108 protein-coding genes, 2 pseudogenes and 1 riboswitch (2 of these 111 running past the window's edge) are annotated in these 115,343 nt (G+C 43.6%); of the genes and pseudogenes, 91 read left to right on the forward strand and 19 right to left on the reverse strand.

Annotation, left to right across the window (positions count from 1 at the left end):
* The 5 genes from M3234_RS05145 to M3234_RS05165 all read left to right on the forward strand — a co-directional run.
* Positions 1-233: the 3' portion of a branched-chain amino acid ABC transporter permease gene (locus tag M3234_RS05145; protein WP_262303680.1), read on the forward strand. The gene continues 634 nt to the left of window position 1, outside the view; 233 of the gene's 867 nt are visible here — the last part of the coding sequence; the start codon falls outside the window, past its left edge; the stop codon is at positions 231-233.
* Positions 233-1,276, forward strand: a complete 1,044-nt coding sequence (locus M3234_RS05150; RefSeq protein WP_262303681.1) for a branched-chain amino acid ABC transporter permease — start codon at positions 233-235, stop codon at positions 1,274-1,276. Before M3234_RS05145 ends, M3234_RS05150 begins: the two co-directional genes overlap by 1 nt.
* Positions 1,277-1,278: 2 nt before the next feature.
* Positions 1,279-2,046, forward strand: coding sequence for an ABC transporter ATP-binding protein (locus M3234_RS05155; RefSeq protein ID WP_285858271.1), 768 nt, complete (start codon positions 1,279-1,281; stop codon positions 2,044-2,046).
* A complete protein-coding gene (locus M3234_RS05160) occupies positions 2,039-2,746 on the forward strand; it encodes an ABC transporter ATP-binding protein (RefSeq protein WP_262303682.1) in 708 nt (235 codons plus the stop codon). Before M3234_RS05155 ends, M3234_RS05160 begins: the two co-directional genes overlap by 8 nt.
* A 100-nt stretch (positions 2,747-2,846) precedes the next feature.
* Positions 2,847-4,067 carry an ABC transporter substrate-binding protein gene (locus M3234_RS05165; RefSeq protein WP_262303683.1) on the forward strand — a complete coding sequence of 407 codons (1,221 nt, stop codon included), beginning with the start codon at positions 2,847-2,849 and terminating at the stop codon, positions 4,065-4,067.
* 82 nt (positions 4,068-4,149) lie between these two features.
* Here the strand turns inward: M3234_RS05165 and M3234_RS05170 are convergent, their stop codons facing one another.
* The gene (locus M3234_RS05170; RefSeq protein WP_262303684.1) at positions 4,150-4,755 is read right to left on the reverse strand and encodes a TetR/AcrR family transcriptional regulator; all 606 of its coding nucleotides are present in this window, start codon (positions 4,753-4,755) and stop codon (positions 4,150-4,152) included.
* 186 nt (positions 4,756-4,941) lie between these two features.
* On the opposite strand from M3234_RS05170, the gene M3234_RS05175 reads away from it, so the two are divergent.
* From M3234_RS05175 to M3234_RS05250, 16 genes are all read left to right on the forward strand, one after another.
* Positions 4,942-5,883 (forward strand): MBL fold metallo-hydrolase, encoded by a 942-nt coding sequence (locus M3234_RS05175; RefSeq protein ID WP_262303685.1) that lies wholly within the window; start codon positions 4,942-4,944, stop codon positions 5,881-5,883.
* A 34-nt stretch (positions 5,884-5,917) separates the two neighbouring features.
* Complete coding sequence (locus tag M3234_RS05180) at positions 5,918-6,709, forward strand: crotonase/enoyl-CoA hydratase family protein (RefSeq protein ID WP_262303686.1); 792 nt, start codon at positions 5,918-5,920, stop codon at positions 6,707-6,709.
* Between the two features lie 27 nt (positions 6,710-6,736).
* Positions 6,737-7,882, forward strand: coding sequence for an acyl-CoA dehydrogenase family protein (locus M3234_RS05185; protein ID WP_262303687.1), 1,146 nt, complete (start codon positions 6,737-6,739; stop codon positions 7,880-7,882).
* 84 nt (positions 7,883-7,966) lie between these two features.
* Positions 7,967-8,332: an AMP-binding protein gene (locus M3234_RS05190; protein ID WP_262303688.1), complete on the forward strand. Its 366-nt coding sequence runs from the start codon at positions 7,967-7,969 to the stop codon at positions 8,330-8,332.
* Positions 8,280-9,494, forward strand: a complete 1,215-nt coding sequence (locus tag M3234_RS05195; RefSeq protein WP_262303689.1) for a class I adenylate-forming enzyme family protein — start codon at positions 8,280-8,282, stop codon at positions 9,492-9,494. The genes M3234_RS05190 and M3234_RS05195 overlap by 53 nt, the downstream gene beginning before the upstream one ends.
* A gap of 206 nt (positions 9,495-9,700) precedes the next feature.
* Entirely contained in the window at positions 9,701-10,852 is a 1,152-nt protein-coding gene (locus tag M3234_RS05200; protein ID WP_262304117.1) for a CaiB/BaiF CoA transferase family protein, read from the forward strand.
* A gap of 41 nt (positions 10,853-10,893) precedes the next feature.
* Positions 10,894-12,045 (forward strand): thiolase family protein, encoded by a 1,152-nt coding sequence (locus M3234_RS05205; RefSeq protein ID WP_262303690.1) that lies wholly within the window; start codon positions 10,894-10,896, stop codon positions 12,043-12,045.
* Positions 12,046-12,066: 21 nt separating this feature from the next.
* Entirely contained in the window at positions 12,067-12,837 is a 771-nt protein-coding gene (locus M3234_RS05210) for a 3-hydroxyacyl-CoA dehydrogenase (RefSeq protein ID WP_262303691.1), read from the forward strand.
* Positions 12,838-12,917: 80 nt separating this feature from the next.
* A complete protein-coding gene (locus tag M3234_RS05215) occupies positions 12,918-13,319 on the forward strand; it encodes an acyl-CoA thioesterase (protein WP_262303692.1) in 402 nt (133 codons plus the stop codon).
* A gap of 293 nt (positions 13,320-13,612) precedes the next feature.
* A complete protein-coding gene (locus tag M3234_RS05220; protein WP_262303693.1) occupies positions 13,613-15,130 on the forward strand; it encodes a long-chain-fatty-acid--CoA ligase in 1,518 nt (505 codons plus the stop codon).
* Between the two features lie 46 nt (positions 15,131-15,176).
* Positions 15,177-16,070: a R2-like ligand-binding oxidase gene (locus M3234_RS05225; protein ID WP_262303694.1), complete on the forward strand. Its 894-nt coding sequence runs from the start codon at positions 15,177-15,179 to the stop codon at positions 16,068-16,070.
* 24 nt (positions 16,071-16,094) lie between these two features.
* Entirely contained in the window at positions 16,095-17,618 is a 1,524-nt protein-coding gene (locus tag M3234_RS05230; RefSeq protein ID WP_262303695.1) for an aldehyde dehydrogenase family protein, read from the forward strand.
* 19 nt (positions 17,619-17,637) lie between these two features.
* Positions 17,638-18,846: an iron-containing alcohol dehydrogenase gene (locus M3234_RS05235; protein WP_396953928.1), complete on the forward strand. Its 1,209-nt coding sequence runs from the start codon at positions 17,638-17,640 to the stop codon at positions 18,844-18,846.
* A gap of 117 nt (positions 18,847-18,963) precedes the next feature.
* Entirely contained in the window at positions 18,964-20,217 is a 1,254-nt protein-coding gene (locus M3234_RS05240; RefSeq protein WP_262303697.1) for a GNAT family N-acetyltransferase, read from the forward strand.
* Positions 20,218-20,229: 12 nt separating this feature from the next.
* Entirely contained in the window at positions 20,230-21,090 is an 861-nt protein-coding gene (locus M3234_RS05245) for a GNAT family N-acetyltransferase (RefSeq protein ID WP_262303698.1), read from the forward strand.
* A 90-nt stretch (positions 21,091-21,180) separates the two neighbouring features.
* Positions 21,181-22,116: a manganese-dependent inorganic pyrophosphatase gene (locus M3234_RS05250; RefSeq protein ID WP_262303699.1), complete on the forward strand. Its 936-nt coding sequence runs from the start codon at positions 21,181-21,183 to the stop codon at positions 22,114-22,116.
* A gap of 45 nt (positions 22,117-22,161) precedes the next feature.
* On the opposite strand, the gene M3234_RS05255 is transcribed toward M3234_RS05250, so the two are convergent.
* Positions 22,162-22,740 (reverse strand): hypothetical protein, encoded by a 579-nt coding sequence (locus M3234_RS05255; protein WP_262303700.1) that lies wholly within the window; start codon positions 22,738-22,740, stop codon positions 22,162-22,164.
* A 209-nt stretch (positions 22,741-22,949) separates the two neighbouring features.
* Between M3234_RS05255 and M3234_RS05260 the strand changes: the two genes are divergently transcribed.
* Positions 22,950-23,528 (forward strand): DNA-3-methyladenine glycosylase I, encoded by a 579-nt coding sequence (locus M3234_RS05260; RefSeq protein ID WP_262303701.1) that lies wholly within the window; start codon positions 22,950-22,952, stop codon positions 23,526-23,528.
* A 24-nt stretch (positions 23,529-23,552) separates the two neighbouring features.
* Here M3234_RS05260 and M3234_RS05265 read toward each other — a convergent pair whose 3' ends face one another.
* A complete protein-coding gene (locus tag M3234_RS05265; RefSeq protein ID WP_172799200.1) occupies positions 23,553-23,717 on the reverse strand; it encodes a hypothetical protein in 165 nt (54 codons plus the stop codon).
* A gap of 288 nt (positions 23,718-24,005) precedes the next feature.
* Here M3234_RS05265 and M3234_RS05270 point away from each other — a divergent pair, with 288 nt between their 5' ends.
* Complete coding sequence (locus M3234_RS05270; RefSeq protein ID WP_262303702.1) at positions 24,006-24,662, forward strand: TetR/AcrR family transcriptional regulator; 657 nt, start codon at positions 24,006-24,008, stop codon at positions 24,660-24,662.
* A gap of 21 nt (positions 24,663-24,683) precedes the next feature.
* On the forward strand, positions 24,684-25,421 hold the full coding sequence (locus M3234_RS05275; RefSeq protein WP_262303703.1) for a GTP pyrophosphokinase: 738 nt from the start codon (positions 24,684-24,686) through the stop codon (positions 25,419-25,421).
* Between the two features lie 44 nt (positions 25,422-25,465).
* Here the strand turns inward: M3234_RS05275 and M3234_RS05280 are convergent, their stop codons facing one another.
* Positions 25,466-25,618 carry a hypothetical protein gene (locus M3234_RS05280; protein ID WP_262303704.1) on the reverse strand — a complete coding sequence of 51 codons (153 nt, stop codon included), beginning with the start codon at positions 25,616-25,618 and terminating at the stop codon, positions 25,466-25,468.
* 276 nt (positions 25,619-25,894) lie between these two features.
* Positions 25,895-26,341, reverse strand: coding sequence for a DinB family protein (locus M3234_RS05285; protein WP_262303705.1), 447 nt, complete (start codon positions 26,339-26,341; stop codon positions 25,895-25,897).
* A 212-nt stretch (positions 26,342-26,553) separates the two neighbouring features.
* Between M3234_RS05285 and M3234_RS05290 the strand changes: the two are divergent.
* The 4 genes and pseudogenes from M3234_RS05290 to M3234_RS05305 form a co-directional block, all read left to right on the forward strand.
* Positions 26,554-26,804, forward strand: a pseudogene (locus tag M3234_RS05290) (HAD family hydrolase); the annotation flags it as partial.
* Between the two features lie 129 nt (positions 26,805-26,933).
* The gene (locus M3234_RS05295) at positions 26,934-27,266 is read left to right on the forward strand and encodes a metal-sensitive transcriptional regulator (RefSeq protein ID WP_066309439.1); all 333 of its coding nucleotides are present in this window, start codon (positions 26,934-26,936) and stop codon (positions 27,264-27,266) included.
* Positions 27,267-27,284: 18 nt separating this feature from the next.
* Entirely contained in the window at positions 27,285-27,491 is a 207-nt protein-coding gene (copZ, locus tag M3234_RS05300; RefSeq protein WP_262303706.1) for a copper chaperone CopZ, read from the forward strand.
* Positions 27,492-27,612: 121 nt separating this feature from the next.
* A complete protein-coding gene (locus M3234_RS05305; protein WP_262303707.1) occupies positions 27,613-28,506 on the forward strand; it encodes a carbohydrate kinase family protein in 894 nt (297 codons plus the stop codon).
* A 40-nt stretch (positions 28,507-28,546) separates the two neighbouring features.
* On the opposite strand, the gene M3234_RS05310 is transcribed toward M3234_RS05305, so the two are convergent.
* Positions 28,547-29,821, reverse strand: a complete 1,275-nt coding sequence (locus M3234_RS05310) for an MFS transporter (protein WP_262303708.1) — start codon at positions 29,819-29,821, stop codon at positions 28,547-28,549.
* Positions 29,818-31,152 (reverse strand): alkaline phosphatase family protein, encoded by a 1,335-nt coding sequence (locus M3234_RS05315; RefSeq protein WP_262303709.1) that lies wholly within the window; start codon positions 31,150-31,152, stop codon positions 29,818-29,820. The genes M3234_RS05310 and M3234_RS05315 overlap by 4 nt, the downstream gene beginning before the upstream one ends.
* A gap of 185 nt (positions 31,153-31,337) precedes the next feature.
* On the opposite strand from M3234_RS05315, the gene M3234_RS05320 reads away from it, so the two are divergent.
* The gene (locus M3234_RS05320) at positions 31,338-32,261 is read left to right on the forward strand and encodes an alpha/beta hydrolase (protein ID WP_262303710.1); all 924 of its coding nucleotides are present in this window, start codon (positions 31,338-31,340) and stop codon (positions 32,259-32,261) included.
* Positions 32,262-32,336: 75 nt separating this feature from the next.
* Here the strand turns inward: M3234_RS05320 and M3234_RS05325 are convergent, their stop codons facing one another.
* Complete coding sequence (locus M3234_RS05325) at positions 32,337-34,418, reverse strand: metallophosphoesterase family protein (protein WP_262303711.1); 2,082 nt, start codon at positions 34,416-34,418, stop codon at positions 32,337-32,339.
* A gap of 225 nt (positions 34,419-34,643) precedes the next feature.
* Between M3234_RS05325 and M3234_RS05330 the strand changes: the two genes are divergently transcribed.
* The 18 genes from M3234_RS05330 (at position 34,644) to thiW (ending at position 52,931) form a co-directional block, all read left to right on the forward strand.
* Positions 34,644-35,144: a flavodoxin domain-containing protein gene (locus tag M3234_RS05330; RefSeq protein ID WP_262303712.1), complete on the forward strand. Its 501-nt coding sequence runs from the start codon at positions 34,644-34,646 to the stop codon at positions 35,142-35,144.
* 168 nt (positions 35,145-35,312) lie between these two features.
* Positions 35,313-36,359 (forward strand): ATP-grasp domain-containing protein, encoded by a 1,047-nt coding sequence (locus tag M3234_RS05335; RefSeq protein ID WP_262303713.1) that lies wholly within the window; start codon positions 35,313-35,315, stop codon positions 36,357-36,359.
* Positions 36,360-36,530: 171 nt separating this feature from the next.
* Positions 36,531-36,920 (forward strand): acyl-CoA thioesterase, encoded by a 390-nt coding sequence (locus tag M3234_RS05340; protein WP_262303714.1) that lies wholly within the window; start codon positions 36,531-36,533, stop codon positions 36,918-36,920.
* A 22-nt stretch (positions 36,921-36,942) separates the two neighbouring features.
* Positions 36,943-38,436: a helix-turn-helix domain-containing protein gene (locus M3234_RS29515; protein WP_262303715.1), complete on the forward strand. Its 1,494-nt coding sequence runs from the start codon at positions 36,943-36,945 to the stop codon at positions 38,434-38,436.
* A 188-nt stretch (positions 38,437-38,624) separates the two neighbouring features.
* A complete protein-coding gene (hutU, locus tag M3234_RS05350) occupies positions 38,625-40,298 on the forward strand; it encodes a urocanate hydratase (protein WP_262303716.1) in 1,674 nt (557 codons plus the stop codon).
* A 20-nt stretch (positions 40,299-40,318) separates the two neighbouring features.
* Entirely contained in the window at positions 40,319-41,611 is a 1,293-nt protein-coding gene (gene hutI / locus M3234_RS05355; RefSeq protein WP_262303717.1) for an imidazolonepropionase, read from the forward strand.
* The gene (locus M3234_RS05360; protein WP_262303718.1) at positions 41,589-42,593 is read left to right on the forward strand and encodes an agmatinase family protein; all 1,005 of its coding nucleotides are present in this window, start codon (positions 41,589-41,591) and stop codon (positions 42,591-42,593) included. Before hutI ends, M3234_RS05360 begins: the two co-directional genes overlap by 23 nt.
* 216 nt (positions 42,594-42,809) lie before the next feature.
* A complete protein-coding gene (locus tag M3234_RS05365) occupies positions 42,810-44,093 on the forward strand; it encodes a YjiH family protein (RefSeq protein WP_262304118.1) in 1,284 nt (427 codons plus the stop codon).
* Positions 44,094-44,360: 267 nt separating this feature from the next.
* Positions 44,361-45,773: a BUD32 family EKC/KEOPS complex subunit gene (locus M3234_RS05370; RefSeq protein ID WP_262303719.1), complete on the forward strand. Its 1,413-nt coding sequence runs from the start codon at positions 44,361-44,363 to the stop codon at positions 45,771-45,773.
* 46 nt (positions 45,774-45,819) lie between these two features.
* The gene (locus M3234_RS05375) at positions 45,820-46,935 is read left to right on the forward strand and encodes a glycosyltransferase family 4 protein (RefSeq protein WP_262303720.1); all 1,116 of its coding nucleotides are present in this window, start codon (positions 45,820-45,822) and stop codon (positions 46,933-46,935) included.
* A complete protein-coding gene (locus tag M3234_RS05380) occupies positions 46,932-47,717 on the forward strand; it encodes a HipA family kinase (protein ID WP_262303721.1) in 786 nt (261 codons plus the stop codon). The genes M3234_RS05375 and M3234_RS05380 overlap by 4 nt, the downstream gene beginning before the upstream one ends.
* Positions 47,717-48,601, forward strand: coding sequence for a UTP--glucose-1-phosphate uridylyltransferase GalU (gene galU, locus M3234_RS05385; RefSeq protein ID WP_285858274.1), 885 nt, complete (start codon positions 47,717-47,719; stop codon positions 48,599-48,601). Before M3234_RS05380 ends, galU begins: the two co-directional genes overlap by 1 nt.
* Positions 48,602-48,714: 113 nt before the next feature.
* A complete protein-coding gene (locus M3234_RS05390) occupies positions 48,715-48,960 on the forward strand; it encodes a glutaredoxin family protein (protein WP_262303723.1) in 246 nt (81 codons plus the stop codon).
* A 128-nt stretch (positions 48,961-49,088) separates the two neighbouring features.
* Positions 49,089-49,835: a hypothetical protein gene (locus M3234_RS05395; protein ID WP_262303724.1), complete on the forward strand. Its 747-nt coding sequence runs from the start codon at positions 49,089-49,091 to the stop codon at positions 49,833-49,835.
* 136 nt (positions 49,836-49,971) lie between these two features.
* A riboswitch (TPP riboswitch) is annotated at positions 49,972-50,082 on the forward strand.
* 72 nt (positions 50,083-50,154) lie between these two features.
* Positions 50,155-50,970, forward strand: a complete 816-nt coding sequence (thiM, locus tag M3234_RS05400) for a hydroxyethylthiazole kinase (protein WP_262303725.1) — start codon at positions 50,155-50,157, stop codon at positions 50,968-50,970.
* Positions 50,971-50,978: 8 nt separating this feature from the next.
* Positions 50,979-51,791, forward strand: a complete 813-nt coding sequence (thiD, locus tag M3234_RS05405; RefSeq protein WP_262303726.1) for a bifunctional hydroxymethylpyrimidine kinase/phosphomethylpyrimidine kinase — start codon at positions 50,979-50,981, stop codon at positions 51,789-51,791.
* Positions 51,788-52,450: a thiamine phosphate synthase gene (gene thiE / locus M3234_RS05410; protein ID WP_262303727.1), complete on the forward strand. Its 663-nt coding sequence runs from the start codon at positions 51,788-51,790 to the stop codon at positions 52,448-52,450. Before thiD ends, thiE begins: the two co-directional genes overlap by 4 nt.
* On the forward strand, positions 52,434-52,931 hold the full coding sequence (gene thiW / locus M3234_RS05415; RefSeq protein WP_262303728.1) for an energy coupling factor transporter S component ThiW: 498 nt from the start codon (positions 52,434-52,436) through the stop codon (positions 52,929-52,931). The genes thiE and thiW overlap by 17 nt, the downstream gene beginning before the upstream one ends.
* Before the next feature lie 179 nt (positions 52,932-53,110).
* On the opposite strand, the gene M3234_RS05420 is transcribed toward thiW, so the two are convergent.
* Positions 53,111-53,842 carry a protein-glutamine gamma-glutamyltransferase gene (locus M3234_RS05420; RefSeq protein ID WP_262303729.1) on the reverse strand — a complete coding sequence of 244 codons (732 nt, stop codon included), beginning with the start codon at positions 53,840-53,842 and terminating at the stop codon, positions 53,111-53,113.
* Between the two features lie 101 nt (positions 53,843-53,943).
* On the reverse strand, positions 53,944-55,164 hold the full coding sequence (locus M3234_RS05425; RefSeq protein ID WP_262303730.1) for an MFS transporter: 1,221 nt from the start codon (positions 55,162-55,164) through the stop codon (positions 53,944-53,946).
* 133 nt (positions 55,165-55,297) lie between these two features.
* Here M3234_RS05425 and M3234_RS05430 point away from each other — a divergent pair, with 133 nt between their 5' ends.
* The 3 genes from M3234_RS05430 (at position 55,298) to M3234_RS05440 (ending at position 58,164) form a co-directional block, all read left to right on the forward strand.
* Positions 55,298-56,137: a hypothetical protein gene (locus M3234_RS05430; protein WP_262303731.1), complete on the forward strand. Its 840-nt coding sequence runs from the start codon at positions 55,298-55,300 to the stop codon at positions 56,135-56,137.
* A 179-nt stretch (positions 56,138-56,316) separates the two neighbouring features.
* Positions 56,317-56,649: a hypothetical protein gene (locus tag M3234_RS05435; protein ID WP_262303732.1), complete on the forward strand. Its 333-nt coding sequence runs from the start codon at positions 56,317-56,319 to the stop codon at positions 56,647-56,649.
* Between the two features lie 135 nt (positions 56,650-56,784).
* Positions 56,785-58,164, forward strand: a complete 1,380-nt coding sequence (locus M3234_RS05440) for an MATE family efflux transporter (RefSeq protein WP_262303733.1) — start codon at positions 56,785-56,787, stop codon at positions 58,162-58,164.
* A gap of 64 nt (positions 58,165-58,228) precedes the next feature.
* On the opposite strand, the gene M3234_RS05445 is transcribed toward M3234_RS05440, so the two are convergent.
* Entirely contained in the window at positions 58,229-58,426 is a 198-nt protein-coding gene (locus M3234_RS05445) for a hypothetical protein (protein ID WP_262303734.1), read from the reverse strand.
* A 300-nt stretch (positions 58,427-58,726) separates the two neighbouring features.
* Here M3234_RS05445 and M3234_RS05450 point away from each other — a divergent pair, with 300 nt between their 5' ends.
* The gene (locus tag M3234_RS05450) at positions 58,727-59,728 is read left to right on the forward strand and encodes a hypothetical protein (RefSeq protein ID WP_262303735.1); all 1,002 of its coding nucleotides are present in this window, start codon (positions 58,727-58,729) and stop codon (positions 59,726-59,728) included.
* A gap of 32 nt (positions 59,729-59,760) precedes the next feature.
* Here the strand turns inward: M3234_RS05450 and M3234_RS05455 are convergent, their stop codons facing one another.
* Positions 59,761-60,822 carry an AbrB family transcriptional regulator gene (locus M3234_RS05455; protein WP_262303736.1) on the reverse strand — a complete coding sequence of 354 codons (1,062 nt, stop codon included), beginning with the start codon at positions 60,820-60,822 and terminating at the stop codon, positions 59,761-59,763.
* A 131-nt stretch (positions 60,823-60,953) separates the two neighbouring features.
* Here M3234_RS05455 and M3234_RS05460 point away from each other — a divergent pair, with 131 nt between their 5' ends.
* Positions 60,954-61,460, forward strand: a complete 507-nt coding sequence (locus M3234_RS05460; RefSeq protein ID WP_262304119.1) for a ubiquinol-cytochrome c reductase iron-sulfur subunit — start codon at positions 60,954-60,956, stop codon at positions 61,458-61,460.
* Positions 61,461-61,743: 283 nt separating this feature from the next.
* A complete protein-coding gene (locus tag M3234_RS05465) occupies positions 61,744-62,598 on the forward strand; it encodes a gamma-glutamylcyclotransferase family protein (RefSeq protein WP_262303737.1) in 855 nt (284 codons plus the stop codon).
* A 101-nt stretch (positions 62,599-62,699) separates the two neighbouring features.
* On the opposite strand, the gene M3234_RS05470 is transcribed toward M3234_RS05465, so the two are convergent.
* Positions 62,700-64,361: a ribonuclease J gene (locus M3234_RS05470; RefSeq protein ID WP_311315625.1), complete on the reverse strand. Its 1,662-nt coding sequence runs from the start codon at positions 64,359-64,361 to the stop codon at positions 62,700-62,702.
* Between the two features lie 323 nt (positions 64,362-64,684).
* Between M3234_RS05470 and M3234_RS05475 the strand changes: the two genes are divergently transcribed.
* The 7 genes and pseudogenes from M3234_RS05475 (at position 64,685) to M3234_RS05505 (ending at position 74,324) form a co-directional block, all read left to right on the forward strand.
* On the forward strand, positions 64,685-65,401 hold the full coding sequence (locus M3234_RS05475) for an ABC transporter ATP-binding protein (protein ID WP_262303738.1): 717 nt from the start codon (positions 64,685-64,687) through the stop codon (positions 65,399-65,401).
* Complete coding sequence (locus M3234_RS05480; RefSeq protein ID WP_262303739.1) at positions 65,373-67,859, forward strand: FtsX-like permease family protein; 2,487 nt, start codon at positions 65,373-65,375, stop codon at positions 67,857-67,859. The genes M3234_RS05475 and M3234_RS05480 overlap by 29 nt, the downstream gene beginning before the upstream one ends.
* Entirely contained in the window at positions 67,852-68,640 is a 789-nt protein-coding gene (locus tag M3234_RS05485; RefSeq protein WP_262303740.1) for a hypothetical protein, read from the forward strand. The genes M3234_RS05480 and M3234_RS05485 overlap by 8 nt, the downstream gene beginning before the upstream one ends.
* A 213-nt stretch (positions 68,641-68,853) precedes the next feature.
* Positions 68,854-69,048 (forward strand): annotated as a pseudogene (locus M3234_RS05490) (NAD(P)-binding protein); the annotation flags it as partial.
* A 167-nt stretch (positions 69,049-69,215) separates the two neighbouring features.
* On the forward strand, positions 69,216-71,006 hold the full coding sequence (locus M3234_RS05495; protein WP_262303741.1) for an ABC transporter ATP-binding protein: 1,791 nt from the start codon (positions 69,216-69,218) through the stop codon (positions 71,004-71,006).
* 205 nt (positions 71,007-71,211) lie between these two features.
* The gene (locus tag M3234_RS05500; protein WP_262303742.1) at positions 71,212-73,206 is read left to right on the forward strand and encodes an acetoacetate--CoA ligase; all 1,995 of its coding nucleotides are present in this window, start codon (positions 71,212-71,214) and stop codon (positions 73,204-73,206) included.
* Positions 73,207-73,460: 254 nt separating this feature from the next.
* Positions 73,461-74,324 (forward strand): DegV family protein, encoded by an 864-nt coding sequence (locus tag M3234_RS05505; protein ID WP_262303743.1) that lies wholly within the window; start codon positions 73,461-73,463, stop codon positions 74,322-74,324.
* A 99-nt stretch (positions 74,325-74,423) separates the two neighbouring features.
* Here the strand turns inward: M3234_RS05505 and M3234_RS29205 are convergent, their stop codons facing one another.
* Entirely contained in the window at positions 74,424-74,549 is a 126-nt protein-coding gene (locus tag M3234_RS29205; protein WP_285858276.1) for a hypothetical protein, read from the reverse strand.
* A 175-nt stretch (positions 74,550-74,724) separates the two neighbouring features.
* Between M3234_RS29205 and M3234_RS05510 the strand changes: the two genes are divergently transcribed.
* The 10 genes from M3234_RS05510 (at position 74,725) to hprK (ending at position 86,212) form a co-directional block, all read left to right on the forward strand.
* On the forward strand, positions 74,725-75,381 hold the full coding sequence (locus tag M3234_RS05510) for a DJ-1/PfpI family protein (protein ID WP_262303744.1): 657 nt from the start codon (positions 74,725-74,727) through the stop codon (positions 75,379-75,381).
* Between the two features lie 138 nt (positions 75,382-75,519).
* The gene (locus M3234_RS05515) at positions 75,520-77,013 is read left to right on the forward strand and encodes a PAS domain-containing sensor histidine kinase (RefSeq protein WP_262303745.1); all 1,494 of its coding nucleotides are present in this window, start codon (positions 75,520-75,522) and stop codon (positions 77,011-77,013) included.
* Positions 77,014-77,177: 164 nt separating this feature from the next.
* Positions 77,178-77,387, forward strand: a complete 210-nt coding sequence (locus M3234_RS05520; protein ID WP_262303746.1) for a copper ion binding protein — start codon at positions 77,178-77,180, stop codon at positions 77,385-77,387.
* A 43-nt stretch (positions 77,388-77,430) separates the two neighbouring features.
* Positions 77,431-79,809, forward strand: a complete 2,379-nt coding sequence (locus M3234_RS05525) for a heavy metal translocating P-type ATPase (protein WP_285858277.1) — start codon at positions 77,431-77,433, stop codon at positions 79,807-79,809.
* Between the two features lie 27 nt (positions 79,810-79,836).
* Positions 79,837-80,760, forward strand: coding sequence for a hypothetical protein (locus M3234_RS05530; protein ID WP_262303747.1), 924 nt, complete (start codon positions 79,837-79,839; stop codon positions 80,758-80,760).
* Positions 80,761-80,935: 175 nt separating this feature from the next.
* Positions 80,936-82,363: a PAS domain-containing sensor histidine kinase gene (locus M3234_RS05535; protein ID WP_262303748.1), complete on the forward strand. Its 1,428-nt coding sequence runs from the start codon at positions 80,936-80,938 to the stop codon at positions 82,361-82,363.
* Positions 82,363-83,013, forward strand: a complete 651-nt coding sequence (locus tag M3234_RS05540; protein ID WP_066308815.1) for a response regulator transcription factor — start codon at positions 82,363-82,365, stop codon at positions 83,011-83,013. The genes M3234_RS05535 and M3234_RS05540 overlap by 1 nt, the downstream gene beginning before the upstream one ends.
* Before the next feature lie 216 nt (positions 83,014-83,229).
* Positions 83,230-83,373: a YrzI family small protein gene (locus M3234_RS05545; RefSeq protein WP_262303749.1), complete on the forward strand. Its 144-nt coding sequence runs from the start codon at positions 83,230-83,232 to the stop codon at positions 83,371-83,373.
* 263 nt (positions 83,374-83,636) lie between these two features.
* A complete protein-coding gene (locus M3234_RS05550) occupies positions 83,637-85,163 on the forward strand; it encodes a malate:quinone oxidoreductase (protein WP_262303750.1) in 1,527 nt (508 codons plus the stop codon).
* A gap of 110 nt (positions 85,164-85,273) precedes the next feature.
* Positions 85,274-86,212: an HPr(Ser) kinase/phosphatase gene (gene hprK, locus M3234_RS05555; RefSeq protein ID WP_262303751.1), complete on the forward strand. Its 939-nt coding sequence runs from the start codon at positions 85,274-85,276 to the stop codon at positions 86,210-86,212.
* 342 nt (positions 86,213-86,554) lie between these two features.
* On the opposite strand, the gene gntK is transcribed toward hprK, so the two are convergent.
* Together gntK and M3234_RS05565 are read right to left on the reverse strand one after the other, a co-directional pair.
* Positions 86,555-88,093 carry a gluconokinase gene (gene gntK, locus M3234_RS05560; RefSeq protein WP_262303752.1) on the reverse strand — a complete coding sequence of 513 codons (1,539 nt, stop codon included), beginning with the start codon at positions 88,091-88,093 and terminating at the stop codon, positions 86,555-86,557.
* 14 nt (positions 88,094-88,107) lie between these two features.
* A complete protein-coding gene (locus M3234_RS05565; protein ID WP_262303753.1) occupies positions 88,108-88,932 on the reverse strand; it encodes a TetR/AcrR family transcriptional regulator in 825 nt (274 codons plus the stop codon).
* Positions 88,933-89,029: 97 nt separating this feature from the next.
* Here M3234_RS05565 and M3234_RS05570 point away from each other — a divergent pair, with 97 nt between their 5' ends.
* Both M3234_RS05570 and M3234_RS05575 read left to right on the forward strand, forming a co-directional pair.
* Positions 89,030-92,113, forward strand: a complete 3,084-nt coding sequence (locus M3234_RS05570; protein WP_262303754.1) for an efflux RND transporter permease subunit — start codon at positions 89,030-89,032, stop codon at positions 92,111-92,113.
* Between the two features lie 129 nt (positions 92,114-92,242).
* Positions 92,243-93,382: a hypothetical protein gene (locus M3234_RS05575; protein WP_262303755.1), complete on the forward strand. Its 1,140-nt coding sequence runs from the start codon at positions 92,243-92,245 to the stop codon at positions 93,380-93,382.
* A gap of 30 nt (positions 93,383-93,412) precedes the next feature.
* Here M3234_RS05575 and M3234_RS05580 read toward each other — a convergent pair whose 3' ends face one another.
* Positions 93,413-94,822, reverse strand: a complete 1,410-nt coding sequence (locus M3234_RS05580) for a glycoside hydrolase family 18 protein (protein ID WP_262303756.1) — start codon at positions 94,820-94,822, stop codon at positions 93,413-93,415.
* A 153-nt stretch (positions 94,823-94,975) separates the two neighbouring features.
* On the opposite strand from M3234_RS05580, the gene M3234_RS05585 reads away from it, so the two are divergent.
* The 17 genes from M3234_RS05585 (at position 94,976) to M3234_RS05665 (ending at position 111,446) form a co-directional block, all read left to right on the forward strand.
* Positions 94,976-96,034 (forward strand): LLM class flavin-dependent oxidoreductase, encoded by a 1,059-nt coding sequence (locus M3234_RS05585; protein WP_262303757.1) that lies wholly within the window; start codon positions 94,976-94,978, stop codon positions 96,032-96,034.
* 140 nt (positions 96,035-96,174) lie between these two features.
* Positions 96,175-97,443: an MFS transporter gene (locus M3234_RS05590; protein ID WP_262303758.1), complete on the forward strand. Its 1,269-nt coding sequence runs from the start codon at positions 96,175-96,177 to the stop codon at positions 97,441-97,443.
* A 168-nt stretch (positions 97,444-97,611) separates the two neighbouring features.
* Positions 97,612-99,234, forward strand: coding sequence for an ATP-binding protein (locus tag M3234_RS05595; RefSeq protein WP_262303759.1), 1,623 nt, complete (start codon positions 97,612-97,614; stop codon positions 99,232-99,234).
* Between the two features lie 149 nt (positions 99,235-99,383).
* Positions 99,384-100,229: a VOC family protein gene (locus tag M3234_RS05600; RefSeq protein WP_262303760.1), complete on the forward strand. Its 846-nt coding sequence runs from the start codon at positions 99,384-99,386 to the stop codon at positions 100,227-100,229.
* A gap of 565 nt (positions 100,230-100,794) precedes the next feature.
* On the forward strand, positions 100,795-101,757 hold the full coding sequence (msrB, locus tag M3234_RS05605) for a peptide-methionine (R)-S-oxide reductase MsrB (protein ID WP_262303761.1): 963 nt from the start codon (positions 100,795-100,797) through the stop codon (positions 101,755-101,757).
* A gap of 306 nt (positions 101,758-102,063) precedes the next feature.
* Positions 102,064-102,444, forward strand: coding sequence for a hypothetical protein (locus M3234_RS05610; RefSeq protein WP_262303762.1), 381 nt, complete (start codon positions 102,064-102,066; stop codon positions 102,442-102,444).
* Positions 102,445-102,847: 403 nt separating this feature from the next.
* Positions 102,848-103,246: a hypothetical protein gene (locus tag M3234_RS05615; protein WP_262303763.1), complete on the forward strand. Its 399-nt coding sequence runs from the start codon at positions 102,848-102,850 to the stop codon at positions 103,244-103,246.
* Positions 103,243-103,935, forward strand: coding sequence for an aspartate/glutamate racemase family protein (locus M3234_RS05620; protein ID WP_262303764.1), 693 nt, complete (start codon positions 103,243-103,245; stop codon positions 103,933-103,935). The genes M3234_RS05615 and M3234_RS05620 overlap by 4 nt, the downstream gene beginning before the upstream one ends.
* Positions 103,936-104,175: 240 nt before the next feature.
* Entirely contained in the window at positions 104,176-104,868 is a 693-nt protein-coding gene (locus tag M3234_RS05625) for a response regulator transcription factor (RefSeq protein ID WP_262303765.1), read from the forward strand.
* Positions 104,846-107,086 carry a sensor histidine kinase gene (locus M3234_RS05630; protein ID WP_262303766.1) on the forward strand — a complete coding sequence of 747 codons (2,241 nt, stop codon included), beginning with the start codon at positions 104,846-104,848 and terminating at the stop codon, positions 107,084-107,086. The genes M3234_RS05625 and M3234_RS05630 overlap by 23 nt, the downstream gene beginning before the upstream one ends.
* Positions 107,087-107,115: 29 nt before the next feature.
* The gene (locus M3234_RS05635; RefSeq protein ID WP_262303767.1) at positions 107,116-107,628 is read left to right on the forward strand and encodes an RNA polymerase sigma factor; all 513 of its coding nucleotides are present in this window, start codon (positions 107,116-107,118) and stop codon (positions 107,626-107,628) included.
* 188 nt (positions 107,629-107,816) lie between these two features.
* Positions 107,817-107,993 carry a helix-turn-helix domain-containing protein gene (locus tag M3234_RS05640; RefSeq protein WP_262303768.1) on the forward strand — a complete coding sequence of 59 codons (177 nt, stop codon included), beginning with the start codon at positions 107,817-107,819 and terminating at the stop codon, positions 107,991-107,993.
* A complete protein-coding gene (locus M3234_RS05645) occupies positions 107,957-108,124 on the forward strand; it encodes an IclR family transcriptional regulator C-terminal domain-containing protein (protein ID WP_262303769.1) in 168 nt (55 codons plus the stop codon). The genes M3234_RS05640 and M3234_RS05645 overlap by 37 nt, the downstream gene beginning before the upstream one ends.
* 252 nt (positions 108,125-108,376) lie before the next feature.
* Positions 108,377-109,162 carry a creatininase gene (locus tag M3234_RS05650; RefSeq protein ID WP_262303770.1) on the forward strand — a complete coding sequence of 262 codons (786 nt, stop codon included), beginning with the start codon at positions 108,377-108,379 and terminating at the stop codon, positions 109,160-109,162.
* 137 nt (positions 109,163-109,299) lie between these two features.
* A complete protein-coding gene (locus M3234_RS05655; protein ID WP_262303771.1) occupies positions 109,300-110,727 on the forward strand; it encodes a cytosine permease in 1,428 nt (475 codons plus the stop codon).
* Between the two features lie 151 nt (positions 110,728-110,878).
* The gene (locus M3234_RS05660) at positions 110,879-111,199 is read left to right on the forward strand and encodes a hypothetical protein (RefSeq protein ID WP_262303772.1); all 321 of its coding nucleotides are present in this window, start codon (positions 110,879-110,881) and stop codon (positions 111,197-111,199) included.
* A gap of 106 nt (positions 111,200-111,305) precedes the next feature.
* Entirely contained in the window at positions 111,306-111,446 is a 141-nt protein-coding gene (locus M3234_RS05665; RefSeq protein WP_262303773.1) for a hypothetical protein, read from the forward strand.
* A gap of 56 nt (positions 111,447-111,502) precedes the next feature.
* Here M3234_RS05665 and M3234_RS05670 read toward each other — a convergent pair whose 3' ends face one another.
* Positions 111,503-112,309, reverse strand: coding sequence for a GDSL-type esterase/lipase family protein (locus M3234_RS05670; RefSeq protein ID WP_262303774.1), 807 nt, complete (start codon positions 112,307-112,309; stop codon positions 111,503-111,505).
* Positions 112,310-112,446: 137 nt separating this feature from the next.
* On the opposite strand from M3234_RS05670, the gene M3234_RS05675 reads away from it, so the two are divergent.
* Positions 112,447-112,998 carry a DUF421 domain-containing protein gene (locus M3234_RS05675; protein WP_262303775.1) on the forward strand — a complete coding sequence of 184 codons (552 nt, stop codon included), beginning with the start codon at positions 112,447-112,449 and terminating at the stop codon, positions 112,996-112,998.
* Between the two features lie 32 nt (positions 112,999-113,030).
* On the opposite strand, the gene M3234_RS05680 is transcribed toward M3234_RS05675, so the two are convergent.
* Complete coding sequence (locus tag M3234_RS05680) at positions 113,031-113,942, reverse strand: MBL fold metallo-hydrolase (protein ID WP_262303776.1); 912 nt, start codon at positions 113,940-113,942, stop codon at positions 113,031-113,033.
* Positions 113,943-114,012: 70 nt separating this feature from the next.
* On the opposite strand from M3234_RS05680, the gene pepF reads away from it, so the two are divergent.
* On the forward strand, positions 114,013-115,343 hold the 5' portion of the coding sequence (gene pepF, locus M3234_RS05685; RefSeq protein WP_262303777.1) for an oligoendopeptidase F. 502 nt of this gene lie beyond the right edge of the window; 1,331 of the gene's 1,833 nt are visible here — the first part of the coding sequence; the start codon lies at positions 114,013-114,015; its stop codon lies beyond the right edge, outside the window.

Raw genomic sequence — 115,343 nt, forward strand, 5'->3', positions numbered from 1 at the left:
TATTCCCTGGGATGGGGCACCTCGTAATTTTGAAAGCATTCGTCATCATCATCCTTGGCGGAATGGGCAGTATACCTGGTGCGATTGTTGGCGGTTATATTGTGGGCTTCAGCGAAAGTTTGGGAGCTACTTATATCTCAAATGACTATAAGGATATTATTGCCTTCCTTTTCCTTGTCCTGATCTTAACCGTTAAGCCTACCGGCCTGTTTTCGAAGGGGGGCAGCCATTAATGACTAACGTGTTGAAACAACGAAACGTGGTTATTATTCTCATTCTGTTTGCGCTTGCCTTTCCGATGATGACGTCAAACACATACATGATTCACGTCATGACCCTTTCGTTTATCTGGATGATTGGCGTATACGGCCTTAATTTACTTGCAGGATATACGGGCTACCTTTCATTGGCGCATGCCGGGTTCTTTGCGATTGGAGCCTATTCACTGGGCTTATTAACTGTAAAAGCGCAAATGAATTTTTGGCTCGCACTGGTACTGGCATTGGTCATTACATGTAGTATCGGCCTAGTGGTGGGTGCGATTGCCCTAAGGACAAAAGAGCATTTCTTTGCCATCTACACACTGTGCCTGGGGTATATTATCTATCTCGTGATTGACAAATGGGACAGCTTAACAGAAGGAGTTCGCGGCCTTATTGGAATTCCTGCTCCGGCTCCAATTGGACCTATCACTTTTGAGACGGAAAAAGCACACTATTACTTTGTTTTGTTTTTCCTGCTTTTGGTGGTTTTAATCATGTATCGAATTGTCCATTCCTTATCGGGCAGAACATACATCGCCATTCGCAATAGTGAGGATTTGGCCCAAACAATTGGAATTTCAACAAAAACAAATAAATTAACGGTGTTTGTATTATCGACCTTTTTTGCAGGCCTTTCAGGCGCCCTATATGCATCATTTGTTCGCTTTATCGGGCCGGACATTGGATCTACGAATATCGTTTTTGATTTATTGACCTATTTACTTGTTGGCGGGATTGGCACACTTAGCGGCCCAATCGTCGGCACACTTTTAATCGTGTGGCTATCTCAGTTACTGCAGGATTTCCAGCAGTACCGGATGCTGATTTTCGGACCTGCGTTAACACTCCTGATCATTTTTGCCCCGCGCGGAATTGTCGGAGCTGTGGCAACCTGGAATATGAACCGAAAACTGAAAAAATATCCGAACAATCAAGCTAGGTCTGGCCGCAGCAGGAATGATTCTCTTGTCAAAAGCGAGATTGTTCCTGAAAAACAGGTAAAGGAGGGCTAGGAATGATTTTTTTAGAGACAAAACAGCTCACGAAAAGGTTTGGCGGTCTTGTGGCCGTTAACAATGTGGATTTTGCCATTGAACAAGGAAAAATCAATGCCATCATTGGCCCGAACGGTGCCGGCAAATCGACCTTTTTCAACCTGATCAGCGGTTTTCATCCACCGACCTCGGGCCAGGTTATTTTCAAGGGGCAGGATATCACCAAACTGCCCTCCAATAAAATTGCCGAGCTTGGCGTAGCCCGGACGTTTCAAACGACCAATCTGTTTGAACAATCAACTGTTTTGGACAATGTTATTGTCGGACACCGGCTAAGAACGAAATCAACCCTGGTCGATGCCATTCTTAGAACGCCAAGGTTAAAACGAGAAGAAGCCCAGTGCCGCGAAAAAGCGATGGAAGTATTGGAGTTTGTCGACCTGCAGCATATCGCCCATAAGCCGGTTGCAGGGTTGACCCAGGAGGAGAAAAAACGGACCGCATTTGCCCTCGCCCTAGCGACCGACCCGGAAATCGTGTTTTTGGATGAACCGGCGGCAGGAGTGAATCCGGACGAAACGGAAGGCCTTGCAGAATTGATGAAAAAAATGGTCAATAAAGGCATTACCGTGTGCCTGATTGAACACAAAATGCAAATGATCATGAGAATTGCCGATAAAATCATGGTTTTAAACTATGGTGAAAAAATTGCCGAAGGGAAACCGGAGGAAATCCAGAACAACGAAACGGTGATAAAAGCTTATTTGGGAGGTAGCGCCAGTGCTTAAACTAACCGATGTCTCTGTCAAATACGGAAGCTTTACCGCCGTTCATGACATTAATATTGAAGTGAACGCAGGGGAAATCGTTGTCCTATTGGGTTCCAATGGTGCTGGAAAAAGTACCACGTTCCGTACAATTAGCGGACTGAACAGGCCGGCAGCGGGTGAACTGGTATTTGAAGGGAATAAACTTAATCGCCGCCCGGCGGACCAAATTGTCCAGATGGGAATCGGCCAATGCCCGGAAGGCAGGAAACTGTTCCCGGCAATGTCTGTGGAGGAAAATCTCCGGATGGGGGCGTTTGTCCATCGCAGGAAGCGAGATCAAATTAAACATTCATTGGAGCACGTATATGAATTGTTTCCAATCCTGAAGGAAAAACGTCATGATGCGGCAGGTTCCTTGAGCGGCGGGCAGCAGCAAATGGTTGCCATCGGAAGGGCATTAATGTCCAAACCAAAATTGATGTTGCTTGATGAGCCTTCGGTCGGACTAGCCCCATTGGTTGTGGAACAAATGTTTGAGACCATCCAGAAAATTAACAAAGAAGGCACGACGATTTTGCTGGCCGAACAAAATGCAAACGCCGCCTTAAAAATTGCTGATAAAGGTTATGTGTTTGAAAATGGCACCATCGTCCTGGAGGGGACATCGGCAGAGCTGTTTGCCAATGATGAGGTTCGAAAAGCGTATATCGGAGCTTAGCGGGCAAAGCAAAGTTTATTTAAAGGGGGTGGTGAAGAGAAGATAGATTCATCACTGGCGGTGTCTGAAGATTTTTTCAATAATAAGAGGGGGAAAACCAATGAAACGAATGAAATCTTTATTAATGCTAGGTTTTATTTTCGTCATGATTTTCAGTCTGGCCGCATGTAACAGTACATCAGAAAAGCCGGCCAATACCAAGCCATCTGCTGGCGGAGGTGGGGGAGACACCAAAACAGAAGAAGCGGGAACCGTAAATATTGGTTATACAGGGCCACTTAGCGGACCAGCGGCCTTCTATGGTGAGCGTACCCTAAATGGTCTAAAAATGGCAGTTGAAGAAATTAATGGTGCCGGCGGTATTGAAGTTGCCGGCAAAAAATACAAGTTTAATGTAGTGTCCCTTGATGATAAATACCTGCCAAACGAAGCAGGGGCCAACGCCAAGCGATTATTGCAAGAAAACAAAACACCAATTATTTTCACTCCGCACAGCGGTGGTGTCTTTGCCCTTCAGGTGTTCAACAAGCAGTCGGATAAATTTATTATCGGGGCTTACACAAGTGAGCCGAAGGTATCCGATGTCGGCAACGAATTGACGGTTCGAATCCCGCCTCGTTACGATGGATACTTGAAGCCGTTTACCGAATATTCCATGGAGAAGTTCGGCAAGAAAATCGCATTTCTTCCGACCGCTTCCCAGTACGGAAAAGACTGGGCCGGACATCTAAAACCGTTCTGGGAAAAAGCCGGCGGCAAGGTTGTGTTTGAATCAGCTATCGACTTTTCAAAGGAAACAGATTTCTTTACGCTTGTGACCAATGCTCTTAAAGAAAAGCCGGATGTATTATTTATCGGCGGTCCATCTGAGCCAACTGCAAAAGTGGCAAAACAGGCGCGTGAGCTTGGCTTTAAAGGCGGATTTATCGTAATGGACCAGGCAAAGTTCGATGAAATGAAAGCCGTAACCGGTTCCTATGATCTTCTCAATGGCGCGATTGGCGTAATGCCACTACAACACTCTGACAGCCCTGCTGTTCCTGATTTCCTTAAAAAATATCAGGAAAAATATAAAGAGATCCCAGGTTCTGAAGCCGGCCTGAATTACATCGGAATGCATATGTTTGCCGAGGCTATGAAGGCGGCTGGTTCAGTCGACGATGTGGATAAAATTATCGGCGCGATGCAAAAGGGTGTGGAAAACATCCCTGACAATGTAAGAATCTATGAATTTAACAAATTTACCGGCGGCGGCTTCGATGGCGACTTGGAAGTGGCTGCAATCGAAGATGGTAAGATCGTACCAATCAAGATAAAATAATAACGGCAATTTATAATTGGTTCCCCTTGGATGTTAGTTTTCAAGGGGAATTTTTGAATTTCTTGTCATAAAAATAACCCTCCTATTTTTGAAGGGAGGGCTTAACCACCATCTTAAGAAGATTTGCAGCATATGCATAGGCAATTTCTTCGCCTGTTTGCGGGCCGTCGTGGTTGTACCAATGCTGGATGGAATTTAATGCACCGAGAATGATCATCCTGACCATTTTAATATCCAGAATTTCAAAAACCTGTTTTTCGACTCCTTCATTTAGAATTTGGTCAAAAAAGTGAGCATACTTTTTTTGGGCATCGAGCACTTCTTTCAATTGATCCTCGGTAAACTTTTGCGAGGGTTTGTCCATTATCATGAACATCGATTTTTCTTCAATTGACAGCAGGATGTGAGCTTTTATGGCACTCTGAAGCTTGTCATCGGGATTCAAGTTGCTGCCTGCCACTTCTTCAATTTTTTCGAGACTCAATTCCATGATCATTTGATGACAATGATAAAGAATATCATCTTTATTTTTGAAATAGTAATACATAGAACCCTTTGTCATTAATAGCTGAGCGGCTATTTCTTCCATCGTTGTGCCATGATATCCTTTTTCCGCAAGAACAGCTGCTGCCGAACGAAGGATTTCTCTCTTTTTCCTGGCAATTTTTTGTTCCCTGAATGAAGCCATCTTTATCCTCTCCATTGGAAGCTATTTATGAATAGTATACTAAAACCCGGATAAATAGTATAGAAGTCGGGTTGAAAATTAAACATAAATTTAAAAAATAAACTGATTGTGGAATTATCTAAAAATTGGTATTATTTTATTAGATAAAATCGCTATCAAAATGCTGTTTGGAAGGAGATATACCATTTGCTTACTGAAATAGGAGTTACTCAAGTGACCATTCCACTGCCATTTCGCTTAAACCATGTCAATTGCTTTATTGCCGAAGGAGAAAAGGGATGGACGATTATCGATGCCGGGTTGAATACTGATGTATCCAGAGAGGTATGGCAGCCGATTATTGATATACATGATGTCAAAAATATAATTATTACTCATTATCACCCTGACCATTTTGGCTATGCCGGAACCCTTCAGCAATTAACCAATGCCGAGGTTTGGATGACAAAAACAGATGCTGATGCCGGATTAACTGTTTGGGAGCCAGAGTCGGCGATGCTGGCCGATGAGAATTATGATACATGCGGTCTTCCCGACAAAACCCTATCGAGAGAGTTAACCACCGATGAAAAAAGCTTTAATGCAAAGGTAACACCATACCCTAGTGTAAATCATTACTTGGATGAAGGAATGAAAATCCAATTTGGAAAATTACAATATGAGGTTATTTTTACCCCGGGACATTCCGATGGGTTGATCACCTTATTTAACAAGGATCATAGTATCCTATTCTCTACTGATCATATTCTTCCAAAAATATCACCTAACATTTCTTACTGGTTTCGAGGTGATCCTAATCCACTGTACTCATTTTTCCAATCTCTTGAAAAAGTCAAACTGCTGAACGCTGATTACGTGATTCCTTCCCATGGCCGCCCGTTTCGAAACGCAAATAATAGAATTGAAGAATTACGCCGCCACCATCACGAACGATTAGACCAAACATATGAAGCAATCAAACACCCTGCCACCATCTACGAAGTCAACAGCCATCTCTTTCATAATTTGAACATCCACGAAACCAGGTTTGCGATTGGCGAAACCATTGCCCATCTAGAATATCTCTTACACAACAATCAATGCAAAAAAGGCCTTATTAATGGAATCTGGTATTACGAAGCAATTTGATGTTTTTGTGGAAACTGAAAGGGGACGGAGAAGCATGATGGATTATCAAGCGATTATCGTTGAAAAAATTGACCGCATTGCTGTGATCACGTTTAATCGGCCAGAAGCATTGAATGCGGTTAGTAGTCGGCTTTGGCTGGAAACGGGAACGGCATTGAAAGAATTCAATGAAGACCCGGACCTTTGGGTGGCGATCATCACAGGGGCAGGGGACCGCGCTTTTTCAGCTGGTGCCGATTTAAAGGAAATCGGCTCGGGTGGATTTTCCACTACCGAAGAAATGCAGGAATGGGGATTTGCGGGGATTGTCAGACATCATATTTCCAAGCCGGTCATTGCAGCGGTGAACGGGTTTGCCCTTGGCGGCGGCACGGAAATTGCCTTGGCCTGTGATTTAATTGTCGCCTCCGATAGGGCCTCCTTCGGATTACCGGAAGTGAAGCGGGGCTTGATTGCCGGGGCTGGAGGTTTATTGCGCCTTCCTAGGCAAATTCCGTTAAAGGTGGCCATGCATGCCATTCTTACAGGCAAGCCGATTACAGCGGAAGAAGCTAAACAGTGGGGACTAGTAAATGAAGTCGTTCCCCATGAACAGGTTCTGAATGCCGCCATCGCTCTTGCCGAAGAAATCATTGATAATGCGCCACTTGCAGTAAAGGCAAGTAAAGAAATTGTCTACCGGGGCTTGGATACAACTGTTGCCTTTCCTCCGGAAGCGTGGTCGATTAATCAGGAATATGCCGGCAAGGTGTTTGCAAGCTACGATGCCAAAGAGGGACCGCGGGCATTTGCCGAAAAACGGAAACCAAATTGGACGGGGAAATAATTTTGATTTTTAGAAGGGGGCATTTTCATGAGTAAACCATATTTATCCGAAGAGCATGAAATTTTTAGACGGTCGTTCAGAAAATTTTTGGAAAAGGAGGCGTATCCATTTTTTGAAGAATGGGAGGAAGCGAAGCAGGTTCCGAAATCATTTTGGAAAAAGGCCGGTGAGCAGGGCTTCCTTTGCCCATGGGTCGATGAGAGATATGGTGGTTACAACGCAGATTTCGGCTATTCGGTGGTGATTACGGAAGAGCTGGATAAAGTGGGCGCAGGAGTGGGCGGTATCGGGCTTCATAATGATATCGTCATGCCATATATCGGTGAATTTGCCTCCGAAGAACAAAAGCAGCGCTGGCTGCCGAAAGCGGTCAGCGGGGAGATGATTTCTGCCATCGCTATGACCGAGCCGGGGACAGGTTCCGACTTGGCCGCAGTCAAAACAACGGCTGTAAAAGACGGTGAACATTATATTATAAATGGAGAAAAAACATTTATTACCAATGGATATTCGGCCAACTTTGTTATTGTGGTTTGCGTGACGGATCCAAACGCGACCCCAAGGCACAAAGGAATCAGCCTAATTGTCGTCGAAGAGGGGACACCTGGGTTTAAGAAAGGGAAAAAGCTTCGCAAAATGGGACAGCATTCCAATGATACCTCTGAACTGATATTTGAGGATGCGGTGGTACCACGGGAAAATCTGATTGGGGAAGAGGGCAAAGGTTTTTATTACCTAATGCAAAAGCTGCAGCAGGAGCGTTTGATGCTCGCCATCGGCAGCATTACAGCCTCTAAGCATATGCTTGATATTACTGTCGATTATGTCAAACAGCGCACAGCTTTTGGCAAGCCAATCAGCAAATTCCAAAATACCCAATTCAAGATTGCCGAAATGGCGACGAAAATTAAGATTGGCGAAACATTCGTTGACAAGCTGATTGTCGACCATATGGAAAAGAAAAATGTTGTTAATGAGGTTTCGATGGCCAAATGGTGGCTCACGGATTTGGCCAAAGATGTGGCCGCGGAATGCATGCAGCTTCATGGAGGCTACGGCTATATGGAAGAATACGAGATTGCTAGAAGATACCGCGATGTTGCCGTCGGTTCGATTTATGCTGGCACCAATGAAATTATGAAGACGATCATTGCCAAAAATATGGGGTTGTAGGGTAATTTGCTAGAGTGTGGTGAAATTTTTCCGGCTTCGGCCGAGTATTCCAATTCTATTAAAAGGGTATGGGAGGAAATATAAATGAACCTTTTTGAAGCTCTTGAACGGAATGCAAAATACAATCCTGATAAGGAAGCGATTATCTTTGGTGAAAGCGTATACACCTATAGGCAATATAATGAGCAGGTAAATCGAATAGCCAATGCTCTCGTCAGTTATGGAGTCAAAAGGGGCGATAAAATTGCCCTGATGATGAAGAACTCGGACGTATTCTGTTTTGTTTATTATGGTATTTTGAAGGCAGGCGGGGTGGCTGTTCCTGTTAATTTTCGTTTAACTGCCAAGGAAGCCAGCTATATTTTGGACGATTCCGATTCGATGATCGTATTTGCCGATGAATTTGGCAGATGTTGTTCAAAAGGCGTCGGAAGGGAACGACAAAATTAGGCTTCAAGTCATTGCAGGTTCATCTATAAGAGAAAATCAATTGTTGCTATCAGAGTTTCAAAGCTCCTCCGTGCAAGACCCTTTTATTGAAGTGTTGGAATCTGATGATGCCGAAATATTATATACCTCTGGAACCACAGGGCTGCCAAAGGGAGTGGTCCTCGATCACCACCGCGTACTCCATGTTGCCTTAGGAACCATCATCATGTTTAAAATGGGACCGGAAGATCAATTGCTTCATCTTGCTCCGTTATTTCACTGTGCCCAGTTAAATTTGTTCCTTGTGCCTGGGACGATGCTTGGCTGCACCCAAATTGTCCGTCAGGAATTTCATCCTGTCCAAACATTAAAGGATATTGATCAATACAAAATTAGCCTATTCTTTGGCGTTCCAACGATGTATAACTTCCTGCTTCAGGTACCGAACCGGGAACAATATGATTTATCAAGTGTGAAGCGATGCGGTTACGGTGCAGCACCAATGCCGACAGCGCTATTGAGACAAGCGATGGAGATGTTCGGGACCGATCAATTCTTTAATATGTGCGGCCAAACCGAAGGAGGTCCCGGTGGAGTATATCTTCTTCCGGAGGAACACAAAACAAAGTTTGGTGCCTCGGGAAGGGCATCTTTTGGAACAGATGCTAGAGTCGTAGATGACAACGGTGAAGAGGTGAAGCCGGGCGAAGTCGGGGAGTTTATTATCAGGTGTGAATCTGTCATGAAAGGATATTATAAAAAGCCGGAAGAAACGGCAAAGGTCCTGAAGAATGGCTGGCTCTATACAGGGGACCTCGCCAGTATCGACGATGATGGCTTTCTCACATTGGTAGACAGGAAAAAAGACATGATTATCTCCGGTGGGGAGAACGTTTATTCCACAGAAGTAGAACACGTGCTGTACAAACACCCTGATATTTTGGAAGCAGCGGTGATTGGCGTTCCCCATGAGGTCTGGGGTGAAACGGTCGCCGCCGTTATTGTACCGAAGCCGGGCAAAAGGATGGATGAAGAAGAGCTCAAGCAATACTGCCGCCATGAACTCGCCGGCTATAAAATTCCGAGAATCTACTACCAAATGGACCAACTCCCACGCAACGCCTCTGGGAAAATCCTAAAATACCAACTAAGAGAAACCTACAAAAGCGCCGCAGTAAAATAGAATGCCAACTAAGTATGCATTTTCCAAGGTGTCCGCCCCAGACGGACAAAACCTGAAATTTGTCTTTTTGTGGTGTCAGGCACCTTGTTGAATTTGTGTTTAAAAAATAAATATATTGTAGAAAAGTATGAAAATTGGTATTATTGGAAATAGATGGACTTCTTTTTGATAGGTATTTTCTTGTGAGAGGGGTGGGGGAGTTGAGTATGCCTTTGGAGGGGATTCGCGTCCTGGATTTGACGCGGCTATTGCCGGGGCCGTATTGTTCGTTAATGCTGGCTGATTTTGGGGCGGATGTGATTAAGATAGAAGATCCAACGATCGGGGATTATGCGCGCTGGTGGGAGCCAAAAATTGGCGGCTTAAGCGCGATGTTTCATTCGTTAAATCGGAATAAGCGGAGTATGAGCCTTGATTTAAAACAAGATCAGAATAGAGAAGTCTTTGTCGAATTGGTGAGGACGGCCGATGTATTGATCGAATCATTTCGGCCTGGTGTCATGGACCGCTTGGGTCTGGGGTATGAAGAACTGAAAAAACATAATCCCAAGTTGATTTATTGTGCGATAACTAGCTACGGCCAAACAGGCCCCTATAAAGATATTCCCGGCCACGATATTAACTTTTTAGGTTATTCCGGATTACTAGAATTACAGGGAGAACAAAATCGAAAGCCTGTCAGTTCATCCGTTCAAATCGGGGATTTAGGCGGCGGTGCTTTGATGGGCGTCGTCGGCATTCTAGTATCAATCATCGAGGCTCAAAAGTCAGGGAAAGGCCAGTTTATAGACATTTCCATGCTGGACGGTTCCGTTTCCTGGATGCAGACAATGCTGCCATCGTACTTGGTAAGCGGGCAGTTGCCTGGGCGGGGGGAACTGGTCTTAAATGGCGGCATGGCCTGTTATGAGACATATGAGACAAAGGATCATCGCTATCTCTCGGTAGGGGCACTCGAAATGAAGTTTTGGAAAAATTTCTGCCAAGTAATTGGTAAGGAAGAGTTAATTAACCAATTAAACGCGCCACCTGAACAACAAGCCGGAATGAAAAAAGAGATTCAAGCTATCATCGAAACAAAAACGCTAACGGAATGGGTAGGGCTCTTCGACGGAGTCGATGCCTGCGTTGCTCCTGTCCTGACGATGGAGGAAATGGTAAACGACCCGCAAATTCAGCACCGGGGCATGATTGAAGAGGAAAACCACCCGGAATATGGCCAGATGAGGCAAGTGGCAAATCCTATTAAACTTTCGAGGACCATGGTGAAAACTGTTCGGTTCGCGCCAGGTCTCGGTGAACATAATGAAGAGATTTTACAAGAATTAGGACTACTTAAATCAACCAAAGAAAAATGATGTTAAGTCCTGCAAATTTGATATTTTAGGAGGTTACAAGAATGAGAGAAGTTGTAATTGTTGAAGCGGTCCGTACTCCGGTAGGGAAAAGGAAGGGAATCCTTGGTTCAGTCCGCCCTGATGAATTGGCGGCAAAGGTTCTGAAAGAAGTGGTAAACCGCGCCGGAATCTCTCCGGATCTTGTAGAAGATGTTATTTTGGGCTGTGTCAGCCAAGTCGAAGAACAAGGATTAAATATTGCCCGCAATGCCGCCTTAATGGCCGATTTTCCGATTCACGTACCCGGTACGACGATTGACCGCCAATGCGGATCTAGCCAGCAGGCGATTCATTTTGCATCACAGGCCATCTTGAGCGGCGATATGGATGTTGTCATTGCCGGCGGCGTGGAAAGCATGACAAGAATCCCTATGGGCGCAACCCGCCGGGAATCTGACTGGAGCGAAGAATTAACCTCCAAATATGAAATGATTCACCAGGGCTTATCCGCCGAGCGGATTGCCGAAAAATGGGGATATTCCCGCAGCCAGCTCGACGAATTCTCGCTTGAGAGCCATCGCAGAGCCATTAAGGCACAGGAAGAAGGCCGGTTCGACCGCGAAATCATGCCGCTTGAGGTAAAACTAGCGGATGGGTCGACCGTTTCAGTGACTCAGGATGAAGGACCAAGAAAGGATACCTCACTGGAAAAATTGGCTTCCCTAAAGCCTGCTTTTACCCAGGACGGAGTCATTCACGCCGGAAACTCCAGCCAAATGAGCGATGGCGCGTCCGCACTTCTATTAATGTCACGTGAAAAAGCGGATGAGCTGGGCCTAAAACCGCGATTCCGAATTGTAGCCCGTTCTGTAGTCGGCTCCGACCCGACCTTAATGTTAACCGGTCCGTCAATTGCGACGAAAAAAGTCCTGGAAAAAGCAGGCCTTACGATTGAAGACATGGATACTTATGAGGTTAATGAGGCATTTGCCCCAGTTCCGATGCTTTGGCTGGATGAGCTGAAGGCCGACCCTGAAAAGCTGAATCCAAACGGCGGGGCGATTGCATTGGGCCATCCACTCGGCGCATCCGGTGCCCGTTTGATGATTACGATGCTGCATGAATTGGAAAGAAGCGGCGGCCGCTATGGTCTGCAGGCAATCTGTGAAGGCGGCGGCATGGCCAATGCCACAATTATTGAAAGAATCAGCTAAAACAGGAGAGGAGTTTTTTCCATGAAGCTTAATGGCAGTGTAGCGGTTGTGACAGGTGGCGCCTCTGGTCTTGGGGAAGCCACCGTTGAAACGATTGTCGAGAATGGAGGATATGCCGCCATCTTTGATTTGCAGGAGGACAAAGGGGCAGCACTAGTTGAAAAACTGGGCTCCGACCGCGTTCTATTTATAAAAACTAACGTAACAAGTGAAGAAGATGTGGTTAATGCTATAAATCAAACGATTGAAAAGTTCGGTGCCATTCATGTATTGGTGAACTGCGCAGGAATTGGCGTGGCTGAAAAGACCGTTGGCAAAGAAAAGCCTCACGATCTTGGCAGCTTTACACGAGTTATTCAAATCAATCTAATCGGTACCTTTAACGTGATTCGCCTGGCTGCGGAAAAAATGGCGCAAAACGCGCCGAATGAAGAAGGCGAGAGAGGCGTCATTATCAATACTGCTTCTGTTGCCGCATTTGATGGCCAAATGGGCCAGGCCGCGTATAGTGCGTCAAAAGGCGGCATTGTTGGCATGACGCTGCCGATTGCCCGTGATCTTTCCCGTCATGGGATCAGGGTGATGACGATTGCCCCGGGACTCATTGACACGCCATTATTTGCCGGTGCGCCAGAGAAAGTCCGCCAGGCATTGGGAGCGATGGTTCCATTTCCGCCGCGTTTGGGCCGCTCATCTGAATATGCTCATTTGGCTAAAAGCATTGTTGAAAACCCATTGCTAAACGGCGAAACCATCCGACTTGACGGCGCGATCCGGATGCAGCCAAAATAAATAGCAAAATAAACCTCCAGCGCAAAGAACTGGAGGTTTATTTTAAAAAGAGATTCCATCTTAAAAGGCAGGAGAGTCAAATGCAGACTGTGACAAAAATTATGGTTTCACCCGAAGACATCGACCAGCTCGGCCATGTGAATTACCTAAAATATATCCTTTTTTTGGAAAAGGGTGTCGGTAATTGGTACAAACAGGCTGGGGTGAGTTTTCGCGAGTTAAGGGAAAAAGATCTCGGCACGGTTGTGCTAAAAATGGATGTTTCTTATATTAAGGAAGCAAGATTGGGGGATACCCTGTTTGTAAAAACAACTTTGACCAACGTTGGGACCAAAAGCTTTTCGGTAAAACAAGAAATTTACAACCAAGACGACGTCCTGATTACCGAAGCCTCAAAAACCTTTGTAATGTTTAATACTGCGACCAGAAAAGGGGTTCCGGTGATCGATGAGATTGCCCGCCATTTTAAATGTACCCAATAAAATGATTTATTACAGTGGCAGCGTTCCATGCTGGCCGCTGTTTTTATTGATAGGTTCATAGTCTACTAAAGCTACCGAGAAATTTGTCTAACGATAAATATTGTATATTTAGAAAATTTTGTATATATTAAAACTTGGTTACATACCAACTAGTTAGTGCGAAAGGAGTGTTTCTACTTTTCTTTTGTTAAAACTACCAAGAAAATGATAGCGTTTTCAAAATAATTTTGTTTGGATTCTCTTTGATCTATACTGTGTGAATGCAAGAAAAATCTTAAAGAGGAGAGGATTTAGTGAAGCTTAAAGACCTGCTTGAAAATAATATCGCTGAATTTGGCGAGTATCCGTTTTTATTTTTCAAAGAGCGGACCCTCACAAATGTTGAAACAAAAAACTTCGCCGACCAATTTGCCAACGGCTTAAGAAAACTGGGAATCCAAAAGGGCGACCGCGTCATGGTTTGTCTGCCCAACTGTCCGGAAGTCCTGATTGCATACCAGGCGATCACTCGGGCAGGGGCCATCATTGTACCAGTCATGTTCATGCTCCATCCAAAGGAACTTCATTATATTGCCCTTAATTCCGGGGCAAAAGTAGTCATTACCTCCTCCTATGTTCTTCAAAATGTTGAAAAATCGCTGAAAGGATTGCCGACGCGACCCGTAGTGATTGTAGTGGACCGTCCAAGCGATGACCGGACGAGAAACTTCTATGATGTTATGGGCAAGGAAGACGATACCGTACCCGATGATGTCACACCGGAAGACACTGCCGTGATTCTCTACACCTCTGGAACTACCGGAAATCCAAAAGGAGTTTTGTTAACCCATAAAAATTTATATTCCAATGCGGATAATTCAGCAAAGCATAACGAGACCGAACGTGGCACCACTCTGGGAGTACTGCCGCTTGCCCATGTATATGGGTTAACAGTCTCCAATGTAACATATTTGACAGGCGGTTCCATTGTCGTATTTTCCTCGTTTGATGTAAAAGAGGTGCTGGCCGCCATTGAAAAATACAAGGTTAAATCATTTTCTGCCGTTCCGGCCATGATATACGCACTCGTATCGTACCCGCAAGCGGACCAATATGACACATCCAGCCTTGAATCGGTGGGTTCCGGCTCTGCTCCGCTTCCTGTCGCCTTGCTCCATGCCTTCGAGAAACAGTTTGGCGCCAAGGTGTATGAAGGATACGGTTTGTCTGAAGCCGCACCAGTTGTGACCGCACACAGAAAAGGCCTGGAAATTAAACCGGGCTCTGTCGGGATTCCAATCCCCGGAGTTGAAGTAAAAATTGTCGATGACAATTGTGTTGAGGTTCCCCGCGGTGAGGTGGGCGAGTTAATTGTCCGTGGCGATAACGTCACGCCGGGCTATTTTCAAAATTTAGAGGAATCACAGCGGGTGCTGAGGGATGGCTGGTTATTCACCGGCGATATGGCCTGTCAGGATGATGAGGACTATGTTTACATTGTCGACCGTAAGAAAGACTTAATTATCCGCGGCGGCTTTAACCTTTATCCAAGAGATGTCGAAGAGATTTTGAATGCCCATGCGGGGGTGGCAGAGGCAGCCGTCATCGGGATTCCCGATGAGCGGATGGGTGAGGAAATGGTGGCCTGTGTTGTGAAGAAGCAAGAGGCCCAAGTAACCGAGGAAGAGCTGATCCGTTATTGTCAGGAACACCTCTCGAAACGAAAAACTCCTCGGCATATTGTTTTTATGGAAGCGTTGCCGCGAAATGGTGTCGGGAAAATTCTGAAGACACATCTTAGGAAAACAGCGGCAGATATTGTGATTCGGTAGAAGATTCTTTTTGATAAAAACTCAAGTAGAGAGGGGAGATTTTGTCATGGAAAAAAGAACGATTTTGACAACCAGCACAAGGGGATTATTGGAGGATTCCTTCCCGTATCGCTTGTACCAAAAAGCTAAGCGGGTGGGGACGTGGAACCCGGCGGATATTGATTTTTCGAAGGATGCCGAGGATTGGAAGATGATGACTGCGGAACAGCGAGAAGATATTCTAAGACTTCTGTCTCTGTTCCAGGCTGGTGAAGAGGCGGTTACTTTAGACTTGCTGCCATTGATGATGGCAATCGCCAAAGAGGGCCGGCTTGAGGAGGAAATGTTCTTAACGACCTTCTTGTTCGAGGAAGCGAAGCATACCGAATTTTTCCGCAGGGTGTTAAATGCGCTTGGCGAAACAGGGGACCTATCCCATTTCCATTCCGATACTTATAAAAAAATATTCTATGAGATTCTTCCGACAGCAATGGAACGTCTGGTGACTGACCAGTCCCCTGAAGCCATTGCCGAGGCATCGGTTGTGTACAATATGTTTGTCGAAGGGGTACTGGCCGAAACCGGGTACTTCTCCTTCTATAACTCTCTGGAAACAGCTGGCATCATGCCCGGGCTTTTGGAAGGGATTGGCCATTTAAAGCGGGATGAGTCAAGGCATATCGGCTATGGCACATTCCTGCTGCAGCGACTGATTTGCGAACATCCCCATCTCTATGAATTTATTGCCGCTAAGATGGGGGAATTGGCTCCATTATCGATTCAACTCAACCAAGATGGCATTCAAGGAAGGGAAGTCAGTGCCTTTGGCGGGAATCCAGATGATGTGATGAATTTTACGATGAAGCAGCTGGCCGTAAGAATGGACATTTTGGCACGAGCCCGGGGCAAGAAAATCGAAGAGATTTATAAAGTGACAGAAAGCGAGATTGGGGTTCTTTAACTATTTTAAAAGGAGGATTCAATCATGACTGTAAATGTTGAGGTGCAAACATTTCCCCACTTTATTAATGGCCAGTGGGTCCCATCAGCCAGCAATGAAACATTCGATGTATTCAACCCGGCGACTGGGGAGTTGGTGGCAAAGGTAGCCAAAGGTACAGTTGAAGACGTAAATCGAGCCGTTCAAGCCGCCCGCGACGCGTTTGATCAGGGTGACTGGAAAAACATGAACCCGAAAGAGCGCGCCAAAGTCCTGAATGCGATTGCCTATAAAATTGCCGAAAAGGGTCAGGAATTGGCCTATCTCGAAGCTGTCAGCTCCGGTGGCACGGTCCGACGCATCGGTGGCAGCGATATCCTGCAAATGGTTGACCTGTTCCAAACGATGGCGAAATTCCTGGTCCATTATCCGTTTTCGGAAACGCTTCCTGTACCGCCATTCCCGGGGCCGGCACAAAACTTTATCTGGCGGGAGCCAATTGGGGTTTGTGCCGCTATTACACCATGGAACTATCCGATGGTAATCGGCTGCTGGAAAATTGCCCCAGCATTGGCGATGGGGAATACGATTGTCATCAAGCCCGCGAGCTATACGCCGCTGTCAACATTAAAGCTGGCCGAGATTATTTCGCAAGTAGTACCGCCAGGGGTCATCAATGTTGTGGCTGGTCCGGGGGCAGAGGTCGGCGAAGCGCTCGTCAGCCATCCGAAGGTTGACAAGGTTGCTTTTACGGGATCGACAGAAGTAGGCCGGAGAATTATGGGCCTGGCTGCCGGCACGATTAAAAATACAACGCTAGAGCTGGGTGGAAAATCACCTAACATCATCCTCGAAGATGCCGACCTAAACCTCGCCCTACCAGGAAGTTTATTTGGTGTATTCCTCCATTCCGGACAATTCTGCGAATCTGGCACGCGGCTGTTTGTCCCGGATAAACTATATGATCAGGTCGTCGAAGGTCTTGTTGCCTTAACGAGCAAATTGAAGCTTGGCAATCCGCTTGACCCGGCTACGGATATGGGGCCGGTGATATCGAAAAAGCAAAAAGAGACAATCCTCTCTTATATTGAAACGGGATTGCAAGAAGGAGCCACGCTTGCCTGCGGCGGCAAGGAAGTCATGGTTCCAGGCTGCGAGGAGGGCCATTTCATTGAGCCAACGATCTTCACGAATGTCACCAATGATATGAAAATTGCCCAAGAAGAAATTTTCGGTCCAGTTTTGGCTATTATTCGTTACTCTGATGTGGATGAAGCGATTAAAATGGCGAATGATACCATTTATGGACTGGCTGCCGGTGTTTGGACCCGTGATGTCAATAAGGCATACGAAGTCGCACGGAAGCTGCAGGCCGGCGTCGTTTGGATTAATGACTGGCATATGCTCCGTAATGATGCCCCGTTTGGCGGATATAAGCAAAGCGGCATCGGACGGGAGATGGGCAAGCATTCACTTGATGCCTATACCCAAGTGAAGCATGTTCATACATCGATGACTTCGGAAATAAAAAGACGCCCTTGGTACGGACTCTTATTTGGCCAAAATTAAGGAAGAGGTGAAGATGGAAATGAAAACAACATTATCCCAGTTCGGTTTACGCACGGCAATTAATAGCGGGTCCAACGCGCGGGCCATGGTTCCGAGCCTGTTTGCCGGTTTTGGTGCTAAGCGTGTTCTGCTTTTAAGTGATAGAGGCTTGGAGAAAGCAGGGGTTGTTGAAAAAGTCGCCTCGATTTTTAACCTGACCGGTCATGGCAGCGGTCCTGAATTAGTTGGGATGTATCTTGATATTAAGCAAGATGCTGAAAGCAGCTGTGTTAATGAAGCGGTTCAGTATGCTAAGGAAGTTGGAGCAGACAGCCTTCTGGCCGTAGGCGGCGGCAGTGTGCTGGATACCGTCAAAGGAGTCAAATACGCGCTCCACAAGGGATTGACCGATATTAAAGAAGCGATTCCCGGCGGCTTTGTGTATGAATCGTTCCCGCAAGCTAGCCATATCCCGATTCCGCATATCGCGATCCCGACTACTGCGGGAACAGGATCGGAGGTTTCGCCGATTGCCGTTATATATAATGAAGAAATTCAAATGAAAACAAACATCATCAATCCATTCCTTGCCGCGGATGTCGCGATTTTGGATCCGGACTTAACAGTTGGCCTGCCGCCAAGAATCACAGCGTTTACCGGTTTTGACGCCCTAACACATGCAATTGAGGCGCTCGCTTCACCGACAGCCACTGGCTTGACGGACGCCTATGCGTTGCATGCGATACGCTTGATTGAGAAGAATTTGGCGGTGGCCGTAGCCGATGGCGGAAACCTTGCCGCACGGATGGATTTGCTCCAGGCAAGCTTAATGGGTATTACAGCATTCAGCTTCGCGTTAAATGCGATTCCGGTTCATAACATGGCCCATGCCTACGGTGCGATGTTCCGCATTCCACATGGTTTGGCGAACGCCGTCTTCCTGCCGGTCGTGATGGAGCTTGTCCCGCAGCTATATCTGCCGCGAGTATTTGAATTAGCACAAGCCCTTGACGTGGATGTGAAAGACGATCCGGCAGAAACTGCTTTGGCAAAAGTGGTCGATAAAATCCGTCTCGTCCAGCATAAGGTCGGCCTCCCGGCTGATTTTCAGGAATTCAATATCAGCGAGGAAGCATTACTGGCAACCATTCCGGCAGTCATGAAAGACCCGGCAGCATTGAATTTCCCGATGCCGCCTGAATTGATTGCGGCGATTGGCCAAAGAGTAGTGCCGGTTAGAGTAAAATAGCATTTTTCTTAAACCCATTATGGCAAAAATCATAATGGGTTTTATAATTGAAAAGTGTGGAAATTTTTGGTTTAATTAAATAGACTGATAAGTCTATTTAGAGGGGTGAATCGAACGATGAGCGAACTGAGAAAATTTACCGAGGCAGAATTACCGGATTTTATTGAAATTGTCTTAAATGCGTATCCAGGTACCAGCTCACCCTCACAAGAAGTGCGGGACAGGATGCTTCACCAGTTTAACGAAATCCAAACCGATGATGAGTCCCGAGAGCTATTCGGGCTGTATCGCGATAACAAACTGATTGCCGGGATGCGGATCTACTATTATCATATGAATCTTTTTTCCAAGATGATCACTGTCGGCGGCGTCGGGATGGTTGCTGTTGACCTGCTTCATAAAAAAGAAAAGGCGGCCAAGGAATTAATCGAAGGGTTCCTCGACATGTTTTTGGAAAAAGGCGTCAATATGGTACTGCTCTACCCGTTCCGACCTGATTTTTATAAAAAAATGGGCTTTGGATATGGTCCCAAAATGCATCAATATCAGATCAGACCTGACAGCTTTCCGAAGGGACCAAGTAAGGCCAACCTAAGATATATGACGGCCGAGGACAAGGAAAGAGTGAGGGAATGCTATAATCGTTATGCCGAAGCCACCCATGGAATGTTTTTAAAAACACAACCGGAATTGGAGGCGATGTTCAAAAATCCAGCCAATCGATTCATCGGCTTTGAGGCCAATCATGAGTTAAAAGGGTATCTATTATTTTCTTTTGAAAAAAAGAGTACAACCAACTTTGCCCACTATGATTTGCTGATTAAAGAACTGATTGCCGAGACGCCGGAAGCGTTAATGGAGATCAGCACCTTCCTCCATAGCCAGGCGGACCAGGTTCATCAAGTTGTCTGGAATACACAGGAGGAGAATGCCCATTTCTTGATAAATGACCCGCGCAATGGCAGCCATAATCTGATTCCGAGTGTTTACCATGAATCTAGCCTTTCCGGTGTCGGGTTGATGTATCGAGTGATTAACACAAAAGGCATTTTTGAAGATTTACAGGATCATTCGTTTAATGCAGTGAGTCTAACGATGAAATTGTCGATTGAAGATACGTTCCTGGCGCAAAACAGTCAGGAGCTTGTGTTGCACTTTATTGAGGGTAAGGTGGAAATCAGCGATTCAGCGGATTATGAAGTGGAGGTTTCCCTTGACGTGTCTGACTTTTCTTCCTTGCTGATGGGCGTTGTCAGTTTTAAAGAATTGTATCAGTTTGGCAGGGCGAAGCTTTCAAACCTTGCTTCTTTGAATACGGTTAACCGGCTTTTTTTAACGTTTGATAAACCGAGATGTATTTCTGCTTTTTAGGGGGTAGTCGAGATGGATATTATTTTTAAGAGATTAACAGAATGTAAAATTGAAGACATTCTTACCGCTTGGAACCGCGGCTTCGAAGGGTATTTCGTCAAGATTGAAATGACGCCGGATTCATTTTTTCAGCGGATTGTCAATGAAGGGTTGTCAATGGGCTTATCTATAGTGGGCTTTGCCGGAGAGGAACCGATAGCGATTGTCGTCAATGGCGTGAGAAGGATAGACGGAAAAAAGACAGCCTGGAACGGCGGCACTGGAGTGGTGCCGGAATACCGCGGCAAAGGAGTTTCAAGGCGGTTAATGGAGGAGACCCTCAAGATTTACCAGCAAGAAGGAGTCGAAGTCGCCACACTCGAAGCGATAAAAGAGAACGAACGAGCCATCAGGCTTTATGAGAAATACGGCTATGAAATTGTTGACACTGTCGTTTTCGCAAACGGGAAATGGGCGGCGGCCAGAGGAGAAGCATCATCCATGAAAGTTAAATCGATCCGACCGGATCAACTGCCATTGTACTCCTTCTATAAAGAGAATGTCCCATGGCAGTGTCAGTGGCAAAGTGTGAAAGCAGGGGAGGCACAAGTTTTTAACGACAGTAACGACCAACCTCTAGGGTATTGCTTGTTCAGGAGAGTGTGGAACGGCCAGGGTGAACTTGAGAGAGTCATCATCTATCAGCTTGAGTTTCTTCGGGAGGTTACTAGCCATTTAATGGATGGAGTTTTGGCAAGCATATCTGATAGCGCAACAAACCAGGTAGGGATTATGACAGTCAACAACTCGGCGACGGATCCGGCCGTTCAATTTTTATTGGAGAATGGGTATCAAATTGCAACCGAACAGGTACTAATGGTAAAAAAATTTTGAAACCCATGCCGTATTCATATATAATTTCCGATAGGGGAAATCTATATTGGATTGCCTTACATAATTTGATACGGTTAGGAGAAGTAACGCATGGAAAAAGTACTGATATTCGGCCATAAGAATCCGGACACAGATTCGATTTGTTCGGCTCTTGCTTATGCAGATTTGAAAAAACAGCTAGGGATGGATGTGGAACCGGTCCGCCTCGGCCAAATTAATAGTGAAACCCAATACGCACTGACAACTTTTAATGCTGAAGCACCTCGTTTAGTTGAAAAGGTGGCGTCAGAAGTAAAATCAGTAATCCTTGTTGACCACAATGAGCGCCAGCAAAGTGCAAATGATATTACCGATGTTCGTGTGTTAGAGGTTATTGACCATCACCGCATCGCTAATTTTGAAACAAGCGATCCATTGTACTATCGTTGTGAGCCTGTCGGCTGTACGGCGACAATCTTAAATAAAATGTACAAAGAAAATGGCAAGGAGATCAAAAAGGAAGTTGCCGGCCTGATGTTATCGGCGATTATTTCAGATTCCTTGCTGTTCAAATCGCCAACTTGTACTGAAGAAGACGTGGCTGCTGCCCGCGAGCTTGCTGAAATTGCCGGCGTTGACGCAGAAACTTATGGCCTTGAAATGTTAAAAGCCGGAGCAGATGTAAGAGACAAAACGGTCGAAGATCTGCTTACTCTGGATGCCAAAGGCTTTGAAATGGGTTCAAGCAAGGTGGAAATTGCCCAGGTGAATGTCGTTGACACTGCTGATGTTTTGGCGCGTCAAGCAGAATTGGAAGAAGCCATTTCCAAAAAAATCGAAGACAAGAACCTGGATTTATTCTTGTTCGTTGTCACTGATATCTTAACGAATGACTCTGTTGGCTTGGCGTTAGGCAGCAAAACTGCCGCAGTTGAGAAAGCTTATAATGTGACACTTTCCAACAATACCGCTACACTTAAGGGCGTTGTTTCCCGTAAGAAGCAAATCGTCCCGGTTTTAACAGACGTTTTCAATCAAGGTGTTTAATAAAAAACCGTTCATGCCTGCAAGTGGCCTGAACGGTTTTTAATTTTAATCCATCTTTTGTTGATTTTCTTCCTTCTTTTGGTTCATTAGAAAAAATGTCAACGGCTTGTCGGCACCTGTCATCAGCTTATAGACGTAGGAAGAGGTGACCCTGTAGCCGTCCTCAATTTTTCCGGCTAAATAGTTAGTCCGCTCAAAGAGAATCGAACGGATATGATTTAGTTGGTGGGTTATTTTATCCACCAATGCTTCCTGTGTATCCAAACGAGTCAAAACTTCTGTTTGCCTCTCTTCTTGTTCTTCGAGTTTCTCAGCTACCTTCCGTTGCAGCTCTTCCTGTTCGCTTATTTTTTTAGCAGTATCCTTCTGCAGTGCCAATTGCTCATTCACTTGCTGTAAAACCAGTTGGTTGGTCATTTCATTTTTCTCCAACCGATTTGTCATATCCTCAATCGATTGGCTTAATTGCTTTACCTTCTCCATCAATTCCTGCTTGTTAAGGGATTCGTCCTTCATAAATTCCGTCAAAAAATCTCTTCTCGAATACGCCTGGTTTGGTTCATTAAGCACTTGGTTATTTTTAAATACGTTCGGGTGTTTGCTGTTATTAATAAATAACCCCATACCTCACGCCTCCTGAGTTTTTTACTATTTTATGCGAGCTTCCCATCAGTGGGGACACGTTTGGGCTTGGCATCAAAGGAGTTTTGCTGAAGGATGTTTAAATGGGTGGTAAAAGCTTCATTAATTTGGGCGGTTAACTCCGAAGCGCTGGAGGTAGCAATTTTATGGCATAATGGTATAAGGGAAATTTCTCATAAAGGAGTAGAAGCATGAATCGTTGCGGCTGGGTGAATCAAGATCCATTATATATCGATTACCATGATCATGAATGGGGTGTCCCTGTTCATGATGATCGCCTGTTATTTGAATACTTAAATCTCGAGGGAGCGCAAGCCGGCCTAAGCTGGTATACGATTTTAAAAAAACGGGAGAATTACCGTAAAGCATTTGACAATTTTGACCCGGAAAAAATCATAAAATACGATGAGCGAAAAATAGAAGAACTGTTACATAATGAAGGGATTGTCAGAAACAAACTGAAAATTAACGCCGTCGTCACGAATGCCGAGGCCTTTCTTCGGGTCGTCGAAGAATTCGGCTCATTTAGTGCTTATATCTGGTCCTTTGTTGATGGGGTGCCAATTCAACATCACTTTAAAGAGTTGGACGAGGTACCTGCTACTACGGAAATCAGCGACCGGATGAGCAAGGACTTAAAGAAACGAGGGTTCAAGTTTGTCGGGTCGACGATTTGTTATGCCTTCATGCAAGCAACAGGCATGGTCAATGACCATATTGTCAGCTGTCATTGTTACAAAAATAAAAAAGAAGATCCGCCACATTCGTGATGGATCTTCTTTGTATTTGAAATCTTATGATTGCGTAGAATTTTCCAAGCCAAAATCTTTTACAGGCAAGGTAATAATCTTGCCGCCAATTTGGACATGAACGGTATCGTTGAAGATGGCTTTTACGATTCCTTTTAACGAGATCGTGGAGTTCACCGAGATTTTTTTGGATTCAGATTGATTTGCCATATAAATCAACACCTTTCAAAGTAGTAATATCAATATTAAATAACTTTAACCTATATTATTCGGAAAAAGATTTTGATATCCTGCTTACGTTTGGCTATTAAAAAAATTTTTTTATAAAAAATCGGCCATGTTATAGTCATTTCGTTTTGGTCAAGGGGTGTTGGACGGGGAAGTGATATAACATGAACCGTAGTTCAAGTATTGCACGAAATCAGGCTGCTTGTCAACGAAAACGTGAACTCTAGTTCAATTTTTTGTTTTGTGTTATGATAATGGCGAGGTGGTCATATGTCGGAGCGTGAAGAACTGCCTGTTGGCAGCTTCCCATTTGTTCCTAAACAGGAACGGGCCCAACAAAAACGAAAAGCCCTGGAAGAAAGCGGGCTGATCTTATTTATTGAAAAAGGCTATGAACATACTACGGCCAAGGAAATTGCCGCACATGCGGGAGTGGCAATTGGTACGTTTTATCGATATTTTTCCGATAAACGCCAGCTGTTACTATCCCTGCTCGAGGATAAAATTGAGCAGATGTTGCCTCCGGAGCCAGAGTGGGTTTCGGGCGACCCTGTGACCAAATTGCATTCCCTGTTGGAAGCCCATGCGGCCCGCTTAGATAAATCGGGACTTCATCGTGTCTTGCCAGAGTTAATGTTGAAAGACCCGGAGTTTGCTGAAATCATTGCAGTCGCCCGGAAGAAAATCTATGAAGGAATACTTTCGGGAATAAACCAGGCACAGGAACGCGGCTTAACATGGCCTGACATTGATGTTGAAACCGTTGCCTGGTCGATTATGGTACTGGTAGAGAACGGGCATCAAGAGGGAGTTCATGGTGGCAAAAAAGTGGATCTTTACGAACTCGCCAAGGTGATTTGCCGGTTGGTTTTCCCACCAGACACGCTTATAAAATTACGAACCGAAGACCAAAATGAAAGCTCGTAGGAAAGGACGTTACAATTAAAAATGGACCATGCTTTCGACATCAAAGAATTAAAGGCATTGAAAGTGGAACTTACTCGGTTTATGATGGCCTACAAGTTCGCTTTGGATGAAATGAATACAAAAATCAATATCCTGAAAGATGAATTTAATTATATTCATGAGTATAATCCGATAGAACATGTAACATCGCGGTTAAAGTCACCTGAAAGCATATATAAAAAGGTGTACCGAAAAGGGTATGAATTTTCATTGCCTTCGATAAAAGAAAATATCCGCGATATTGCCGGGATCAGGATCACCTGTTCCTTTATGTCTGATATATATAAATTAAGCAACATGATTGCTAAGCAAAAGGATATAACCGTCGTTGAATATAAGGACTATATTCAAAATCCAAAACCAAATGGTTATCAAAGCCTTCATTTGATTTTACAGGTGCCAATTTTCATGTCTGACCGTGAGGAATTGATCTATGTTGAGGTGCAAATCCGAACAATTGCCATGGATTTCTGGGCAAGTTTGGAGCACAAAATATATTATAAATATAATCAGGAAGTCCCAAAACAGATGGTGGCAGAATTAAAGGAAGCGGCTGTTATGGCGTCACAATTGGACAAAAAAATGGAGCGTCTTCATAATGAAATTGCTGAAATTAAACAGGGAGATGAAAATGATGACGGGCTATTTCTGCTGCAAGGACTGCGAAAGGATCTATTCCCCTTAAAGCAATTGGAGAGTTTTTTGACAAAGAATGGATAAGTTACGGGTGCCACGTACAGTATAGTACGTGGCACCATTTTATTTTAAGTATGAAATCTGCGGTCCAAATCGGCAATCATGATTTGTGAGGCAGCATATTCCTGCTCCCGTCTTTTTTCAACCTCTAGTCTCACGTTATGATTGCGGCTATAGACTTTATAACAAACCCCATGCGCCGCCAACATCGCTTTTTCCATTTCACTTGTGTACTTCAATTTTAAATTATGGATTAGAATCTCCTCCAGTTTTTTGAACTGATTTTTATCATACTATTGATAAAATCACAGCACAAAGTCGAAAAATCATGAAATGATGGGATATCTGGCGGTGAGCAGGCGTGAAGGAAAAATAACCGGTGGGTTCTTAAAATAAATGCCAAATCCTGCCTCTTAAAGCCTGTCTTATTTTGGAAGGGCTTTCATTTATGAATAAAAAATCACGAGGTACTCATCTCGTGACTTTGTGCATCAATTTTAATTAATAATAGCTTTGATCTGCTTCATATGATGTGCATCATGCTCTACCATACCTTCAAAGTACTTTTCAATTGTGAAGTTGTGTTCCCCAATTGAGAATCCCTTTTGAAGATCGACAATTCCTAGTACCTCAATCAGATTCCTCCGGTTGCTGATAAATTTGTCAATTAACTCATTTTTGCTGAACCCTGAATGGGCAAAAGTTTCCGCCTCATTGTTGATTTCCTGGACATCCACTTCGCCACGCGGCAACGAATCTAGTTTTAGCATCAACGGCAAACGGTCATTCTGGATATATTGGTCCCAAAAGTATAGGTGTGCCACAATGGCCGCCGAGGACCATTTTCCTAAACCAATCGGTTTAAAGAAAAGCTCATCATTTTCTACTATTTTTAACTCCTCGAGATAAGCAGCGATTAAACCAAATTGCTTAATCACGTTCATTAAATTCCCTCCCAAATTTTGCTAACAATAGAATAACAGTTTTTTCTTACAACAAGGTAAGAAAAGGTCTTAAAAAAATTGGAAAAATTTTTATATTATTTCGTTGACAATAGTTTGTACTTATCAATCAGGTCGCTTACCACCAGTGAACATATGGTCGAACTATATTTTGAAACAAGTGCCGTGTTAATCACGCTGATTTTACTGGGTAAATTGAAGTCATCATGATGACCGGTGACAATAGCCGCACCGCGAATGCGATCGCCAAGGAAGTCGGCGTGGACACAGTAATCGCAGAAGTGCTGCCAGAAGGAAAAGCAAAGGAAGTCAAAAAGCTTCAGGAGCACGGCAAACGGGTGCGGCCATTGGCTTCCTTGCACCATGGCTTGCCGGAGCAGCAATGGCGTTCAGTTCCGTCTCCGTTGTCCTAAATGCATTAAGATTACAAAGAGTAAGGTTTTAACAGACATGAAACATAATAAAGGATGTAACTGAGCATGCGACTGGACTAATAAAAAGGTCTTGAAGTGCCCATCGCTTTACGATACGGGGGTATGATATAATGGAGCAAAAAGGAGGAGTTCTTGTGTCGATGAATGAAGAGGAAGTAATGGATGAATCCTGTTGCGCAGTTGGAGATGGACATCGAAAAAGCCATCATTCAGATAAGGTAAAAAACAATCTGGTGACACGACTAAACAGGATTGAAGGCCAGATCCGTGGGATAAAAGGGCTAATTGAAAAAGACACGTATTGTGATGATGTTATTAACCAAATTTCCGCGACACAATCGGCGTTAAACAGTGTGGCAAAAATCCTGCTAGAGGGTCATATGAAAAGCTGTGTTGTGGAAAGAATCCAGGAAGGCGATTATGAAGTACTGGATGAAGTTCTTGTAACTATTCAAAAATTAATGAAAAAATAATATTGGAGAAATTTAATAATGGAAACTGTAACTTTAAATGTTAGCGGAATGTCTTGTGGTCACTGTGTAAAAGCTGTAGAAGGCAGCATGGGTAAGCTTGACGGAGTGAAAATGGTCGAAGTCAAATTGGATAAAGGTCAAGTCGACGTTGAGTTCGATGCCAATGTCGTGACTCTTGCCACCATTAAGGAAGCGATTGATGACCAAGGCTATGATGTAGAATAATCGCCTTCGCTCAGGTAATTTAACCTGGGTGCTTTTTTTGTATGGAGGTCATAACACAATAGGCGGTAACCAGGCGGTGTGATAAAATGTTTTAAAGAACCCATAAAAAGGGGAGAAAACATTGAGTAAGCAAGGTGTCATTTCACTCGGGGATGCATTTATAGATTATATCTCTCAAGATCCAAGTAATACAAAATACTACCGATTCCTCGGCGGGGCAACGGTAAACACTGCGGTTTGGACAAGCAGATTGGGGACGCCATCTTACTACTTAACGAAACTGGGATTGGAAGAGGATAGTACCTTTGTTGCGAAAGAATTGAAAAAGGAAAAAGTAAATATCGACTATTGTGTGATGGCATCTGAGAAGAAGATTTGCAGTGTTACGGTTCATCTTAACAAAGACGAGAGAGTTTTCCACTCGTATGATAATCCAACACCAGATATACTTCTGACTTCAGATGAGTTGGAACAAGAGTTGTTCAAGAAAGCTAAAATATTTTATTTTGGGTCAGGAACTCTTTTTCATGAAACGGCAAGAAATACGACAAATAAGGCTTTGGAATATGCCAGAGAACATCATTGTCTGGTCGCGTTTGACACTAACATCCGCCTGAAACGGTGGGAAAGTGAAGCGATATGCCGACAAACGGTGCTTTCATTTTTAAAACGCGCCGATATTGTAAAAATGGCCGAGGAGGAATTATTTTTCCTGACGAAAACGAATCACCTGAAAGAAGCTTTGGAAAAACTGGCCGGATTGTCAATCCCGTATCTTTTTATTACGATGGGCGGGGAAGGCGCTTGTGCGGTTCATGATGGCAGAAAAAAAGTTGTCCCCGGTGTGAAGGTCGAGGCCGTTGATACAACCGGGGCAGGCGATGCGTTTATGGCAGCGATTTTAACAAGCTTTCATGAGTTAGGTACGCCGAGCGATGATTCGCAATTACAGGAATACGTTCAATTTGCTAATGAAGTTGGAGCACGTGCCACATTGAAACTGGGATCCTTATAGAAAAAGACGCCTTTCCATAGTGAAATGGCGTCTTCTTTTTTTACTGAGGTATGGAACTTGATTGTGAAATTTTGTTTCCTTCCGGCACCCTTAACAGAATCGCTCCGCCGATTACAAACAGCACGACCAAGCTGAACACGCCGCTATTGGTATTGCCCGTCATTTGGGCGGTGAGCCCAACCAGGAAAGGTCCCAGGATCGCCGCAAATTTATAAAAAATACTATAAAAGCCAAAGAACTCGTTGGCGTTTTCTTTTGGAACCAATTTTGCAAAGTAGGAACGGCTGAGTGCCTGAATGCCGCCCTGTGAGGTGGCGACTAGCATGGCCAAAATCCAGAAATCGAGAACAGTTTTTAGGAAATAAGCATAAATGCAAATAATGATATAAACGGAAATCCCGACAAGCAGCATCGTTTTGCCTTTGAATTTGTCGGCAAGTTTGCCGTATAGGATCGCAAATGGCGCCGCCACTACCTGGGTAGCGAATAAGATGATCAACAGATTAGTAGAATCGATCCCCAAATCTGAGCCATAGGCGGTGGACATCGTAATAATCGTGTTAACCCCATCAATGTAAAAGAAATAGGCAATTAAAAAAATGAACAACGGGCGGTATGTTCTTATTTTTCTAAACGTTTCAAATAGCTGTTTAAAACCATTGGCGATTGGGTTTGGCACCCGCTCTTTATAATAAACCTGGTTTACGTTTTTCAGCATGGGAATCGTAAACAACCCCCACCACAATGCTGTAATGGCGAATGCGGCCTGGCTGGCAACGCTGACTGATATCGGCAAAATACTTTGCTGAGCGAGGATAATTAGAGCAATCCCCATTATGAATGGAATCGTACTGCCAATATAGCCCATTGCAAAGCCCCGGGAGGAAATCTTGTTCATCCGCTCCTCTGTCGTGACATCAACCAGAAACGCATCATAGAAAATATTCGTTCCGCCAAAACCGATGACGGTGAGCATGTAACAGATTAATAGTACCAACCATTGATTGCTTGGTACCACAGCCAGTAAAAAGGTAAAAATAATGCCTAGCGCAAAGAAAAAGGTAAAAAATCGCTTTTTAAAGCCGCGGAAATCCGCAATGCTGCCCAACACCGGGGCACAGATGGAAATTAATAGTGTTGCAAACGAATTAGCGTACCCCCAGTAAGCAGTAGAAGTCGATCCTGCAAGCCCCGCTTCCGTTGCCGCCGCCTTGAAGTATAGCGGGAACACGGCTGTGGTAATCAGGATGGAGTAGGCGGAGTTGGCCCAATCATAAAAGACCCAGCTCTTCTCTTGCTTTGTCATCCGGCTCATACATTTTCCCCCAATTTATTAGATTCCCAATCTAACAGTTCTTCGATGACACTGCCATCGGTATCACCTAAACTAACACCCAAAAGCCTCGCAAAAGTCGGCCCTTCGTCAATCAGTCGTGCTGAAGGAATGGTCCCAGGTTTAATCCCTCTACCGGCAGCCAGTAAAATCGTGCCGTAGTTTTCCTTTTTTGGAGAGTACCCGTGGGTTGCCTGTGTATATTTTTTATCTACTTTCGTGTCTTCAGGGGTTATTTTTTTCAAATACTCTCCTTGATAATCTTCCAAAATAAAATAACCTTGTTTAGCCTCAATCATAAAGGCGCAGTCGCCATCGGCGCCGAGTTTGGCTGCCTCTGGACCAGTAAGAACTTGTTCGACACCGCCTTCAGGATCCGTAAGCAGGGAATCCAAAATACTTTTTACAGTTTCATAGACAGCCGAGTCATGCGGGTCTTTAAGATAAATATATGCCGATCCGTCGCATGTTTTGCAGTAGGCCTTCCAGTCTGTGATTTTCCCTTTCCCATTGACGGAAATTAAGTTCTCCCGGTGTAACAGGACATTTAAGCTGATGGCTTTATCTTCATCAAGGGCACTATGATCGCCGAGGACCACAATCGTCGAATTTTCATAGTTTCCGCTTTCTTTAAGTGCCGAAAGAATTCTGCCAAGTCTTGTATGATGGCGGTCGATCGCCGCTATGGCTTCCTTCGAGGAGAATCCATAATCATGCCGCATTGAGTCCAAATCTGTAAAATGAACCATCATTAAATTCGGCTTCTTCGTTTTAATCGTATCGACAGCAGCCTCAAGGACAAAGTCATCCAGTTCCGGCTGATGTAAACCGTTTCGAATATGGCCGTAGCGTTTATTTAGCTCCCATTGATAGCTGGGCGTACCGCTTAATAATGAGACTAAAATTTGATTATGCCATGGACGGTTGGCGAAAATTTCCGGCATGTTATAATCAATGTTAGCTTTTCCTGTCACCGGCCAAAGCAGGGAGGCCGTGGTCAGGCTGGCCTTCTTGGCTTCATCATACAGAGTTGTACACTTGATGGAGCTCCGGAACCAATTCCAGTCGGGTGAAATTCGGCCAGGCTGCAGCAAGGTATTATTGATGACCCCATGGCGGTTCGGATAATTTCCTGTCACGATGCTTGCATGGCAAGGGTAGGTGACAGACGGATAAATACTTTCAACATTTTGCACTAACGCGCCGTTTTCTAAAATAGTTTGAAAGTGTGGCAAATCTTTCATAATTGGATAATCTAAAGCTGAAAGACAATCAAATGAAATGATAATCAGGTGGTCGGTAAGTCGCTTCATGTAAACCCTCCGAAAGTAATGTACCAGCTATTTCAATTGTACTATAGGTGCTGCGATTGTTACAGAATATTTACAAAACTTTAATGGAAAATGAATATTTTTGGCAAATCGAAATTGAAAAGGCTGGAAACGAAGATTTTTCCAGTATAATGAAAGTAGCATAGTTTTTAAAGAAGGTGTTTGGAATGCCAAGCTTTCAAAATTTTATTTTTGAAAAACTTATGAAGTTATCGGTAAAAAGACTGGCAACTAAAAAACTGCGTGAACGGGGGCTGACTGAACGCAGGAAAAAGTTCGATGAGATTGGGGCAAAGCTGGGTAAATTACCTGAACATTGCCTTCGTCAACCAATTAGAATTGGGGATATGAATGCAGAATGGCTGGCCTACCCAACATCGAACGAATATAAAGTGATTCTTTATTTGCATGGTGGGGCGTATGAGTATGGTTCAGCTAACACCCATCGGACCCTGGCCGCAAGGATTGGTCAAACCGCGGGTGTTAAGGTTTTCCTGCCTGAGTACAGGCTGGCTCCTGAACATCCGTTTCCGGCAGCGATTGAAGACGCAGTCCAGGCTTACCGCTGGTTGCTTCGTCAGGGGTTTCATCCTACAGATATTATTTTTGCAGGCGATTCGGCTGGTGCTGGTTTAAGTGTCTCAGCCTCCCTTGTGCTGCGGGATCAAAATGAACCGCTTCCTGCCGCGATTATCTGCCTATCCCCATGGGTGGATTTAACGAGCAGTGGGGAAAGTTATCTAAAAAATCAGCAGGAGGATCCGTATTTAACGGTTGGTGCCGTTAAACGGGCAGCACGGCTATATGCGGGAGAGGAGAGGCTTGACCATCCGTTGATTTCACCGGTTTTTGCCGACTTGACAGGATTGCCGCCAATGTTGATCCAGTCAGGCAGTCATGAAATCCTGCAGAGCGATGCCGAAAAACTTGCTACCCAGGCACGGCTGGGCGGGGTCGATGTTACGCTTCAGATTTGGGAAGGCATGTGGCATGTCTGGCAAATCAGCGGCAGATTTTTACCTGAAGCAAGAAAAGCCGTTGATCAAATCGGTTTGTTTGCAAGAAAAATTTTTCAGCAAAAAAGAAAGTGAGAGTCCAAATCGGGCTTTCACTTTCTTAATGGATAAATCCAACTGTGCATTATAATTCGACCTATCGAATTTCCGCTAGTTTGCATGGTTTTTGTTTATTAAACTATTTTCAATTGCTCCATTAATAATTGTTATCATTCCAAGATTATTGTCCGTTTCGATATTTGATTTGCCGTTTAAGTTTTGATAGGTTAAAAAATCTTCCCAAATATAGGGAGCGGAATCATCCTTGTCAATCCGAATGATTTCGAAATCAGGGGTACAAATTCGATGCAGTTTTTTATTTTTTCGCTCGAAAGAATTTGCACCAATGGCCAATTTCAACAGCATGCCCCATACACCCGAAAAGCTCATATTTTTTAACGGGCTGCTGGTACATTGATGGATGGCAAGCCGGGCCCCGCTGGTGAAGATAATATCCGCTTTTACCTCTGAAGCATAATGGACATCCCCTGATAAAATAACACAAATCGATGGTTTCCAATAGGCTGCATAACGGAGAAATTCGGTGAACCCTTTTCCATTATACTTCCATGCTTCAAAATCAACCGTTGTTTGGACCTCAACCCCTAACACTTTAAAAGGGTATATATAATCATGCAAAAATGATTCAATCAGCCCCATTCCATATACTGGTGTTGCTGACACGACAATTAACGGAGTATGTTGGACCCAGCCACTGGAAAAAAGTTTTTCTGTTACCGATTCCCAAGCAGCATTATTTAGGAGTTCGGGGCTTGAATGGGCTTCCTCGATTATATGGCCAAATTTTACTTTTTTGAGTATGCTATCATATTCCCTTTGTGTCCGAGTATCCAAAAATATGGATTTTGGCTGGGTGGGGGCAACAAAATGCCAAGAATCAAAGTTCCATAATTGTTCCACAGCTTCCTCATAATTAGTATTAAAATCACCTGTTCTAATTGCTTTCAGATAAGATTGTATTTTTTCGAGAAATTGAATAGAGAAAGCATCCGGATCATTCCCCCATCCCTGATTCGCCCAGTAAGCCAATAATCCATTTGCAACCACGTGCCTACCCAACGGACTATTTTTTACATTATTTCTCCAATTATATGAAAGGTTCCAATCATCGGTAATGTCATGGTCATCAAAAATCATGTAAGCTGGAATATTGGCTAGAAGCCTGCGGACTTGATAAAGCGATTGTTGGAACGAAATAAGTGACTCTTGTTGATCGAGATATTGATGACGCAGCTTCCGTTTTTCCGATTTATGCTCATTTTTTGCCTTATCGCTGTCACCGAAAATATAGTAAATTAGCTTTTCCTCCTCTGCCTCCTCAAACGAACGAAATAAGCCATTAGACTGGGCCACTTCCCATAAAGCGGGGCTCCAGGCCAATAGATACATGACTGCGTACTCACCAAGTTCTATTAAATGGTTCTGTGCATGGGAGGAAGTGAACTGACAGAAATATTCCATATGGTATTGTCGGGCATTGATTTGTTGGTGTGCCGTTTGAAAGTGGGGGGAAAGAAGTCGGGGCTCGATTCTCTCCAACAGTTCCCTTTGTCCCATTAATTCATGTGCAAATGTGATAATAACGGGGATAAGCGGATGGGCAACATCATCTGCGTAAATTTGGTCGCCCAAGAGAAAAAGCGCCTGCGGTCTTTTTAATGGATTTAAATAGGTATGTTTTAAGATGTCATCAGCATAGGCCAGGGCGTCATCGTCTGTGCCGTGGGGTTTCCGGCACGAACCGTAAAGGATGGAAGGACGCGAGTTTTCACTCTGGATATGAAAAGCAGGATATTTTAAGTTGCCATAAACGATTGATTGGGGCTGATTTCTTGTTACTAATTGAAGACTTTCGAAGTCGTGTCTATTTCTGCCATCATCAAAAAGCATATTATAACCCAGTAAAGTGTCCGTTGGAAATTGGGTATCTATCGGGGTAATTTTTATTAAATGGTGAAAGAGCTGTTGTCCGAATGAAATAGAGGTTACGGATACTTTTGTTGTCAGCTTGTCATATTGTTGTTCATCCGATGCTGTTTTGGTAATCTTCCATAATTCTGCGTCTAACTTGCAATCTTTACTTGTTGCAATCCAAATATAAATTTGCGTGGGTTCGACCCGGCGGACAATCGGACCTGCCAAAATAATCGGGAAATCGATAGGAGTCATCATTACACTTCTTTCTTTTTTTGTTATCATCATATTCTTTCAATGCTTGTCAGTGTAGTAATCATTGATATTTGCTGGGATAATTGGGAAATCCGCAAGATTGTCATAATATTGCCAATTAAATTGACGGGTATGTGGTGTTTGCTGATTTATAATAGTAAAGAGTAAACCTTGTTTGGTTTTTAGGGCTGAATTTCATATATCATTGATGATAGGAGGAGCATGGTCATGAAAACGTTAATTGTTTATTGCTCATCCCATGGTACGACAGAAAAGGCAGCCGGGATCGTTGCTGAGCATCTGGAAGGTGAAGTGTTATCGATTGATTTAAAGCGTGATAAGGTTGATTTCAACTTAAATGATTATGATACAGTGATAATCGGTGGTTCGATTCATGCGGGTTCAATTCAGAGAAGAATCAAACAGTTTATCGCCAAACATCATGATGAATTGCTGGAAAAGGACCTTGGCCTGTTCCTTTGCTGCATGCGGGAGGGAGAGCTTGCGGTGGAACAATTTAATCAAGCCTTTCCACAAGACCTCAGAAAAAATTCGGCAGCGTTAGGGCTATTTGGCGGCGAATTTCTCGTTTCAAAAATGAATTTCTTTGAACGCCAGGTTGTAAAAAAGGTTGATGGAGTAGTTCAAGACCGCTCAAATCTTGATATGAAAACCATCATGGAATTTACGAACAGAATCAATGACAGAAAATATGCCTTAAAACACTAATACACTTTTGAAATCCGCCTCTTTAGCAGAAGGGGCTGTTTTTTTTAATAGCTTATGCCGAAGGGTTTTATTAAAGAAGCAATTTGATTTTTGTTCAGATTATCGTTATAATTTCCAAGTGTTTGGAACTTATTGGAAAAGAGCAATCACAACTAGAGTGAGGTTAACATGAAGATTTGGTTTAACAGATGGTTTACCACAGTTTCGCATTATATAGATATGATCCGCGCCAATCCTGACAAAAGGAAATTTATTATTTATGGGACAAGTCCCAATCCTGATGCACTATATCTGCAATATTGTGACCATGCCTATGAAGAACCGGAAATATCCGGTGATGAGTATATTGAATATTGTCTTGATTTTTGTCAAACCCATGGAATTGATATTTTCATTCCGCGGAAAGAGAATGTGCAAATTTCCAAGCGACTGTCCGATTTTGAAGCAATTGGGGTGAAGGTATTAGTTTGTCCCGATGCCAAGTTGGTGGAAACACTAGACAATAAAGCGGCTGCCTATCAACTGTTCTTGAAAAAGCAGGATGAAGGGGTGCCGATTTTTTCGATTCCTGACCATTACGTCGTCAATAATATCGCTGATTTTAAAAAGGCCTACCAGTTGCTAAAAGAAAAAGGTCATGAGGTCTGCTTTAAGCCTGTAATTGGAGAAGGGGCGAATGGTTTTCGAGTGGTCAAAGAAGAAATTGATTCAGTCGACCAGCTTCTCCGCCACGGCACCAGCTTTCGCTTGCCCTTTAGCTATGCTTGTGATATTTTGGGCCAGCAGGAAACATTTCCGGATTTAATGGTGCTTGAATATTTGGAAGGTCGGGAATACAGTATTGATTGTTTAGCGTCACAAGAAAAGATGTATGTGGCGATTCCGAGAATGAAAGGCGACGGCCGGGTCCGGGAGCTTGTGAACCACCGCGAGCTAATTGAAATAGCTCATAAATTTCATCAGAAATTCAAATTGCCATACATTTTCAATATCCAGTTAAAATATAACAACGGAGTACCCAAACTCCTCGAAATCAACCCGCGTATGAGCGGCGGCATGCACATCAGCTGCCTCTCAGGAATCAACCTCCCATACCTGGCCATCAAACTCCTGCTCGGAGAAAAAATAGGCGGGATCACACCGAGGTACGGCATTCGCGCCAGCCACATTGAAAAGGAAATGATTCTCAAAGACGGTTGGTGTCAGGCACCATAGAAAGACAAATCACCCATTTTGTCCACCCTAGGTGGACAAAATGAAAAAAATAAGGAACATACATTCGCCCTTGGGGTTTGTTCAGGATAGTTGTATTTATTATTATTTGATATTAGGGTAGAATAGTGAAGATTCTAATTATTTAATTTAATTTGGTAGGAGGGATTGGGTTTGACCTATTCGGAACTGGAGTTGGTTGCTAAAACGAGTAAGGGTCATGTGAGCAACGTGAAGTTGTTTGATTATTTCGATCAGGCACGGATGGAATGGTATCGTTTTTGCATTGATCAGGGTGTTGAGGCTGTGGCCGTACATATCAGCGTTGATTATAAAAAGGAAGTATTCAATAATGATAGTTTAATAGTCCGAAGCTGGCTGGAAAGAGTAGGAAATACAAGCTTTACACTGATGCAGCGAATGGAAAATACCCTGGGGAATCAGATTGCTTCAGCGGAAGTTGTACTCACGACGATCAATCGACAGACCCGAATAAAAACGGCTGTCCCGCAAGCAGTAAGGGACTTGCTTCATCAAGATGCAGAATTAGTGAAAAACAGATAAATGCTAGTAAGGGGGGAGCCAGGTGGAAGGAAAATGGCTGATTGCAGACCGCGACTTAAACGAGCGAGAAGGACTAAAGTGGTTGTTAAAAACGTCGTCGATTCCGGTTAGCGGCATTATCTTGGCAGCCGATTTTCAGGAATTTATCGTTTTATTCGAGAGAGAAGCTCCAAATATCGTGTTTATTGAACTCGATATGATTGCCAAAGAGAATTGGTCAAGTTTCCGAAATTTGATGCAAATTTATGATCCTGTTTTAGTTTTAACGAGTGCCGAAGCTACCTTTGAAAAAGCGCGGCAGACCATCGAGCTGCAGGGCTTGGATCTAATGATCAAACCATTCTCTTCCACGAAAATTAAGTCGGTATTTCAATGCGCTTCCCGTAAATTGGCCAGGAAAAATCCGAATGGCGGTTTCCCATCCAAGTCCTATAAAGATGTTTCTTATGAACGTTTATTTTTGCCACAGTATGGCGGGGAGGATCTTTGCCATATTGCCGCGTTCCAGACTGAAAGCAGGGAAGGAATCAACACGCTCTATTCATTTTTATCAGAATACCCGTTTAAAGACCATCAGGGAATTTTTATATTAAGTGAGTTGGTCATCGTTTTGTTTAAGGATACATGCAAAAATATTACCGAACAGTGCCAGAAAGCGATGCGAAAGTGGGAGGAGGAATTCTCGGAACCACTCGCAATTGTAGCGCATTGGAATCGAGCATCCCAGCTCCCTTTACATGAAAAATACCTGCAAACGAGGAAGATGCTGGAGTTTACCTATTATAAAGGATATCGGCAAGTGGTCGAATTCTCCGCCTCCACGGAATGGGTACACATCGATCCGTTTTTGGCACCTCCTGAACAGCGTGATTGGGTGGACATGCTAGCCAACTTTGATTTGGAAAAAATCAAGAACTGGTTATACAATGAATTTCTTAACTTGCAAGAACCCTATCCGGACCCTGGCTTGGTTCGAATTCGATTGACCAGTATCCTAGCGCAAATCAGAAGATTTATGAAAACGAATCACCTTGATGAACAGTCTCAATATGATAAGGAATATCGATATATCTTTAACTCGATTCTGTATGATGCCGTTCTGTATCGGACGGTACAAAATCTTATATTGTTCATCCAAAAAATTTTTGTTGGAACAAAAGAAAACATTCAAAACTTTAAACAAGACCCGATTGAACGGGGGATCGCGTTTATGGAGGCCAATTTTTCCAACAGCGGGTTAAAGCTAGAGGACGTAGCCAAATTTGTCGACCGCAATCCGTCCTATTTCAGCCACCTGATTATGACGAAAACAGGGTCAAGCTTCACGGATATCTTAGCAAAGATCAGATTAAAGGAAGCGAGAAGATTGTTAGTTGAAACCACGAAGCCAATAAAAGAAATTTCGATGCTGACAGGCTATCAAAATGCCAATTATTTTAGCAGGATGTTTAAGGAATCCACCGGGATGTCACCGAGGGAATATCGGATGAATACAAATAGACAAGGATCAGTTTGAAACACTGGTCCTTTTTGTATCTAAAAAAAGTATATATATCTAAAGAATATTGTGCTTTTGGATAAAATACCTAAAATTACTCCTGTTACAATCAAAAAATATTTTCTTTTATCTAATGAACGGGTTATATTTTTCAGAAGATTCCATCTCTATAATAATAATAAGAATTAATAAAGGGAGTGGAGATTATGGAAGCGCATACAACCAACAAAAGAGTGGTCAAAAATTATAAGGGGACGGAGTTGCATGCAAAGGGCTGGATTCAGGAAGCGGCATTGCGGATGCTGCTGAATAATTTGGACCAGGAGGTTGCCGAAAGACCGGAGGATTTAGTCGTTTACGGTGGAATCGGAAAGGCGGCACGGAATTGGGAATCCTTTGACGCTATAGTAAAAACGCTGTTGGAATTAGAGGATGATGAAACATTACTGATTCAATCAGGCAAACCGGTTGCGGTTTGGAAGTCTCATAGAGATGCACCGCGGGTATTGTTGGCCAACTCAAACCTGGTTCCGGCTTGGGCTAATTGGGAGCATTTCCACGAGCTTGATAAAAAAGGTCTGATTATGTACGGTCAAATGACAGCGGGCAGCTGGATATATATCGGAAGTCAGGGAATTGTCCAAGGTACGTATGAAACGTTTGCTGAGCTCGCCCGTCAGGAATTCGGCGGTTCTTTGAAGCATACGATTACGTTGACAGCCGGTCTTGGCGGCATGGGCGGCGCACAGCCATTGGCCGTTACGATGAATGATGGTGTTTGTATTGCCGTTGAAGTAGATGAAACACGCATCGACCGCCGAATTGAAACCCGTTATCTCGATGTGAAGGCTTATGATTTGGATGAAGCATTAAAGATGGCACATGAGGCCAAAGCAGCCGGAAAGGCATTATCCATTGGCTTGTTAGGAAATGCGGCGGAAATTCTGCCTTTAATGATTGTAAAAGGCTTTAATCCGGATGTGCTGACAGACCAAACCTCTGCCCATGATCCGCTGAACGGGTATATTCCGGTAGGTTTTTCATTAGAAGAAGCAGCGAAGTTACGAAAAGAGGACCCTAAACAATATGTGAAGCTGTCAAAGCAAAGCATGGCGCTCCATGTAAAAGCAATGTTGACGATGCAGCAAAAAGGTGCTATTACCTTTGATTACGGCAATAACATCCGGCAGGTCGCCAAGGATGAGGGCGTTGAAAACGCGTTTGATTTCCCCGGCTTCGTTCCGGCCTATATTCGTCCGTTATTCTGTGAAGGAAAAGGGCCATTCCGCTGGGCAGCGCTTTCCGGGGATCCGGAAGATATACGAAAAATTGACGAAGCCTTGCTACGTGAATTTAAAGATGATGAGCACCTATGCAAATGGATCAAAATGGCCCAGGAAAAAATTGCTTTCCAAGGGTTGCCTGCCCGGATATGCTGGCTGGGATATGGCGACCGCGCACGCTTTGGCAAGCTGATAAATGACATGGTCGCTTCAGGTGAGGTGTCGGCACCAATCGTCATCGGACGTGACCATTTGGATGCAGGTTCGGTAGCATCACCAAACCGCGAAACAGAAGGAATGAAGGATGGCAGTGATGCCGTGTCCGACTGGCCAATTTTAAATGCATTAATTAATGCTGTAGGCGGAGCCAGCTGGGTATCACTGCACCATGGTGGTGGGGTTGGCATGGGTTATTCCCAGCATTCTGGTATGGTGATTGTTGCGGATGGTACGAAAGAAGCAGGGGTCCGTTTGCAGCGGGTATTAACAACCGACCCTGGAATGGGGGTTGTCCGTCATGCCGATGCAGGCTACGATCTCGCGATTAAAACCGCAAAAGAAAAAGGCATTAAGATGCCTATGCTGAAGCAGGATTAAGAGGGGAGGAATGACGGATTTTGACAAAACCAATTTTTATTAGGAATGCAGCTCAGCTTGTCACGTTACAGGGTAGTTCTTATTCGCCTCGTGTAAAGGAACAAATGTCCGAACTTGGCATCATTGAGAATGGCAGTGTTTGGATTGAGGACAGAGTTATTCAAGCTGTTGCAAAAGATGAAGAGTTGATGGAGAAATATAGCGGCCGCCTTGGTGAGGCGGAAGTAGTGGATGCCAGCGGCAAACTTGTCACACCTGGTCTGGTTGACCCGCATACACACCTAGTTCATGCTGGCAGCAGAGAGAATGAATTTAATATGCGCCTTCAGGGAAAAACGTACATGGAAATCATGAATGCCGGCGGCGGGATTCATGCAACAACCCGTGCCACAAAAGCCGCTTCACATGAGCAGCTTTTTCGGGAAAGCTATGAGCGGTTGAACCAATTTTTGAAGCATGGCGTTACAACGGTTGAGGCAAAAAGCGGATATGGAATGGAATGGGAAACGGAGCTGAAGCAGTTGGAGGTGGCGAAACAGCTGCAGGAGAAACATGCGATTGATGTTGTTTCCACCTTTATGGGGGCACATGCAGTTCCGAAGGAGTATAAGGAGAATCCGGACGAGTTTGTCCGAGTCCTTGTGGAAGAAATGATTCCGAAAGTGGCGGAGCTTGGTCTCGCAGAATTTAACGATGTATTTTGTGAGCACGGAGTGTTTACACCCGAACAATCGCGCGTAATTTTAGAGGCTGGGAAGCGCCATGGCCTCATCCCAAAAATCCATGCCGATGAAATTGAACCGTATGAAGGCGCGGAACTGGCGGCGGAGGTCGGTGCCATCTCTGCTGACCATCTTTTGAAGGCTTCGGAAAAGGGGATCCGGGCCATGGCGGAAGCGGGAGTTGTTGCGGTATTGCTGCCAGGAACGGCTTACTTTTTAATGGCGGAATCGGCTAATGGCAGGAAAATGATTGATCATGGTGTCCCGGTCGCGTTATCGACTGATTGTAACCCAGGGTCTTCTCCAACTGTCTCGCTGCCGTTTATTATGAATCTTGGCTGTTTGAAAATGGGGATGACCCCCGCAGAGGTTATTACTGCAGCAACAATCAATGCTGCACATGCAATCAACCGAAGCAAGGAAATTGGATCACTTGAGGTGGGCAAAAAGGGTGACGTGACCATCTTTAATGTCGGGAATTATATGAAGCTTCAATATTCTTATGGGGTGAATCATACGGATACCGTTGTGAAAAATGGCCGGGTGGTTGTCAAGGGAGGTCAATTGGTTGAAGAGCTTTCTTTATCCTAAGCTGAATCCGCCTAGTTTTACATGGGTCCGTCCCGAAGGTACTGGAGCAGCCGCTGCGAAGGTTCACGAATGGATTGAGCCGCTATCGGCTGCTTCCGATGCGGAGAAATTAAAACAAGCAGACTTTGTCGTAGTGGGCGTCCCATTGTCCCGCTCATCGATCAGTGCATCGGGCGCATCGGAATTTCCCGATGCCTTCCGGCGCTCTTGGAAGGGTTTTACCACCTATAACCTGGATGAGGATGTAGATTTAGCAGAAATGACCGCAGTTGATGCCGGCGATGTTCCAATGCACGTGACGGATATCAGGCGCTGCCATGACAATATTATTGCGGCTTCGGCTGAACTTCATCGGCATTTTGGCGGTTCAAGGATTTGTGCCATTGGCGGCGATCATTCTATCACAGCGATGATGGTCAAGGGGTTGCATCAGGCAAGGCCGCAGGAGCGGATTGGGATTATTCAGTTTGATACTCATTTTGATTTGCGGGATCTAAGCGATAACGGTCCTTCCAATGGGACGCCAATGCGGAATCTGATCGAAAGCGGTGTTGTTAAAGGCGAGGATATGTTCAATATCGGCCTTCATGGGTTCTTTAATACTAAAGATTTAAAGCAGTATGCCGATGAACAAGGCGTGAACTATATAACCTTGGGCAAGGCTCGCAAAAAGGGGGTCGAAGCAACGGTTGATGCATGTTTGGAGGAATTGTCAGCGAAGGTAGATACCATTTACTTAACAGTGGACATGGATGTCTTGGACATCGCCTATGCCCCAGGGGTACCGGCCTCAACGCCGGGGGGCATGGCAACTACCGAACTGCTACAATGTGTCCTCGCAGCAGGCAAACACCCAAAAGTCAACGACATGGACATCGTCTGTCTAGACCCACTAAAAGACAGCGCCGTCCAGCCAACCGTCAAACTTGGAACCCACGTATTTCTAACCTATCTAACTGGGGTAATGTTGCGACGGGGTTGATCGTGCAATTGGTGTCAGGCACCACAAAAAGACATTTTTGGGTATTTGTCCATCAGGGGTGGACAAATACCCAGTTAATGGATTAATCAACGTATAGGGAATTAAGGGTTGATTAATCGAACAAATGTTATGAAGGAATATTAGGGGGGATGGAGTATGGCGAATCATTCGTTAGATACTGGAAATGCGGTACAAACTGGGGTACCGAATGGTAACATGTTGAATGTGATGAAGTTCTTTGTATTTAGTGCGATTGGCATTTTTGTTTTCTTTGTGCCTGTTACTATTAATGACAAGTCTTCGATCATGCTGGATCATTTTGTTTCTTTTATTCAAACCGCGGTGCCTAGAGCGCTTCCTTATTATGCGTTGCTCGTTATTTTGCTTGGGGCAGTTTATCCTTTCTATAAGAATACATGGAATAAGGATAAAGTTACGCTCGTGTTTTCAATTCTGAAAGTAATAGGTTTTGTCGCCGGGGCGATGTTTGTATTTAATGTTGGACCGAAATGGTTCTTTGACCCTGACATGGCTCCATTTTTATATAATAAACTAGTCATCTCGGTTGGGTTGCTGGTGCCAATTGGTTCTGTGTTTCTAGCCTTATTAGTAGGATATGGCCTGCTTGAATTTGTCGGAATATTTATGCAACCGGTTATGAGACCAGTCTGGAGGACACCCGGAAGGTCTGCGGTCGATGCGGTTGCTTCGTTTGTGGGAAGTTATTCGATTGGGTTGCTTATTACCAACCGCGTATTTAAAGAAGGAAAATATTCGATTAAAGAAGCAGCGATTATTGCGACCGGATTCTCTACAGTGTCAGCCACATTTATGATTGTTGTCGCGAAAACGTTGGACATAATGAATATATGGAATGCTTATTTCTGGGTAACGTTTATTGTGACATTTATAGTAACCGCCATCACAGTCCGAATCTGGCCATTATCAAAAATGAGTGAATCCTATTATCAAGATATGGAAGGCGACCAAGAGATCCTTATTAAAAAGGACCGTGTAAAAACGGCGTGGAAAGAAGCGATGATTACTGCAAGCCAATCTCCAAGCTTTGGTAAAAACATTTGGGACAACTTAAAAGACGGGTTTATCATGACAATGGGGATTCTGCCTTCTATCATGTCAGTAGGTCTCTTAGGACTTATTTTAGCCGAGTTTACCCCAGTATTTGACTGGTTGGGCTATATTTTCTATCCGTTCACAGCCCTTGTCCAATTGCCGGAACCGATGCTGGCGGCAAAGGCAAGTGCTGTCGGAATCGCAGAAATGTTCTTGCCTGCCCTGTTAGTGACAGAAGCAGCACTTGTGACGAAGTTTGTTATTGGGGTTGTTTCAGTTTCATCAATTATCTTCTTCTCAGCGGTCGTGCCATGCATCCTGTCAACCGAAATTCCACTGACTATCGGCCAACTTGTAGTCATTTGGTTTGAAAGGGTTGTTCTCACCATTCTGATCGCAGCGCCGATTGCCTATTTAATTTTGTAAACTAAGAATCTTTTCGAAGCCTCGGATAAAAAACCTTGATTTCTTCAAGGTTTTTTTCTTTTCCCCCAACTGTAATCGGAAATGGCCATTTCACAAATTAGTTCTTATGATACATGATACAAGCCTTAACCAATTTGTTCAAATTTGAATTAACTATAGAAGGAGGTAGAACATATTTTAACACGATAACAAAGAAGAACGGCCGGGCACCAGGATGGAAGTGTTCTTTATTTGTGTCAAATGAAATTAAAAGAAGGGAGGAACCAAATGGATATTGCACATTTGGAAAAGATGATTGAGGCCATCAAGGTTGAAAGAACGACAGGGGCCGATGTGAATGTGGTGAATGATTCACAGTTGAATATGCTTGGGAAAGGGCCACTTGGCGCGGTCTTTCATTATCGGGACGGGATTTGTGTTAAGGTTTTTGCTAATGAGGAAGATTGTCAGCGAGTTTATAATGCCCTTTCAGTAGGAGAGGATACTAACCTACTACCCAAGATTTATGCAAAAGGGAAATTATATATTGCAATGGAGCACATGCAGAAAGTAGATTTAAAGAAATACTTGGGAATCCAGCCGTTTTCTAGTGAAATCTCGAAAATATTAAATGGAATACTGGAAGGTAAAATATCACGAATCAGAGTTCAAAATTTAATAAATGCAGATGTGGATGTTGTAAATTTATCTGGAATGAAGATGATAGGAAAGGGACGCCAGGGTGCCGTTTTTCAATATTCGGACGGCATTTGTGTAAAAGTTTTCGGTAATGTAGAAGACTGTGAGCGTGAATATTATGCCTTGTCACTTGGACAGCACACCAATTTGTTTCCTATCGTGTATGTAAAAGGGAACAATTATATCGCAATGGAAATCATCAAAGGGGTCGACTTGCGCGAATACCTGCAATCCCAGCCATTAACACCTGAACTTTCGCAAAAATTAATCGAGATGCTGATCATTTTTAAAGAAATTGGCTACGAGAGAATTGATCATCATAAACGTCAAATTTACTTGCAGTCTGATGGAAGTTTAAAGGTGATCGATGTGGCAAGGACCGTCTGGCGTGACAGGGTTTATCCTTATCCGCGCAAGCTCCTGACATCGCTTGGCGAAGAAAACAAAGCAGTGTTTTTGTCACATGTACAAGCCACGGCACCGCAGGTTTATGAGGAATGGCTGCATTACATTCGGATGGAAGAATTGTCTCGGCAAATTTATGGCGTATTAATCGAAAACCCAGATCAATATAAAAAATTGAATACTAACACACTACAAACCAGAGATGATGAACAAAACTATGTAAATCTGCTCGCTGGTCTCATGCACAAGGTATTTAAAGAGGAATGGGTTAAGACAATGCTTGCCCGGGGCAGCGATCCAGAGGTAGTAATGGGAAAAATCGACAAATTTTTGGAAAAACGCGGACAAGGGGAAAAAATTGATCTCGATTTTGGAAAATGGCAGGATTACGGCCGCAAGCAGGATGAAAAACGTGATAACGACAAAGACAAAGACAAAGACAAAAACAAAGACAAAGACAAAGATCGCAGTAAAAAGCAGAGCCGATCCCGTAGCTATGAAGGCCATCGTGAACATAATCGTCATAATCGGGACCATCATCATGAAAAGGGAAAAGAGAAAAGACAAAAGAGATATGGTGGGCACCGTAAGCACTAACTAAGGGTGTATAAAAGCAGACATCAAAAGAGAGGTGAAACAAACAATGAAAATACTTGTCATCTGGCGTTTACTCACGGTTGGCGGGGTGAATGCCGGCTGGCGCAATCGTTCCATTTATTTTAAAAAACATGGGATTGAAACAGAATTTCTCTATACAACTGACCACGGCGGGCTTCATATCATGCAGGATGTGGCAAAAGTTTACCTCACGAAAGATGACCAGGAGATTATTAAAATCATTAAGCAAAATGCCTATGATGCCATTATTGTATGTGATACTGGAGCTGCCTATAAATGGATTCGCAAGGCCAAATATAAAGGTCCTGTATTAATTGAAGCCCGTACACCTGAACTAATCAAGTTAATTCCCCATCTAAAATCATTTCGAGGAATTAATCCGCAATTAATTGTCGTTCCCTCCCGTTATCAAAAGCGCCTTGTCTCCATTTTGACAGAGGGCATTCCCATTCATGTCATCTACAATGGTGTCGATACTTCTTTTTTCAGGGCATTGGATGAAGCGGAAATTGATTATAGCAGTTTGCCGGAATTGCCCAACGATAAGAAAATCATTGGCTGGATTGGCCGCACCGACAAAAGGAAAAATTGGCCAATGCTAATAGAAGTGGCTAAAAAAATCAAGGCAGAGCGGGATGACATTGAGATTTGGCTGATAGGCGGCGCGCAGAGTGTCCAGCGTGAGGAATTTGCTGCAGTCCGGGAGCAGGAGCAACTTACCGATATTATTAAGTGGTTCCCAGTCATACCCTATCAGCAAATGCCCCATATCTACGCAAAAATTCGCCAGTCTGTGGGCTGCACCTTGGCGACGACCAAGGCAGAATCCTTCGGGAATACTTTTATCGAATCGATGATTTGTGGTGTGCCAGTGGTCGCATCCAATATAATGCCGATTAACGAATTAGTCGTAAATGGCGAAACAGGGCTTTTGTATCGCGGCCAAAATGTCGATGATGCTGTTGCCCAGATTTATGAGGTACTGGATAACGAAGAACTGCACCGGCAAATGTCCCGGGCCGCTATTAGCCGTGTAGAAGAAACATTTGCGATTCAAGTCGTTGCCAATCAATATGTTCAGTTACTAAAAAAGATAATCCCCAATAATTATGATGGGGAAAGTGAGGTAGGGACAGTATGATTATGCCCATTAGCTATCAACGGAAACTGGATGGGAAATCCAATGCTCATTTAATCACTTTTAGTGACGGGAAAGACTATGTCGTGAAATGCCTGCAGCAGGGTTTCGAAAAATCATTGCCAAATGAATGGGTCGGCTATTGCTTGGGGCGGTACCTTGGACTGCCTATCCCTTTTGCTAGAATCGTTGAAATTCCCCGTGAATTCTCTTCACAGATTCCTGAATTTACAGGGCTGTGCGAATCGCAATTTCAATTTGCATCCCAATATGTGCCCGATTGTTTGAATGGCCACGAAGTTTCCACAGTTTTGAAGATTACTAATAACCGGGATTTAGCAGGTATCATTGTTTTCGATTACTGGCTGCAAAACCGAGACCGAACCCGTAAAAATGTTCTTTTTTACAAAGAGTCAGTGAATTCCTGGAAGTTGTGGGCCATTGACCATGCGGAGATTTTTGGCTCCTATGATTGGCTTCAGGCAGATATTGAAAAATTGCCTGCCCGGTTATTAAAAAGTGCCACTCATCAACAGTTGGCACGATTTATTGAGGATGAGAACCAATTTTACGAACAGCTGGAAATCATTCAAACAACACCCATATTGTTAATGGAAGAGATTGTCGAGTTAATCCCAGACGATTGGAATGTAACGAAAGACGAGAAAAAGGCGATGGTTACAGCATTAGTTACACGACGTCATAAAGTTCTTCCAAAATTGATTGAAAGATTTATTAAGCAAAGATATCGGCCCCTTCATATGAAAGGAAAGGAGAAAGATTGATGAAAATTCGAAAGGCCATTATTCCAGCGGCCGGCCTTGGTACTCGGTTTCTTCCTGCCACAAAAGCACAACCGAAAGAAATGCTTCCAATCGTTGATAAGCCAACAATTCAATACATTGTTGAGGAAGCGGTTGCATCGGGAATCGAAGAAATTATGGTGATTTCCGGCAGAGGAAAAAGGTCGATTGAAGATCATTTTGATAAATCCTACGAGCTGGAAGAAACGCTATTAAAAAAGAAGAAGTTAGCCGCACTGGCCGAAATTCAAAATATATCCAAAATGGTAACGATGTATTATGTCCGGCAAAAGGAGCCATTAGGCCTGGGACATGCTATTCTTTGCGCAAAAAGTTTTATCGGAAATGAACCATTTGCCGTTTTACTCGGGGATGATATCGTCGTATCTGAGACTCCTTGTTTGAAACAGCTTATAGACGTTTATGATAATACGAAAAGCTCAGTCATCGCAGTTCAATGTGTCCCAGACAAGGATATTAGTAAATATGGGATTGTTAAACCAAATGTAGTAGGTGCCGAAGGGAATCTCCACTTAGTGGATACACTCGTTGAAAAGCCATTGGTTAAAGAGGCACCATCTAATCTAGCGATTATGGGACGCTATGTGTTGCGGCCTGAGATCTTTGAAGTTTTGGAAAACCTTCCTATGGGACAAGGAAACGAACTCCAGTTAACTGATGCCATCAATGAACTCAACAAAAGTCAGGAAATAATCGCTTATAATTTCGAAGGCACCCGCTATGACATTGGTGACAAAATCGGCTACATCAAAGCAACAATCGACATTGCCCTCCAGCGTCCCGACACTAGGCAAGCAATATTGGATTATTTACAAAAATTATTGCTCGGGAAAGCGCAGGAATAGACATTTCTCGTGCGGCATTGTCGGAAGATGGCAGTGTTTTGGGACCTCGGGACAGGCCATTATTTCCCCGGTTTGATATAATGATAAAAACGAACAATATGGGGAGAAGCACGATGAGCAAACATGTAATCGTTTATACGACCAACGACTGTATCGAATGCACAATGGTCAAGAAAGTTCTTGCTGAGGAAGGGGTCTCCTTTGAGACACGGAACATATCGGAAAATCCTGATTATCAACGGGAAGTGGAGAAGTACGGTTACCTTGGCGTCCCGGTAACCGTTGTCGGCAATCGAGCGGTGAAGGGCTTTACGAATGAACTGAAGGAACTAATTGAAATCGCGAAAGCAAATAACTAATAACAATGTGAAAATGGCGTAAAGCAATCTGGTTTTACGCCATTTTTATTTATTTGAAGGGAAATGTAAAGCATTAAAGAATTTATACCTTATAGAGGCAATCAATCTGGAAGGGGGCATTCGTAATAATGAATTCAAAAGGAACTTTATCTAAGTCCGGGGTTTTTGTCTATGAGAGTTATAAGGATAATATCATCATAGACAAGTATAATCGTGTCTTTAGTAAAATGAGGGTTTCTAAGCTTGAGGCGATTCGGAGCATTAATAGTGAGGATGCGATGACCTGGAACGCTTTTCGGACATTGCAAAAAATTGATCCGGAGATTTGGCTGCCATTATTGTTTCAGCAGACGTTCCAGGAACAACGTTGTGATCTTGTTGAAAATATGAAAATATCACTGTGGAAAAAGCTAAGTCCGCCTGTGGAATGGGGGTTGCGCGAGGGGGATTCCGAAATCGATGTCATGCTGGAAAATGACCATTTTGTTTGGTTCATCGAAGTGAAATATAAGAGTGATGTCAGCATGGGGACGACCCATGATAAAGCGAGAAACCAAATACTCCGGAATATTGACTTGGGAACCGATTATTCCGGCGATAAGGATTTCTATTTTTCGCTGGTAATCCTGGATGAAAAACACTCACCAAAAGGAATCGGAATAATTGAAAAGTATGGGAATTCCGTTGAGTCGGTGGGAGAAAACCTCCCACACCGTGGCGGGCAATTACCGAACCTGAAGAAGATCTCGTTATTGAAATGGCAGGAGTTAAGGGATCTTTTTGGTTACTGCGAAGAGCATGCCCAATATGAAGACGAGCAGCTGCTGTCAAGGCTTGCTAAAAATGATTTGGAGCGTAGGATCATAGGTCAGTAATTCACTTTGGACTTTAGTATGATATCAAAAAGTGAGCATTTTAATGGGGATTTTTGCCCATTTTGCCCTTCATTTGGGACAGTTCTCTTTACATTTACAAATTTAAAGATTATTCTGTATTTAAGTTCATATCATTTGTAACTACTAGGGGTGCCCTGATTGCGGGCTGAGAGAAAACGGCGAACGTTTTTAACCCTTTGGACCTGATCTGGGTAATACCAGCGTAGGAAAGTAGAGCATCAACCATGACGGTTTCTCACTCTAACTATGCCAGGTCCAATTTGGGACCTGGTTTTTTTAATTTAAAGGGGGAAGTAGATTGGATAAGTACAAAGTATTTGACGCTTTGCAAAAGGTGAGGGCGGAAAACCCGCTAGTTCATAATATCACGAATGTGGTAGTCACAAATTTTACCGCTAACGGACTTTTGGCTTTGGGGGCATCGCCTGTCATGGCCTATGCGGCAGAAGAGGTGGCGGAAATGGCGCAGCTCGCCAAGGCACTAGTTTTGAATATTGGCACTTTGAATTCGCAAATAGTGGAGGCGATGCTCGTTGCGGGTAGAGCAGCCAATGAAAGGGGAATTCCTGTCATCTTTGATCCTGTAGGGGCAGGCGCAACCAGGTTTCGGACCGAATCAGCCAAGGAAATCATGAACAAGGTTAAGGTAGGAATTATTAGAGGCAACGCCGCTGAGATTGCCAATGTGGTGGGTGAAAAGTGGGAGATCAAAGGTGTTGATGCGGGTCAAACGCAGGGAAATATTGTCGAACTCGCGGAAACCGCCGCAAAGAAACTAAATTGCATTGTGGTGATTACAGGTAAGGAAGATGTGATTACTGACGGTGAAACGATCTATCTTGTTGGCAACGGACACCCGCTGTTAACAAAGGTGACCGGTGCAGGCTGCCTGCTTACATCGGTCATTGGGGCATTTGCGGGAGTCGAAAAAGATTTGCTGGTATCGGCTGTCGCGGCGCTGACATTTTACGGGATAGCGGCGGAAAATGCGGCGGTAATCACGAATGAACGGGGACCCGGGAGCTTCCAGATTGAATTTTTAAATCAACTATCACAAGTTTCCCAGGAAGATATAAATGTTAAAGCCTCTTTTAAAAAAATGGACTGGAGCTGAATGATAACATGAAAAAAGCATTAACAATTGCCGGTTCGGATAGCGGCGGGGGAGCGGGAATCCAAGCCGACCTCAAGACTTTTCAGGAACTGGGAGTGTTCGGGATGTCGGCATTGACTGCCGTAACCGCGCAAAACACATTAGGTGTTCATGATGTCTACCCGATGACGCTGGAGGCGGTGGACCGACAGATGAAAGCAATTGGGGATGATATCGGCTCAGATGCCGTGAAAACCGGAATGCTATTCAATGCCGAGATTATTGAGATTGTTGCTGAAAATCTAAAAAAATTCCAATGGTCAAACGTGGTCGTGGATCCGGTGATGGTCGCAAAAGGGGGTGCATCCTTGCTTCAAAAGGAAGCGATTGCCGCGATGAAAAAAAATATTTTACCTCGCGCAAAAATCATTACACCAAATATTCCCGAGGCGGAGGTACTGACGGGAATGACAATTTTAACTGCGGAGGATAAACGTGAGGCCGCAAAAAGGTTATATGAATTTGGAGTAAAAAATATCGTCATTAAAGGCGGACATGAGGCAAATAGGTCAGATTCGATTGATTTATTGTTTGATGGCAGCGAGTTTCATACTTTTGCCAGCAAGCGGATACATACAAAAAATACCCACGGGACCGGCTGTACTTTTTCAGCGGCCATCACGGCAGAACTGGCAAAGGGGTCGGGTGTCAATGATGCCATTAAGCTAGCAAAGGAGTTTATCCAGGCTGCGATTGAAGATGGTATTGCAATCGGCCATGGCCATGGTCCTACCAATCATTGGGCATATCAAAAAAGAAAAATGGAGTTGGTGGAATCATGAATGGGCTGCGGGAAGCATTGCAGGTTTATTTTATTATGGGCAGTAACAATTGTTTTAAGGATCCGCGTGAAGTGTTAACGGATGCCATTGAGGGCGGGATTACACTTTTTCAATTCAGGGAAAAGGGTGAAGGCGCATTGGAAGGGGCAGAAAAATTCCGCTTGGCCAAGGAGTTGCAAAAATTGTGTAGGGAACATGAAATCTCGTTCATCATCAATGACGATATTGACTTGGCCATGGCATTAGATGCGGACGGTGTTCACGTCGGTCAGGATGATGAACCCGTCGTAAAAGTGAGGGAGAAAATCGGAGGGAAAATTCTCGGAGTTTCCGTTCACTCAAAGGAAGAGGCGGTTGATGCGGTTAAGGGGGGAGCCGATTATTTTGGAATTGGGCCCGTGTTTCCAACCAGCACCAAATTGGATGCAAAATCTGTACAGGGGACTAAGTTGATTCGTGAATTGCGGGAAGAGGGATTTACTGTCCCGATTGTAGGGATTGGTGGAATCACGCCTGATAACGCAGCATCGGTTGTGTCAGCGGGGGCGGATGGGGTTTCTGTCATCACCGCCATCAGTCATGCCGAGTCGCCGTTGGAGGCTGCAAGAGCGTTATGTAAGAGCGTGAAGGAGGTGGTTGTGTATGACAAAAACTCATAAAATGACATTGACGGCGATGATGATTGCCATTGGCACACTGTCAAGCAATCTTATCGTTATCCCTATCGGTATTACCAAGGTGTTTCCGATGCAGCATTTTTTAAATGTGTTATCTGCCGTGCTTTTGGGCCCGTATTACGCTGTTGCGCAAGCCTTTTGTGTCTCCTTGTTGCGCAATCTAATGGGCACAGGTTCTATTTTTGCTTTTCCGGGAAGTATGGTCGGGGCGTTTCTTGCAGCAAAATTATTTATGAAGTTTCGAAAAGTTCACTTTGCCTTTTGGGGAGAAGTCATCGGTACCGGAATTCTTGGGGCCTTGCTTTCATACCCGATTGCAACACTGATTCTCGGACAAAAAGCAACCTTATTCGGGTTTATTCCACTATTTATCTTTAGCTCAATTGCCGGCGCACTTCTAGGGTTTGTCATTCTAACTGTATTCTTGCGAAAGAAAATCATAGCCATGAATATGAATGTTTGAAGCTGTTGATAAAATAGCATATTGCTAGCAAATAGATAACAACAGGATAGGAAACGCTACTTATTGATTTAATGCAGTGTCAGGCACCGATTGCAATACATTTATAAGGACTTCTTATTAATGTCCACCACACGCGGACAAATGTCCGCAAACGGTGCCTGACACCATTACTCACCCTCTCACCGTAACAATGATGAATAATAGGGTCTTGAGATCATGTTCATGAGGTAGGCTGATATTCTTGGGTTTTCTCTTCTTTTTTTGTTTAGGAAGTTGATGATGGTTTGGGCGCTTTGGATGCCGACGCCATGGCCATAATATTTGTCATCGCCGAAGTAGACGACGTTTTCGGCACGCCAATGTGGCTCTCTTGGGCTGAAGTCAGGATTGTTGAAATGCAAGACATCACCTGGCAGGTAGTCGTCCCCATACCTATGAATAATAGGCAGGTCTTCGTCAAATTGCCAACTCAACAGATATATCCTGTCAAAAAGCAGGTCAAATCTCCTGCTGCCGATCGAATAGAGTGCGGCTAGATAGAAGACAATCGCAATGCCTGTGGTACAATCAGTGGCATACAGCTTACCATTTTTCAGAATATCTAAAATGGCAACAGATGGACTGACATTCGGCTTTAACAGGAAACCTCCATTACTCAGTCGATCCCAATACTGCTTATTGCAAAAAGCATAGGTAAACGTGGTAAAATAGAGACCGCTTTTATTAAGCTCTCTTGCCGCCCGCATCGTATTGGATCTAAACTGCAATTCAAACTTTAAGTGATCCATATTGAAGTACATATACACTTCATTGTAGGAGGCCATTTGTTTTATGATGTTCCTTTGTTCCTCATTAGTTATCTCCTTAAACAACGCCTCGGGCTGGACGGTTTGATTATTGATCCTGATCATAACTCTCCCCCAATTTTCCTGCTATCTTAAAAAATATGAACAGTTCCATATAAATATTTATTAAGTTTAAAAAAGAAAAAAGCCAGGGAGAAGTAGTGACCCTAGCTTTTAACCAATGCCGGTTTGTTGTTCTTCATGAATTTGACGTACATGAGCAGGAACACGAGTGCGCTTATGAATCTCAACACAGTGCTGATATTAAGAGCCGGGATCATGCCGGTCAATTCGAGCAGCCCGATGCCGACCTGCGGAGCGACAAAGGCGACGAAGGATAGGAGAACATTGTAGGTTGTGATGCAGTACGTTCTTTTTTCCTTCGGTGATTGCTCCAGCAACAAATTAAACAACAATAACATCGTCCCGGACACGAAGAAGCCCGATGTCATGCTGACGAAGGTCAAATAATATAGGTTAGTAGATAAGGCGTTAAGGAATGGAGCGGTCGCCATTCCGAGTGCAACCCACACTAGCATCAACGTATTAGACTTTTGATCAGCCCACTTTTTCCATAATGGAAACGAAAAGATCTGAACCAATTGGTTAGCCACGGAAAAGATGCTAATCCAAAGAATCGTCGCATGGGCATACTTGACATTGTAAATATTGAACAGTCCCCAGGCCATCTGCCAGGTGAAATTAAAGGTTAATGCTGCAATGAGAAACCATTTATAGCCCTGGTCTTTAAAAATCGACCAATCCATCGTGGCATTCCTTTGCCCCTTATCGGCTTTGTGCTGCACTTTTTCTTTATGCTTCATTAAGAAAGCTACCTCAAGCAGGCCAAAAGCAAAAGCCAGGCCAAACAAGATTTGATAGGCAACAGCACTGTTGGACTGATTTTTCATCACAATCCCGATGATGAGCATGGTAATCATCCCGACAATCGTTAACAGCCGGTTTCGGTCGCTAAAAAAAGCGCCTCTCCGCTCGTCGGCAATCATTCCGCTAATCAGCGTCTGCCAGCCGACATTGGAAATGGTTCCGGGCACATTCATTAGCGCGACGATGACCAGGAATGTCCAGGCCTGAACCGATGACTGCAGGTAAACCACTCCAGCCAGGAGCAAAAACATAAGCCTGCCCCATAAAACATTCATCGCTACCGTTTTCTTTTGCTCGTCCAGCCGGTTTAAAATAATCGCTGCCGGAATAGTCATAATCAAAGCAACCAAAGGCGGCAGGGAACTGATTAAGCCGACCTGATAATTGGTTGCTCCAAGGATTGATATGGCGAAAATCGGATAATAGTTGCTGGCTAAATTCGCTGCTACGGTTGATACCATTCCATGATAGATGCTGATTTTTTCATTGTAAGTACGCATGGGCTCACCATTTTCTTTTAATATACAAAGCTATTATACAGCCAAATTTCTTCGTTGCACTAAATATTTTTTTAAAAGTGAAAAACAACGACAAATCCTTTCGATTTACGGCATTCCGTCCGGACATGCTATAATGAAACCACTAAGAAAGTGGAAGGACGTGAAAAGATTGGCAGCCCAACAATCGCAGCTTCAAAAACAGACACAATACATACCTCCAAAGTGCGACTACGCAACCTTTCTGGATGATGCCCATTTTAAGGAGAAATTGAAGGAATGGGGTCTACCCATCGCAAAAAAGGAATTTTTGTACAAAGATCGTGGCTTTCAAACGGTTGTATCGATCAAAGGCTATGAAAGCTATGGCATCACAGGCGAATACGACACGTTGGTCATTGAATTTGATGATGGCAAGTTGAGCTTAATTCACCCTGCGTATTTAAAAGAAATGCAGTCAGCCAGTTTTGGCAAGGAAAGCCTCGTGCCGCTTGAAGAAAAAAGCAGCGGTAAGGCAGAAACGTTGGAAGGGGAACCGTTGGGTACCGCACCCGCTGAAACGCAATCCCTAACCAAAGCTAATCCGGCTGCACCAAAGGCAGTTAAACCCAAAGAGACAAAACCAAAGAAAGAAAAGGCACCAAAGCTGGAGCTCCCGGCGGATAAAGTCCATTTTACCGCCACGGTTAAACAGTTTGCCTTAACCTATAATCCATTTAATGAAGAAAATGACGAAGTCGTGGTTCTGGAGAATGTTCAAATTGTTCAGGACGAGCCGCTTGAATTGGGTCTTTCCTGGTGCAGCCACAGCAAAACCTTGAAAAAATTCGAACTCGCTCCCGGCGACCAGCTTGAGTTTGATGGAAAAGTAGCGGCGAAGAAACTGGCGAAGGGGAAGGACGCATCGGAAGAATTCATTGTCGATGAACCGGTGTTATACAAAATCAATAATCCTTCCAAAATTGCAAAAAAATAAAATGGGACTGCAACCAGTCCCATTTTTTGCTTGGAAAGTAAATCTACAAGCGGTTCGTTCCGTTCCGAAAAATATTAGGGAAATCAGGTTAAGATTCATCTATAGGCTTTCACCCATGCCCCTTTTGCCATGGTCACATACACTATTTTGTACCAAGTTTGAGGAGGAGGAAAAGAGAGATGGATCAACAAGGAAGTTTAGGATTAGGCGGCGCTCCAATGATGGGCTCCCCAGGAATGGGAATGGGCATGCCAGGCATGGGAATGGGTTCCCCAGGAATGGGAATGGGAATGGGCGGTTATTATCCGGGTCATGATTATGGCCACGGCGGTTTTTATCCAGGTTATGGCCACCACTACGGCCACGGCGGCTATTATCCAGGCCACGGCTACCACCATGGTTATGGCGGCGGCTATTCTCCTGGCATGGGCTACCAACACGGCTACGGCGGCTCCTTTCCAGGGCAAGGTTATCAACCCAGACCTGGAACATTCTCAGGCGGCCAAGGTTGAAAAAGATAATAAAATGAACCGGGTGTTCAAGAATAAAAGCGGGAGCAATCCTGCTTTTTTAATTTGTTTGCCAAAAACCACCCGTGGTAAGATATAATATTATTTTGGACGTTATTATTTTGAGGAGCTAGCATTATGAATCAAACTTTTACACTTATGGAAAAGACGAAACAAATTTTCGTTTTATTAATCCCTATTCTTATTACGCAGCTTGGTATGTTTTCGATGGTGTTTTTCAACACCATCATGTCGGGAAAATATAATTCCTCTGCCTTGGCCGGGGTCGCGATTGGTTCGTCGATTTGGAGTCCGATCTTTGTAGGATTAAGCGCGATTTTGCTGGCCGTTTCGCCGATTGCCGCCCAATACTTTGGCGAAAAGAAAAGCCATGAGGTCTCATCTGTCGTCAAGCATGGTGTCTTTCTTTCGGTCATTATTACATTAATCATCCTCGTTATGGGCGTTTTTCTGTTAAATCCGATACTGGATAAAATGGCCTTGCCTGCGCAGGTGCAGGAAACGGCATTCCGATATCTTGTCGGACTTGGGTATGGAATTTTGCCGCTATTTTTGTTTAATGTTTTGAGGTCATTTATCTATGCACTGGGAAAAACTCGCGTGGTGATGGTAATCATGATTTCCACGCTGCCGGTGAATTTTCTGCTGAACTATGTGTTTATTTTTGGAAAGTGGGGCTTTCCGGAGCTTGGCGGAGCCGGGGCAGGGTACGCAACCTCCATCACCTATTGGATCGTTTTGGCTTTGACTATTGTTATTGTCAAAACACAGGTGCCGTTCTCAACCTTCCCTGTATTCGCGAATTTGACGCAAATATCCTGGCAGAAGTGCATGGAGATCCTCAAAATTGGCGTGCCGATGGGTCTTTCTAGTTTCTTTGAGACCAGCATGTTTGCTTGTGTGACGATTTTGATTAGCAAGTTTAACGTGACAACAGTTGCCGCGTATCAATCTGCACTAAACATCGTCTCGTTCCTGTACATGGTTCCGATCAGTATTTCGATGGCCCAGACTGTTCTGGTCGGTTATGAGGTTGGAGCCCGCCGCTATAAAGATGCGCATGTTTATAGCTGGCTTGGCATTGTCTTGGCCATCGTCATTGCTACTGTGACCGGCCTGTTGGTGGTCGCCTTCCGTTACGATGTCGCCGGACTTTATTCGAATGAGACGGCAGTCATTAGTTTGACCGCACAATTCTTGATTTTCGCCATGTTCTTCCAAATATCCGATGCGATACAGGCGACAGCCCAGGCGGCATTACGGGGTTACAAAGACGTCAACCTGGCCTTTATTATGACGCTAATCGCCTACTGGCTGATTTGCTTGCCGGCCGGGTATTTATTAGCTCACTTCACCGGGTTTGGGGCAAGAGGCTACTGGATAGGCCTTACAATCGGCCTGCTCGCCGCAGGCATCGCCTTATCCCTACGACTCATCTACATCCAAAAGCGGAAATTTGTCAACGCTGAGATGAAAGAAGTAGGTAGACCTTACTAGAAAAACTATGAATCTAAAAAAGACGCCAATCTATTAACTGGCGTCTTCATTTTTAATATTAAATTTAAAAAAGCTTTTTTAATCCGAATAATTTCAACAATGGATTTTGATTTTTATCAGTAATAATTAACTCATTCATTACCAATTTTTCCTGATTATCGCTAATCCATTTTTTTAATTCGTGCTTGTCTTTGCATTGTGTATAATATGTTTCCCCACCCTTACCAAGAGCATTGACAACATACCTACAAGTGTTCCCCATAGTGCCCACCTTTATATATGTGAAATGTAATTATATATTGCATTATAGCAGGCTTTTAAAAATAGTCCATCGTTATTTTATATCAAATTTATACATTATTTTCATGAAAACGTTTGTATACTAAAAAGCATTTGTTCGATTTTCTTGCCGCACACAAAATAGGTATATTATCACCTATAAATTGGCAACTTTTTTCACTTATGGGGTCAAATTGTGTTTGGATACAATAAACAGTGTAATGCCATATTTCGTGGAAGCAACCTTAAGTTATTTTTTTGAAAAAAATAGGAAAGGTTGTGGATGGTTATGGGAAAATGTAATGTATATGTAAATGAACATATGCTGCCCGGCTCAAAACAGGGGCGCGAAGGTCTGCATGTGGTTTGCGGCTGGATTGTTCCACATTCTTTAGTGGGGGTTCTCAGGAATTCACTGGCAAATGCGTTTCATGAACTTAACGGGAAAAATCATTTTCATAATCGAAAAGGAAGAAAGCTGCTCAAGCAATTAATCATCCAAATGCTCGAGATGGGCTGTATTCCGATTACTTCCATCAATGAACAACAATTTGTTGCTTCCGCCAAATTGGGCCGTATGCTAAACGACTCCATCAAAACACCAGTGCTACATAAACTGAATGTTGCCGTAAACGAAGAAAACACGGTCCTTTTCGCTGATATGCTGGTGAAAAAATGTTCAGAAGAGGTACAAGAGTTTCTACAGCTTTCCAAAAACCCTGACAAGCAAAAATTGAAAGTTTTATTTAAAACGTTTCGCCAAAAACTTTTAAATGAGCGGACCATGTTTGCTCACCTTTTTTCCGAACGAGTGATTAATTTGGATGAATTGGTCACAACATTAAAACAGAACAAAACCCTTCATCCTAAAAAGGCTGCTTCCCTTTCTAAAACGCCAATATTTACCCCGCTCATTTCCTCGCTTGAGACTTTTGGCAGAAAAAATGAGGTCAAGTTGCATATCTATGGAAATGAGACCACTCCGATGATGGACCATTTCAGAACATTTTCTGCCGGCAGCTTAACGCATGTTAAATATCGAGGAATGGTCAAAGGGGACAAAGAACCGTTAATGAAAATGTCAGAAGTGTTATCGTCATTAATGAACTCGTTGTTTTCTTACGATTACACTGGGGGCGAGGACCGCGATTTGTCGCTGATCGGCTATTTGGTCATGAAGTATTCAATGAAATACCAAATGCTGATCAATTTGATGGACATGAATAAATTCTCTGTGCATGTGAGGGAATGGCGACAAACAAACGGGGCACAAATCGTGAATTAAGTGTAAAAAAGTGTAAAACCAATTGTAGGGTTTTACACTTTTTGTTTTTTGCGTCTAATAAAAAACCATCTGAGAAAAGGGGGGACGGCAAAATAAATGAAAAACAGTCGAAACAGCTGGTAGCCGGTAACCATTGATAAATCCGCATTAATCTCGTGCGCCATGATTCCCATTTGGTCCATGCCGCCTGGTGCCACGCTTAAGAAACCGGTTGACGGCGTGAGCTGATCATACATAACGAGCAAATAGCTTAAGCCTAATGAGCCTAAAATCATCATCATCCCGCTAATCAAAGCAAGGCTGATAATTCGGGATTTGTGCTCCAATTTTTCAGGCTTTAATAATAACCCGATATATCCGCCAATCATAAATTGTGAGAGGTCCAAAATGGCAGGTGGCAAGGACGGTCCCCGCAGCCCCGCAATGGTCAATATGGCGGTGAATAGGATGGGACCAAGTAAATACGGGGTGGGTGCTTTTATTTTTTTGGCGATAAAGGCGGACCCAGTACATAGTGCCGCAAAAACAATCAGATTTGGCATCGTACCATGCAATGTGGGGCCGGAAAGGATGGGTGCCTCCTGAATGATGACGTCCTGATGAAAAAACGGACCGAAAATTAAAAATGGCACGAAAAAAATAATCATCATCAATCTGGCCACCTGCAGGAAGGTCACCGTCGTGATATCAATCCCTTTCATTTCCTCGGCAAACGTAATCATTTGCGAAAGCCCACCCGGTATACTGCCTGTTAGCACTGTCGGATAGTCAACGCCTGTTAGTTTCGAAACCACAACGGCGATGCCGGCGCAAAATACAATCAGTGTTACCGTCATGAGCAGCATCATCGGCAGTTTGGCAATGATTTGAAATAGGGCGGCTTTTGTAAAAGAGAGCCCAATCGAATAGCCAACGATTATTAATCCGGTATCCCTGACCCAGCTTGGCCAAAAAAAGGGGATCTTGGTGAATCTTGCACCAATGAACACAGCCGCCATCGGACCGAGCAACCAGGGGATTGGTGTGTGGATGGTTTGAAAAATGAGCCCTCCGGTAAGGGCGGCCAGGAGTGTTACCAAAAATCGTTTTATCATAAATTTAACCTTCAATCTAAAAAAAGAATAGTACCTTTTTTATTGTAACATTTTGAAACCATTTCCGGACCGTTACCGTCTATTTCTATATTATGGAAATACATATTTTTATAGATAGGTAGATTGGGGTGATTCAATTGGAGAGGAACAATGTTACGAGAAGGCAATTTTTAACGTATACACTTACTGGGGTAGGTGGGTTTATGGGGGCTGGTACACTGATGCCGATGCTGCGTTTTGCGATTGACCCCGTGCTGCAGCAAAAAACAGATGACGGTATGGTAGCTGTAACACGGGTTGAAAAACTAACCAGCAAGCCGCAAAAGTTAGTCTACAAGGTCCACCAACTCGATGGTTGGTACGAGGATGATTTTCCTTATACGGCTTGGATATATAAGGATAAAAATGACAAGATAGTAGCGTTGTCACCGGTGTGCCAGCACTTGGGATGCACGGTTAGCTGGTACGACGAAGGGGACCATGCCAACAAATTTTTTTGTCAGTGCCACGGCGGGTTATATGAAAAGAACGGCAAGAACGTAAAAGGCTCACCACCGTTGCGCCCGTTGGACCTATATGAGTATAAGGTGAAAAATGGGGATCTCTATTTGGGAAGAACGGTTCCGAATAAGGTGTAATAGGGAAATCGAACCTGGCGTGTATGTCGGTTCGATTTTTTCTCTGGAAAAATGGTCCCGGTGGGCCCTCCGCAGATATATTTGGATCTTCGCAGATATAATCGATTTATCGCAGATAAATTAAAATTATCGCAGATATATTAGTCAGTATCGCAGATATGATCGCTTTTTCCGCAGATATCATTTTTAATGAGGAAGAAACAAGGAATTTTTTCGAGAAAAAGTTAATGACAGGGGTGTCATTCGAATTATGGTATGATTTTTTTGTAAGGGAGGGACTAAAATGGACAAAAACTACGTGTTTGTATATGGCACATTACGCAGGCATGAACGTAATCATCGGTTACTGCAGAATGCGGAGTTGGTGGCTGAGCAGGCTTGGACAAAGGGTGAGCTCTTTGATACGGGACTCGGTTATCCGGCATTAAAGCAATCGGAAACGGGCACCGTGTACGGCGAGCTGTACGAGGTTTCCGATCATGAGCTGGCCTTGTTGGACCAGTTGGAGGGTTACAAGGAAAATGCCCAGGATAATTTATATGAGCGGCACAAACGAACCATTTATCATGACCGCGGTGAAACAGAGGCGTATGTTTACACGATTGCAAGCCATAATGAAGGCATGCTTCGGACCCCGATTCCATATGGTGATTGGCGGGTTGCGCTGTTTGAGAAGGAGCAGGGAAATGTCCTGTATTATGCCTATGGCAGCTGTTTGGATGATGAGCGGTTTAAGCTTGCCGGTGCGGATCATTTTTTTCAACAGGTTGTCGGGTGCGGTGTGCTTGATGGGTACACGCTTCGTTTCACAAAATGGATGGCAGACGGTGGCCGAGCCGATATCGTGGAAGAGGGCGGTGTCGTCGAAGGGAAAGTGTATGACGTTCCGCGTGAGTGCCTGACTTATTTATACCGACGGGAAGGAGTTCGATCAAAGCTCTACCGTCCGGCATTGGTGGATGTTTCTGTGAACGGCGAGACGTTAAAGAATGTGTTGACCTTTATTGTGGTGGAAAAAGATCCGGAGACCGCCCCGCCGGACCACTATCATGAGGAAATCGTCCGCGGCGGGACTGGATTTTTAAGTGATGCTTATATGGCCGGGTTGAAAAAGCATGTAGAAACACTGGAAAAATAATTGACTGGCACGTAGAGGGTCTACGTGCCCATTTTTATGAAAAAAAAGGTTATCGATCACGTAGCAGCCTACGTGCCCATTGTGCCTACCATCCTACGCACCTAAATCTCGATAATAACCGGCAAAATCATCGGTCTTCTTTTTGTGTTGGCGAACAAGAATTTTCCGACCGATTTTTTGATTTCTCGTTTAATGACATTCCATTGACGGACATCGTCATCTTGCAGGTCATTTACCGTCTTTTTAACGAGGCGATTAATTTCTCGCAGCAAATCCTCGGAATCCTTTACGTACACGAACCCGCGCGTAATTGTGTCAGGGCCTTGAATAATTCGTTGATCCCGCTTGCTTAACGTCAAAACGATTACAACCATTCCATCTTCGGAAAGCTGTTTGCGGTCGCGCAGCACAATCTCGCCGACATCGCCGACACTTACCCCGTCTACATACGTGTCACCAGCAGGTATGGTTCGGGTTTGCCGGGCGATCCCGTCCCGAATATCGACGACATCTCCATTACGGATAATAAAGGTATTTTCTTTTTCAACACCAACCGATTCGGCCAGTTCTCGGTGATGGTGCAGCATCCGGTATTCGCCGTGAATCGGTATAAAGTAGGTTGGTTTTATCAAAGTGAGCATCAGCTTTAAATCCTCCTGATAGCCGTGCCCGGAAACGTGCATCCCTGTTGTGCTTCCCGAACCGTAAATCACGTGCGCGCCAAGCTGAAATAAGTTGTCGATAATCTTGGATACGCCCTTTTCATTACCGGGAATAGGAGAGGCGGCCATGATTACGGTATCACCGGGATAAATGGAAGCGTCCCGGTAATTGCCGGTTGCCAGTCGAGCAAGGGCGGCATTCGGTTCCCCCTGGCTGCCGGTGCACAGGATGGCCACCTTTTCAGGAGCAAAATTTTCGATTTCGCCCGCCTCAATCAGCATCCCTTCCGGAACGAGCAAATAGCCGCGCTCAATCGCCACATCGACCACATTCACCATGCTCCGGCCAAGCAGCGCCAATTTTCGGTCAGTCCGAATGCAGGCTTCGACAACCTGCTGAACACGATTGACGTTTGATGCAAAGGTGGATACGAAAATTTTTCCATCTGCTTTCATAAACGCTTCATAAAGATGATCACCCACCATTTGCTCTGATGGGGTCAACCCTTTGCGCTCGGCATTCGTACTCTCCGACACTAACGTGAGCACTCCTTCCTGACCGATCTTCGCCATTTTGTGAATATCGGAATACTGGTTATTTTCCGGAGTTAAATCAAATTTGAAGTCGCCCGTATGGACCACTCTTCCTTCAGGTGTGTCAAACACAATCCCAAGGCAATCCGGAATACTATGGCTGACCCTGAAAAACGAAACCTTAAATTCTCCAAACTCCAGTTCGGAATTGGAATCAATTGTGACTAGCTTTGTATCGCGAGCTAATCGATGTTCATCTAGCTTCAATTCAATCAACCCAAGAGTAAACCGGGTTGCATAAATCGGGACATTGATTTTTTTCAAAAAATAAGGGACCCCGCCGATATGGTCCTCGTGACCATGCGTGACAATCATGGCCCGGATTTTCTCCCGATTCTCCTCCAAATAAGTAATATCCGGGATAATCAAGTCAATGCCAAGTAAACTTTCATCCGGAAACATCCCGCCGCAGTCCACAATGACAAGATCATCGCCATACTCGATGACATACATGTTTTTCCCGATTTCGTTAATCCCGCCTAATGCAAAAATGGATAATGTTTTCACTTTCTTTGCCTCCCAATTCAAATTGGCTGTTCCTAATATTCCCGGAAATGGCTGGATTCATGAACGGTTGAATAATTTGCGGACCCTCCCCATTATTTTGCATGTTTTCAGTCGCTCTATGAAGCGTTCATAAGACTGTAGCTTGGGATTGTATTTGAACGGCATTAACACCTCGTGTTAGGGTCTTATTTTTTGCAATCCCCCTGCAAGTTTTTGCGGGTACTGCCCCAAAACCTTGCGGCGGCCCTCTGAAACAGTGCGGTTTGCCGTGGGGAGATTCTAAGTAGAATGAGACTATCAAATATAAAAATGGAGGCTGCAAAATGATTACTATTCAAGATATTTCAAAGGTGTATACATTGGAATCAGGTGACTTTTATGCATTAAAGAAAAATAATGTCCAGATCAAAAAAGGAGAATTCGTCGCCATCATGGGTCCGAGCGGCTCAGGAAAAAGTACGCTGCTTCAGTTGATCGGCGGTCTCGACCATCCGACATCAGGAAATATAGCCGTCGACGGAGTGCAATTAAACACTCTCGATGAAAAAGACATGACGCTGTTCAGACGGACGCGTGTTGGATTTGTTTTTCAAAACTATCAGCTGCTGCCGATGATGACCGTTGGTGAAAATATTGCGCTATCCTTGGCGGCCAATAAAGCATCTAAGACTGAAATCGATAAACGGGTAAAACAACTCCTGAAAGAAGTCAATCTGGAAGGGAAAGAAACACAATTTCCGTCGCAACTAAGCGGCGGGCAGCAGCAACGGGTGGCCATCGCCAGAGCGCTGGCAATGAAGCCGAAACTGATCTTGGCCGATGAGCCAACCGGCAACCTGGACCAGAAGAATGGAGAAGATATATTACAGCTACTCTCCAGATTAAACAAAGAAGAGCAAATAACGATTGTCATGGTAACCCATGACCAGCAGGCTGCTGCTGCAGCAGAACGGATTATTGTGATTCGCGACGGCGAAATTACTGCAGACCGGAAAAAAGGAGTGATAAACCATGAATCAATGGTTGGTAGCATGGCGTAACTTAATGCGCAGAAAGATGCGCTCATTCTTGACGATGATGGCTATTGTCATCGGGGTGGCCTCGACCTTCGGAGTCATCGCCGCGGTAGACTCAGCCGAAAAAACATTTCCAACCTATTTAAAGCAGACCTTCGGAAAGGCAGATTTTAACCTGAACGGTAGCGATGCCTATTTTTCAGAAGATATATTTAAGGATCTTAAGGAACTGGATCAAGCCGCTGCAGTAGCGGTATTGAAAGAGAACTCCAAGCTCCATCTGGAACAAAGCGGAGTCTCAGCGATTCAAAAACGGGTGCATCTGACCGGGTACAGCAATCTGGATACCCCGATTACCGATTTTAAAGTGATTGAGGGCAATTTGAAATCCGAGGGTGCGATTATTACCGATAAAACCGCAAAAGTATGGAAAAAAGAGGTCGGTGACACGATTTCATTTGATACGGATAAGGGTGTTAAAACGATAAAAATTACTGCGATTGTCAACTATACAGTTGAACTGATGGGGCCATCCAGCTGGATGATGGCAAAATACCACCCATGGTCAGTGGCTGTCCCTTTAACAGTGGTCCAGGATTGGTATGACCTATCCGGAAAAATTGATAATGTACAATTTAGGGCAGCAAGTGAATCTAGCTTAAAAGCAGTGGAAAAACAGTTAGAGGCATACGTAAAACAATACGACGGAATTTATATGACACCGGTTGTCCTTGATTTTGAAGCTCAATTTAAAATGTTGGATTCCTTCTTCCTAGCTTTATATCTAGCTGGATTTCTCGGTATCGTGCTTAGTGCATTTATTATCTTCAATTCTTTATATGTCAGTATTAAAGAACGAAAGAACGAGTTTGCGGTATTGAAAACGATTGGCTATACACCATCACAGATTCAAACGATGGTATTTTTTGAAGTGCTGCTGCTATCTGTCATCGGGACCGTTGCCGGCTTGGTATTGGGATATGGCTTAGGAATTGGCTTGAAAGCACTCATCTTCCTGATCAGCAGTGTTCACAGTGAAGGCAGCATGGTACTGGGCAAAGGTTTGTTGATCTCCGTCCTTGCCGGAATCCTTGTGCCTTTGGCTGCATCTTATTATCCGATTCGTCAAGCTGGAAAAATCAGTGTTATCGAAGTGTTAAAAGAAAACCGGGCAGCGGCGTTTAAACCGAATAAGTGGCTGGCTGGTCTTGGAATTCTGCTTATTTTGTCCGGATTCTTTATCAAGCATTTGCTGCTGATTGTTCCATTAATGGCCGGCATCGCGTTACTGTTTCCATATCTATTTAAAGCGTTCGATTTCTTTTTAAAAAGAATCTATCGTCTGGTGTTTGGGATGACTGGTGAACTGGCCAGCCGCAATCTTAATCGGAATCTTGGCCGGACTTCGATGACTTCAGTGATTCTTTGTCTGGGGATTGCGATGATCGTATTGATGAGTTCGTTGAATTCGGCACTGCTGCAGACATATGAAAAAGTAATTTATTCCTCCTATGGCGGAAATCTGGATATCATGCTTCACCATATTGAAAAAGACGATTTGGAAAATTTGAAAAAGGTGGAAGGCGTGGCCGATGCGACTACCTACTCCATGCAGGCAATCATTTGGACCGATGGGAATAAAAAGCGGAAACTACCTGTCTATGGTGTCGGTGAAGAGTGGATTGACCGCTTCCCGCTGTTTACCACAACAGATAAAACACCTGGGGATGTAATCGGTGACCTCGCAGCAAATGAAATGGTAATGGACAGAATTTCCTATAAGATTTGGGGAGGGAAAATCGGAGAATCGGTTACCCTGGATACCCAAAATGGCCCGCAAGCATTTAAAGTGGCAGCCGTTGTCGATACGATGAAAAACAGTGGTTACGGCGCTTTTATGAAAACAGACAGCTTTAAGGAAAGCTTTGGAATTAATTATGAACGAAACGCGCTTGTCCTTAAAGATGAAACAACCAGCCCGCTGCAATTGAGGGAAAATATTTTTGCCCTGTTCGGTGAAAGAATTGAAGACATGTTCGGTCCCGAAGATTGGGTGTCCGTGATTAGTGCTTCGTATACAGGATCGTTTTCAATTATCAATGCCCTAGTCGTATTGGCCATCATAGTTTCCGGTATTGGCATAACCAACACGCTGCTGATCAGCAATTTGGAGCGGATCCGTGAAATCGGGATGATGCGTGCCGTTGGTGTGACACGCGGGCAAATCATCGGGATGATTTTATTGGAAGGGTTTGGAATCGGGCTGGCAGCAACGGTTATCGGTTCCTTGTTCGGGGTGCTGCTAATCTTTCTGTCTTCAACCTTTGTAGAAATTAACTCGCTCACCTTTGAATTCGGTGTAACCTGGTGGATTATGCTTGTCATTTTCTTGTTTGGGATTCTGGTCAGTTTGATATCCAGCTTCGCACCTGCATCAAGAGCGGCGAAAACTCAGTTAAGTGAGGCGTTGCGGTATGAGTAAATGGATGTTCCTATTCCTATTGCCATTCGTTCTATTGTTGTCCGCATGCAGCGGTGGAACGGATGAATCTTGGGAAAATGAGGAGGTCACAGAGGCGAGCACTCGCCTCCTGGCCGATGATGTGGTAGTTCTTTGGAAGGTTGATGGTTCTACAATCAAACTGAAAATTGTTCAAGACGATGGGAAACCAATAGAAAAATTCGACATTAACCATGAAAAGCTGCTTCATTTGATTATTGTCAGCAAGGACCTGTCGTATTTCAATCATATTCATCCCGAGTATAAAGGAGCGGGGTTGTTTGAGATAACTAACGACTTTCCTTCTGGAGGCGAGTACAAACTAATTGCCGATTTCAAACCAGCGGATGGAGGGGCAATGACGAAAATGGAATGGGTAGAGGTTAAAGGGAAACAATCCGAACCGGTTCCTTTAGTGGTCGATGAAACCTTGGAAAAGACGATTGATGGAAAAAAGGTAACTTTAACAACGGATGCACTTGGAGCGAGCAAAGAGCTGACACTTAAATTTACCCTTTTGGATGCTATTTCAGGGCAGCCAATTACCGATTTGGAGCCTTACCTCGGGTCGATCGGGCATGTAGTAGTAATGTCGGAGGACGGGGAGCGTTACTTGCACGTGCATGCTGTTGACGGTCAAGGAAGCGGACCAGAGGCATTATTCGAAACTAATTTTCCAAAAAGTGGGGTTTATAAGATTTGGGCCCAGTTTCAGAGGGATGGTGAAGTATTTACCGTGTCATATGTGGTGAAAGTCTCCTAATCTGGTAAAGGGTGTTGTTGTTGGTAATATAGAGGTGTTCTATGTGCCCGAAAATGGTTAGGGAGTCGGTTACTGGTCACGTAGAGGAGGTCTACGTGACCGAAATCGGTTCGTAAGCTAATCAACGGTCACGTAAAACCAAATTATTCATCAAAGTAAAAAGGTAGAGAAGCTTTTCCCTTTGGAAGAAACTACCTATTGATGATAACCTAGATGCATAAAGGGGGAAATAATGTGGTATATGACGTGGTAGTGATTGGCGGCGGCCAGGCCGGTTTGGCAATGGGCTACTTCCTTAAACAAACTTCCTTAAAGTTTGTCATTCTAGATAACCAAGAAAGAACTGGTGATGTTTGGCGGAAAAGGTACGACTCTCTAGTGTTGTTTACCCCCCGCTCATATTCGAATTAATTCACAGGCTTCCATAACGGGAAGTCTTTTTTTATGCACCCCCACAAAATCTTGCGGGATAACTCAAAAACACTGCGGCTGTGTTCGAAAAGTATGCGGTTGGAAGGAGTCGGAACCGCCGTAAAATGAGAACAAATAGAATCGTGTGAAGGGAGTTTCCCAATATGAAAGATTTAAAGTTGTTTTTACCCTATGTCAAACAAGTTCGCAGCTTCTACTTGATTGGCTTCGTCGGAAGTCTGTTTCGTTTCCTGATCCCGTTGTTTGTGCCATTAATATTAAAATACATTTTCGATCAACTGCTGCAGAACGATTCATTAACCCGCGGCCAAATGCTGCAGCAAATACTGTACATCGCCATCGGTATGATTGTCATTTTTCTATTCATTCGCACCCCGATGGAATACGTGCGACAATTCTGTATCCATAAGGCCAATAACAATATCATTAAACAGCTGCGCAGAGATGCCTTTAAAAAAGTGCATTCTTTGGATGCTAAGTATTTTGTCGATAACAAAAGCGGCGAGATCGGCACACGGTTCTTCGATGATATTGAGCGAGTAAAAGGATTCCTCACAGCTGTATTCGGAAATATTTGGATTGAAATGATTGTTCTCTTGTTTGTGATTGTGGTGATGGTAACCCTTAATATCAAACTGGCAATCCTTTCTGTATTCCTCGTTGGTTTTCAATTTATACTGGCTCATTTTCTATCAAAAAAGTTCAAGCGATCCACCGGCAGCATGATGAAATATCGTTCGGTCATGAGCGGGTTTATTTTTGAAAAAATCCAGGGGGCATTCCTATCAAAATTGTTCGCAGCAGAACAGCGTGACAAAGAGGAACTCGAGCAGCACTTAACCAAGTTTGACAGTTTGACAGACAGCCATGCGAAAATTAATGCGGTCATGCTGTCACTTGTGAATGTACTCAGCGACATGACGCCGTTTATTGTCGCCATCGTCGCCAGCCTATTCGTCATCGACGGCAGCTTGAGTGTCGGCAGTTTAATTGCCTTTTTTGCCTACGTAGATAAAATGAGAAGTCCAGTTGCTGCGCTTGTAAATGCTTATCCGGCTATCACTGAAGGAAGTGTCGCCCTAAACAGAATCTTTTCCTTCTTCCATACACCTTCAACGATTAAAGAAATAGAAAACCCGGTAGAACTAAAGGAGTTTACAAATTCCATTCATTTCGAGGATGTTTCTTTTTCCTATGATGGCAAAAAGAACACACTACAGCATGTATCGTTAACGCTGGAAAAAGGGAAAACATACGCTTTCGTTGGGGAGAGCGGGGGTGGAAAGAGTACGATCCTCCAGTTATTGCTGAGAATGTACGATGCAACTAGAGGTGAAGTTTCAATCGATCATATCAATATCAAAAACTACTCCCTTGCCAGCCTTAGAGCCCACATGGGAATTGTCACCCAAGACAACTTTTTATATAGCACTTCGATTAGAGATAACCTAAAAATGGGGAAGCTTGATGCAACGGACGAAGAAATCGTGACGGCGGCCAAAAAGGCCTATGCCCACCAGTTTATTTCGATGCTGCCCCAGGGGTATGATACCGAAATCGGAGAGCGGGGGGTTAAACTTTCCGGGGGACAGAAACAGCGGATTTCACTCGCTCGTGTCTTTTTAAAGAATCCATCGATCATGATCCTCGACGAAGCGACTAGTGCACTTGACAATGAGAGCGAAAAGCTGGTGCAGAACTCCATTAATCAGCTTGCTCACGATAAAACGATTGTCATGATAGCGCACAGGCTGTCTACGATTTTACATGCCGATACAATTTTCGTCGTTAAAAACGGAGAAATCATAGAAAGTGGTAATCATGATGGCCTGATTGCGTTAAATGGGTATTATAAGGACCTCTACATGAAACAAAATAAAACGTCAGAAGAAAAATTATCAACTAGGAAAATCGGCCAACTAGCCAATGTTTAGCAAAAATTTTAAAAATTCGGAAGGAAATCAACATTCCCAACTCGTATATGGTAATAGGGGACCTGCATAAATGAAAACTCGCCGATTGGCGAGTCCGTTAGGACGGTTCATGAGGCGTAGAAGAATTTATGCGACATAAGAAATTACAAAATTCATAGGATTTTGTAATTCTTTAATAGCTAATACCAACATTGGGGGAATGGGAATGACAATTGAAAAAATCGAAGGGAAGCTTTTGTGGGAACCATCGAATCAATTTCAAGATGAGTCCAATATGAAAAAATTTATGGCTTGGCTCGAGGAAACAAGGGGGTTACGTTTCCAAACATATGACCAATTATGGAATTGGTCAGTCGCCGACATCGAGGGGTTCTGGTCCGCGATTTGGCATTTCTATGAGATCCAGGCGAAAACGCCTTTTGATCAAGTATTGGCAGAAAAGAAAATGCCGGGGGCCAAGTGGTTTCCCGGGTCTACATTGAACTATGCCGAGCATATTTTTCGCAATGAAGTTCCGGAAAAAGCAGCGATTATCTACCAATCTGAAAACAGGGCACTTGGTGAAATCACATGGTCCAAACTGAAAAAAGAGACGGCAGCCATCGCCGCATATTTGAAGTCATTAGGAGTTCAGCCAGGTGACCGTGTCGTGGCCTATGCTTCCAACATCCATGAAACAATTACTGCCTTTTTAGCTTGTGCCAGCATTGGGGCAGTATGGTCTAGCTGCGCGCCGGAATTTGGGATCATGAGTGTGATTGACCGCTTCAAGCAAATTGAGCCAAAGGTGTTGTTTGCAGTCGACGGCTACCGCTATGGCGGGAAGGACTTTGACCGCATCGAGTTGGTAAAGAAAATTCAAGCGGAATTGCCGACTTTAACCCAGACAGTCATCATCCCTTACCTTCAGGAGCAGCCACTTTTGGAAGAGTTGAAGGATGCTGTCTTATGGGGCGAGGCCATTGAAAAGAACCAGGGTGCAGTCTTAACCTTTACGCCAGTGCCATTTGACCATCCGCTCTGGATTCTTTATTCTTCCGGAACAACCGGAAAGCCGAAAGCCATCGTACAAAGCCAAGGCGGCATCTTGCTGGAGCAATTGAAAATGATTGGCTTGCAGAAGAATGTGAAGCCCGAGGATCGGCTTTTCTGGTTTACCACTACAGGCTGGATGATGTGGAACGTTGTTGTCAGCACATTATTGACGGGCGCCACCATTTTGCTTTATGACGGAAACCCCGGGTATCCGAATTATGATACATTATGGAAGTTTGCCGAATCGACTAAAATGACCGTTTTCGGCACATCAGCTAGCTTTATTACTGCCTGCATGAAAGCTGGAGTAAAGCCGAAGGTGCAGTTTGATTTGTCACAATTAAATAGCATCGGGTCAACCGGGTCGCCGCTTCCAATCAGCGGCTTTGAATGGGTGTATAAAGAGGTGAAGGAAGACTTATGGCTAGTGTCAACTAGCGGCGGAACCGACCTCTGTACCGCCTTTGTCGGTGGCTCGCCGTTATTGCCGGTTCATTCAGGGGAACTTCAGTCCCGCGCGCTCGGGGCCTCTGTGAAAGCCTTTGATGACCAAGGACATGAATTGGTTGATGAAATTGGCGAATTAGTGATAACCAAACCTATGCCATCGATGCCGATTTATTTTTGGAATGATGAAAACGGTGAGCGCTATCATGACAGCTATTTTGATGTTTATCCAGGCATTTGGCGCCATGGCGATTTTATTAAAATTACTTCAAAAGGGAGCGCAATTATTTACGGGCGTTCCGATGCAACCATTAACCGTGGCGGGGTGCGCATGGGTACAAGTGAGATCTATAGCGCACTTGAGAGCGTGCCGGAGGTCATCGATAGTTTGGTAGTGGATATTCCGATTAGCAGCGAACAATCGTATATGCCGCTATTTGTAGTGATGAGGGAAGGAGCAGCACTTACGGAGGATGTAAAATCCAGAATCAATCAAGTAATCCGCCAGAACTGTTCACCAAGGCATGTCCCGAATGAAATTTTCCCTGTCGAGGAATTGCCGAAAACGCTGAATGGAAAGAAGCTTGAGGTGCCGATTAAAAAAATACTGATGGGCACCCCGGTTGAAAAAGCCGTCAACATCGGTTCATTGGCCAATCCGGACACTATTCAATATTTCGTAGAGTTTGAGAAAAATATGAATGGAACGCAAGGATAAGCGAAAGAAGTCCGCTCACATTAGTGGGTGGTTTTTCAGCGTTTAACTTCAATTGCCTGTGGTCACCGACCGCTCTTTGTCAATAGACTCGTAATTTCTCTGACTAGTGTCTGGCAATGTTCATTAAACATCCATAAATAAAAATGAAATTAGATAGTAATAAGGCGTGATTCCATGTACGATGGAATCATGCTTTTTTGTTTGGTTCATGAATATTAATAGAAAATGATATATATAGTGCCTTGGAGGATAGGATGATTAAAATTATAGCGGATTCAACATGTGATTTATCTGATGAAGTATTACAAAGGTACAATATCAGCTTGGCACCTCTTACAATAAACATAAAGGGGAAAACCTATCGAGACAGAGTAGATATACAACCAGATGAATTCTATGGAATACTAGAAACATTACCTGAGTTTCCGACGACAGGTATGCCAAGCCCAGCCGAATATCTAAAAATAATAAAACAGGCTGTGGAGGCTGGTAATCAAGAAATACTATGTATATGCATGTCCAGTGGGACTAGTGGTGCGTATCAATCAGCTGTACTAGCCAAGGATTATTTTTTTGAGGAAAACCCGGAATCAATTGTAAAAATACATGTGGTAGATTCAAAATGTATGAGCCATGGAAGTGGATGGCTAATCATGAAAAGTGCGATTAAGAGGGGACAGGGTGCTTCTTTCGAAGAAATTATTGCGTTTAATGAAAATTATAAGAAAAAGGTAAAACATTTCCTATCCGTAGATGATTTAGACCATTTAATAAAGAGTGGCAGGCTCACTAATACGAGTGCCATAATAGGGAAACTCCTATTGCTGAAGCCAGTTATGACCATGAAAGATGGAAAAGGGGCCATAGTTGGAAAGGAAAGAGGATTGAAAAGAGTACTTAAGCATTACACTCAAGAATTTATCAAAAGAAATGATAAGGAAATGACGAACTTTATCATAATTGGTTATACATCCGACCGTAAAGTTGCCGAAAATCTTAAAGCGAAAATCCAATTGGATACTGACTTTTCGGGAGAGATCCATATCATGCAAATGGGAGTATCGGTTGGAACTCATGTTGGTTTAGGTGCCATTTCAATGTTTTTTATAGAAAAGTGAATCAGGTAAAAAAGTGCCAGTACCATCCAAATCAGATGGTCCTGGCACTTTTGAGTTTCTGAAAAAATATTAATGATGCTGCACTAATGCATTTTTCACCTATTTGCCTTGCTTCATTCTCTGCATTGGCAGCATGGCAATGGCTCCGATGATGAACAAACTAGACGCCATCACGTACAGCATCCCAAGTGGGAACTGCTCTTTCAATAACCCTACGAGGCTCATGTTTAGCACCATTCCGCTGATAAATAGCGGATTTAAAACCCCGTTGCCCCTTCTTACAAATGACTTTGCGGCGACCCGCATGAATTTTGCGTGGATTGACGCGAAATTAGCGGGAGGCAGTGCATTCCCCCAAGATAAGATAGAAGTGTTCAAATAAATTAGAGGAGAGATGAAAATGAATCAACAATGGAAGGTAGGAATTTTATTATTTGAAGATGTCGATGTGCTGGATTATGCAGGGCCGTTTGAAGTGTTTTCACTTACGGTCTATGAAGACGACAAAATAGCGCCGCTATTAACCAAAGGTTTATCAAATGAAGAAAAGCCATTTATCGTAAACACGATTTCCCAAACGGGAGAGTTAATTTCCTCGCATAATGGCCTCAAAATTCAACCTGATTTTGGTTTCCAGTCGCGGGATTACGAATTTGATATTTTAATTGTTCCGGGCGGTCCCTTATATGCGATAAAGAAATGCATCGAAAATAAGGAACTTATTAACTGGATTTCAAATTTTTATAACGCTGGCGGTATGGTAGCCTCTGTTTGCTCCGGTTCGATCCTGTTGGCGGAGGCAGGACTTCTTAATGGAAAAAAAGCTACGACTCATTTCTTGGCATTGGAGTATTTGAAAGCCATGTATCCAAATACGACCGTAGTATCAAACGTTCGTTATGTAGATCAGGGTGATCTTCTTACCTCTGCCGGGGTATCGGCAGGCATCGACATGTCGTTGTATCTCGTTTCAAAATTAATGGGAGAAAAGGCAGCGGCCAGAACTGCAGCGACAGAAGAATATCCATATGAATGGAGAATAAAGGAACATAATTAATAGATGGACCAGCGAGAAAGGATGCCAAGAGCGGCATCCTTTCTTTTTATAAAACGAATGAAACTTTTCTCTATTCAGTTTTCCACTCATCATGTAAAATGGGATTTATAGGTAATATTATCCATAGGCGGTGGGAGATTGGAGAAATTAAGCCAGAGTAACTGGGAGTTTGAAACGATATCGAAGCATACACAGGATATCCTTTTAATAGTTGATCAACAACAAATCGTCAGGTTTGCGACGCCTTCCATGGAATCTATCTTGGGCTACCATCCTGAAGAATTCATTGGGGAAAATGCCTTTGACCCCCTTTTTCCAGAAGACCGAGATCGGCTGATGGCCTCGCATAGGGAAGCGATTGCCACAGGTGAACCCAGAGTGGATGAGTATCGGGTGTTCCATAAGAACGGTGAGTTAAAATATTTCGAATCGCGGGTCATGCCGGTTCAAAATCATCCTGATCATCTTATTGTCGTCGCTATCAGAGATATTACAACGAGGAAAAGGATGGAGTCAGAGCTAGAGCGCCGAAAGGACAGGTATCAAGAACTGCAAAATAGTTTAAAAAACTATTCGCAAGACTTATCTAAGGTCATGAAGTTGTCTGAACTTAAGATCAGACTGCTAAATGAGCTAAATATTATCATTCCTGATGCCAAACCGCAAATCATCATCTATAATCGGGAACAACAATCCACCCAAGGGGAGTACCATGCAAAACAGCCCTCCGATTTTTCGGGGTTAAATGTAGGCAAGCTGCAAGAAGAAAATGACCAGATTTATATTCTAATAGGCGATCGCAAGGAATGGGCGTATATTCTTACAATAAAAGCCTCTGCGATGAAAGAATCAATGGATACCATTTGGCTTGAGACATTGGTTTATTACACCATAATGGTTTTTGAAAGTTTATTAGTGATTGAAAGCCTCATGGACCAATTGGAAACAGCCCTGCAAAAAAGCGAGAAGCCCCAGTGGATCTTACGGCTAATGTTTAATTTATCGGAAAAACAAAGAATGGAATTATCCAGTGATTTGCATGATACAGTTCTGCAGGATCAAATGGCGTTATTTCGGAATTTAGAAAGTATTATAAAGGAGTATCGGTTTGACAGCGAAGTGGATCAGCAGCTGAGAGAAATTGTTCAGGGACTGTTGGACACGATTCATCAAATCCGAATGACCTGTAATGAGCTGCGTCCGCCGCTGTTAAGAGAAGCGGGCCTGATTAGCGCGCTAGAGAATTTATTTGATTACACTCAGGTTTCGTCTACCTTCAAAATCGGCTTTACCACAGGGAATACGGCGGGTTTGGAATTGAATGAAGAAGAAACCCTTGGCATTTATCGAGTAGTTCAAGAGCTCCTAAACAACGCCGCCAAACACTCGCAGGCTGCCAATCTCCATTTTCATATTGAAAGACGGGATGAGCACATACATCTGTGCTATTCCGATGACGGCAAGGGGTTTGCCTCCGATAAATTAACGCCGTCCTTTTCAAGCATGGGGCTTTCCGGAATGCGCGAAAGAATTCGCAGCCTGAACGGTTCGATTGAATTTCAATCGGAGCCTGGAAAAGGACTCGAGGTTAGCTTACAAATACCAATCAGTTCAAAGGTCAATCCTTTTTGAAAAATAAGCCACAGTTTGTGGTTTATTTTTTTTGTCCGAAATAATTCTTGCGGGAACTCTACAAAATCCTGCGGGAGTAGTCAGAAACAATGCGGTTTGGAAGTAAGGCCGTTTTTATACAATGAAAATGCAAATAAATTGAAAAGCACAAGGAGAGATGAGAGATGGTTCAGGTAACTTTAGCTGTTAATGGTATGTCTTGCATGCATTGTGTGATGGCTATTAAAAGTAGTGTTGGAAAACTGACAGGAGTGAAGGAGGTAAAAGTAAATTTAAAGGAAGCCAATGTGACGGTTACGTTTAACGCGGATCAAGTGGCCCTAAACCAGATAAAAGACCGGATTGAAAGTAAAGGTTATGTTGTTTGCCATTAGGCTCGGAAGCCTTTCTGAATATGCATAAGAAAGGAAAGTAACCATGAGTATAAAAGACGAAAATCTGCAAATTACGGAAAAAGCGGAATTCCTGATCACCGGCATGACCTGTGCCGCTTGCTCGGCAAGAATTGAAAAAGGCTTAAACAAAATGGATGGGGTAGCCAAGGCTGTTGTGAATCTGGCGATGGAAACGGCAACAGTGGAGTACCATTCTTCCATGGTGCAGGTTCAGGACCTTTTTAAAAAGGTCGAACAACTTGGATATGGGGCAGAACAAAAAGAGGCGGCAAGCCAAGAAAAAGCTGACCCGCGCGAGCTAGAGCTGCAGCAGCAAAAGGGCAAGTTTCTATTCGCAATGCTTCTATCCTTCCCGATGGCTCTTGTAATGTTGGCTGATATGGCCAAGGTGCCTGACACCCTTGGAATCCAGGCCTTCTTTATGAATCCTTGGGTGCAGCTAGTCTTGGCTGCACCTGTACAATTACTCATCGGGCTTCAGTTTTATAAGGGTGCCTATAAAGCAATTAGGAGCGGAAGCGCGAATATGGATGTCCTTGTGGCGCTGGGAACTTCCGCTGCCTTCTTCTATAGTTTATATGTTTTGTACGATTCCTATGGAACGGGCGCGATGATGCTGGAGGTTTATTTTGAAACGAGTGCTATATTAATTACGCTGATTATTTTAGGAAAGATTTTTGAAGCAAGTGCCAAGGGCAAAACCTCGGAAGCAATCAAAAAACTGATGGGATTGCAATCAAAATTGGCTGTAATCGAACGGAATGGCCAGGAACTAGAGGTTCCGCTTGAAGAAGTGGTTGTTGGCGATATTTTGTTAATTAAACCAGGTGAAAAAGTGCCTGTGGATGGGGAGATAATCGAGGGAAGAACCGCATTGGATGAATCGATGTTAACCGGCGAAAGTGTTCCGGTGGATAAGTCGACCGGCGACACGGTCATCGGCGCCACGATGAATAAAAATGGTTTTATCAAGGCACGGGCCACCAAAGTGGGTACGGATACGGCGCTGGCCCAGATAATCAAAATTGTCGAAGCCGCTCAGGGCTCAAAGGCGCCAATTCAACGATTGGCGGACAAAATTTCTGGAATTTTCGCCCCGATTGTCGTGGGTATTGCAATCTTAACATTCTTGTTTTGGTATTTCTGGGTAACCCCGGGAGACTTTTCCGGAGCACTGGAAAAATTAATTGCCGTTCTCGTCATTGCCTGTCCGTGTTCATTGGGACTGGCGACCCCCACTTCAATCATGGCGGGATCGGGCCGAGCTGCTGAATTTGGCATCCTCTTTAAAGGCGGGGAACTTCTCGAAAGAACCAGTCGACTGACCACAATTGTATTGGATAAAACTGGAACAATTACAAATGGGGATCCTGTTTTAACCGACATCGTCATTGATGGAAACGTGAGCGAACAGGAATTTTTGGCACTTATTACTGCGGCTGAGAAGCAGTCTGAACACCCATTGGCTCAGGCGATTGTTCAAGGAGTACAGGAAAAAGGGATTTCCTTAAAGGAGTGCACAGACTTTGAATCCATACCAGGGTATGGTGTAAAAGCAATGGTTGAAGGAAAGAAAGTCTTAATTGGAACTCGAAGGCTTTTGGTGCAGCATGGTGTGTCCTTTGAAAAAGCCGAGGCTAGCATGGAGAGTCTGGAGCGTACCGGAAAAACAGCAATGTTAGCTGCGATTGAAGGAGAATATGCCGGTATTGTGGCAGTGGCGGATACAATAAAAGCTTCGTCCAAAAAAGCAGTCCAATGCCTGAAAGAAATGGGCTTGGAAGTCATTATGATCACAGGTGACAATAAACAGGCGGCCCTAGCGATTGCCAATCAGGCGGGGATTAAGCACGTACTGGCGGAGGTCCTGCCAGAAGGAAAAGCAGAACAAGTCAAAAAGCTCCAAGAACAAGGAAAAATCGTTGCTATGGTGGGGGATGGCATAAATGATGCACCGGCGTTGGCGGTTGCCGATATTGGCATGGCAGTTGGAACCGGAACGGATGTGGCGCTTGAGGCGGCTGATATTACCCTAATGCGCGGAGATTTAACGAGTATTGCCGATGCCATCCAAATGAGCAAGAAAACGATGCAAAACATAAAGCAAAATTTATTCTGGGCATTTGCCTACAATACGCTTGGAATTCCGGTTGCCGCTTTTGGTTTTCTGGCCCCGTGGCTCGCGGGAGCTGCCATGGCTTTTAGTTCGGTCTCGGTCGTCTTAAATGCACTCCGCCTTCAACATGTTCATGTTGGAACCGAAAAAGCCGCACTAAACCCGAAACGTTGGCTCCTTCCGGCGTTGTTGTCACTAGTGATTCTGTTTGGCGGATATTTTATCTATAACAATTTGGTAGAGGAAGCGAAATTACAGAGGTTAGTAGATGTTTTTTTTAAGTAAATTATTAAAAAGTAAGGAGTAATTGAAATGAGAAAATGGGCACTAGCAGGTATGCTTTATGTAACGATTGTGATCGTCGGTTTTCAGGCATATGACAAATGGTTTGCTGATGAAAAGGACACGGCGCAGGCGGGTATGCAAGATATGGGAGAGATGAAAGATTCGAAGAATAAGAAAAATAAGGATTCGATGGATAGCATGAACTCGATGGATGATATGGAAGAAGCGCACAACGGAAAAATCACAGAAGCGGGCAGTCACGAGGAGAAGGGTAGTCACGGCCATGGAGGGGATTCTTCACATAGCGATGGTAGCCAAGTCAATGCATTTGTGTATAATGACGAAAACAACATCAAAATCATTTTAAAGGATAAGGCTGGGAATCCGATTGATAATTTAGAGGTCAACCATGAAAAGATCCTACATCTCATCATGGTCGATGAACAGCTCCAGAAGTACTATCATGTCCACCCGGAACGAACGGGGAAAGGTGAGTTCACAATTGGAAATCCGCTTCCCGCTGGGTACTATAAAGCATTTATCGACATTAAGCCAACATCCTATGCATATGAAGTAGAGCCGATTCCGTTCGTGGTTGGGACTCCGAAAATGGATGGCCATGGCCATACATTGGTGCCTGACACCACTTTTACCAAAACGGTCGATGGGGAAACAGTGACGATGAACTTTAATTCCTTTAAGGCAGGGGAAACGGTCAAACTTTCCTTTGACTTAGATAGAACAAACCTGACTCCATATTTGGGGGCAATGGGCCATGTGGTGATTCTGGATGAATATGGCAAGAAGTTCCTTCACGTACATCCTTCTAATGAAACGGATACGATTTTTGAAACGACATTTGATAAGCCGGGGATTTATAAGATCTGGGCGGAATTCCAGCACAATGGCAAGGTCCGAGCCTTCCCGTTTGTAATTGAAGTGACGGAATAAAGAATCGTGTGAGATGTGGGGGAGAGCGCGAGGTGCTCTCCCTTTTCTAATAACGAATAAAACCAAGCTGACCTTCACAAAAAAGTCGCCCATCACGCAAGATTTTTGCGGTTTGTGGAGGATACGATTCCGTTAAACTAATAGTAGAAAGTAAGAAATCTAGGTGGTGTTTTTTATGAACGGCAGTCAGCAATTTTTCCCTATAATTGCGGATCACACACGCGATATGCTCATGATTGTGGATCGAAATCGACACATTGTCTATATAACCCCAAATGTCTATGAATTCAGTGGTTATAGTCCTGAAGAAATTCATAATAGAGACACTTTTTTCATGCTTCATCCGGAGGATCGGGAATATTTAGAGAAGCGGCATAAAAATCTGCTGGAATCAAAGCAAAGTAATACTTCTGAATATCGGATTGTAAAGAAGAACGGGGAAATTCGCTACTGTGAATGTAAAACCACTCCGCTGCCAGACACGGAGAATTATCTGCAGGTTGTATCGATAAGGGACATTACCGAGCGCAAGCTGATGGAAATGGACCTGGCGTATCACAAGAATCGTCATGAAGTCTTGCAAAAAAGTCTGAAGAACTTCTCCCATGACCTTTCATACGTGATGAAACATCCGGACCTCGAAGCAAGACTGACCAGGGAAGTGGGAACGATTTTACCAAACTCCAACCCTATCGTTTTGAAAACATATCCGGAAAATATGGTACTATCAACAGGAAAAATAGAGATTGTTGGCGAAAAGGTATTTATTAAAATCGGCGACCACAAGCAAGTCCCGTTGATCCTATCCATTCGCGCCGAGGCCATTCGTGAGAAAATGGAGTCCATCTGGCTGGAAACATTAGCTTTTTATGCAATGATGGTGTTGGAGAATTTAAATATGATTGAGAATTTAATCGAGCAGCTGGAAACTGCAACGAAGAATCATGAAACGCCGCAATGGGTTCTGCGGATGATATTTAACCTCCAAGAACAGCAACGGTTAACGTTATCGAGCGACCTCCATGATACGGTCTTGCAGGATCAGATTGACTTATACCGAAGATTGGAAGCTTTGCTAAATCGCCATGACTTTGAAAAAACGGCCAAAACCAGGCTGACCGAGATTGAACAAGGGATGCTGGATATCATTCATGAAATACGGGCAACGTGCAATAATTTGCGGCCGCCATTGTTAAGGGAATTGGGACTGGAACGGTCGCTGGAAAATTTATTTGAACATATCCAGATTTCGTCCACCTATCGTATTATTTTTTCATCCCAAGACCTTTCAAGAATCGGTTTAAGCGACGAGCAAACCATCGGAATTTACCGGATCGTTCAAGATTTGCTTCACCATGCCGAAGAATATTCTCGGGCAGACCAAGTTAGTTTTGATTTCTATCATGAAAATGAATTTTTGAAAATGATGTACCGTGATGATGGAACTGAATTGGATGCAGACAGCTCAGAATATATAAAACTAACAACAATCAAACAAAGAGCGAAGAGTCTTGGAGGAAAAATGGATCTCCACACTGTGTGCGAAGGCGGATTAATCGCGACATTGGAGATTCCGATCACTTTGGAAAGGAGTTTAGCGTAATGGTAAATATATTAATTGTTGATGACCACTTGTCGATTATTGAAGGGACTAAAATGCTGTTGGAGCAAGAGCCTGATTTTAATATTACTGTGGAAAGCAGTTCATTGAATGCGATGAACATCATCAAATTGAATCATTATGATGTCTTGTTGTTTGATTTATACATGCCACACCTAAATGGTCTGGAGTTGGCTAAGCAGGCATTGGCCTATAATCCGGATCTGATTATTTTAATTTACACCGGGTTTGACATAAAGCCTCACTTTAATTTACTCGTTGAAGCGGGGGTTGCGGGCTTTCTCTCAAAGACCTCCTCAAGGGATGATTTGGTTACCGGGATTCGCTGTGCCTTGAAGCGTCAGGTCGTACTGCCGCTTTCGCTGGTAAGGGAACTTAGGAGGCCTGGCATAATTGCCGACAGTTCCAGCCCAACCCAAAAAATCGCATTATCGACGACCGAAGAACAAATCCTGTCAGAACTGTCCAAAGGAAAAAGCACTCGCGAAATGGCCGCAACGTTGGCCATGAGCCAGCGGTCATTGGAATATAATTTAACCACGCTTTACCAAAAATTTGGCGTACGCACACGAGTTGATACCATTGCCAAGGCGAAACAGCTAGGATTGATCCCAGAGGAAGAATTAAAGTGAAATATCTACAAATAAAAAACTGCCAGGTTGACTACTGCCGGCAGTTTTTTATTTTGCCCATAACCAGCAAAGAAAGATGTTCGATGTACCTCAAAATCATGCGGGACTCTTCAAGAACAATGCGGTGATCCTCAAAAAGACTGCGGTTTGCTCAAGGTCATTCCTTCGTACAATGTAACTATAGAAAAGGTAATTTTTATAAGGAGATGAACGAGAATGACTCTCAATATTTTATCTTTATCGGTGACAATAAAAAAAAGAACAATAAGTCTGAAACAAGCGGTACAACAGGAAATGGTCAAAAAGCTTTATGAGGAAAGTCATGATCGGCTGCATGCCATGAACCATTGGTTTCTGTAAGGAAGGTTTGGTTGGGTTTTGAAAAAGATGAAAGGATTCCCAAAATGAGACCGCTCACATATGTGGGCGGATCTTCTACTTTTTCCATTTAAAATTTAACTTAAATACTATCAAAATAATATTAAATAATTTGAATCTATTAATAATAGTGATAAACTATAGGTATGTTTAAATAAATCCAGAAAAGGTGTATGACTAATTGCTGCTTCGCATTCATGAAGCAAGTGCGCCTACAACCTTTCTGCAAATATTTGGGGATAGGGATGGGAAAAGTGAGTATCGAACAAACAAAAACAGACGTAATCTTAATTGGTGCCGGAATTATGAGCGCAACGTTGGGGACACTTTTGAAAGAATTAGTACCGGACTGGAACATTACAGTATTTGAGAAGCTTGATAAAGCAGGCGAAGAAAGTTCCAATGAATGGAATAATGCGGGAACGGGGCATTCTGCATTGTGCGAGCTTAACTACACCGTCGAAAAACCAGACGGATCGATAGATATTAGCAAAGCTATCAAAATTAATGAGCAGTTCCAGGTTTCCAGACAGTTTTGGTCTTATCTAGTGAATAGCAATCTAATCCGGAATCCGCATGACTTTATCATGCCATTGCCACATATGAGCATGGTGCAGGGTGAAAAGAATGTGGAATTTTTGAAAAAACGCTTTAAAGCGCTTTCTAACAATCCGTTGTTCCAGGGAATGGAATTCTCCGAGGATCCGAAAAAATTAAAGGAATGGATTCCACTGATTATGGAAGGGCGGAATTCGAACCAACCGATTGCCGCTACAAAAATCGATTCTGGAACGGATGTCAACTTTGGTGCGTTAACCCGTATGTTGTTTGACCATTTAAAGAAGCAAAATGTAGAAATCAAATATAATCATCAGGTTGAAGATATGAAACGTAAAGAGGACGGTTCATGGGAATTGCAAGTGTGGAATATGGCAACCGGTAACATTGAACGCCATTCAGCTAAGTTCGTCTTTATCGGGGCTGGCGGTGGAAGTCTTCATTTACTGCAAAAAACCGGTGTCCCTGAAAGCAAACATATTGGTGGATTCCCAGTTAGCGGGCTATTCCTTGTATGCAAAAATCCTGAGGTTGTCAAAAAACATCACGCAAAAGTATACGGCAAAGCAGCTGTCGGCGCGCCGCCGATGTCTGTGCCGCATCTTGATACACGATATATTGAAGGCAAGAAATCATTGCTGTTTGGACCGTTTGCCGGCTTCTCGCCAAAATTCTTGAAAACTGGATCCAATATGGATTTAATAACATCTGTGAATCCGAATAATCTCGTAACGATGTTGGCGGCAGGCGCTAAAAATATTCCGTTAACTAAATATTTAATCCAGCAGCTTATGCTATCAAAAGAGCAGCGGATTGAAGAATTACGCGAATTTATTCCAAACGCGAAAAGCGAAGATTGGGATATCGTCGTTGCAGGCCAGCGTGTACAAGTGATCAAAGATACTGAGGCTGGTGGAAAAGGCACACTTGAATTTGGAACAGAAGTTGTCAGTGCCGCAGATGGTTCAGTCGCTGCCTTGCTCGGAGCTTCACCAGGCGCATCCACTGCCGTAAACGTCATGCTTCAGGTGATCAAAAAATGCTTCCCGCAGCAGCTAAAAGCATGGGAGCTGAAAATTAAGGAAATGATCCCTTCTTATGGTGTGTCACTGATGGAAAACCCAGAGCTTTTGCAAAAGGTGACTTCTTCAACTGAGCGAGCGCTTGGTCTGCGAGAACAACAAGCCGATAAGAAAGACCGAAACGTATCGTAAGCAGGAAATCTCTTCTTTTTTTTTAAAACTGTGCCTCCGATTGGGGGTGCAGTTTTTTGTGTATGTTATAATCTTTTTATTAATAAGCTTTTTAGGACGGAGAGGTTATTGTGAAGAGAGTAACAGTTGAAAACTTGGTTCAGAGGTTTTCATTAAAGGTACTGGCCGGCGAAGGTCAACTTCAGAATGTGATTACCCAGCCGAGGGTGCATCGTCCAGGCCTGGAATTTGTCGGGTATTTTGATTTTTTTCCGACTGAGCAAGTGCAAATTCTAGGAAAAAAGGAAGTTACCTATTTACATAGGTTAAGTGAAGAAGAACGCAAAATACGGATTGGAAATATTGTTCATTATCATCCACCATGCTTTATTGTCACCTGTGGCGAAGAAGGACTTACCTATTTAAAGCATCATTGCTTAGAGCAGGGGATTCCGTTGTTAGTCACTAAGGAGCCAGAGGTGACTTCCGAGTTTATCACCAAATTAGATGGGTATCTGGTGAAAGAATTGGCCGAGGAGATTGCGGTGCACGGGGTTTGCATGAACGTGTCCGGGATTGGCATCTTAATCCGTGGCAATTCAGGTGTCGGAAAAAGCGAGACGGCACACACCTTAATTCGCCGGGGACATCGGTTGGTGGCGGATGATATCGTAGTCTTAAAGAAATTAAGCCATCAAACCATTCTGGGCACTCACGATGAAAAAACCAAGGAGTTCTTGGCGCTGCGCAGTATTGGATTGCTGAATGTCGTTCGCCTGTACGGCCGTAAAGCGTTTCAAGACGAAACGCGAATCGCGCTTGATATCCATTTGACCAAATGGGAAAAAGATGCCTTATACAACGATTTAGATCAGGAATTTCAGTATGAGGACTACATGGGTGTCAAGATCCCTTCGATTGAAATACAACTTCAGCCAGGACGTGATGTGGCCGGCTTAATCGAGGCGGCAGCCAATAACTGGTACCTGAAACAGCAAGGCTACAGCGCGGCCGAAGAATTCATGAGCAGGATTGAGGCCGATATGGGGAATTCAGGGGCGAAAGAGTAAGAGTCGTTAAGGCACTAAAATTAAAGTCGCCTATTATTGTCGAGAAATGTTGTTTTTCTCGGCAATTTCTATACCCCGAATCTGATACGTTCAAATCGGCCGAAACCATGAAAAGTCACTCGTCACGGTCGATAAGAAAAGCTTAAAACGACCGAACCCATGAAAAGTCACTCGTCACGGTCGATAAGAGAGGTTCAAAACGACCGAACCCATGAAAAATCACTCGTCACGGTCGATAAGAGAGGCTCAAAACGACCGAACCTATGAAAAATCATGCGACTCGGTCGATAAGAGAGATTCAAAACGACCGAACCCATAAAAAATCATGATGATGTAACTGTATTACACTATATCCATTCCCCTCTGATACTTTGCAATTCGGGAGTAATCTTCTTTTAAAACCTCTGTTAAGTGCATGAAAATCGGCAGTAACTGACGGTATTCCTTGACAGCACCCTGGGCAGGCGTGTGTTTATAGGTACTGCCAACCAACTCTGATGCGAAATTAAAAGAATTGATTCTCCCTAATGAATATAAACCCAGTATACAGGCCCCGAGGCATGAGCTTTCGAAGCTTTCAGGCACGACCACTTCAGATTCCAAGATATCGGACAGCATTTGCCGCCAGACAGACGACCGAGCAAAGCCGCCGGTTGCCTGAATCCGTGTGACAGGACCGTCCATGCATTCTGTTAATGCCAAAAAGACGGTGTATAGGTTGTAAATGACTCCTTCAAGGGCAGCCCGAATCATGTGTTCCTTTTTATGGGCCATTGTCAGCCCGAAAAACGAACCGCGGACATCCGGATTCCATAATGGAGCCCGTTCTCCTGCTAAAAAAGGATGGAAAATTAATCCATCGGCACCGGGTCTTACCCCTTCGGCAATCTTCGTCAATACCTCATACGGGTCAATTCCCAATCGTTTTGCCGTTTCTACCTCTGCTGCGGCCAGTTCATCGCGAATCCAGCGGAGAACGATGCCGCCATTGTTGACCGGACCGCCAATGACCCAATGGCTTTCCGTTAGCGCATAGCAAAAGGTTCTGCCTTTTTCATCGGTTTGCGGTTTGTCAATAATCGTGCGGATTGCCCCGCTTGTCCCAATCGTAACGGCAATTTCACCTTTCCCAATCGCATTGACGCCGAGATTAGAAAGCACGCCGTCACTGGCCCCAATAACAAAGGGGGTACTGGGATCAATCCCCATCTGCCTGGCCAAATCCGGATGACAGTCCGTAAATATTTTGGTTGTCGGCACAAGCTCAGACAAATGTTCCCGACTAATGCCGGCAATGGTTAATGCCTCCTCGTCCCAATCCAAGGTATTGAGGTTCATCATGCCCATGGCTGAAGCGATGGAATAATCAACTACATATTGATCAAAAAGCTTTTTAAAAATATATTCCTTAATCCCGATATACTTTTTCGTATGGACGGCGATTTCGGGATGTTCATTGACAATCCAGGCAATTTTGGAGAGTGGGGACATCGGATGGATCGGTGTGCCTGTGCGCTTGTACACCTCATGTCCATTCCATTCCACTTTTATTTTTTCTGCCCATCCGGCGCTTCGGTTGTCTGCCCAAGTGATGCATGCAGTCAGCGGCTGATCATTCTCATCCATGGCAATCACGCTATGCATGGCACTGCTGAAGGAGATAAACAGGAGCTTTTTATCCCCATGCTGTTTAGTGATATTCGATATTGCGCGCAAAACAGCCTGAAGGATTTCCTCGGGGGCTTGTTCAGCAGTCGAAATATCAGGTGTGTACAGTGGGTAACCAATATTCTCTTGCTGGATGACCTTGCCGTTCTCGGTGAATAACACCACTTTGGTACTCGTAGTACCGATATCTACCCCTAACATATAGTTAGTCATTTTTTCATTCTCCCTTAAAAAGCATAACGGCGGAGCAAATAAGAAATCCATTTGCAATCCGGATTATTACGGATGTTTTCTAGCAGCCCATTTACAATGGCAGGACTTAAAGATGGTTCCACCAGCTGCTGTCTTAACAGGAACAACGATTCTTTTTCGATTGGTTCTTCGATTTCCTCCATCTTTTGGCCAATCAAATCAATTAGCTGCTCCTTTGATACTTCCTCATCAATCGGCTGGATCATTTTGATCAGCTCAGCTGAAACAAATGGGATCGTGGCATTTCGTGCCAGCAGGTTTGTTTTTTCCGCAAGCGATTCCGCTAGAAGCTGCAAATCCACTGGCACATTATAGAACACAAATAGGTGGGCATAAGTATTCATAAATCCTTTAATGGTATACATTAAATCATATTTTGTATGTTGGACTGAATTCCCATATAAACGCTCAATCATCGTTAGAATGTTTTTTTCAATTAATTGGTCGTAATATTGCATTTTGAAAAAGAGCTCTTTGTTAAGCGTTTGTGAAAATTCTTTCATAAGTACCTTGGCAAAATCGGAATGCTTGTGAAACGATTGGTAAATCGCATAATAAAATTCATATAAAAGCTGGTCATCCTTCGTGTTTCTGACTATGTAGTCAATATCGGAAACGCTTTGCATCATAAACTGGTCAATCAAGGCGATAATAAGCTCGTCTTTTGATTTGAATGACAAGTAAAAAGCACCTTTAGAAATCCCGCAGCGCTCGGTGATTTGCTGGACGGATGTGGCCTCAAACCCTTGCTCTGCAAATAGCTCCAATGATTTTTCCATGATTAATTGTTTCTTTACCATGTGATCGTCTCTCCCGAAGTCTTTGATTGACAAATGACTATTTGGTCATTATTATAAGGAATTGAGTGTAATAAGTCAATTTAGGGCAGGTGTAATAGTGAAAGGGCTAGTAAACTTTGTGATTGGAAATAAATTGGCGGTTTGGTTGCTGACCATAATCATTACCGCATCCGGTATTTATTCAGGTACACGAATGAATATGGAGACGATTCCGAATATCTCGATACCATACTTAATGGTCACGGATGTCTATCCGGGAGCGACTCCTGAAAAAGTCATGAATGATGTATCGATGCCGATTGAAAAGGCGGCGGAAAACCTTGACCACGTCAAGGCTGTGTATTCAAATTCTTATTCCAATATGGCAAGCATTCAGGTCGAATATGAATATGGCATCGACATGGATGAAGCGAAACGCGAATTAAAGTCGGCTCTTGATTCGTTGAAATTGCCGGAAGGCGCTGAAAAGCCGACGACAACTGCCATTAGCATGAACATGATGCCGATTATGGCGCTCAGTGTGAGCAGTTCAAAAGAGGATATCGTGGAATTAACCTCAACGGTTGAAGAAAGTCTCGTTCCGAAAATTCAAAAACTTGAAGGTGTTGCCTCGGCCACCATCACTGGTCAGCATATTGAGGAAGTTGACCTTACGTATGATCAAGCAAAATTATCGGAACTGGGCTTAACCGAAGACAAAATAAAAGATATGGTGAAAGCGAGCAATATGGCAGTTTCCCTAGGACTCTACGAGTTTAAAGAAGGGGAGCAGGCGGTTTCGATTGACGGCAAGTTTATGACCGTTGATGAATTAAAAAACATGCTCATTCCGGTCACACCTTCTGCGGCCAATCCATCACCATTCGTGAAGCTTGGCGATATTGCCAAAATTGAAACGATTGGTAAAGTCCAATCAATATCCCGCACAAACGGGAAAGACGCGATTGCAATCCAAATCGTAAAAGGCCAACAGGCAAACACAGTTGATGTTGTAAATAATGTTAAAAAGCTAGTTAAGGATGAAAAGAAAAAATATGATGGTCTGAACATCGATGTGACCCTTGACCAAGGTGAACCGATTGAAAAATCAGTGTCAACGATGGTGGAAAAAGCAGTATTTGGCGGATTGATTGCGGTTCTGATTATCCTGCTGTTCCTGCGCGATTTTAAATCAACGATCATCTCGATCATCTCGATTCCAGTGTCGGTGTTTATGGCGTTCCTGCTATTACACTGGATGGAAATTACCTTGAACATCATGACTCTCGGTGCGGTAACGGTCGCAATTGGGCGGGTCATTGATGACTCCATTGTTGTCGTCGAAAACATTTATCGCCGGCTTCATTTAAAGGATGAACAATTAAGGGGCCGTGCCCTGATCCGTGAAGCAACCATTGAAATGTTTAAGCCGATTTTGTCATCAACACTTGTAACGGTTGCCGTTTTTGCACCGCTGATGTTCGTTGGCGGCATGGTTGGCGAATTGTTTGTGCCGTTTGCGCTGACAATGGCGTTTGCCCTTGGTGCGTCACTGCTTGTGGCGATCACCATCGTTCCGGCCCTTTCCCATACGTTGTTTAGGAAAAAATTATATGGTGAAAAGACGGCGAAACGTCATAAAGAAGCTGGCGAACTGGCAAAATGGTATAAATTTTTCCTGGAAAAATCTCTTAATCATAAGGTGATCTCGTCGGTTGTCGCCATTTTGCTGCTGGCAGGCAGTTTGGCGCTGACACCGTTAATTGGCTTCAGTTTCCTTGGCAGTGAAGAAGATAAGGTCATGTACCTAACTTACACACCAAAAGCTGGGGAACTTCATGATGAGACATTGAAAAACGTTCAAGCAGTGGAAGATAAGATGCTGGAACGGAAAGATGTTGAAATCGTTCAGGTTTCTGTTACCGAATCAGGGGACCCGATGGCAGCGATGATGGGCGGTGGTTCAAACGGGGCGTTAATGTTCCTGATTTTTGACCCTGACATGAAGAACTTCCCTGAAGTGAAAGCGAAGATTGAAAAATATGTAACGACATTGGACCAATCCGGCACTTGGAAGAGCCAAAACTTCTCTTCGATGGGCGGGGCGTCGGATGAAATCAGCTACACCTTCTACAGTGAAGATTTGACGAAGCTGCATCAATCCGTGAACAAAGTCGAAGACCTCATGAAGAAAAATAAAGATATTAAAGATGTTTCATCCACCGCAGAAGAAGCTTACGTCGAGTATACCCTTCGTGTCGACCAGCCAAATCTGTTGAAGTATGGATTAACAACCGGGCAGCTCTTAATGATGCTGGGGCAGGACAGGATGAAAGAAGTATTGACGACAGTGGAAAAGGACGGCAACTCTCTTGATGTCATCGTCCAGCAGCCACAAACCTCCCTGCCGGAATCGATTGATGAAATGCTGGCAAAACAGGTGCCGACAGCGCTGGGTACAACGATGCCACTTTCTGAACTTGTAGAAGTGAAGAAGGGGACAACAATGAATACGCTGGCTCGCAGTAAAGGGGAGTACTTCGCGACTGTTTCCGGAAAAATCACCAGCAAGGATATTTCCAAGGTTACCTCTACTGTAGGGGATAAAATTGATAAAATGGAATTTCCTAAAGGGGTGACTGTGAGCGTTGCCGGCGTCCAGGCGGATATGAATGAAACCTTTACCCAGCTTGGCGTTGCGATGGCTGCGGCGATTGCGATTGTATACTTTATCCTGGTTGTCACCTTCCGTGAAGGGGTCGCGCCGTTTTCGATCCTGTTCTCGCTACCGTTTGCGGTCATTGGGTCATTTGTCGGCTTATTCATTGCCGGTGAAACGATTTCCGTACCGGTCATGATGGGTCTGTTGATGTTAATCGGGATTGTCGTCACAAATGCCATCGTTCTTGTCGACAGGATTATTCATATGGAACGTGATGGAATGCGGATGCGTGAGGCCGTACTTGAAGCAGGCTCAACACGACTTCGTCCGATCCTGATGACAGCCATTGCCACTGTCGGCGCATTAATTCCATTGGCGCTCGGCGAAGGCGGCGGCGGTTTAATCTCAAAAGGACTCGCGATTACCGTGATCGGCGGCTTAACCAGTTCGACATTACTGACGTTATTCGTCGTGCCAATTGTGTATGAAGTACTATCGAAGCTCTTCAAGAAGAATCGCAGAGAAATCATTGAAGACTAATTTTTAATAAGAAAGACCCATCCGTGTGATATAAAAGCGGAGGGGTCTTTTTCGTTACAAGAAGGAAAATCAGCATTTTTATCGAAATAATTGAAGAGGGAAATTGTCATGGAAGTGTGGTGACCCTGAATGAGAAGCCGGCCGTTCCTGCTCATCTTCAGTATAATAACTGGTGCAATCCTATCATTATTGGTTTACTTTTCGATCTTTGTAGAACCTTCCATAAAGTTAAGCGGGATTGAGAATGGAAAGGTGTACGCTGTCCAGCCTATTGTCAAATTGGAGGATAGTTTCGGCATCACCCGTGTCACGTTGAATGGCACAGAAATAACGCCAAACTATCTTGTGGAGAAGAATGGAAGCTATCTCTTACAAGGGGAATCTAAGCTGCTTTGGAAAAAGAAAACTGTTTCCTACAAATTTGAAGTGGATGATCAGCCTCCGCTTGCACCGCGTCTCAAAGAGGGCGTTAAAAAAGTTTACTTTAAACAAGTGATGTTTAACATTGATAAGGAAGAGCGGGTATCCTATACAGCGCAACTGGACGGAAAGCCTGTTTCCCTTGATCAGCCGATAGATGCGCCTGGCGAGCATAAATTAACGATGCTAGCCACGAAACCTAATGGATTGACTGCAGCCAAAGAAGTCGCTTTTTCCATCGATAACCGAACCTTTTCGGAAAGTAAAGTGCGGCAATTTTTGGACTATTATTTTGGGCAAGATGTCGACATGCTGAATAAATTTACCGATAAAGTTGCGATTACTCTTGAAGGGGAGTATAACGAGGACGATGTCAAAATGGTGGAAAGGGCCATTGCCGAAATCAAAACCTTTTTTCCATATGAAATGAAAATTGTCGATGACCTCTCTAAGCACGCGGACTTTGAGCGAAGTATTAAAATGAAATTTATGCCAACAGAAGGTTTTAAAGAGTATAACATCTATTTAGATAATGTCCTGGGGGTTGAGATGCCGGTCAGGATCTCCCCGGTTTACGGGAAGATGGAATCGCTTGTGCTAATTGGCACAGACAGGTTTATTACAAGAGATTATCGGAACGGGGTTATTTTACACGAACTTTTGCATGCAGTCGGCCTCTCTAATCATATCCCCTCACCGGAAAGCAGCCCGCTGTTTGAATATGGGAATACAACCGTGACTTTGGGGGAAGTCGAGAAATTGTACGGAGAACTTCTCTATCTGGATGAACTGAAGCCAAATGCCACAAAAAATGCAGCCATGGAACTGTTGTCCAAAAGAATTCAATAGAAAAAGGAATGGTGCGGCCATTCCTTTTTTCTATGATTTTTTTATCGTAAAATTATCCCTCAACAAGGCCCAGTTCTGCGGGTAAGGATACCCTAATGCCCAGTAGCTGACACCTCTTAAGTTATAGTCTTTTACCATGTCGAACTTGGCCTGTGCGCTTCTGGCATCTTCGAACCAGACTTCATGAGCTTGACCGGTTTCGTCCACGTATCTGAAAAATGGTGATTGGGCAGTGGTGTCATATTGAATGTTCGCTCCATATTTAATTGCCCTTCTGATCGCTTCCTGTGGACTAAATGTTTCCGCCTCTTGCCCTTTTACATGAGGAATTTTCCAATCCCTGGCATAAATTTGGAACCCTAAAAAGATTTTATCCGCAGGCATAACTGTCAATGCATATTCAACAACTCTTCTCATTTGGTTAATAGGCGAGATGGCCTGCGGCGGACCGAGCCGATAGCCCCATTCATACGTCATCAGGACAACAAAATCGGCAATTCTTCCGTGGGCCTCATAATCGTGCGCTTCATATAACAGGCCTGCTTGCGTGGGCCCGACCTTTGGCGCTAACGCGGTTGAAACAAAATATCCCTTTGGATGGAGCCGGTCCACTGCCATTTGCAAAAACTGATTGTATAACTCGCGGTCCGCAGGTAAAACATTTTCAAAATCAATATTTAACCCTTTATATCCTTTACGGTCCATCACTGTAACGATGTTTGTGAGCACTTTTTCTCTAATCTCCGGAGTAGCCAAAATCGTATGAGCCACATTTGAACCGGCATGGGAGGAGGTAAAGTTGGTAACGGACATCATGGGGACAACCCGGTTGGCTACTGAAGCCTGAATAGATGCATCATCCTTTACCGGCTGCAAGGATCCATCTTCTGCAATCAGATAGGCGAAGGGGCTAAAATATGTGAGTAAAGGCCCTATTTCATTTATAGATTGGGCAGCTGCTTCAGGTGTTTGGTAAGAATAAGCATTCACTTCAATGGCAGGTTTTGCTCTGGGAATGACGAGCTTTAATCCGGGATAAATTAAGTTAGGGTTTGTGATTTGATTTTCACTGACGATTGCTTGGACTGATGTTCCATACCTGCTGGCAATTTGCCATAGTGCTTCACCAGGATGGACGGTATGGGTAATGGCCGGTATAAACAGGGTGGTGCCAGGATACAAAAGATTCGGGTTTGTTAATTGGCTTGCCTGAACAATGGACTGAATGGTAACTCCATACCTCTGGGCAATCGCCCACAGTGTCTCCCCATATTTCACCACATGGGTCGTACCAGGTTTCGGAATCACCAACGCCTGGCCAACCAATAATTTGTTTGGGTCAGGTAGTGCATTAGTTTGAATAATGGAATTCATCGGAACAGCGTAGCGATTGGCTATTTGCCAAAGCGTCTCGCCGCGGCCGACAACATGGATGATCATACATACTCCCCCATAGGCATTTTGCATTAATTCACTATATGACATATATGAAAAAATGTTCAATTGGGCCATATAAGAGAATTAACTTGAAAAACTCATGGTAATATCTCAAAATAAAGATATTCATTTTAAAAATAAATGGGAGGCTTTTTTGTGGAAATAGGAATCAGTACATTTGTAGAGACAACACCAGACCCCCAAACCGGCGAGGTCATCAGCCATGCCCAGCGCATACGAGAGGTAGTGGAGGAAATTGTTCTGGCTGATCAAATAGGTTTAGATATCTTCGGTGTCGGGGAACACCACCGCAAGGATTATGCAGCGTCTTCCCCTGCGATTGTTCTGGCTGCTGCGGCATCACAAACAAAACGGATTCGTTTGACAAGTGCAGTGACTGTTCTTTCATCCGCCGACCCGGTTCGAGTTTTTCAGGATTTTGCCACCCTTGACGCGATTTCAAATGGACGTGCCGAGATAATGGCAGGACGGGGCTCGTTTATCGAATCGTTCCCGTTGTTTGGATATGATTTAAAGGATTACGACGAGCTTTTCGATGAAAAATTAGAGCTGTTGTTAAACATTCGTGAGTCGGAGGTGGTGAACTGGTCAGGCAAACACCGCCCGGCGATTCATAATCGCGGCGTGTATCCAAGACCGGTCCAAGACCCGCTGCCAGTCTGGATCGGCAGCGGGGGAAATACCCAATCATGTGTGCGTGCCGGACTGCTCGGCTTGCCGCTGGTATTGGCGATTATCGGAGGCAGACCCGTACAGTTCGCACCGCTTGTTAAGTTGTATCAAAGAGCTGCTGAACGGGCTGGGCATGATGTTTCAAAGCTTACGGTTGCGTCACATTCCCATGGCTTCATTGCTGAGACAACGGATGAAGCGGCCGAAAAGTTTTTCCCATCAACTCAACAAGCAATGAACGTCCTTGGGCGGGAGCGGGGCTGGGGCCATTATAGCCGTGAAAGCTTCGATGCCGCCCGCAGCTTTGAAGGAGCACTGTATGTAGGCGACCCAGAAACGGTTGCAGCAAAAATCGTCCATCTCCGCAAAAATGTCGGCATTACCCGGTTTATGCTGCACTGCCCTGTCGGAACAATGCCGCACGAAGATGTCATGAAATCAATTGAATTGTTAGGCGAGGAAGTCGCCCCACGGGTTCGCGATGAAGTGGCCAAGTGGGAAGCAGAACAAGGAAATTCATAAGAATAAAGGCTTTCTGGCAGCAGAAAGCCTTTTTCGATTGTGTACTCAAATGAAACCGCCTCCAAATAAAAAAATAATCCAGACCAGAAAAAAAGGAGTATAATTGAAAATTAGATTGAAACGAACAGGGGAAGAGATCATTGGAGAAACAAACGAGCAAGTATCGGTGGGTTGTGTTTTCTGCCGTTTTATTTACGTATTTTTTAATCGTCAGTCAACGGACAGCTCCGGGACTGATTACCGATCAATTAATGAAGGATTTCAATATTACTGCTTCAACCATAGGGCTGTTGGCAAGCATTCAATTCCTGGCCTATGCAGGCCTGCAAATACCGATCGGGATTTTGTCAGACCGATATGGACCTAACTTTTTCTTAATTATTGGGACGATCCTCAATGGCGTTGGTACTGTTATCTATAGTTTGGCCCCGCATGAATTCGTGCTGATTTTGGCCAGACTGCTGGTTGGGATAGGGGATGCCGCCATTTGGGTCAATCTGGTGTTAATTTTAAGCAAATGGTTTAGGGCCCAGGAATTTGTCCGACTCCTTGGCTTTGCCGCGATGTCTGGCAGCTTTGGGTTCCTAGTGGCAACAGTTCCGTTTGCCTCCTGGATTTCCTTATCCGGATGGCGGGCCCCATTTTTCATTACCGGAATGATTCTGTGCCTTTCCGGTATAATGCTTTATTTCATCCTTGAAAAAAAATCAAACCAACTGTTTAAAAAAGCAGAAGGAAAGGGTAAGGCAAAAAATACCCACGAAAAAGTGTTGCCATTGCTCCGGAAAGTTTTTTCCAGCCGGCAGGCGTGGGCTGCATTTTTTTGTCACTTCGGCCTGATGGGAACCTATGTGGGCTTTATCGGGTCATGGGCAGTCCCGTACGGAATGAACGTGTATGAAATGTCCCGGTCGGCCGCCAGTCAATTAGTCATGTTTGGCCTTTTTGGCGCTTTGGCTGGTGCGCCGTTAACCAGTTGGATTTCCAGCCGGCTAGGTTCCATTAAGCGGCCATATGTTTTGGCCCATGCCATCGTATTTTTAAGCTGGTCTGTATTTCTATTGTTTGATGCCAAGCCGCCATTCTTTGTTCTTTTAGTGTTATTCTTTATCATTGGGTACGGTAATGGGGCAAGTTCCCTCACATTTGCCGTCGTCCGACAGTCGTTTCCGGTGCAAGAGGTTGGGATTGTTTCGGGCTTCGCGAATACGGGCGGATTTATAAGCGCCGTCCTATTGCCATTTTTTTTCGGAAAAGTCATTGACCATTTCCAACTTGCTTCAAGCAACATCGCATACTACTACGGGCTATTAATCCCTGTCGTCTTCTCAGTCATTGGCCTGGCAGGCGGATTATTGATTCAAGAAAAACAGAAAGAAACGAAACAGGCAGCTCATGCAACAGCTTAGGAAGCAGAGGAAAGCCCTCTGCTTTTTTTAGTAAGCAAAAAAGGCGAAAATTTAATTTTTTGTTTATTTTTTTTATAAAAATTTTTCTTTGACCAGAGTTAACAAAGGAGTTACGGTGCGGGGTGTCGAATTTTTGGAAAATGAGAACTTCTGAAAGGACTACAACCTATGTGGAAACGTCACATTAGAACCTTGCCGCTTTATCGCAAAATCCAATTTTTTTCATTATTCATCACCTTCTGGCTGGTGGTTTCAACTGCGGGGTTCACCTTCATGTTTGAAACAAAGCAAATAACAACCCAGTTGACTGAACGTGCTGAGGGCATTGTTAGGCTTTGGAGTGTAACCATTCCTGTCAACGATGTATTAACAGCAAAGGAATCACGTGATCCAAATAATCCTTCATCAAAGCGGTTAGAACAGTTAGTCGGGTTAATTAATCAAAAAGACACGGAATATATGCAAGGTTATTTAATGAATATTGATAAAAAGGATGATAATGAATTAACCTTTTTAGCTGTCTCATATATATACGATGATATGGGAATTAAGAGTTTCAGTGCATATAAGGCCGGAACGATTTATCTGGATGCATTTGATCGGGCCATCCGTGAAAAAACAACTTCCAGCACCTCTCATTATGATGATCATTATGGCTCCTGGATCACGGCATTTGAGCCTATCCTTGATCAAAATAACAGGGTAATTGCCGTATTGGCTGTCGATGTGGATGCTTCAGTCATTGATACGTATAAGCAAAAAATGGCTTTTCATTTACTGTTGGCACTGGTGATTGTAACTTTGCTGGTCTATTTTATTTTAAACTGGGGCATTAAAAAAGTGCTCGAACCGGTGGAAGAGATTATCTCTGGGATTGATGCAGTGAGTTCAGGAGATTTTCAAGTAAAAGTGAAAATCTCCAACCAACCTGATATAGAACGATTAGGGGAAAGGTTTAACCAGATGACGTCACACCTATCCGTCCTGTTCGAACGGCTATCCGATACATATAAGGAAGTTGGCGCTGGAACGGAACACCCGGTGTATATGAATCGAGTCGAAGCAGCAATCGATGAAATGGAACAAATAATGGAAATGACAAAAATCCAAAAGGAACTGCAGCATGCGGAAAAAATGAATGCGATCGGGCAGCTGGCGGCCTCGGTGGCCCATGAAATACGCAACCCGATGACAGTGGTAAGAGGCTTCCTGCAAATCTTTCTGGCAAAGGATCACTTAAGTGAAACTGAATTATCTTATATCCGATTAATGATAGAAGAGCTAAACCGGGCAGAGAAAATTATTCATGAATACCTATCCCTCGCCAAACCAGACCTGGAACAAGTAGAAAAAGTTAGTGCCGGCGAATTGGCAAAACAGGTGGCGGAATTAATGAACTCCTTCGCCTTAATGTCAAAAAACATTTCATTACAGGCACAAATAGAGGATGAAATTTTAATAAAAGGAAACCGTGGCGAATTAAAACAGGTTGTCATCAATATCGTCAAAAATGGCCTTGAATCCATGCGCGCCGGGGGTGTATTATCCCTTAGCGTCCGCAGAAGCGGCGGTTTTGGTGTCATTGAGGTTGCTGATTCGGGCATCGGCATGTCCCCTGAAGAAGTCGCCAGGTTAGGAACGCCGTTTTATTCGTTGAAGGAAAAAGGAACCGGAATGGGGCTTATGGTTTGTTATCAGATTGTTGAGCGCTGGAAAGGCCATATTGAGGTTCAGAGCGAAAAGGGAATTGGTACAACTTTCAAGGTCCATATCCCGTTGTGGGAAGAGTGAAGCAGAGAGCGATCGGGTCTCTGCTTTTTTTGTGAATTTTTCTCTTTTACTTTACATTTTTTCTGTTTTGAATTAAAATATCTTTAATTCGAGATAATAATTTTCGCCATGTATAGTAATGATAAATAATAAAAAAAGGAATGATTTATATGGAAACGTTCCATCAAGCGCCAAATGTATATGTTGGAGAGGTCAATATTAAGGTTAAAAATCTGGAATACTCGCTCGCATTTTATCAAAATATTATCGGGCTTAAGATATTGGAAAAATCGGAGCGCCAGGCTGTTTTAACGACGGACGGGAAGACACCGCTGATATCGCTCGAACAACCTGTGGACGTAACGTCAAAACCGGAGCGCACGTCAGGCTTATATCATTTTGCGATACTATTGCCGTCACGCGCCGATTTATCGGTATTTTTAAGGCATTTGCTGCAATCGGGCTATCCACTTGGTGCCGCTGACCACTATGTCAGTGAAGCATTATATTTGAATGACCCGGATGGGAACGGTATTGAGGTTTACCGCGACCGCCCTTCAAGTGAGTGGACGTGGAAGGACAACTTGGTTGAGATGGCCACGGAACAACTCGATGCTGAAGGAATATTGGCCGAGAGCAATGCCGAATGGACTGGTCTCCCTGCAGGCACAATCATGGGACATCTGCACCTTCACGTTGGCGATTTGAAAAAAGCGGAGGAGTTTTATACAAAGGGTCTGGGTTTCGAGGTCGTCAGCTACTATCCGCAAGCAGCCTTCCTTTCGACAGGTGGTTACCACCATCATATTGCCATTAATACTTGGCAGGGAGTCGGGGCACCGACACCGCCGAAAAATAGCGTGGGGCTAAATTGGAGTACACTTGTTTTTCCAAATCATGAGGCAAGAGCTGAAGTGATTGATCGCCTTGGGAAAATGGGGGTAAATGTCAGCGCTGAGGGAGATTATTTTGTGACAAGTGACCCATCCGGGAATGAATATAGGTTGATTATATAAAGTTTGGTTGGTGAAGCAGGGGCGCGGGTCTCTGCTTCATTTTTTTTAGGTGTGATGGGGGTATGAGGGAGATGTGGCGAGGTTTGTGGGAGTTTTTTTGGAGGGTGAGCGACTGCGGCGGGTTGTACGACAGTTGGCGGGGGTTATGTGACAGTTGGAAGGGGGGATCCGACAGTTAGAGGATGCTATCCGACAGTGAAATGGTGGTCGACACTGTGGAGAGTGTCAACCGAGAGATAAGATTGCTTATCCGAGAGTAAGCGCAACTTATCCGCAAGTTGGAGAGCGTTATCCGCAAGTAAGCGAGCCTTATCCACAAGTTGGAGAACGTCATCCGCAAGTAAGCGAGTCTTATCCGCAAATTGGAGAACGCCATTGCAAGTAAGGGAGTCTTATCCGCAAGTTGGAGAGCGTTATCCGCAAGTAAGCGAGCGTTATCCGCAAGTTGGCCCCGCCATCTGCAAGTAAGCAAACCTCATCAGCAAAACGGATCCGACATACAGTCAAAAACGGATTTGTCTTACTCGTTATTTTAGCGCTAGAATAGGCATAGGAGTTGATAAAAATGTCTCAACATTATGAACTGGCGACCTTCGCTGGAGGATGCTTCTGGTGCATGGTCTCTCCCTTCGATGAAAAACCCGGGATCAAAGAAGTTATCTCGGGCTACACGGGTGGCCAAACAGAAAATCCAACTTATGAAGAAGTATGCTCTGATGCCACAGGTCATTTCGAAGCGGTGCAAATTAAGTTTGATCCGGTGATTTTTCCCTATGAAAAATTGCTGCGTCTCTTTTGGCAGCAAATCGACCCAACCGACCCGGGCGGCCAATTCAGTGATCGCGGCCTTTCATACCGTACCGCGATTTTTTATCACAATGAAAAACAGAGAGAGTTGGCCGAAGCTTCTAAGGCGGCGCTGGCTGCAAGCGGTCGTTTTGAAAAGCCGATTGTTACGGAAATCCTATCAGTGGGGCCATTTTATCCAGCTGAGGAAAAACATCAAAACTACTATAAAAAAATTCCTTTTCACTATAACCATTATTTTGAGGCTTCGGGCCGGGCGAAATTTATCAGGGAAAATTGGAAGAGGCGCAAAACAGATGAGGAGTTGCGCCAAGAATTAACACCGCTTCAATATGATGTAACCAGGAAAAACGCAACCGAGCCTCCTTTTAAAAATGAATTCTGGGATCATACTGAAGACGGAATCTATGTCGACATTATTTCGGGTGAGCCATTGTTTAGTTCAACCGATAAATATGATGCTGGATGCGGCTGGCCGAGTTTTACCAATCCTATCCGTCGGATGGAATTGGAGGAGCGCTTTGATACCTCGCATGGGATGAGGAGGATTGAAGTCCGAGCGAAAACCTCAGACTCCCATCTTGGCCATGTATTTGATGATGGGCCAGGGCCAGACCGGGCTCGGTATTGCATCAACTCGGCCGCACTGCGGTTTGTACCGAAAGAAAAGCTTGAGGAAGAAGGGTACGGGGAGTTTAAAAAGCTGTTCAATGGTAAATAACCAAGTTAGATGATTTATTTAAATCGTATTTCCTAACCTGAAGACATATTGGCGAACGAAAAGTCAGACCGGTCAAGATTTGGGTAGTAAATCGAGGCTATTGGCGAACGAAAAATCAGACAGTCCTTGGTTTGGGTAGCCAATCAAGTCTAAAGTTCTTCCGAAATTGTCAATTTAAGAAGGTATTGACGCCACAGTCCACAGAGGGCTGTGGCGTTTTATTTTTCATAATAATTTCACTTTTTAGAATAAAACTAAGTGGTAAAATAAGGTAAAGGGGATATTTCATAAAAAGAAGTGTGCTATATGAAAACAAAACTATGGCTTTTCATGGCATTGTTTCCAATCTTATTAATGGGCTGTACGGGAGGATCCTATGTTATAAAAACTGGAGAACTTCATAGTACTTCAGATTCAATCAGTGGGGAATACAGTAAATTTTCTGGGTATTACTTTAAAGAAATCGATTTTTCCGAAGGGGATAACATTAAGTTTTCCTATTTATCCTCAACTAAAGATGGAACACTGTCTGCAAAACTACTGAACTCCTCCGGGGATGTAATGGAAGAATTCACGAAAGACACGACCATAACGATACCAAAACAGGATACGTACAAAATTCAAGTAGACGGCCAAAACCATATAGGCAGTTTTATGATAACTTGGGAGAAAGTAGGTCAAGAATAATACCCATGTTGGAGGGTGTTACAATGAAAGTCCTATTGGAGTTAGCGCGTATCGCTTTTATCTTTGGAATATTAAGCAGCAGTCTCGGTTCGACATAAATTTCTTTTATAAAAAGCGTGGAACGGACACGCATGTTTACGGTTGGTTTGGGTTCGCGGCTGTTTTCATCCTGTTTTTGGTTCTGTATCGAAATAGGTTACAATTCAGCCGTTGGAATCCCGTGAAAGGCAGGGGAAAATTTTCCAATAAAGTAACGAACCTGCTACTATCAGGTTCCCTTTTCTTAATAGTTTTGCCTCCGTTATTAAACTATTTGTTTCATTAGCTAAAAATTTTAATGCCACAGTCCGCGGGCTGTGGTATTTTTAAATTATGAAAAGGAAATTTTTGGAGGGGGAAAGCCTTGCGGATTCTCATTTTCGTTTTTACTATGTTAATTGGATTAGCTGGCTGTGGTCTCGAAACAAAAACGCTGCCCGAGTTCTACGGAGGAAATATTGACAAGGTAACTAAAATAGTGATTCTTGACGGGAGTACAGGATATAAAAAGACGGTCAAAGACAAAAAGGTAATTGATGACTTTTTGAAAGAGATAAAGGACATTAAGTTTATTCCGGAGGCTAATCAAGAAAAACAGGTAGGGTACCGGTACTCGATTACATTTTTTGAAGATGGCAAGAAAACCTTCCAGTTTACCCCCATTGAAATAAATGATGACTATTATTATAGTGAACCCGATATCCATCCGTTTCTGGACAGCTTTTATGAAAAACTAGAGGTGAAAGAGGAGGATTTACGTTGAAAACAATCGGTCTTATTGGCGGCATGAGTTGGGAATCGACGGCAGAATATTATCGGATCATTAATGAAGAAGTGCAAAGAAAACTCGGTGGCCTGCATTCGGCGAAGTGCCTCCTATACAGTGTTGATTTTTCAGAGATTGAACAGATGCAGGCGACAGGTGAGTGGGAACAGGCAGGCCGACTATTGGGAGAAGCCGCCCGTTCATTAGAAAAGGCCGGGGCGGACTTTATCGTGATTTGTACAAATACCATGCATAAGGTCATCAATCTAATAGAAGAAAGAATCAGTATCCCAGTCTTGCATATTTTAGACGCAACCGCCATTCAAATCGAAAAAGCGGGGATTCGCAAAATCGGCCTCCTGGGAACGAAATACACTCTGGAACAAGACTTTTATATTTCAAGGTTAATCGCAAACAACCTCGAGGTCATCGTGCCTGAAGCCAAAGAACGTGAAATGATTAACAAAATCATTTTTGAGGAGTTATGCCTGGGAATAATTGAACCAGCTTCAAAGGACTATTATAAAGGGGTCATCCAAAAACTGGTCGAAGACGGTGCAGAAGGCATCATCCTCGGTTGTACGGAGATTGGATTATTGATTAAACCCCATGAGGTCATAGTCCCGTTGTTTGATACATCAGAAATCCATGCTAAGGAAGCTGTTACCTTTGCTTTAGAAAAATGAAAAGAGTATTTTAGAAGCTGAAAATATACAAAATCTGTATGTTTTCGGCTTCTTTTCGTTTTAATCCGACTTTTTCTTTAATAAAATCATTGGTATTCTAGTAAAAGATAGATTTGCAAATTTCCTCTTAATAGGAATTTAAATAAACCTTAAGAAAATCTTAAGATTTATCGTAAGTTAGTTTTAAGATTTTCTGTTTAGGATAGAGACAGGTAAGGGTAGAAAGAAGGCGGAGGAAAAATGACCAATTATAATGTGCTTGTAGTTGATGATGAAAAGGAAATCCGTGATGCGATTGAAATATATCTAAAAAATGAAGGCATCACCGTTCTGAAAGCACAGGATGGAATCGAAGCGCTGGAGATTTTAAATGAACGGAGTGTTCATCTGATCGTTCTTGATGTAATGATGCCAAGGCTCGACGGAATTTCGGCGACCTTTAAAATTCGTGAAAAACAAAATATCCCGATAATCATTTTAAGTGCAAAAAGTGAAGACACCGACAAGATCCTTGGACTTCAGGTGGGAGCGGATGATTATGTCACCAAACCATTTAACCCAATGGAGCTTGTCGCCCGCGTGAAATCTCAGCTCCGGAGATATGTGTCACTGGGGACCTATGATGGGATTAAAAAAGTGATTGACCTTAACGGGCTTACGCTTGACCAGGCGGCAAAGGAAGTATGCGTTAACGGTGAGCCGGTTAAGCTGACGCCGATTGAATACAAGATTGTCGAGCTATTGATGACCAATGCCGGACGTGTATTTTCCATTGATGAGATTTATGAACGGGTTTGGAAGGAACCCGGTTATAACGCGGAAAATACGGTAGCGGTCCATATTCGGAAAATTCGCGAGAAAATTGAAATTGATCCAAAGAATCCAAGATATTTGAAGGTGGTGTGGGGAATTGGCTACAAGATGGAAAAGTAGTATTGTCCTATATATTTGGGCGTTTTTTCTAACATTTGCGCTTAGCGGTATCTTAACCTTTTTCATGTCAGGCCAACGATACATACATCAGGACTATTTCCACACTCCTGAATTTCAATCAGAGCTTGATCAAATTGCCAGCTATTTGGCCATGTTTGAACTGAACAAGACCACACCGGAAGAGGCGAAAGCAGCGATTACTGTCAGTGCGGAAGAAATTGACGAGCACCGCTATCGCTATGGAGATTTGGATTCGCAAATTTCCAACATTAAAGCGCAATACGAAACTCGGATTCAGGATGCATTAGCGTCCAATAATGAAGAAGTCGCCACTGCCTATATAAAGGAAAGAGACACAAAGATAGATGATATCAGTAAAAATTTCTCAAGTGACGATCATGTTCGGCAAAAGATCCTCAAGGAAAAAGAAGTGAAAATCGATAAGTTTTTTAAGGAACGGAACCAATATCTTGCAGATTTTTCAAGATACAGCAAAACCTTTACCTATTATTATAAAGACCCGAATACAGGGGAGGTCCATACAAATCTATCAGATCCCGACCAAGGAAGCTTGAAGCAAAGTGGCATGCTATATGTGACCGACTTTTCGATTCCGAGAGACTACTTCATCCATTTCGGTTCCGGAGGGTATGAAGATATTTCTGAAGCATTAACGGCAGCAAACAACAACGTGTCGTTTGAAGGACAGCTTGCGATTGCCAAAAACCTTGAAGATTCCAACTTTATTATGAGGGAATACAACAACTATAAACAAAATCAATCCATCATGCTTGTCTATGTCTTGGCAAGTGGAGTCGTTCTATTATTGTGCCTATTTTTTTCAAGAAGAATGGCCGGAGTGAATGCGGCTTTGGGGAAATGGCGGCCTTATTACAACAAGCTTCCAATTGACATCAGGGCGGCACTGTTCGCGGTAGTGGCGATCATTGCTGTCATTACAATGGCTGTCATGAGTGACAGTATTTCATATCTCCCGCTAAACCCTTATCTTTCTAATGTAGTGGAAATTGTCTTCACTCTGGCCATCGCTGCTTTATTGGTCATGATTGCGAATATTCAGTTGAAATTTTTGATGATTGATCTCAAGGATTGGCCTAATCTGAAAATCCAATGGGAAAAGAGTCTGATGAAAAAGTCCTGGAAACTGACAAAGCAATTTTTCATTTCTGTGAAAGAAAGTCTAGTTGAAGCGTTTCTTGTTCAGAGTATCGGTGTACAGGTGTTCATTCTGTTGGCGGCTGTATTTTTTATAGGAATGGCGTCTTTCATGACTGCAATAAATCCGATATTTATCCTATTTTATCTAGTGTTGCTGGCGGCAGCCGGCGTCCCGCTTGGCATGTTCCTGCTCAAAAAAATCGGTTATTTTAACCGAATTGTGAAAAAAACAAACGAACTGGCTGAGGGGAAACTGGGGGAAGATCTGCCTGTCAAAGGGAAATCGGTGTTTGCCACGCTTGCTGGCAACATCAATGTTTTGAAACAGGGAGTAAAGCAATCCCAGTCGGAGCAAGCCAAGAGTGAACGACTGAAAACAGAGCTGATCTCCAACGTCAGCCATGATTTAAGAACGCCACTGACATCCATTATTACGTATACGCAGCTGTTGAAGGAGAGCGGCTTATCGGAGGACGAACGGAAAGCGTATCTTGAAATTATTGACAGAAAATCAAAGCGGTTAAAGGCATTAATCGATGATTTATTTGAAGTATCAAAAATGGCCACTGGCAACATCGAACTTGTCAAGGAGCGAGTCGATCTCAACCAGCTGTTGGAGCAGGCGCTTGCCGAATATGACGAAACGATTCAGGCGTCGAGCCTGCAATTTCGGGTGACGAAAGCAGCCGATCCCGTTTATGCCATGGTGGACGGACAAAAGATCTGGCGCGTGTTTGATAACTTAATCGGCAATATCTTGAAATATTCATTAGAAAATTCACGGGTTTATATTTCGATTGTAACCCAAGAGAATCAAGCGGTCCTTACATTTAAAAACGTTTCAAAATATGAGCTAAGCGACAATGCCGACGAACTGTATGAACGGTTCAAGCGCGGCGATACGTCACGCCATACGGATGGATCTGGCCTCGGACTTGCGATTGTCAAATCCATTATCGACCTTCATGAAGGCAAAATGGACATCGAGGCGGATGGGGACTTGTTTAAAGTGACGATTACGTTATGGATGGAGAGCTAAGGGTTAGAAAAAGAGAGGGGATTGGCAAGATGGTAGTGGATTTCTCAGAGATTTATTCTCTGTTTTATAAACGGCTGTACCTGAACGCATATTCAATTACTAGGGATCGATATTATGCGGAGGATATTGTCCAAGAGACGTTTATTAAGGCAATGAACAAACTGGATACCATTGAAGATGTGCGAAAAATGGGGGCTTGGTTATCGGTAATAGCCACCCGGACGGCGATTGATTTTATCCGCAGGGAAAAGAAACGGAAAGGTGTCCTGATGGACCAGGAAACGCTGGAGTTCATCGGCAAAGAAATGAACCAAAATGTGCTCCAAGAGGTCGAGGCATCCTGTTTGTTTGACCAAATTAAAACGGCCGCTGGCAAACTGTCCCGCGAACAGCAGGGGCTGTTGACACTAAAGGTGTTGAAGGGGCTGAAGGAAGAGGAAATCGCCCATTTATTGCAACTCAACCCATGCACCGTAAAGACCAAGATTTATCGGGCAAGGAAAAAACTAAAAACGCTTGTGTTTGAGACGAAAATTGCATGACATTTCGAAAGAAGCTGCCTTTGGCAGCTTTTTTTGTACTTTTGCTACTGTAGATAATTTTAACATCTTACTAAAAATGTAAATTTATTTCAATTTAAAAATTTTTGTTGCTATAATAAAAATGGTAAATAATTGAAATTAATCCTGATACTACTATATACATATTATAGAAGATAGAGGGAATCTATATGATACAATCAATTCATCGAGCCTTGACCATTATTGACTATCTTAGTAAAAAGAAAAGTGTTTTAGGAGTAACAGAATTAGCTGAAAAGCTGGGGCTTAATAAAAGTTCGATTTCGGATATTAACCACACTAGTCTCGCATGGCGTCCCCAATCTTTAACCATCTTGGAGAAGTGAAGGGTGCAGTTAGTATTTCTGGTCCAACCATACGAATGACAGAAACAAGATTAGAAGAGTTAAGGATAAAAGGTAATGCTATTGTTATGAAAAGGCATGATAATCATACATGTCTTTTTTTGTCAAAATAATTGGTTGAAGATTCAGAAAATATAATTGAATTCAAACTTACTAGATGGTATTATTTCCTTATTAAAAATTTTTCCAGAACACAGTTTCATAATAAGCAACAATGATTAACCGAATAGAATATCACATTTTTTTAGAAATGTAGGAAAGGTAGCGGAATAGAAAGGAAGTGTTGCTTAGAAAATTGATATGTTCATACCGATTCATATTAAAAAATGTAAATTATCAAATATAAAAAAAAGGGAGTGCTAGCAATGAACAAAAGATTAATGTCTAAAATGACTTGGATGGAGGTAAGAGATGCCGTAGAAAAAGGAGTCGGAGTCATTCTGCCCATCGGCGCAACGGAACAGCATGGACCCCATATGCCCCTATGTACGGATGCACTTCTTTCAGAGAGAATGGCCCTTGACGTTGCAAAGGAAACAGATTTATTGGTAGCACCTACTGTGTGTTATGGATTTCGCTCGCGTCCTTGTACAGGTGGTGGCCAGACCTTCCCAGGAACAATTTCTGTAAGGGGCTCAACCTTGACCGCGATCATTACGGATGTTGTGCATGAATTTATCAGGACGGGCTTCAGGAAAATCGTCCTATTTAATTGGCATTTTGAGAATTCAAATTTTATTTATGATGCTGCGTACAATGTTTACGAAGATACAAAGCGAGATTATCCCGATTTAAAGTTGCTTATTATCGAAACACCCTTTAGTGATTTAAAGCCTGAAACAATGGAGTATGTGTTTGAGGGACAATTCCCAGGTTGGGGGATTGAGCATGCTTCTATTTTTGAAACATCTGTGATGATGTATGTTGCCCCTGAGTTAGTGGATTTTTCGAAGGCGATAGACGATCAAGCGGAATACTATCCATTTTACGACATGCTGCCGATTCCAAAGAGAATTACAGCAGAGAGCGGCATCCTGTGGAAAGCAACCTTAGCAACGAAGGAAAAGGGCGAAGTGGTTTGGAAGGAAATTAGTAAGACCTTGATTGATTCTGTAAATATGGAATTTAAAAGGTGGGAAAAGGAGAACTAGACAGGTCCTATTTATGCTGAATAGCATACAGGTGAAAGACCTGAAAGTTGGTGTCGCAATACTAGCCGACAGTAAGGAATTCACTGGAGGCAAGGGTTATAATTGTTGGTTTTCGATAAATTTCGAGGGGGAAAATAATGATCAATTTTCAGCCAAAACCAGAACATGATCTTTATAGCGAATCGTTGGCTCCAGTAGATTTTTCTAAAAGAACAATTAGTCCATTTGGTCTTGGTATTATTTGGTTTGGTATTGCAGTGCAGGTAACAAGCTTTGTCGTTATGACACCTTTGGTACAGTATTATACGGTAGGAGAACTTGTCTGGATAAATCTGATTGGTCAGCTGCTAGTGTGTTTAGCATGTTTTGTCACACAGGAAATTGGGCTGAAATATGGAGTTTCTTTCGCCACGACGATAACGTCGGTGGTAGGACCGCTTGGCGGAAAGATTGTTGGGCTTGTGCGAGCGTTGCCTGCCATTATATTTGTGGGATTAAACGGTTTTATGGGGGCAACTGCCGTAAACATGTTTATGGATTCTGTGTTTGGATTTAGTAATATGGTAGTTGCCATCATTATTAACGCAGCACTTCTAATATTGGTAACAATTACTGGTGCCAAAGGAATTGAGCGATTTACTTCATTTGCCGCACCGTTGATGATCATCATTGGTGGTATTATGTTCTATAAGTTGATGAATACCCATGGTGTTACCATTATAGACATTTGGGACCTTGGCCAGACAGGTGAAAGTAAAAACTGGCTTTATGGTTTTGGTGTTTGTTTAGGTGGTTATGCAGCTGTTGCCATGGGATTTAACGATTTCACCAAGGATGCCAAGGTGAAAAATGGCGACATGAAAAAAGCTGCAAGAAATCATTTGATTTCATACAGTTTATTGTCTGCGCCTGCATTTATGTTTTTTACGATGATTGGTATAATAGCAGTTGTTTTAGTACCCGGCATGACTGGTGCGGAAGTGCTCCCGTATCTTACAGATTTAGTAGCCGGTGGGAATAATTTTATCATCGCCATATTGGCCATTTTTGTATTCGTCGCACAATTATCAACAAATACTGCCGCAAATCTTTTCCCTTCCGTGTATGTCATATGTGCACTTGCCCCTAAGAAGCTTAATTTCAAGGTAGCCACTGTCATTGTGGGCGTGCTTGCGTTTGTTTTACAGCCTTGGAATTTTGGCCCAATATTAGACGTGTTTCTAGCTGTGTTTGGTGCAGCAGGCGGTCCGGCATTAGGAATCATCGCCGTAGATTACTACTACTTCAGAAAGCGAAAATTAAGTCTTGGTGATTTATTTAACAGCAAAGGGAAATATTCCTACTGGCATGGAATTAACCTGGTAGCCATGTCTTGCTATCTATTAGGTATTGTAATCGGCCTGCTGTTCCTTGATTATAATTACTTTGTTTCCTTAGCGGCAACATCTGTTCTTTATATAGTTGCAGGCAATCTGTTTGGGAAGAAGTTCCCGGTAATGGTTACTGAAACGGCCGAGAATATTACCGATTTTACAATCAATGAGGATCCTAAGGTAACTATGTAGTTAATATATTATGAATATTCGGAATTATAAGTTGAATGTGATGTATTGTATGAAAAGAGAAAGAAAGGCATTTAATGCGGAAAAAGAGCTTCTATTTAAGCCCTACTGGTTATTTTTCTTGCATAATAGCTAGAACAAGGGAGTTGAGACATTGGATATTTTAGTAGAAAATAAATGGATCATCTTAGTTACCCTTGAGGTGCTAGCATGGGCGTCAATCTTTTTCCTTCTTTATGCTCGGTACAGATTAAAATCAGACACCTGGTTTAAGGTTGCTACGGTTTTGACTGTCATTACAGGTGTGATTCCACAAGTGTTAATGGGGATCGTCAATTTCATTTTCGCAAAAAAAGTGGATCTATTTACGGTGATCATTTTGGTGCTGATAATATACGGATTTACTATTGGAAAAAAACATATAAAAAAGCTGGATACTTGGGCACAGAATAAATTTACCAGGCAGGAAAATTAATACTTAACTCTTTAAGGTGATAGGCATAAAAAACGATATGGACATTCCGGATTTATTTTTTAATTATAAGCAAAATAAGAGGGCGAAACAGAAAGGAGGTTAAATAATGTCAAAGAAAAAGTTAACGCCCTCACCGGATGTAGACCAAAAGAAATTATTGGATGATAAGGTGAAGAAAGCCCGGGCCAACAACTTTGAAGATGACCATGTGCGCCGAGTCACTCCGAATGGAGCAGATGGGCAATAGCAATTGGTGCCAATCGTCTTCAATAAAAAAACGAAGGGGAAGCTCTCCTTCGTTTTTTACGTTTTCCGGTATTGGTGCCTTAACTGGTAAATCATTTGCTCAGAAATGGCCGCGTACCCTTTTGGGCTCGGATGAATCCTGTCTGTAGAAAGGTTATCAAGATTATCTCTATTAATCACCTTGGTTGTTTCGACCACAATGCTTGAGGCGAGTTGGTTGGCAGTTTCGTAGATTATAAGATTCCATTTCGGCAGCAGCTGATCAGCAAGGGTGTACAGGCTGTCAGTCGGTGGAATTGGGTTATACTGTTCGAGAAGCACAATAGTAGCGCCAGGATTGATCCTATTTATTTTTGCCGATATGTCGGTTAAATTTTTTGAAAAATGGTCCTGTAGTTGATGAAAAGATTGGATCACCGTTGTCAGGTCCCGTTTGTCCGCCGCATGGAGAATATCATTTCCGCCAATATTGATCGTAATGATGTCAGCGTGCCGAATGGCTTCATCAAACTTTCCCGCTTGAACGAGTTCGTTTAATTCTCCGCTGGTTAGACCGTTTATTCCCTCATTTTGAATGTAGATCGGTTTATTAATTTGCTGTCCCAATTTTTCCGAGAATTGCGTGACTAAGTTTTCATTTTGCCCCGCGCCAAAACCGCGAATCACTGAATCCCCTAGCGCCAAATGGTTGATTTGTGCCGCCTTCGTATCTCGAAAGAAATCGATATAGGAGACTTTTGCAGATGCGGATTGAACTGTTTGTTTTTTCAGTTTATGGATTTGATAGTACGGATAATAGAACCATGAAGCCATTCCAAGGCCAATGACTGCCACTGATACAATCAAATACTTCAACACTTTCATTCTATCACCTCTTAATTTTCCTATTATAACAGGGAAAAATAGCAGTGGTAATTAGGAGGTTATTTCCAATTTATGCGTTTAATCGGGCTGCCAATGGTTAAAAATAAGGTAAAAATTAGGTTTGGCGTGTGGTTAATTTGAACTTTATTGTTGAAGCCTTCATTCTTTTGATTACAAGCGTGGTACTACTTCGATTTACCGGGAAAAAATCAGTTGCCAAGATGACTAATTTGGAAACGGTAATTATTTTAGCAATTGGGACGACTATGGGGCATGCCATAAAGGAACATAAGTTTTGGCAGGTCATTCTCATTTTGATCTTTTTTGGTTTGTTTTTGGTGATTTTTCAAAAAATCCAAATGAAATCCAGCAAGATTGAACGGTATATGACTGGCGAAGCAACTTTGGTGATTAATAATGGAAAATTTATAATGGAAAACTTGAGAAAGCTCAGAATGTCGGAAGGTCAGCTGGAAATGCGCCTAAGGCAGAAAGGAATTTCGTATGTTTCTGATGTCAAAATTGGAACCATTGAATTGGATGGCGAATTCGGGTACGAACTGATGCCTCATGCAAAACCGATCACGCAGGAGCAGCTGTTGCAGATTTTGGGTAAACAAGAGAGCGAAGGTCGAACCGAGGCAAAAGGGGAGAATATCTTTGAACAGGTCGTTAAAAATAATAAATAAGGGCGTCTAAGAGTCTTGACGCCCTAAATTTTTTATATAACAGTTTCGCCTATCATGAGAACCTTTAGCTGTCCCTGTGGAAGGCTCAGTCTATTCCATTCCCTGGTTAGCCGCTCGAGTGCTTCCGGCCCGGTATCATCCGCCAACCGGTACGCCCCGTAATGCATCGGCACAAACATCTTACCGCCAAGCTCTAGGAAAGCTTTAATACTATCCTCCGGGTTAATATGCGAATCCTTCATAAACCACTCTGGCTCATAAGCCCCAATCGGCATAAACACGGTGCCAATAGTAAACCTACGGCCAATCTCCTTAAACCCGGAAAAATAACCGGTGTCGCCGACAAAATACATCGTTTCACTGTGACCTTCAAAAATGAACCCACCCCAGTGGGAGGTATTCATATCAGTCATCGTCCGGCGCGTCCAATGCTGTGCCGGTACAAAATGGACTTTAATTCCTTCATAATCAATGCTGTCCCACCAATTCATTTCGATTACCTTTTTATAGCCTTTTTTTACAAAAAGCGATTTTAAGCCGGCAGGAACGAAATACTGCGGATTGCCCTTTACCTTTTTCAAGGTTGGGAAGTCCAGATGGTCATAGTGGCCATGAGAGATCACGACCACATCCATTTCAGGCAGTTCCTCCAAGGCCAGACCTGGCGTCGTTAACCGCTTTTGGAAGCCCATCCGCTGTGCCCAGACCGGGTCCGTTAAAATATTTAGCCCGCTCAATTGAATGAAAAATGTGGAGTGGCCAATCCACGTATACGAGGTGCGGCTGCGGTTTTCTCGGATTTCTTCCACCCGTTTAATCGGTGATTGTGGAATTTGAACCGATAAATCCTTCACCTTACTCCGTCTTTCCTTGTTCCACTTCAGCATATCCTTAAATGATTTAGCATTTGACACATTGTCCAAATTCGCATACCGTTTGCGCATAGTTTCACCTAATATTCTTTTAAAAAAATTATAACAACAATCAGGGAAAGCATCAAAATTTATTAACATAATGGTAAAATTAAGGGACATTCAACTAAAGGGGGATGCAAAATTGACAGTCACTTACAAATCCAGGGCTTATGTGCCTGAGAAAGAAAAATGGAATTTCGCTGACATCTATCCATCCATTGAAAAGTGGGAAGAGGATTATCAATCTATTCAATCGATGACGGAAAAATTAAAACAATATGACGGGGCAATTAACGACGGAGCGTCCCTTTATCAATTTTTAGCAGAAAAAGAAGAGGTGTCGAGTAAATTTAATCTTGTCTATGTTTACGGGATGCTGCAAACCGATGTAGACACACGCGATACCGCGGCGCAATCGCTCGTGGACAGGGCTAAGCAGCTGGCCGTGAAACTGAATGCCGCGACATCATTTTTCATGCCATTCCTATTAAGCCTTGATGAGGACACCTTGAAGGCGTATATTCGCGAGGAACCGCGCCTTGACTATTTTGAAAAAGACATATTTGAGTCATTCCGTTATAAGACTCATGTATTGAGCAAGGAAAAAGAAGAAATCCTGTCCAATTTGGGGGAGGCGCTCTCGGCGCCAAGCAACACCTATAGTATGTTAAATAACGCCGACATTAAGTTCGGTGAGGTAACAGGGGAGGATGGCGAGAAGATTGAATTAACCCGGGGCATGTATTCCAAGCTTATTGAGGACGAGGACCGGTCCAAACGGAGGGAAGCCTACAAAGCCTATTACAAGCCTTACTTGCAGTTGAAAAATTCGATCGCTTCCACGCTGGCAGCGAGTATTAAAACGAACACAACCCTTGCCAGGCTGCGAAACTATCCTTCGGCATTGGAGAAGGGCTTGTTCGGAGATATGGTTCCAAAGGAAGTCTATGAAAATTTGATTGCTGCGACAAAAGCAAATATTGCCCCAATCCACCGATATGCGGCGATTCGGAAGCAAAAGCTGGGAGTCGATGAGCTGCGCCAATATGATCTGAATGCACCTCTGGTTGATGGGGTCAAACTGGAAATTTCCTATGACGAGGCGTATGAAACGATTCTGGAGGCGTTGGCACCGCTTGGTGAAGAGTATGTGAATACCCTTAAATCGTTCAAGGATTTGCGTTATATTGATGTTCGCGAAACACCCGGGAAGAGGTCCGGCGCTTATAACCTGGGATTGTATGGCGTTCATCCGTTCGTGCTGCTGAACCAGCATGACGACCTGGACAGCATGTTCACCATGATTCACGAGTTTGGCCATGCGATGCATTCTAATTATTCAAGTAAGCACCAGCCGAGGATTTCCGCCGGCTACAGCATCTTTGTCGCCGAGGTCGCCTCAACCGTGAATGAGGTGTTATTGATTAACTA

Origin of the sequence: Neobacillus niacini (assembly GCF_023715785.1) — a bacterium.
Taxonomy (GTDB): Bacteria; Bacillota; Bacilli; order Bacillales; family Cytobacillaceae; genus Neobacillus; species Neobacillus niacini_E.

Excerpts from the sequence above, each read along its gene's own strand:
- M3234_RS05235 (WP_396953928.1), top strand. The coding sequence starts at position 17,638 with ATGAAAACAACATTATCCCAGTTCGGTTTACGCACGGCAATTAATAGC.
- M3234_RS05330 (WP_262303712.1), top strand. The coding sequence starts at position 34,644 with ATGAAAACGTTAATTGTTTATTGCTCATCCCATGGTACGACAGAAAAG.
- M3234_RS05170 (WP_262303684.1), bottom strand. The coding sequence starts at position 4,755 with ATGGCTTCATTCAGGGAACAAAAAATTGCCAGGAAAAAGAGAGAAATC.
- M3234_RS05185 (WP_262303687.1), top strand. The coding sequence starts at position 6,737 with ATGAGTAAACCATATTTATCCGAAGAGCATGAAATTTTTAGACGGTCG.
- M3234_RS05325 (WP_262303711.1), bottom strand. The coding sequence starts at position 34,418 with ATGATGACTCCTATCGATTTCCCGATTATTTTGGCAGGTCCGATTGTC.
- M3234_RS05180 (WP_262303686.1), top strand. The coding sequence starts at position 5,918 with ATGATGGATTATCAAGCGATTATCGTTGAAAAAATTGACCGCATTGCT.
- M3234_RS05215 (WP_262303692.1), top strand. The coding sequence starts at position 12,918 with ATGCAGACTGTGACAAAAATTATGGTTTCACCCGAAGACATCGACCAG.
- M3234_RS05225 (WP_262303694.1), top strand. The coding sequence starts at position 15,177 with ATGGAAAAAAGAACGATTTTGACAACCAGCACAAGGGGATTATTGGAG.
- M3234_RS05270 (WP_262303702.1), top strand. The coding sequence starts at position 24,006 with ATGTCGGAGCGTGAAGAACTGCCTGTTGGCAGCTTCCCATTTGTTCCT.
- M3234_RS05250 (WP_262303699.1), top strand. The coding sequence starts at position 21,181 with ATGGAAAAAGTACTGATATTCGGCCATAAGAATCCGGACACAGATTCG.
- M3234_RS05205 (WP_262303690.1), top strand. The coding sequence starts at position 10,894 with ATGAGAGAAGTTGTAATTGTTGAAGCGGTCCGTACTCCGGTAGGGAAA.
- M3234_RS05425 (WP_262303730.1), bottom strand. The coding sequence starts at position 55,164 with ATGCGTACTTACAATGAAAAAATCAGCATCTATCATGGAATGGTATCA.
- M3234_RS05580 (WP_262303756.1), bottom strand. The coding sequence starts at position 94,822 with ATGATCATCCATGTTGTCGGCCGCGGCGAGACGCTTTGGCAAATAGCC.
- M3234_RS05665 (WP_262303773.1), top strand. The coding sequence starts at position 111,306 with ATGTCAAAGAAAAAGTTAACGCCCTCACCGGATGTAGACCAAAAGAAA.
- M3234_RS05335 (WP_262303713.1), top strand. The coding sequence starts at position 35,313 with ATGAAGATTTGGTTTAACAGATGGTTTACCACAGTTTCGCATTATATA.
- M3234_RS05635 (WP_262303767.1), top strand. The coding sequence starts at position 107,116 with ATGGTAGTGGATTTCTCAGAGATTTATTCTCTGTTTTATAAACGGCTG.
- M3234_RS05430 (WP_262303731.1), top strand. The coding sequence starts at position 55,298 with ATGAAACCACTAAGAAAGTGGAAGGACGTGAAAAGATTGGCAGCCCAA.
- M3234_RS05575 (WP_262303755.1), top strand. The coding sequence starts at position 92,243 with ATGAGAAGCCGGCCGTTCCTGCTCATCTTCAGTATAATAACTGGTGCA.
- M3234_RS05680 (WP_262303776.1), bottom strand. The coding sequence starts at position 113,942 with ATGCGCAAACGGTATGCGAATTTGGACAATGTGTCAAATGCTAAATCA.
- M3234_RS05445 (WP_262303734.1), bottom strand. The coding sequence starts at position 58,426 with ATGGGGAACACTTGTAGGTATGTTGTCAATGCTCTTGGTAAGGGTGGG.
- M3234_RS05365 (WP_262304118.1), top strand. The coding sequence starts at position 42,810 with ATGTTGAATGTGATGAAGTTCTTTGTATTTAGTGCGATTGGCATTTTT.
- M3234_RS05275 (WP_262303703.1), top strand. The coding sequence starts at position 24,684 with ATGGACCATGCTTTCGACATCAAAGAATTAAAGGCATTGAAAGTGGAA.
- M3234_RS05530 (WP_262303747.1), top strand. The coding sequence starts at position 79,837 with ATGAGAAAATGGGCACTAGCAGGTATGCTTTATGTAACGATTGTGATC.
- hutU (WP_262303716.1), top strand. The coding sequence starts at position 38,625 with ATGGAAGCGCATACAACCAACAAAAGAGTGGTCAAAAATTATAAGGGG.
- M3234_RS05500 (WP_262303742.1), top strand. The coding sequence starts at position 71,212 with ATGACAATTGAAAAAATCGAAGGGAAGCTTTTGTGGGAACCATCGAAT.
- M3234_RS05320 (WP_262303710.1), top strand. The coding sequence starts at position 31,338 with ATGCCAAGCTTTCAAAATTTTATTTTTGAAAAACTTATGAAGTTATCG.
- M3234_RS29205 (WP_285858276.1), bottom strand. The coding sequence starts at position 74,549 with ATGAGCCTCGTAGGGTTATTGAAAGAGCAGTTCCCACTTGGGATGCTG.
- M3234_RS05650 (WP_262303770.1), top strand. The coding sequence starts at position 108,377 with ATGAACAAAAGATTAATGTCTAAAATGACTTGGATGGAGGTAAGAGAT.
- M3234_RS05230 (WP_262303695.1), top strand. The coding sequence starts at position 16,095 with ATGACTGTAAATGTTGAGGTGCAAACATTTCCCCACTTTATTAATGGC.
- M3234_RS05255 (WP_262303700.1), bottom strand. The coding sequence starts at position 22,740 with ATGGGGTTATTTATTAATAACAGCAAACACCCGAACGTATTTAAAAAT.
- thiW (WP_262303728.1), top strand. The coding sequence starts at position 52,434 with ATGACAAAAACTCATAAAATGACATTGACGGCGATGATGATTGCCATT.
- M3234_RS05420 (WP_262303729.1), bottom strand. The coding sequence starts at position 53,842 with ATGATCAGGATCAATAATCAAACCGTCCAGCCCGAGGCGTTGTTTAAG.
- thiE (WP_262303727.1), top strand. The coding sequence starts at position 51,788 with ATGAATGGGCTGCGGGAAGCATTGCAGGTTTATTTTATTATGGGCAGT.
- M3234_RS05380 (WP_262303721.1), top strand. The coding sequence starts at position 46,932 with ATGATTATGCCCATTAGCTATCAACGGAAACTGGATGGGAAATCCAAT.
- M3234_RS05200 (WP_262304117.1), top strand. The coding sequence starts at position 9,701 with ATGCCTTTGGAGGGGATTCGCGTCCTGGATTTGACGCGGCTATTGCCG.
- M3234_RS05210 (WP_262303691.1), top strand. The coding sequence starts at position 12,067 with ATGAAGCTTAATGGCAGTGTAGCGGTTGTGACAGGTGGCGCCTCTGGT.
- M3234_RS05295 (WP_066309439.1), top strand. The coding sequence starts at position 26,934 with ATGAATGAAGAGGAAGTAATGGATGAATCCTGTTGCGCAGTTGGAGAT.
- msrB (WP_262303761.1), top strand. The coding sequence starts at position 100,795 with ATGTCTCAACATTATGAACTGGCGACCTTCGCTGGAGGATGCTTCTGG.
- M3234_RS05610 (WP_262303762.1), top strand. The coding sequence starts at position 102,064 with ATGAAAACAAAACTATGGCTTTTCATGGCATTGTTTCCAATCTTATTA.
- copZ (WP_262303706.1), top strand. The coding sequence starts at position 27,285 with ATGGAAACTGTAACTTTAAATGTTAGCGGAATGTCTTGTGGTCACTGT.
- M3234_RS05600 (WP_262303760.1), top strand. The coding sequence starts at position 99,384 with ATGGAAACGTTCCATCAAGCGCCAAATGTATATGTTGGAGAGGTCAAT.
- M3234_RS05370 (WP_262303719.1), top strand. The coding sequence starts at position 44,361 with ATGGATATTGCACATTTGGAAAAGATGATTGAGGCCATCAAGGTTGAA.
- M3234_RS05565 (WP_262303753.1), bottom strand. The coding sequence starts at position 88,932 with ATGGTAAAGAAACAATTAATCATGGAAAAATCATTGGAGCTATTTGCA.
- M3234_RS05655 (WP_262303771.1), top strand. The coding sequence starts at position 109,300 with ATGATCAATTTTCAGCCAAAACCAGAACATGATCTTTATAGCGAATCG.
- M3234_RS05315 (WP_262303709.1), bottom strand. The coding sequence starts at position 31,152 with ATGAAGCGACTTACCGACCACCTGATTATCATTTCATTTGATTGTCTT.
- M3234_RS05545 (WP_262303749.1), top strand. The coding sequence starts at position 83,230 with ATGACTCTCAATATTTTATCTTTATCGGTGACAATAAAAAAAAGAACA.
- M3234_RS05375 (WP_262303720.1), top strand. The coding sequence starts at position 45,820 with ATGAAAATACTTGTCATCTGGCGTTTACTCACGGTTGGCGGGGTGAAT.
- M3234_RS05475 (WP_262303738.1), top strand. The coding sequence starts at position 64,685 with ATGATTACTATTCAAGATATTTCAAAGGTGTATACATTGGAATCAGGT.
- thiD (WP_262303726.1), top strand. The coding sequence starts at position 50,979 with ATGAAAAAAGCATTAACAATTGCCGGTTCGGATAGCGGCGGGGGAGCG.
- M3234_RS05640 (WP_262303768.1), top strand. The coding sequence starts at position 107,817 with ATGATACAATCAATTCATCGAGCCTTGACCATTATTGACTATCTTAGT.
- M3234_RS05455 (WP_262303736.1), bottom strand. The coding sequence starts at position 60,822 with ATGATAAAACGATTTTTGGTAACACTCCTGGCCGCCCTTACCGGAGGG.
- M3234_RS05155 (WP_285858271.1), top strand. The coding sequence starts at position 1,279 with ATGATTTTTTTAGAGACAAAACAGCTCACGAAAAGGTTTGGCGGTCTT.
- M3234_RS05465 (WP_262303737.1), top strand. The coding sequence starts at position 61,744 with ATGGACAAAAACTACGTGTTTGTATATGGCACATTACGCAGGCATGAA.
- M3234_RS05265 (WP_172799200.1), bottom strand. The coding sequence starts at position 23,717 with ATGGCAAATCAATCTGAATCCAAAAAAATCTCGGTGAACTCCACGATC.
- M3234_RS05550 (WP_262303750.1), top strand. The coding sequence starts at position 83,637 with ATGGGAAAAGTGAGTATCGAACAAACAAAAACAGACGTAATCTTAATT.
- M3234_RS05485 (WP_262303740.1), top strand. The coding sequence starts at position 67,852 with ATGAGTAAATGGATGTTCCTATTCCTATTGCCATTCGTTCTATTGTTG.
- M3234_RS05190 (WP_262303688.1), top strand. The coding sequence starts at position 7,967 with ATGAACCTTTTTGAAGCTCTTGAACGGAATGCAAAATACAATCCTGAT.
- M3234_RS05285 (WP_262303705.1), bottom strand. The coding sequence starts at position 26,341 with ATGAACGTGATTAAGCAATTTGGTTTAATCGCTGCTTATCTCGAGGAG.
- M3234_RS05390 (WP_262303723.1), top strand. The coding sequence starts at position 48,715 with ATGAGCAAACATGTAATCGTTTATACGACCAACGACTGTATCGAATGC.
- M3234_RS05245 (WP_262303698.1), top strand. The coding sequence starts at position 20,230 with ATGGATATTATTTTTAAGAGATTAACAGAATGTAAAATTGAAGACATT.
- M3234_RS05440 (WP_262303733.1), top strand. The coding sequence starts at position 56,785 with ATGAATCAAACTTTTACACTTATGGAAAAGACGAAACAAATTTTCGTT.
- M3234_RS05395 (WP_262303724.1), top strand. The coding sequence starts at position 49,089 with ATGAATTCAAAAGGAACTTTATCTAAGTCCGGGGTTTTTGTCTATGAG.
- M3234_RS05280 (WP_262303704.1), bottom strand. The coding sequence starts at position 25,618 with ATGGAAAAAGCGATGTTGGCGGCGCATGGGGTTTGTTATAAAGTCTAT.
- gntK (WP_262303752.1), bottom strand. The coding sequence starts at position 88,093 with ATGACTAACTATATGTTAGGGGTAGATATCGGTACTACGAGTACCAAA.
- M3234_RS05240 (WP_262303697.1), top strand. The coding sequence starts at position 18,964 with ATGAGCGAACTGAGAAAATTTACCGAGGCAGAATTACCGGATTTTATT.
- M3234_RS05165 (WP_262303683.1), top strand. The coding sequence starts at position 2,847 with ATGAAACGAATGAAATCTTTATTAATGCTAGGTTTTATTTTCGTCATG.
- M3234_RS05495 (WP_262303741.1), top strand. The coding sequence starts at position 69,216 with ATGAAAGATTTAAAGTTGTTTTTACCCTATGTCAAACAAGTTCGCAGC.
- M3234_RS05595 (WP_262303759.1), top strand. The coding sequence starts at position 97,612 with ATGTGGAAACGTCACATTAGAACCTTGCCGCTTTATCGCAAAATCCAA.
- M3234_RS05540 (WP_066308815.1), top strand. The coding sequence starts at position 82,363 with ATGGTAAATATATTAATTGTTGATGACCACTTGTCGATTATTGAAGGG.
- M3234_RS05645 (WP_262303769.1), top strand. The coding sequence starts at position 107,957 with ATGGCGTCCCCAATCTTTAACCATCTTGGAGAAGTGAAGGGTGCAGTT.
- M3234_RS05535 (WP_262303748.1), top strand. The coding sequence starts at position 80,936 with ATGAACGGCAGTCAGCAATTTTTCCCTATAATTGCGGATCACACACGC.
- M3234_RS05505 (WP_262303743.1), top strand. The coding sequence starts at position 73,461 with ATGATTAAAATTATAGCGGATTCAACATGTGATTTATCTGATGAAGTA.
- M3234_RS05510 (WP_262303744.1), top strand. The coding sequence starts at position 74,725 with ATGAATCAACAATGGAAGGTAGGAATTTTATTATTTGAAGATGTCGAT.
- M3234_RS05520 (WP_262303746.1), top strand. The coding sequence starts at position 77,178 with ATGGTTCAGGTAACTTTAGCTGTTAATGGTATGTCTTGCATGCATTGT.
- M3234_RS05260 (WP_262303701.1), top strand. The coding sequence starts at position 22,950 with ATGAATCGTTGCGGCTGGGTGAATCAAGATCCATTATATATCGATTAC.
- M3234_RS05150 (WP_262303681.1), top strand. The coding sequence starts at position 233 with ATGACTAACGTGTTGAAACAACGAAACGTGGTTATTATTCTCATTCTG.
- M3234_RS05195 (WP_262303689.1), top strand. The coding sequence starts at position 8,280 with ATGAATTTGGCAGATGTTGTTCAAAAGGCGTCGGAAGGGAACGACAAA.
- M3234_RS05450 (WP_262303735.1), top strand. The coding sequence starts at position 58,727 with ATGGTTATGGGAAAATGTAATGTATATGTAAATGAACATATGCTGCCC.
- galU (WP_285858274.1), top strand. The coding sequence starts at position 47,717 with ATGAAAATTCGAAAGGCCATTATTCCAGCGGCCGGCCTTGGTACTCGG.
- M3234_RS05625 (WP_262303765.1), top strand. The coding sequence starts at position 104,176 with ATGACCAATTATAATGTGCTTGTAGTTGATGATGAAAAGGAAATCCGT.
- M3234_RS05310 (WP_262303708.1), bottom strand. The coding sequence starts at position 29,821 with ATGAGCCGGATGACAAAGCAAGAGAAGAGCTGGGTCTTTTATGATTGG.
- M3234_RS05525 (WP_285858277.1), top strand. The coding sequence starts at position 77,431 with ATGAGTATAAAAGACGAAAATCTGCAAATTACGGAAAAAGCGGAATTC.
- M3234_RS05435 (WP_262303732.1), top strand. The coding sequence starts at position 56,317 with ATGGATCAACAAGGAAGTTTAGGATTAGGCGGCGCTCCAATGATGGGC.
- M3234_RS05670 (WP_262303774.1), bottom strand. The coding sequence starts at position 112,309 with ATGAAAGTGTTGAAGTATTTGATTGTATCAGTGGCAGTCATTGGCCTT.
- M3234_RS05480 (WP_262303739.1), top strand. The coding sequence starts at position 65,373 with ATGAATCAATGGTTGGTAGCATGGCGTAACTTAATGCGCAGAAAGATG.